Here is a 115,343-nt window from a genome sequence, read left to right on the forward strand (position 1 = left end):
ATTGAGAAAATCAAAAAAGCGGGGAAATTCCGTTATTTGGGTGTTTCCAACTTTACGCCTGAGCAGATGGATGAAGTAAGAAAAATTACTCCGCTGGTTAGCCTGCAGCCTCAGTACTCTATGCTGGAGAGAAGCATCGAGAAAGATGTGGTTTCCTATTGCCAGGAAAACGGATTGGGAATTATTTCGTACGGAACATTGGCTGGTGGACTACTGACCGGAAAGTTTAAGGAGATTCCTACTTTCAAAGAAGGTGATTTCCGGGACAAATTTTATAACTACTACCACGAACCGGAATGGTCGAAAGTGCAAAAAGTCATCAAGGTATTGAAATCAGTTGCCCGGGAGCATAATAAAACCGTTGCACAGGTGGCCATCAACTGGACATTTAGTCAGTTGGGAATTACTTCGGTTTTGGTGGGAGCGAAGAGTGACAAGCAAGCTCGTGAGAATGCAGAAGCCTGCAGTTTCACTCTGACCTTAGATGATTTGCAGAAAATCAACAAAGCCATCCGGGAGAATCTTGATTAAGAACACATATAATCATACAAATGAAAAAAGCGCCCTGCTCAGAGGCGCTTTTTTTACACTTCAAATGTAAATTAACAGTCAATCAAAAAGTGAAAAAATCTAGTTGTCTAAAACTTCTTCCTTGTATTTGTTAATCCATGAAAATCAAAAATCTTCTCTTTAAGCATTTGGAGAAAAGGTATTCCCTGGCAAGAGATACGCAGGGAAACACCTTTTTATTACTAATCGCTTTACCTAAAATTTACTTGGGTTGAATCTCCTTAACAGGTGCTGCCGGAGCTAATGCTTTGTTCACCTTTTTCACCATCAGTTCCTTGTCAAGGTCGAAGGTTCCGTTCAAACGAATATCCCGCGACGAAGCACCAACTTCTACTTTATACGTTCCGGCATCGGCAATCCATTCCGACGAATCGGTGTGGAATGATGCCAGGCTTCTTGGGCTGAGCTTGAAGGTGAGTGTTTGCGATTCGCCCGGTTTCAGCGATTTCGTTTTACCGAAATCCTTCAATTCCTTAACCGGCTTGTTGATGGAACCTTTCGGAGCACTTACATAAAGCTGAACTGCTTCCTGTCCGGCTACTTTTCCGGTATTTTTCACATTCATGGTAATGGTCAGCGAACCATCGAATTTGTCAGAGCTCAGTTTCAGGTCGCTGTATTCGAACGTTGTATAAGAAAGTCCATAACCAAATTCATAAGCCGGTTTTACGTTGAATGCATCGTAGTAACGATAGCCTACATAAATACCATCGTGGTACGTTACTTCCCACGGCACGCGGCGCATGAAAGAGAAACCGGAGCCATCAGCTTTGTCGTCCATTGGCTTGTCAGTTTTCACAGCATGTCCGGGGAAATTGTCAGATGAAGGAACATCAGAATACTTCATTGGGAAAGTAACAGCGAGTTTTCCGGACGGATTGGCTTTTCCGCTCAATACGTCGGCAATGGAGTTACCCGACTCCTGACCAGGTTGCCATGCCAGCAGAATAGCATCCGGAATATCGCGCCAGCTGGCTGTTTCGATTACACCACCAATATTCAGAATGACAATGGCCTTTTTACCGGCTGCGTGATAAGCATCGGTTACATTCTGAATCATCGCCTTTTCGGTTTTCGTCAGATCGAAATCGCCGGGAGCTGCTTCGCGGTCACCACCTTCGCCTGAGTTACGTCCAATGGTAATCAAAGCCACATCGGTTTTGGCAGCCATCTCTTTTGCCAGTTCCGGCGTTACATTCATTTCAGTAACCGGCATCTTGGCACCCATCATGGCAGCCAGGATATTCTTCGGTTTGGGCTGATGAGCTCTTTCGTCCTTAATGTAAGATTCGTAAGTACCTTTCAGGGATGCATCGGTTGTGTAACCATCATTTTTCAGACCATCAGTCAGAGAAATGGTATATGCTTCGTTTACATCACCACTTCCGGTTCCACCGGTAATCATTTCGTAGGAAGTATTTCCAAATGCAGCTACATTTTTTACGTTTCCTGCGAAAGGAAGAGCTGAATTATCGTTTTTCAACAGTACCATTCCGTCGGTAGCAGCCCGGCGGGTAATGGCAGCGTGTGCTTTCAGATCAGGTTTATCGGTATGATGGAATCCTTTGTAATCGGGAGACATCATCAACACTTTCAGGATACGGGCGATGTTTCTGTCGAGTATTTTTTCGTCCAGTTTCCCTGATTTTACGGCATCGATGATTTCGTGAATCTGCCTGGTATTGCCCGGCATAATCAAATCGTTACCGGCTTCCATCTGAGCAATCACATCGCTTCCACCGGTCCAGTCTGTCATCACATAACCTTTGAATCCCCAATCGTCGCGCAGGATTTTGGTCAACAGGTCACCACTTTCGGAAGTATACGTTCCGTTCACTTTGTTGTATGATGACATCACTGTCCATGGATTGGCTTCTTCTACGGCAATCCGGAATCCTTCGAGATAGATTTCGCGAAGTGCCCGCTCGCTGACAATAGTATTTACTGAAAGACGGTTGGTTTCCTGGTTGTTGGCCACAAAGTGCTTGATGGAAGTTCCCACGCCTTCCGACTGGATACCCTTCACCATAGCAGCTGCCATTTGTCCGGTCACAAACGGATCTTCCGAGTAATATTCAAAGTTACGACCACACAGCGGGTTACGTTGAATGTTCATTCCGGGTGCCAACAGCACGTCTGAACCGTATTCTAATACCTCGTTACCCATAGCTTCACCAACTTTGGTCACCAGGTCTTTATCCCAGGTTGATGCCAGTAAGGTTGCAATTGGGAAAGCGGTACAATAATAAGTTTGATCGGTTCCCTTTCGCTTTGGCTGAATGCGCAGCCCGGCAGGACCGTCAGTCAAAACCATTGTTGAAATATTGAATTCGGGGAACATGGCCGTATGTCCGGCAGCACCGGGAACTATTTTCTGCAGTTTCTCCAGCATTTCATTGTAGGCCTTTCCCAGTGTTGTATCGGGAGCCTGGAAAAAAGGTGAGTTGGCGCCGCCTCCGGGCAGTTTGGCTTTGATAGAATCGGGAATTTCGAAATGCATTCCGGTACCGATGACCAATTCGGCTTTTTGTTGCAGTGTCATAGCCGAAATTACCTTCGAAATCGAGGCTTCACCCAACTTCGGTTCCTGGGCTGTTGCCCAGTGAGATGAGAACATTAGGAATAGTGCTCCGAGGAGCAAATGTTTGCGAAATTGTTTCATAGGTTCTTAATTAAATCCGGTTTTATTGTTTTAAACAAGCTTCTTCAGGTCGTTTTATTTTTACCAGTTCTCAGTAAAACACCAAATTTCTATTTCAGGATAAAGCTTTCCGGTTGGTTGTATATCTGTTGGTTAGCTTTGTTTAAAATACGGACTTTTTCGTGATTCAGAAAATGTCTACATTTACCAATGTGTTTTGCTGACACAATGATATTTATTTTCATTTGAAACTGAAACAAAAAATTGATTTTATTTGCAGTAAAATTTTCATGATGGAGCAAAAACAGGAAATGCACGAGTTTATCAATCGGGGAGATGAGCACTTCATGGCGCATATTTCACTCGATTGTGTCATTTTTGGATTTCATGCCAACCAGTTGAAAGTTCTCCTGTTGAAAATCCGTCATGACGATCGGTGGGCATTGCCCGGGGGTTTCGTTTTAAAAAAAGAAACCATGGAAGAAGCTGCCGACCGTGTGTTGAATGAACGAACCGGGCTGAATGATATCTTTCTGCGCCAGTTTCATGTGTTTAGCGACATTCATCGCTCCAATACCGAGAAGTTTTTAGAGCTGATGCGTAGTGAAGGAATCGTGGTTGAGGAGAATAACTGGCTGACAAAGCGATTTATTTCCGTTGGGTTTTATGCGTTGGTTGACTATGAGAAAGCTATTCCTGCAGAAGGATGGGACAGTGAAGCTTGTGAATGGTTCGACCTTGATAACGTCGGAGAATTGATACTCGACCACAATAAAATTATTGGTGCTGCCCTGGAAACTATGCGGCGGCAATTGAATTTTCTGCCTATCGGATATAATCTTCTTCCGGAAAAATTTACGATGCCGGAGCTACAAAAGTTGTATGAAACCATTCTGGGCAAAACGCTCGACCGGAGAAACTTTCAGCGAAAAATGCTGGCTTACGGCATCCTTGACAGATTGGATGAGCGGCGTAAAGGTGGTGCACATAAAGCGCCGTATTTGTACAAATTCAATCTGGAACAATATCAAAAAGCCCTGAAGGAAGGCCTTCAGGGCGGTTGGTAATTTTATTTTCTGCCAACGGATGTCAGCAAATTTACTTCTTGCGAATCAGGTAAACGATGTATCCGACAACTGCTCCAACGCCACCCGAAATAAGGATGTTCTGGCGCATTTTGGTAATTCCGGCCAGTTTGCGGCCAAACGACTCCAGCGCACCTGATGAACCGTGGAATATGGTGCTGATGTCGACATATTCCCCTGAAATCCGTCCAAAAATCAGGTAACCCAGTATCAAGCCGACGATGGCAAATAGAATAACGGATACAATTGGATTTTTCATAAGTATGACTTTTTGTGGTGTATATCTTTCCACGAAGATATAGATTTCTCCGGTCTACCGATCCATCCAACGTTTAAATTCAGGAACACGGTCGCGGCTTACCACAAACATTTCCTGCGGTTTTTCTTCTTTAACATGCAGTTGCAAACGACTTGAAGAGTAAGCAACCATCTCTTCAACAGCATCGATGTGTATGAGACAATTGCGGTTGATCCGGAAAAAATCGGCCGGGTCGAGTAGCTTTTGAACATGGTCGAGCGAAAATTCCAATGCGAATGCCTGCCCATCTGTATTTTGAAGAAAAACGTTCCCGTCGCTGCTGAAGATATACTTGATTTGATTAACAGATACCGATTTGTAACGGCTTCCGATTTTTAGCAGAAAACGGGATTTGTAGGCTGCCGAAAACTCCTGAAGCAAATGCCGGTAACCAGCTTGACCATAGTGGTATTTTTCATGGATGGCGCGGTATTTATCCAGGGCTTTTCGTAACATTTCTTCTCCAACCGGTTTCAGCAGGTAATCGATGCTGTTGAATTTAAATGCCCGGATGGCATACTCATCGTATGCGGTGGTAAAGATAACCGGGGCGGTTACTTTCACCGTGTCGAAAATTTCGAAACACAATCCGTCGTCCAGATGAATGTCCATCAGGATCAGATCAGGTTCTCCGTACTCCTGTAGCCAGTTAACCGTATCTTCTACGGTTTCGGTTATTGCCACTAAGTCGGCATCAGGAGCCGTCTGTTTTAGCAGCCGGGCCATCTTTTGTGCTGCTGGCTTTTCATCTTCGACAAGCATTACTTTCATAATAACAAAGGTATCTTAACAGTAAAGGTTTCGCGGTTATTTTCAACGATTAATTCTTTTCCTGTGGACAACCTGATTCGTTCAGCCAGGTTTTTCAGTCCCGTTCCCACCGACTGCGGAAGCGTAGCCATGGGCTGCAGGTTGTTGGAAACCACGATTGAATTGTCCTCTATTTGCAGTTTTATTTCCAACGGATTTTCCCGTGTCGCCATGTTGTGTTTCAACGCATTTTCGATAAGCAATTGCAACGAAACCGGCAGAATTTGATATCCATTTGTATCCGGAATATCAATTGTCAGGTTGATTTTATCTTCATCGCGTATTTTATGCAGGTAGAAATAATCCTGAACGAAATTTAGTTCGTCATCTAACATGACGCTGTCTTTCGCATTGTTTTCCAGTATGTATCGATAGATCTGTGCCAGTTTACCGGTAAACTGTTCGGCCAGCTCCGGATTGTTATTAACCAGTGAAGACAGTGTGTTCAGACTATTGAACAGAAAATGCGGATTGACCTGGTTTTTCAATGTCTGGTTCTGAAAAATCAGGTTTTCTTCCCTTAGCCGTTGTTCGCGCTTCATGGCATCGTTCCACTGGATGTATAGGAAAATGAGTGTACCGCCCAGCAATCCAAAGTTTGTTCCAACTAACCAACCACTCAGTTCCTGGTGGATAAGATGCGGAAACAACTCACTAAGGGGATCTCCGTGCCAGAGAAATAATCCGCCCATTACCAGTGTGAAAATGATAGCGGCAGCAACGAAACAGGTCAGATAGAACCAAACAAAACGTCTCAATATTTTTCGCATGGCACCTTTCCCCGATTCACCAGGTAACGATCGGAAAAAGTGAACTCCCAGCCAGGTATACAATTCCACTTGAAATAGAATCAAAATGAAGCCGACTATATGTCCTTCAGTGAGTAAAGGAGAGCCTTGTAAAAGAGAGGACACGATAATAAGAGAAGCGGATACGGCAATCATTTTGATGTGGTATCCTAACGTATCCGGACGGAAAAAACTTCTTTCGTACTGGTTTTTCATGACTTTGTTGGTTTCATCAGCCGGACGAAATGCAAGGTTAGAATTCATTTCACCCGGCTAAAAGTTACAAATTATTTGACTGAGAGAATTTCGGGCTGAGCCATATTCCGGATAACGGAATGACGGACGGTGACCGATGAAACCGGATTGTTGGGAGCCGGAAGTTTGGTTTGTGCTACCACTACTTCTTCCATTTCCACATGGCTAATCCAATGGGTTTTCAGGTTGACGTACAAATCGCCCCAATAATGTGAACTTCCGCGGGTTTTTACCGTAAACCCGGGAGCGGGTTCCATGTTCATAACGAAATGACTGTCACCAGAATCGAACCCGACCAAAGCTAAAGGTGTGCCATTTGTTCTTGACAAACCTTTGAAGTTGAGTGTGATTTCTCCATTCGTGAATGTTGAGCCTTTGCTCACACTACTTCCTAAGTCGACCGGCGCTTCGGAGTTGGCTGCGGCGTGGACGATTTTGTCGCCAATCTTATGGAGGTCCTGTATGCCTTTCCCAGCTTGGGTTGGACTGCCAAAAACATCGCAAAACGCATGAAAATCGATGAATGTATTGTATACAAAGTACGATTGATTAGCTGCTAAGGGTTGCCCGTTGCTGTCGGTTAGGTTTTCAAATTTGGCATGTTCGATGCCCAATACTTGGCCTTTGTCATCGTGACCTCCAGTGAAAACATAACTCCAATTCTTGAGTGCCGGGATGGTTGCGACTTTACCGCTGTCCTTTTGGACGGCAAATTGCAGACAGGTGTAGGTATCTCCATTTTTCCCGGTTAGGCCGGAAGGTTCGCATTTCAAATCGAGAATATATTTCTCTCTTCCGGTTTCCACGCCGTCGGGAGCACGATTAATTAGTACGGTTTCCATATGAAAATACTGGACCTCCGCGGAGCGGGGAGCAGCCAGGTTATATGTTCCGGCCAGATTTTCGGTTAGCGGTTGTGCTGTCACATTTAATCCTGAACCGAAGGCTATCATCAGTGTAATGATGACGATGTGATAAAAAGTGTTCGATTTTTTCATGGCTTATTTTTTAAGGTTTAGTCCAAAGTAACGGTGACAAAAGGGGGGAAGAAAGAAAAAGAGTTTGGGTAGGAGAATCGTGTCCATGAATCGTTGATTTTGTCCTTCGAACCGGAATCCGTTTTTGCTTCGTAAGTCTATTATTGTGGATAACTATCGTGCGGAAATCCCTGCTGTTTTCAGTAAATTTGGGTTCCTTAATTCAATCTAAATGGATACGAAATTCAATCATATCATTGCCGAAAGGCTGAATATCAACGAACGTCAGGTTCGGAATACCATTTCTTTGCTGGAAGAAGGAGCAACGGTTCCGTTCATTTCCCGTTACCGGAAAGAAGCAACCGGCAGCCTGGATGAGGTAGCAGTTGGCAACATTAAAGAGGAGCTGGAGAAGCTGACGGAGTTGGAAAAGCGCAAAGCGACGATTTTGAAGACCATTGAAGAACAGGAGCAATTGACTCCGGAACTTCAAAAGAAAATAGAAGATTGTCTCGACCCGAATGAGTTGGAGGACATTTACCTTCCGTACAAACCCAAACGCCGCACCCGAGCGACGATTGCACGGGAAAAAGGATTGGAGCCGCTGGCGAAAATTGTGATGAAACAGTTTGAGAATGATCCGGAAGGACGTGCCGGACGCTTCCTGTCGGATGAGGTTCCAACAGTTGAGGATGCGTTGGCCGGAGCCCGCGATATCATTGCTGAGTGGATAAATGAGAATACGGCAGCCCGAAACATCGTCCGGAATATTTTCGCCCGGGATGGCGTGATTCGTTCCCGTTTGGTGAAAGGAAAGGAAGAGGATGGAATTAAATACCGCGACTATTTTGAGTGGGAAGAGCCGTTGAAGCGTTGTCCGTCGCACCGGATGCTGGCGATGAGGCGGGGAGAGAAAGAAGGTTTCCTGAAACTGTCGATTTCTCCGGATGAAGACCGCGTGATGGAGCGCTTGGAGCGACTTTTTGTAAAAGGCCGAAATGCGAGTGCCGACCAAGTTTCCCTTGCGGTGAAGGATAGTTACAAACGTCTTTTGGCGCCCTCCATCGAAACGGAATTCTTTAACTCATCGAAAGAGGAAGCCGATACGGAAGCAATTGGAGTTTTCGCTGAAAACCTTCGTCAGTTACTGCTCTCGTCACCACTTGGACAAAAACGGGTTTTGGCAGTCGATCCCGGGTATCGCACCGGTTGTAAGGTGGTTTGCCTGGATGCTCAGGGTAACCTGTTGCATAACGAAACCATCTATCCGCATCCGCCGCAGTCGGAAGTGAAGCAATCGAAGAAGAAACTGGCCGCATTGGTGAGCACCTATAAAATCGAAGCGATTGCCATCGGAAACGGAACTGCCAGCCGCGAGACGGAACACTTTGTGAAGAACACCCATTACGATCGCGATTTGCAGGTGTTTGTGGTGAGCGAAGACGGAGCTTCCATTTATTCCGCATCGAAAGTGGCGCGCGAAGAGTTTCCGCAATATGATGTGACGGTGCGCGGTGCGGTTTCTATCGGTCGCCGCCTGATGGACCCGCTGGCTGAGCTGGTGAAGATTGAACCGAAATCCATTGGGGTGGGGCAGTACCAGCACGATGTTGACCAAAAGCAATTGCAGAAAAGTCTGGACACAGTCGTAGAATCTTGCGTGAACCTCGTGGGAGTGAATGTGAATACGGCGAGCAAACATTTGCTAACGTACGTTTCCGGTTTGGGCGCTACGCTGGCTCAGAATATCGTTGACTATCGCAAAGAAAACGGCCCTTTTGCTTCGCGTGAAGCATTGAAGATGGTTCCCCGGATGGGCCCCAAAGCATACGAACAGAGTGCCGGTTTTCTTCGCATCCCGGATGCTACCAATCCGTTGGACAATTCGGCTGTGCACCCTGAGCGTTATTCGCTGGTGCAGAAAATGGCGAAGGATTTGGGAAAGCAGGTAACCGACTTGGTGGCCAGTGAAGAGTTGCGGAAGTCGATAGATTTGAACCGTTATGTGGATGACGAGGTCGGATTGCCTACTTTGATTGATATTGTGGCCGAATTAGCGAAGCCTGGTCGTGACCCGCGTTCCGGAATCAAGGTATTTGAATTTGCTGAGGGCATTTTCTCCATCACCGATTTACAGCCGGGAATGGTCGTGCCCGGAATTGTCACCAATATCACCAAATTCGGCTGTTTTGTCGATGTGGGAGTGAAACAGGACGGCTTGGTGCACATCAGTGAGCTGGCCGACCGCTTTATTTCCGATCCGAACGAAGTGGTGAAATTGCACCAGCATGTGATGGTAAAAGTACTTGAGGTTGATATTCCGCGAAAGCGAATTTCCCTTTCGTTGAAGCAAGCTGACAGATAAAAAAAACAGGAGATTACTAGTTCAAGATAAGAGGCAGACCTTCAGATCTGCCTCATCTCACCCAAATTACGGTATTTATAATATGCAATACTGTTTAGCTTATTCTTCGCATTGCATTAATTCATGCTTATCGTCGGAACTACTACGCCGGCAACACTAGGTGTACCTTGTAGAATAAGTGCTTCATTTCGACTTCCATCCTGTTGGATATAGCTGTTGTTGTAGTTACCGGTCGACATTTCGACAGCGATATTCTGACTGCCGCTTTGTTCAATGCCCATGAATGTATGATCGCCTACATTGATTTGCCGGGCTGTGTTAAATCCACCTTCCTGAGTGACACCCAACCGAATGTTATCGCCTTCAGAGTATTGAAATGCGCTGTTGCTATTTCCATGCTGTGTGATGTTCGAACCGGCATGAATAGTCGGATCATTGGAAATCCCCTTAAGGATGCTATAGGCAAAGTTGGTTTTCCCTTGTTGTGAGATTACGGCCGTTAGTCCTTTTGTTCCATCGCTTAGTTTAGCTGAAGTAATATCAATATAGGCCTGACCGGAATTACCACACTGATCGATTTTCGCGCCATTCTTGTCACCTGTAATTTGAATTCCGGCAATACCTGTTTTACCGCGTTGTTCAATGGAAGCTTTGTTATTGTCTCCGGTGATATAAATACCCGGGGCGACTGTGTGAAAGGAGAAACCGGCCTCTGTGATGACCAACTCACTTCCGCAGACAAGTGCAATGTTACTAAAAGCAGTAGAGACATCCCACAATGGCTGCTCTTCATCGGGGGGTAGAATCGGAGAGAATCCGGAACAAACATCAAAATCACCTACTTCGTAGCCAAAGCCGGAAATACCTCCGTTTCCCTTTTGCATGATATAGGCATTGTTGTTGTCTCCGTTGACAACGATGGAAGCGAATCCGTTATGCACACTTTCCTGGTTGATGAGGGCGTTGTTGTTGCTTCCTATTTGCATAACATAGGCATCATTGTTGCCCTGTCCGCCACCACATCCTTCGCCTTCTTCACCTTCTTCGTGACCACCGGAGCCGCCACTTCCGCCGTCGTGATTGCCACCGGAGCCTTCTTCGTGCCCACCCCCTTCGTCTTCGCCTTCTTCACCGTTTTCGTGACCACCATTTTCCCGGCCTCCCGGGCCTTTTCCTTTTCCTTGATGTTGGCTGGTGCCTCCTTTTCCAGAGCTACCACCGCCTTCTTCATCTTCGTGAGCTGCAAGAGTAATGCAGATGAGAAGAGATAAAATGAGTGTAAAAAGTCGTTTCATAATGTTACGTTTTAAGATTGGTTAATTGTATTTGGGTTTGATTGGTTGCTCATTTTCCAATGAACGCACGAAATTAAGGGTGTATTTTTTCCCGTGAAGGGGGAACACTCCCCAGAATATTTTGTAAGAAAGAGATGATGATTACTGATACAGGTGATAAGGGGAGGTGCTCAGCAATACAGTTAAATTTCGGTTAGTTTACTTAATGAAAATTAAGCAATCATCTTGAAAAAGTCAATAGGTTGTTTTCGAGAAGTTTATTGAGGCAGGTTGTGGCAACGGAGGAATTTTACGTTGGATGAGAAAGTGTAGACAGGAGTGGCCATAACTTTTCCATCCTCATGCAACCGATGCATAAAGTGGAAATGATTTTGTATGAAAAAGGGGTTACAGCTCAGGTACGACTATCCACATGATAATGTAGACCAGAATACCGGGAAATGCTGCGGTGAAAATGGTTAACACCACGAACAAAATCCGGATGATACTGACATCCAGATCGAAATATTCGGCTAACCCCCCGCAAACACCGGCAATCATTCGATCGGTTCTTGAGCGTATCAGTCGTTTAGGTGATCCGGTTTGCATGATTAGAATATTTTAGTCTTCATCCTCTTCTTCGTCGTAGAGTCGCTCCTGATTTTCCAGTTCCATCTCCATGAAATCGGCTGCCTGATCGAGCAGTTCCGAGATTAGTTCGTCGCTTTCCGGTTTATCGTCGAGCCAATAAATTTCCTGGTTGGTCCAGAAACCTTCAATGTCACATTGAACGATAAAACGAGGTTGTTCGGTGTGAACAATGAAGATGTTATCAGGTAACTCTTGCGAGTTATCAGCAAAAAGAAACTTTGGTAACATAGTATCTGAATTTGATTGATTAAAATTCAAATGAACCGGACCTGCCGGAATCCTTACCAAAAGTAAGGAATTTTTGTAAAGTAATTGATGCCCGAATGTTAATCTTCCTTTTCATTCTGGTTTCCTGGAAATATTTAATTGACAAGGCAAGAAGATAGATTTTATCCGGCTGATGCTTTGTGATGTTATCAACTGGAAGAGCGGCTCGCCGAAAGGATTAATCCCCACCAAATCTTTGATTCCATTGTAATATTCCTATTTTTGGAAGCTGTCGCTTAACCTTAAAACCTGTTTCATGGAAAAACTGAACGAGATTCTTTCATTGATTGACAGTTATGTAGGCGGTTCGCAATGGTTTGTTTTTTTGCTTTTGGGAACCGGCTTGTTTTTTACCATTTACCTGAAATTTCCCCAGTTCCGTTATTTGAAACACTCACTTCGCATCGTTCGCGGTAAGTTCGATAAGGAAGGCGATGAAGGAGACACGTCCCACTTTCAGGCGTTAACGACAGCACTTTCAGGAACCGTAGGAACAGGAAACATTGCCGGTGTAGCTTTGGCTATTCACCTGGGAGGACCAGCTGCCTTATTTTGGATGCTGGTAACAGCTATGCTGGGTATGACCACCAAGTTTGTGGAGGTAACCCTTTCGCATAAGTACCGCGAAAAGGCATCGGATGGCAGTATTGCCGGCGGACCGATGTTTTACATGAAAAACCGGCTAAATATGCGTTGGCTGGCGGTCATTTTTGCTATTGCGACCATTCTTTCTTCGTTTGGAACAGGAAGTTTGCCGCAGATCAACAGTATCTCCAATTCACTGTTTGCCACGTGGGGCATCAATAAGATATTATCAGGAGCCATCCTGGCTGTTTTACTTGGACTGGTTATTATCGGTGGAATTAAGCGGATTGCCAAGGTGACGTCCAAGCTGGTACCGGCCATGGCACTCATCTATTTCATCGGAGCATTTGCCGTTATTCTGTATAACTATGAAAATATTATCCCATCTTTTATCTCCATCTTCCGTGATGTCTTCACCGGGACGGCAGCGGCCGGAGGATTCCTGGGAGCTGGTTTTTCATTTGCCTTCAACCGGGGAGTAAACCGGGGATTGTTTTCGAACGAGGCCGGTCAGGGATCGGCGCCGATCGCCCACGCCGCTGCCCGTGCACACGAGCCTGTGTCGGAAGGATTGGTTGCTTTGTTGGAGCCATTTATCGACACCATTATTATTTGTTCGCTAACCGGACTGGTGCTGTTGTCATCGGGAGTGTGGAACAAAAAGTTTGAAAACCGTTTTCAGGCTGCCGATTTGGAAATTCTGGCCCATCCGGTAGATCAAAGTAATAAAGCCGAACTGAAAGATTTGAGAAAAGACCTGAATGGCCGGGAAAATGATTCTGAATTTCCTCGTTTTTCGGGTGATTTAACGGTGAAAGACGGCGCCATTCAGAATAACCTGACCATTATTCACGCCCGTTCCATTGCCGATCATGTAAAAGTATACACCCGCGATAATGAGCTTTATACCGGGAAAATTGAAGTAGCTGACGGGAAAGTCCCGGAATTGAGTGATTATTATTTCAGGGGAAGATCGTTGTTGCACAGTGCACCGTTAACGACGGTAGCTTTCACCAAGAGCTGGTTCGGTCGTTACGGTAGTTATATTGTTTCGATAGGATTGTTGTTGTTTGCGTTTTCCACGGCCATTTCCTGGTCGTATTACGGTGGTCGGGCCATGACCTATCTATTCGGCGTACATACCGTGATTTATTACCGCATTATTTACGTTATCGGATTCTTCCTTGCTTCGTTCGTCGATACCACGATTGTTTGGACATTTTCCGGAATCACCATTGCTATGATGACCATCCCCAACCTGATTGGTATTTTATTACTCCGAAAGGAAATGAAATCGGAGGTCAAGAACTTCTGGGGCGAATATGCTATGCGTTTTCCCGGGGAAAAGGTTCCGAAAGGGTAAAAATAAAGTTAAAGAGATTTCAGGTTACAAGTTTCAGGTTGAGCTCCGCGGTTTCTGTAGTTACGATTGTTTCTGTTGTTGACACTCCGTTTTATGTGTATTCAATGAAAACAGGAATCTTCTATTGTCTCTACTCTTGCGTCTGAAGTCTTTGCTCTTATTTGATATACAAATTCGAATCGCCGTAGCTGAGAAACCGGTAGTTGTTTACCAGCGCATGCTGGTAAACGCGCTTCCAATCGTCTCCCAGAAAAGCTGAAATGAGTAGCAACAAGGTACTTTGTGGCTGGTGGAAATTGGTAATCATTCCCCTGACGATGCGAAACTCATATCCCGGCAGGATAATAATCTGTGTGGCTGTATTCAGCTTGTCCATGTTGTTGCCTGCCAGGTAATCAATCACCGCCGATAAAGCTTCTTTGGGTGAGGGAAGATGATTTTCTTCCTGGTAAGGTTCCCACTGGGCTACCAGCAGTTCCTTTTCACTCAGGTTCTGATTTTCCATCAGCTTTTTGCCAATCCAGTACAGACTTTCCAGTGTGCGGATGGAAGTCGTTCCCACGGCTACCACCGAATCCAGCTTATCACGAAGTTGCTCGATGAATGTTTTCTCCACCAGGATATGTTCGGTATGCATCTCATGGCCACCAATTGTGTCGGACTTCACCGGCTGAAAGGTACCGGCACCGACATGTAGGGTTAACTCTGCCCGTTCAATACCTTTTTCAGGTAAAGAGTCAAATACCCTTTCGGTGAAATGCAGACCGGCGGTTGGTGCGGCGACCGATCCTTTGATGCGGGAATAAACCGTCTGATAGCGTGTCAGGTCGCTTTCTTCCGATTCACGGTGCAGATACGGAGGAATGGGAATGTTTCCGGTCGCTTCCAGCAGTTCGGAGAACGTAAAGGCTGGGTTGTCCCACGAAAACTCAATTTCCTGTGCGTTGCCTGCGTCACCGATTCTTTCTGCACGGAATTTTATTGGCTGATTGTCAAGCTCCAGTGTTTGTTCCAGGATTTCGCCTTTCCACTTTTTCAGGTTACCCACGATGCATTTCCATCGGCATTTGTCGGTTTGTGTGAAAGAAAGAGCATAATCTGCAGGCGTGGTCGGTTCCAGGCAAAATATCTCGATACGGGCGCCGGTTTGTTTCCGAAAATGCAACCGAGCCCGAATAACCCTTGTGTTGTTGAATACAAGCAACGAATTTTCCGGTAAATGAGTGGAAAGATTACTAAATGTATCATCCGAGATTTGTCCCTGGTTCCAGATGAGCAATTGCGATTGGTCGCGTTCTTCCAGCGGGTATTTGGCAATGCGTTCGTCTGGTAAATCGTAGGTGAACTCCTGTACGGAAATATTTTGAAGATTTTTTGTTTGAACCATGAAAACGGGAAATCCTGATTTAGATAAATGATTGAACGATTAGAATGAGAAGTGAATCCCGGCATAAGCGCCGATACGTTTCTGAAAGCGGTCTCCATAGTCTCCGGCTACACCGAACTTCACATCGAATGGTAATTTGCTGCTGTGGTAGCGACTTTCCGCCAGAAATGAGAATTCATTCAATGGCGATGGATACGGGTCCCCATATTGGCCAAAGTTGCGCGACCACGATAGTATGGTTTTCCAGGTAAAATGATTGCATAAATTTCCTCTCAGCCCAAAATGCTGCATCCACATTCTTGTACTGCGGAATCCTGTTGAAATTCCATCGTGGTTGATGGTGGGGACAAAAAACGGCGTTCCCATCATGCGGTTCTGATACACATATCCTGATTTGTATACACCGTGATTGAAATAGTCATCTCTACCCCTACCATGCCTGCGTGTCGGCTCGGTTGGCGTGGGATCGGGAACCAAATGAAAGGAACCGCTTTGGTTGCGGGTATTCATGTATTCGACGACGGCGTTGGTGAGGAATGCTTTCCGGTTGGCATTGGCATAATGCAGCCCCCATAAACCGTCCCGCAGGTTAGCCATTTCCAGGCCGGATCGATCTTCAAACGGATGGTTGTAGTAGAATGTCAACGAGAAGTTATTGTATGCTTTCCCTACTTTCAACAGGTACATTCCAAGCGTGTTGCCTTCGGCATTAAGAATATCGGTTTGAAGCGCAGTTTTACTCCCCGCCATCCCCAATATGTAACGGAAATAATCTTTTACCCCGGGTAGTTTACCATAGTTTGGGGAAGTCCCCCCCCAGAATACGTTGTGATCCAAGCCGGCAGTGATGCTCCAGTTTTTCGGTAGCTGCGCCCTTAAATAAAGACTCTTATGATGCAGATGGCTGTCCATCACATAGCGGTCGTCGCGAAGGAAATTTTCCTGGTATTCGGCTTTAAATGAGAACCAGTTCTTCCAAAAGAGAAACGGAATGAAGCCATTGGTCGAGAGGGTAACTCCCGGTAACGGGCGTGAATTATTAGACCAGTACATGTTGCCATTGGTGGACGAGAGGCCGGCGTATTGGATGGGTTCCGGTTTCGCTCCGGCACGCAACACCAACCATTTGTATCGCAATCCGGCCCAGTATTGGTTGACCTGGAAATCGGAAGCGCCCGCATAACCATACACGAAGTTGGCTCCGTACATGTATCCCCAGGTTCTGGCTGAATCACGCTCCAGACTTCTTGTCAGTCCGGCTTGCAGCAACTGGTATGTATTGTTCTGCATGGTGAACATACCATTCTGGTTCGCAGTCATCCAAAAGGGAAGGTCATCACCCGAAGAGGCATAACTGCTGAAGGATGTATTAAAGACCGGGGCAAATCCGGATTTCTGAGCAAATAAAACCGAGCTGAAGCTCAGGAGAATGATGGTGGCGAAGTATTTCATTAAAAAAATAGTGTTAAGTGTTATGTTTTAAGTTTTAAGAGAAGGGGCAATGCGCCTCGATTATTGCTTTGAGGTTTTGTTTTGAGATGCTTCGATTTTTTTGATCAGGCCATGAAGCATAGATGAGATTTCAATTGTTTGATTGATGAACTCTTCTGCGTTATCCATCAATTTTAAATCACGGGCAATCATCAACTGCGTCCGCAATTCTCCACAAGAACCTTTCGCAATATGTAAAAACCGAATGAACTCTTGTTTCGAATTTCGTTCAGCTCCTTCTGCAATGTTGCTCGGGATAGACAAGGATGAACGTAATATCTGGTCTCTGATAAAGTATTCTTTGGTGCTGGAAAAGGCAGAATAGATTTGGATGACCAATCGATATGCTTTTTTCCATACTTCCAGATTCTCAAATGAATGGTACATTTCTCTCGTTTTTCAGAAAGTTGTCAGAAGATTCTACTGGTCTTCAGCGCAAATTAAAACTCATTCAATTGTCTTAAAACTTAATACTTAAATCTTAAAACTGTTTATCTAAAAAATCGCAGACCTGTAAGCCGGGTTCTGTACCTTGCCGAAGCAAGGCTTCTATCATTTATCTGGGACTACCGTCACCGGCAGCCTCGAGCAGCCTACCCCTTGCGACTTCCGGCGAACCGGAACCAGCGCGGGCCGCACTGTGTCTTTGCGGACTCGCAATATATTTGGCCTTACAACCCATGAGGCGTACGGCTACCTGTGTTGCCACAGATACCGGTGGGCTCTTACCCCGCCTTTTCACCCTTACTGTCTCGGACCGAGGTCCGGAGCAGCGGTTGTTTTCTGTTACACTGCTGCAGGCTTACACCCGCCTTCCCGTTAGGAAGCATGGCGCCCTGTGTTGCCCGGACTTTCCTCATTCCCCGAAAGGAACGCGATAGAACGGTCTGCGACGGGACGAAAATACTGAATAATATTGAGAACTGTATGGGTGAGGGAGAAATGGAGAGTGGGTGAGTGGGAGAAACGGAGATGGGGAGAAGATGAGAAGGGGAGAAACGGTGAGGCGGTGAATTGGTGAAAAAGAGAGTGGGAGAAACGGAGAGAAGAGGTGATTGGAGGAAGTGGCGAGAGGGAGAAAGTGGGAAGTGGAGAACCGGAGAGAGGGAGAAGGAGAAGAGGAGAGTGAGAGAAGTGGCGAGAGGGGAACCGGGAGAATTTCTCATCGGTATTAAAGCGACCATTTCTCCGGAGCATTTATCATGGTGACAATTTTTCCAATGATTTGGTCATATAACGAACTTAGCTGCTGTTCTTCATCTTGTGAGAGATAGCCAAATGAACGAGCAAACTGAAGCCAGACCTGCGTTTCTGCAGCCTCTCCTTCTGCATCCGATAGTTTTGAAACAAAAGCCTTTGGATAACGCCTTTTTCGGTAAGCCTCGGCCAAATTTGCGGCAACCGATCTTGAACTTCTCCTGATCTGGTCTGTCAACGAATAGCGTTCCTCAATCGGAAAATGAATCGTCAGTTGGTGAATCTTTTGGGCTGTTTTAAATGCTATCTGATATACTTCCAACTCATTATGCGTCCGAATCATTTTCTTCATGAGGTCGACTTTTTAAGACATAATGAAATTAAGAAAAATAGCCCATTAATCCGTTTTCAAGTCACCTGGTCTTCTTATCGCTAATCTCCCACTCTCCTTTTCACCAATTCATCGTTTCTCCCATTCTCAGTTCTGCTCTCAAGCTCATCGCTTCAGGTACACCATGGTAGCACCATAACCATATTCCTGGAAAGAGGCATCCTGAAAGGAGTATTTACGGTATTTGCGTTGCAATTCACGACGGAGCTCATTCTTTAGCACACCATTTCCCACACCATGTATGAAGACAATCTTTTTTACTCCGGATTCAATGGCTTTGGCCAGTTCTTCCCGGAAGGTGTCCATCTGAATCTTGAGCATATCGGCATTGGACAGGCCACGGGTGTCGTCCATCAACTCCTGGATGTGCAAATCGATTTCGACCAAATCCTGGTTCGGAAGTGTGACTGTCTTCATCTTCTTTTTGGACGGCTTCTCTTTTTCTCTGACAATTTTATTGAATTCTTTGTCGGATAACTTTTCCAGCTCGGCTGTCAGCGGATCGGTCACCAGGGAAAAGGTCATGGCCGGTTTCCGGAAGTAATCGTTTTTCGAAAACGAGTTTTGTTTATAGAATTTTACCGGATTGAGGGTGATTTCCTTTTGTACCGGAGCTTCCATGGATGACGAATGTTTCCGGAAGTAAAGCAACTGAAAGCAGAAAGCGGGGAGATCACCCAAATCAGCTTGTGTGAGTTGCTCCAACTGAATGCGGGTATTGGGTTCCAGTGTGCCGCTGTCACGTGTTTCGTAGTTCTTATCACGACGATAGGCAAACTGGTATAAAACGGAGTAGTTGCAATCGTTGATTAGGTAGAGGGTAATCCCTGCACCTACCGCATTGTTGGCATCTTCAGGAACCACGGCAAAAATGAAGCGTGGCTGGTCGTTGCCTTCCACCTGGTTGATTTCGGCAAAACCATAGAATTCCGGCTCGGCTTCTTCCTCTTCGTCTTCTGAAGCTGCTTTTGTTGTTGTGGGTGCATTCGCTACCGTATTCTTTTCGGAAGCTTCATCGGGCATACCATAGGTGTCGCCGCCACTCACTACAACCAGTTCTGTCACCAGGGTAGGCAATTCGAAACCGTCTTCCGTTTCCACATTCACCATGTTAGGATTGATGATGGATGTTACTTTCCCGCCGCCTACATCATTTAAAAACCGTACGCGGTCTCCTATTTTGATTTGCATGTTGCTGTCTGTTTTTATTCCTGCGAAGGTAAGAAAAAAGACGGCAGATGACAGATGACAGATATTAGATGGTTCCTGTTATTAGGAGAGTTTCTGTTGTAAGAAGAGTTTTAAGATGGTTTCATGTTTCAGGTTTGGACCTAGCCGTTTCTGTAGCTTATATCGTTCGAAGAGTTTAAAGGAGACTGACGCCAGACTTTAGACGTTAGATGAAAGACAAGTAGGCGAAAGAAGTTTTAAGTTTAAGGGGAAGTTTTCAGATTTGAGGTTTGAAGATAGGAGAGGTTTCAAGTTACTGCCTGTAGTTGTAATGTTCAAGGCTTGAATGTGAGGTTTATATATCGACAAAAGAGCCGGGCTTTTCGCACCCGGCTCTTTGTCTAATATCTTTATTCTATCTTCTAATGTCTGCTTTTTTCAATCCGGATAAGTCTGCAATGCTGTTTCGCGGATTTTTTTGCGGCGCAGCAGGTATGACGGAACACTTGACATTAAAATGGCCAGCGGTGCAATAATCATAAACGCTTTTCCTACCGGGACGTTTTGCAGTGATATGCTCAGGGCAATAAAACCCAGGTTAACCGTCAGGATAGTGAGGGTGGCCTGCAGATGACTCATTCCCAAATCGAGCAGTTTGTGGTGAATGTGGTTCCTGTCGGCCGTGAAAGGCGAAGTACCACGAAGAATGCGCAGTACGAATACCCGCAGCGTATCAATCAACGGGATAATCATGATGCCGATGGAAACGGCCGGTGCTCCTCTAAAGGCGTGGATACCACTCAGGCCGATATTGAATTCGTTGAACTGGATGACCAGTACCGACATGATGGTTCCCAAAATAAGGGAGCCGGTGTCACCCATAAATATCTTATTCTCTTTGCCAAAAACGTTGAACCAGAAGAACGAGGTCAGTGAGCCGGCCAGGGCAAATGCGGTTATCGCGTAAGCGTAATGTCCGGTAGCAAAAAACCAACCGCCAAAGGTCGCTGCAGTGAGGATGGTAATTCCCGATGCCAGTCCATCGATGCCGTCAATCAGGTTGAGAGCGTTAATCAAAACGATCATCACAAACAACGTTAATGGCACACTGACCATGAACGGGATTTCATAGATACCCATAAATCCATGTAGGCTGGTAAAGCGAATGTTACCCAGAATGATGACTATAAGGGCGGCTAAGATTTGCCCCAACAGCTTTTTCTTCGGCGCCATATCGACAATGTCGTCTTTGAGGCCAATGAACAGCATGATGGTCAATGCTGCGATGATGTACTTGATTTCGGAAAACATGAAACCATTGCTGCCGATAATCATGCTAATGATAAAACCGACATAAATGGCTACACCACCCAATGTGGGAACAATTGTAGTCGCGGCCGAACGGTGATTGGGTTCGTCATAGAGGTGCTTCAATTGGGCTACCTTGATTAAGGTCGGGATGGAAAAATAGGTTAATCCGGCGGCCATGATGAAGGTGACAAACAAATAGATGACTTCCTTCAGAGTGTTCATTTTTTGAGGTTAAAGTTTATTACAATAAGAACTGTTGGTGTCTGTCTTAATATAATCTGTGCAAAGTTAAATGAATATTTTTGTAAACAAAATAATTCTACAGCATATTTTTATGTTTCAAGGCTTGATTTTAAGGTATTTGGACCTGTATTCATTCCAAATTGGATTCTGATGTTAGATGGTCTGGTTTCAGGTTTCAGGTTTCAGGTTGGGCTTTGTGGCTCCTGTGGTTAGAGTAGCGTGTTAAGTTTTAAGTAAAAGACTCCAGACAAGAGATTTTAGACATTAGACCTTTGACTCCGACGTAACGCCGGGATTTGGCATCGCTCAATCTTTAACCCTGTCAACTTTAACCTTGGTTTGCCAGTTGGACTTTGGTGAAGGGGCTTTTTATGTCCGTTGTGTGTAAAACTTAGTGTGCTTCGTGGTAAAAGAGAGTAACCACCAGGAACACAAAGAAACGGCTATGTTCACAAAGGCATCGTTGAACAGGGATGAGCACCTGGTTCCATTCAGCACCGGCCTGGTAGGGCCACGATACAATTCAAGGTCTTTGGACCTGTATTCATTCCAAATTGGATTCTGATGTTAGATGGTCTGGTTTCAGGTTTCATGTTGGGCTTTGTGGTTCCTGTGGTTAGAGTAGCGTGTTAAGTTTTAAGTAAAAGACTCCAGACAAGAGATTTTAGACATTAGACCTTTGACTCCGACGCTACGGCCGGGATTTGGCATCGCTCAACCTTTACCCCTGTCAACTTTGACCTTGGTTTGTCAGTTTGGATTTGATGAAAGGGGCTTTTTATGTCCGTTGTGTGTAAAACTTAGTGTGCTTGGTGGTAAAAGAGAGTAACCACCAGGAACACAAAGAAAGCGCAATGTTCACAAGGGTATCGTTGAACAGTGGTGAGCACCTAAGTCCATTCAGCACCGGCCTGGTAGGGCCACGATATATCGTGGCTCTGTATTATCCCCATCCTATGGGGCGAAATGTTTCTGTTGAAAAAAGTTTTAAGTGTTAGGTGTTAAGTTTTAAGTAAAAGACTCCAGATAAGAGATTTTAGACATTAGACCATTGACTCCGACGTAACGCCGGGATTTGGCATCGCTCAATCTTTAACCCTGTCAACTTTAACCTTGGTTTGCCAGTTGGACTTTGGTGAAGGGGCTTTTTATGTCCGTTGTGTGTAAAACTTAGTGTGCTCCGTGGTAAAAGAGAGTAACCACCAGGAACACAAAGAAACCGCTATGTTCACAAAGGCATCGTTGAACAGGGATGAGCACCTGGTTCCATTCAGCACCGGCCTCGGTAGGGCCACGATATATCGTGGCTTTGTATTATACTCATCCTATGGTTCGAAATGTTTCTGTTGTTTCTTGTGTTAGGAGTTTTAGGTTAAAAAAAGTTTTAAGTGTTAGGTGTTAAGTTTTAAGAGAAGGCGTTTCGATGGAGGTATTTGGTCTTGGGTTGGCGGTCCGGGAAAGCCCGGGTTGGATGGTCGGCAACAATCCAAGGCGCACATTACGGCCTCATGAAAAGCGGATACATTGTTGCGCCACCCCACGACAGCTATCGGGGAAAGCGTTGATGGTTAACATATCAGAATTTCAGGTTTGTTTTTTGGCCCACCCAGCCTCCCCACCCGGGGAGGAGTAAGAGCACGCGATTGGTCGTGCCTATATCAGCTTTTACCGGTTAGGTTGGGCTGCGCAGTTTCTGTTGTTAAGATAAAAGACGTCAGATATGCCAAGACCACGATACGCCGTTGTCGGATGTACGCCCCTAATGACTATTTCAATTCGGTGCCAGCATCTGCGGCGCAAGTTATTCAGTTTTTCAATCGGAGTAGAAAGGTGTGCCTCTTGCAAAGGTACGCTACTTTACCCCAGGGCGGCCCCTCAATGTCCATCTCGGGTTACCCTGGGCTATGGGCTTACGGCCCTTCAGGCCTTGTAACTAACATTGGAGCTCCAATTCGCGTAATTTGTGCGCGATAGAACTGTGTGCGGGGTCTAATTAGCGTAATCCGTGTTTACCAGAAACTAATCTTGTCGAGGTGACTAAGCGCCCTCACCAAGCCGCGACGTACAGCAGCCGGTTTTTTATCCTGCCTTTCCAATCCTGGCATGTCGATTAGGCGTTCGTTGCGCCGGGGAATTAGAATTTGCTGGAACGGATCGTCTTTCCGAATCAGTTGTTTGATTTGGATGTGCCTTCCCAGCAGCATTACCGAGCCCATGGCAAATGCAAGGTTGACAGCCATCAGTCCCCAGATGCCCAGTCCCTGCAGCAAAAATACCGGAATGAGATAAAGTGCAGAAACGGCCAGCAACGTAAAGGTGGCTTGCTTATGCGACATCCCCATGGCCAACAACCGATGGTGGATGTGGTTTTTGTCGGGTGAAAACGGTGACCTTCCCTGGTACATCCGGATGGCAAATACCCGGATGGTATCGAACAGCGGGTAGATGAGAATGCCAAAGGAAACTGCCGGTGCCGATGCGATGGCGAAAGGACGGGTTTGTATAATGTTCAGCTCGTTGAACTGAATGACGAGTACCGACATGATGGTTCCCAGAATAAGGGAGCCGGTATCGCCCATGAATATTTTGTTCTTTTTCCCGTAGACATTGAAATAGAAGAACCCGCTCAGCGCACCAATGAGTGAAAAGGCCAGAATGGTGTATTCGATATGTCCTGCCAGGTAAAACCACACGCCAAACACGCCGGCTGCGACAATGCTGATACCGGAAGCGAGGCCATCGATGCCGTCGATCAGGTTAAAGGAATTGATGAAGACAATCATCACAAAACCGGAAAGCAGCATACTCACCGGGTAGCTTATTTCGTGAACTCCCATGAATCCGTGGAGGTTCGTGAAGCGAATATCTGCCAAAACAATTAGCATGAAGGCTGAGCCTAGTTGTGCTATCAGTTTTTTCCAGGGAGAAACAGTCAGAATATCGTCTTTCAGCCCCACAAAGAACATGATGGTGATCGCAGCCAGGATGTATTTCAAACCGGGCATCACGAAGCCGTTGCCGGCAATGGTCACACTCAATACAAAACCTAAAAAAATGGCAATTCCTCCGAGGGTAGGTACCACCTGTGTGGCGGCCGAACGTCCGTTCGGTTCGTCGAACAGATGTTTTTGATGGGAGACACTGATGATGGTCGGGATGCTCCTGACGGCAATCAGTAGCGAGAGTCCAAAACTCAGTATCACATAAATAATTTCTGGCATGTCTTTTATAAGTTTGAGGTTAAGAGACGCACAAATGTAGGCAATCTGCGCTATAACCCGTATTACTTCTACTTTAAATCATACTTAACTTTAACGTAGTTGTTCGGGTTTCATTGTGTGCATCTCCATAAATGATGCTCCCCGGTTGGAAAAGGTTGCCTGAAGGATGAGATTTACACGGATTTTTTCATGGATGGACGCTGTTGAGTTTCGATGTTGGTTATGGGAAGGCGTATTTGAAATTGAAAATGGATAATTGAGAATTGAAAATGATTGGTGCTTCGGGGCTGTTTGCGTTGATGGATTAACACGGATTGCATTCACGATGCCACGGTGTAGTAAAATTTCTCGAATTAAAGCGAAACGAAGTTCGACGAAGTCAATTACGATAGCACGGATTACACGAATTGAAGGGAATTGCGCGAATTGGTGCTTCTAGGTTGCTGTTGTAAGAGGATTGACACGGATTTGATTCACGGATGCCACGGATTGACGCTTCGATGTTGCTTACAAGAAGGCCTGAAGGGCGTAAGTCCAAAGCCCGGGGTAAGGAGGGACGACGCCACCACTCCACGACGTTCATCGGGACAGGCCCGGGGTCGAATGCGAAGCATTTAAAAGAGGCGCACATTCTGGCCGGGATTGAGATAATGAAGTTCCTGCGCCGCAGATGCCGACTTTGAACAGGTGAATGTGAGAATCTTATTCCACGCAGAGGGCGCAGAGATTTTCGCGGAGAGCGCAGAGGTTTTTCCACGGATGGGCGCTGTGATGGGGAGAAGGCGAGAAACGGAGAGTGGGAGAAAGGGTAATGAACAATGTGCAATGAAAAATGAAAAGTCGAACTGAGATGTGTATGATATAGGGCATAAGGGTAATGAACAATGTGCAATGAAAAATGGGGGACTTTGGGCCGGTGATTAACAGGAGCCTTGCGGCGTTGATTGTTTGCATTACCACGACGATTGAATTCTACTCACCCCAACCCCTCTCTAACATAGAGATGGGCTTTGGGCCGGTGATTGGAATGGGGGTTTGTGGCGTTTTTGATGGTTGTGGTGAAATAACCACTGTCAGGGTGCAAGACCACTGACAGGCTAGTTCCACAGCCGGCGTTTTCTCATTCGTATTAGCCGGGATAATTCACAATAGCCTCTACACAGCGATTTGCCGTGTTTCCATCCCACAGCTCCGGACGTTGGGGAATGCGGCCTGCTTTTAACGCCGTTTGGTATTCCTCGCGGATGCGATTGATGTTATTTCCCACCAGCACGCTGGCTCCGCCATGTTCTTTTAATGTAACCGGACGTTCCGTGTTCCAGCGGAGCGTAAGGCAAGGGGTTCCCAATACACAGCATTCTTCCTGCAGGCCGCCACTGTCGGTGAGCATGATGGTTGCCGACATGTTCAGTCGCAGCATCTCGTGGTAACCGATGGGGTGGAGGAGGATGAGATTTTTACAGGCGGTTGCCTTATCCCATAAATCAAACTGCTGCAACATCTTCTGTGTACGCGGATGGATAGGCCAGATGACCGGCATGTCGGCAGCAACTTCTTCAGTGAGGAAGTTTAGGATGGGAGCAAGAATCTCCTTTTTATCGACATTGGAAGGACGGTGCATGGTGAGGATGGCATATGGATTGGAACCGGATTCCAGCAGTGATGTTGCAGGGGTTTCCTCCTTGTCATTATGAGGCAGCGCATCAGTTAGCCGGTTGGATTGAATAATCCTGTTGATATCCAGTGCTGCTGACTGACTCCGGTTACGCTCGAGGGTATCAATCATGATGTTGCCGACGAACCGGATTTTTTCTTCCGGGACACCCTCTTTGCGAAGGTTTTCCATGGACAATTTATCGGGTGTCAGGAGCAGATCGCTGAGCCGGTCGGTCACGAGCCGGTTGATCTCTTCCGGCATGGTCTCATCACCGCTGCGAAGGCCTGCTTCGATGTGACACACTTTGATGCTCAGTTTTTTTGCCGTCACCGAACAGGCCAGAGTGGCATTTACATCACCGACGACCACAATCCAGTCGGGTTTTTCCTGTATAAGTACCTTTTCAAAAGTAATCATGGTATTACCCACCTGCTCGGCATGTGAGCCGGAGCCTATTTCCAGGTTAATATCCGGAGCAGGAATCCCCAGGGCCTGGAAAAATGATTCCGACATGCGGACGTCGTAGTGTTGCCCGGTGTGAACAAGAAGATGAGTTATTGTTGCAGTATCGTGCTTAAGGTTATCGTCTTGATTGTTTACTTTGCTGGTAACATTTTTGTTGTGTTCTTTGATGGCACGGATGAAAGGTGCTATTTTCATAAAGTTGGGACGTGCCCCTACGACAGATATAATTTTCATACGATGTGCTTTATTCTTTACGATCCGGGATTGACCGGTTCAGGATTTTTGCGAATTTAAAAGGTTTACACGAATATCAGTAAACTGATTGCAGGAATTATTGTGAATGACGCTAATTGGGGCGTAGAGGTTGTTGTTGCGAGCGGATTGACACGGATTTGCACTGTAGCAAAATTTCACGAATTAGAGCGGAACGAAGTTCGACGAAGTCAATTACGATAGCACGGATTAGGCGAATTAGAGCGAAACAAAGTTCGACGAAGTCAATTACGCGAATTGGTGCTTCGAGGTTGCTGTAGAAAAACAATTGACACGGATGGACACGGCCTGAAGGGCCGGATTACTTCAGCCCAATGGCAACGCCTTGGGTGATGAATGCCAGGCATTTAGAAGAGGCGCATATTTAGACCACACTTGAAATGATAACGTTCCTGCGCCGCAATGCCGACTTTTAACAGGTGAATGTGAGAATCTTATTCCACGCAGAGGACGCAGAGATTTTCGCTGAGAGCGCAGAGTTTCTTCTACGGATGGGCGCTGTGATGGGGAGAAGGCGAGAAACGGAGAGTGGGAGAAAGGGTAATGAACGATGTGTAATTAGGAATGAAAAATGAAAAGCCGAACTGAAATAGTGTATGGTATAGGGTTTATGGGGGGCCGGAATGACCACTGTCAGGGCGCACGACCAATGACAGGGTGGTTTCCGCAGTTGGCGTTGGTATTGTGTTGCTTATCGAGCGTAAACCTTTTCCAAAGTTCAAAACTTTGGAAAAGGTGATATACCGGCTGTCGATTGATACTTTTATGGGTTGGGTGGTTGAATTCTACTCACCCCAACCCCTCTCTAACATAGAGATGGGCTTTGGGTCGGTGATTGGAATGGGGGTTTGTGGCGTTTTTGATGGTTGATTAGTTCTTTTTCTGCTTCCCGATGTATCATGATATAAATTTACAATTCTGGATTTGGATTCCAAAATTGTAAAGAATTGCCTGTCGTGATGTTTAATTACGCGAAACGAAGTTCGATTAAGATATTACAGATTACACGAATTTGGGCGAATTTTGCTAATTCCTTCGAGGCTGTTTTTGTTGACTGATTAACACAGATTGAATTCACGGATTACCACGGGTGAGCTTCGATGGCGTGTGTGGAACGGCCTCAAGGGCCACAATTCCATAGCCACAAGACCACTGACAGGGGAGTTTCTGCAGTTGGTATTGTGTGTTTTTTGCCCTGTTCCAAAGCCTTGGAACCTACCCCGGGGGACTTTGGGCTGGTGATTAACAGGAGGCTTGCGGCGTTGATTGTTTGCATTACCATGATGATTGATTTCTACTCACCCCAACCCCTCTCTAACATAGAGATGGGCTTTGGCCGGTGATTGTGACGGGGATTCGTGGCGTTTTTTGATGGTTGTGGTGAAATGATCACTGTCGGAATTTCACCCCTGCATCCCCTGAAGGGGACTTTGGGCCGGTGGTTGGAATAGAGGTCCTAGCTTATTTGATGGTTGCGTTGAAATAACCACTGTCAGGGCGCACGACCAATGACATGGTGGTTTCCGCAGTTGGCGTTGGTATTGTGTTGCTTATCGAGTGTAAATCTTTTCCAAAGTTCAAAACTTTGGAAAAGGTGATGCACGGTGACAATTTTTTCGGTCGACCGTTGATTTCTACTCACCCCAACCCCTCTCTAACATAGAGATGGGCTTTGGCCGGTGATTGTGACGGGGATTCGTGGCTTTTTTTGATGGTTGTGGTGAAATGATCACTGTCGGAATTTCACCCCTGCATCCCCTGAAGGGGACTTTGGGCCGGTGGTTGGAATAGAGGTCCTAGCTTATTTGATGGTTGCGTTGAAATAACCTCTGTCAGGGTACAAGACCACTGACAGGGTTGGGGTGAAGTAGTGTTCAAAAAAAGGGACTCCGTCGTTGATTGGCGACGAAATCCCTTTGCAGGTTGAAGGCTGTTGCCTTATTTTCTTAGACTATGACTTTTATGAACGGGCGATGATGCCGAGTTTTTCGAGGTACTGTGCTTCGTCATCTTCGAAGATGAGCTTGGCCAGACGGGCAATTTCGTTGGCCGCTTCGTAGAGTTCGTCCATTTTGGTATTCCGTTCTTTGGTGGCGTATTGGGCATCCCCGCCTTCTTTTTCGCGGTTGGCGCGGAGAACATCAAGTTGGTCTACGTCTGCCTGCAGCGCCTGAACTGATTCGAGGGTATACCCAAACGGTGCTAGTTTATCGAGCACTTCCTGCATACCGACCAGGTTGCCGTAAAAATTTTTGGCTACCTGCAGGAAATCGGTGTATTTGGTGATTTTGTCTTCGTAGAGTCCCAATGTATTTGCTTCGGCAGAGGAGGCCGGATAGTAGAATTTCAGTTTTTTCCTGATCTGAGAGAAATCCTTCCGGGTCTTTTTCTGCTGGTTGTTGAATAGTTCGCTGGCCGTTCGCCATTCGGCATTTTCGTTTTCATTTTTCTTAACGAGCGCTACCGTGTCGGTGTAGATTGTTTTGTTGGTGGTGTGTTTGGCCTCATCGTATCCGAAGGGGAGGAGGCGGGCACTGATGACGTCGTCGCTGGATGCATTGTAAATTTTGATGCGACAGTCTTCCATGAAATCGTTAATTGATTGGTCTTTACCCATGGTTTAAAATTTTAGATTAATTAATTTTTGTTACAAGAAGTTACAAATTTTAGCACGAGTAAAAAAATCAAACAATACTATTGATTATTCGAAAAATAGGTATTCTACGCTTATTGGTATGATAGCTGACATATAATTGTTAATTATAATTATCTATTAATGGGTTATTTTGTTTTATTATGCTCTTATTTTACCTATTTTATGTTGTTTGAATATTTTTTTGATAAATGTAGTTGATGAAATACATGCTACTTAACATATTTTGAACCTTACTGAACCGAAAAGTATGTATGCTTAACATGTTTTAGCCACTGCTGCGCGAAAAAGTATGTATGCTTAACATGTTTTGACGACTGCTGCTTGGAAAAATGGGGACGCTTAATATTTTTTGGCAGGTGCTGTGAGATACCAGGGGGCTATTCAATGAACTGTGTCAGTCTTAAATTTTTCTTGAAATGGAACAACCACTGTCAGGGTGGTTTCCGCAGTTGGTGTTGGTATTGTGTTGCTTATCGAGCGTAAACCTTTTCCAAAGTTTTGAACTTTGGAAAAGCTGATACTACCGACGGCCACTGTCAGGGTGAAAGACCGCTGACAGGGTGGGAGAAGGCATGAAAAACGCCGGTTGAGATGGTTTCTCAGCCGGCGTTGCTATTGTGTGTTTTGTTGTGTTATACTTCTTCAAGTAACAAACAGTTTTGCTGGTGGCAGATTCGAAATTTTGAACAAGTTTAGACCTCAACTACTTTTGCGTTTCCCCAATCGATGCTCTCCGTTGCCGTTCCTACGTCTACGAAGTCAAAATCAGAAAGCCACTTATCGAGTTTATTTAATGCCCCTTTCAACCCCACATAGGATTTGAATTTTCTAGTTAATGACAAGTCCTTTAAAACTGGTTGTCCGGCATCAAAGTCGCGAGGATGGAGATAGCTCATCACATAAGATGAATTTTTTGTCCATTTTTTTAATAGTGGATAGGGGAACAATCGAAAGTAACCACCACCCGAGAAGATTAGGGGTTTGCCAGCTATTGTTGTGTAATTAATCGGAAGTTCCTTCAGTGTTGCTCCATTATATTTCAGAATGGATGGTAGTGGCTCTTTGTATGATGGGAATCCGCCGTGTGCCCTCGGTGCGGGAAACACAGAACAATCCACTTCGATACCCTGAGATGCGATGATTTCGAATGCCCATTTGTTGTCTTCTCTGATAGAAAACCCGGGAGCTCTGAAATACTTCACTTTTTTCCCGGTGATATCTTCCAATGTCTTGATAGAATGTTCCAAATCCAGAGCAAATTCATTAGGCGTTTGTTCATATATCAATTGATGCATCCGGGTATGTGAACCAATCTCATAGCCTCTGTCTGAAATTTCTTTGATTACCTCCGGATAGGTTTCCGCCATCCATCCCAAACAAAAGAAGGTTGCCTTTTGATTGTGTTTTTGTAAGAGTTGGAAAATATGATCCATATTTTGGTGAATGCGGCTTTCATATTGTTTCCATTGCTCTGTTGTTTTGGTGGATTCATTGTCCAGAATATGAAACCATTCTTCGATATCAAATGTGAGAATATTCATCTTACGTCGTAATTAAACAGGCCGAAATCCCAATTATTTATATCGAGTATTAAATCTGGATTATCAAATTTGTTTTCATCCAATATATCTACTGTGAAGTACAAATGTTTGGGTTCCCGCTTGAAAGGAACTTTGAATAGTAACAATTGAAAAAAGGAAAGTTTGCCTACGAAGAGAATCAAATCGCTGGACTCATTTTTACCGATGTATTTGATTGCTTTTCTTAGGGTATGATTGTCTTTCTTTTTAGTACGCGTATTGTAAAAATCAATTAAATAAGCCGTGTTAATTCCGTCTTCATCGACGACGCGATAAGAAAAGTAGGTATCAGAAATTCTTATTTGGCGATGAACGTCCGTATATCGCTGTTTTTCGATAACTGAATTTGTTCGGTCGATTTGAATTATATATTCTTTCTGCTTTGTATTGAATATTGCAGAAATCCCGATGAACAATTTTGAGCCTAACAGAGAAAAAAAACTAAAGAAAGCAGGAAGACTGTTGACAATTTTTCCGATTCTTACGGGAAGTGCGTAATATTTAAGGTAGCCCACGTCTTTCCACTTTACTATATTTTTCCAATAAGAGTAGGCTGTGTCATTAGGAACCGCTACAACCAGAAAAATATTGTTGGAAATGAGTTCTTTTTTGAGCTTTTTATACATCCGGTAGAGAGCAAGCGGATCAGTTCTGTATTCTTCTGCAATAAATACATCCACCGCTAGTCCAATGCGTACGGTTTTATTAGTTATTTTATAATTATAGGGAATTACAGTGCATCCTCCTACCACTCCTTCATCCGTTTTCAACAACGCATGGTAGGACAAATTGTCAACTGAATTTAGATATTTATGTTTGAAAAAATCAACCGAATACTTTTTATCAAAAACCTGATTGAAGCTTTTTGCATAGGTATTCCATTCTGACAATTGCCAATCGGTTGTTTTTTTTATCTCAATTTGCATAGTTAAATTGTTCCAGAATCAACATGAATATTTTGTCCTGTAATGGAACTGGCCTTATCAGATAGTAAAAAAGCAATTGTTTCTGCCACAGATGCGGTATCGGTTGGTTGTTTTAATGAAGTCCGGTTGTATATCCTGTTCTTTTGGTCATCTGTGAGGGACGCACTCATTTCAGTTTCCATGAATCCGGAGACAATGCAATTGGAGCGGATGCCTTTTTCACCCCATTCCCTTGCGGTGTTTTTCGAGAAAGCCTCAAGTGCTCCTTTGGTTGATGCGTACATTGCTAATCCTTTGTAACCGGTATGAACACTAATTGAAGATAAATGGATAATACTCCCTTTGATATGATGCAGCAGCATGTGTCTGATGGCATACTTCGTCATATTCATCGGTGTGAAAACATTCACTTTATACATTTTTTCCAAGGCATCCACGTTTATATTGGTCACAATATCGTCGTAAGCTAGTGCAGCGTTGTTTACAAAGCCGTGAAGCGGTGTTCCCATTCCCAGCCATTCCTTGAAAATATCTCTACGAACATTAACTGCATCGGCTAAATCATAACTAAGCCACTTGAAGTTTTCAGGATATTTTAGCATTAGCTCATCTAGTGGTTGGGTTTTGCTCCTGCTAATTCCATAAACTGTCCAACCTTGTCTTAAAAGGCATTTAACTGTCTCCAAACCCAGTCCTTTCGATACGCCTGTAACTAGTATATTCACACTATTGAGTTTTTCAATGATTAAAAATCAGAATCTTTCTTCAATTCGATTGAAGACTAATTTCTTTTCACTTTTCCGGTACGAGTGGTTGATAGTTTGTCAACAAATTTAATCATACGCGGAATCTTAAATTCCTGAAGTTTGCCTTGCAGGAAACTACGGATAGCTGTTTCTTCCAGTTGAATGTTGGTTTTTACAATTTCACAGCAAATGATACTTCCAAGAACAGAGTTTTTCTTTGCAAATACTCTGACGTCTTGTATCCCTTTCATTTCTCTTATTGTCTCTTCCACTTCCGAAGGATTAACCTTGTAACCACCCACATTTATCATCTCATTTTTTCGTGAAACGAAATGAAATTTCAGTGGGGTTTCTTGGATCACTTCTACCAAATCACCGGTGTTATACCACTCCTCTTTGGAAATTTCACTTTGTCCCATCAATGAGCTATGGATCAGTAATTCATTGTTTTCAATCCTAATTAGGCTTTCAAATTCAGGTTTTATGATGAAATAATTTCCCCGGGATGCCAACAGGGTTCCAGCTTCGGTTGAAGCATATACATTGGTGATTTTTGCATTGGGGAATGCTGTCTTTAATTGTTGAATCGTGTTTTCATCGAATTTTTCACCGCCAGATGTAAGCCTTCTAACCGAAGGGTATGTACCTTTGATGGGAAGCATTAGCCGGTAGAAAGTAGGAGTGGCAGAGATGTTTGTAATACGAGTGTCTTCGATTTCACCAAGCAGATCGTCTTTGGGCAACCCAAATAAACGAATGATAGGATTCCCATTCAGAAGTGCCTGGAAAAAAACCTGCACACCAGCCATATGGGTCGGATTGTAAGCAAATCCCCATATGTCGTTCTGCTTTGATTCAGACTTTCGGACAAAACGGGTGATGGATTGAAAACTATGCATTACTTTTTTCGGTAGCCCCGTTGTGCCTGAAGTAAAAAGCGTAATCGACCATTGGTCGTTAACATCACTCAATGCATTCAGAATATCTTTTTTACTCTGCAGGTTTGGTCTATTTGATTTAGACAATTGAACCTCGAAATTACTGAACGTTGATTGCCCTGTCAATTTCTCCAATTCCTCCTCCGAGAAATCAGCATCCAATAAAATAATGGGGCTGTTAAGGATTAAAGAGGTAATTATCTGTTTAAAAACCTCATAAAAATCTGCAGAAAAGCAATAGGGATTAAATGATTCAATCCCATTTAAATCACTAACCAGGTTATTCCAAGTAATTTTTTTATTTGCAAATTTGTCTTTAAGAAAAAGCTCCATCAATTGGCATTTATTTTTTGAAAGATTTCTCCTACCGTATTCACAATTCCATCTTCAAAAATATCCACATCGTATTCTGCTTCAATCCGAACCGTCAGTTCCGCCAGATCCAACGAATCCATTCCAATGTCATTTCTTAAATGACTGTTCTCGTTAATGGAAGCAACTTCCTGTTTCCCTCTGTTTTTTAATACTGTGTTAATAATGTTGTTTAAGGTTTCCATATTATTATTTTCTTATGTAATATTTCTTAATAGAGTTAATAATTGTGTGTGAAATGTAATAGATTGATTTAACAAATGATATTCTTTCATGTTCGCGGAGAATAGCCCAATTGTACTTTAGTAATCTGAGTTTCGACCTGGATACGCTGGAATTACGTTCTCTGTAATAAGCCAAAGGTTCATTCAAACCATGCGCAAATTGTGTAACTTTAACTATGTTTAACCATAAAGCGTAATCCTGTCTTCTTCTGATTTTAGGCATATATTTTTTACCAATTCTCTTCGTATCATACATTGCTGTCAGGCAACCGATGTAGTTCTTTTTCAGCAGATCTGAATAATTAATTTGTTCAGGAACACTTATTTTTTGCAGTAGATTGCCTTCCTCATCCATGTGATAAAGAGCTGTAAATGAAAATTCATAGTTATTCCGTTCCATGAATTTTAACTGTGTTAACAGTTTTTCGTTCTGCCAGACATCGTCACTATCACAGAAAGCGATATATCTCCCCTGAGCGTGTTTGATTGAATTATTTCTTGCTACACCTGGACCTGAGTTCTCTTTTAGTCGAAATATTTTTATTCTATCATCTCGTGCTGAATATTTTTTTAGTAATTCAAATGTTTCATCCGAAGAACAATCATCGGTGATAAGCAACTCCCAATTTTTATAGGTTTGACGAATAATAGACTCAATCGTTTCCTCTAAGTACCGGGATGAGTTATACGTTGGTGTTATGATAGACACTAATTCCATAGCTGATCTATTAAAAGTTTATTTGCAGGCTCGGTGCTAAAGTTTTCCTGTTCTATGTTGCTTTCAATCATTGAAATAAGTTCATTCAAATCAGCAACTTTATGAAAGATTTTTTTCTCAACAAAATCGTTGTAATAATCGGACAAAATATGTGGTATTAGAAAAACCTTGCAGCCAAGTTCTTTTGCTTCAATTAAAGCGGTAGAATATACCCCTGCAGCAGCTATACTATTGGCAAACAATGTCTGAATGTTTCCATCAGACACTAGTTTGATGTTGTTATTTAGTTTGCATACCTCATCCAGTTGTTGTTCTTGAATTTCTTTAAATTTTGGATGGAGTTTTACTATGAAATTATAGTTAGGGTATATTCTTGTTTCTTTTAAAAAGTTTTTGAATGCGTTTGGTATGGTATGTTGCATGACTATTACGATATTACCTGCCCGTTGTTTTTCAGAAATTGCAGAAGCGTTTTCGCTTTGAATAAATTCTTTCAACGGATTTCCCACTATCGAAATTTTTTCCGGTGCCCATCCCGCGTTCTTTACAAGACTTTCTTTATAGAATTGGTCAAAGCATAATAATTTGTCTGGAAAAGTATCAGTATCTATTTGGGGTAGTACATATCCCATATGAAAGGGATATATATGACCGTGCTGTAATTCTGCAAATGGTATTTTTTTTTCGACACAGATTTGTTGGAATACAATGTTGATTGGATCATAGGCCGATTTGACGAGGATGGATTTAGGCTTTAAGAGAGTAAATAAAAGACGGTAGACTTTTTTCCTTTTGATATTTCTTGAAATCTTTTTATGAAAAGTTTTTCTAAGAAACTTCTTTCCTTCTTCATCGAACGATATGAAATGAAATTCGTTAAGAAACGAGAAAATTACTTTATTCAAAAAAGAATCAATCTCGACTCTATGTACCTTGTTTACTTTTGTTAGATATTCCCCTAAATAGAAAATATCACCAAAGATTCTATGTGAACTAAATTCATGTTTTGGCTGATGGAGTTTTGGGGGAAATGGAAACTCCAGAAATCCCATTTCATTTTCGTTTGAGATAAAGTGAAAATATTTATCTGAATATTTGTTCTTTAAATAATTGAATATTGTATTTACATTGGACGAAATAACAATGTTTTTGTTCCTTTTTAGCAGGATAGTGATAAGAAATGTTAATGAATTAAGTAGCATCTCATAACCTGTCTTGAACGATTTCATCTGGCTGAATGAATTATCAATTGTCTGGATATTGGCTATCTTTTCTTCTTTAAAGATTAAAAGTTCAAATAAATCCAGCCGAATGAATCTGTATGCTGATAATTCATTTATTCTAAAATTGAAGCAGTTGTTTTCATTTTCCCAATTTAGAAAACGTTCTTTAAGTTTATTTATATCTGCGTGCATTCCAAAAACTTCTGTTGAATAAATGAGCAAAAACAATTGAATAAATATATTTTGTAACAAAAGGGGCTATTTGTAAGCCGGATCTACCAACATGCAAGAAAAAAGGTAGTAAGAATAATAGATATAGTTCAAAGGTTTCAAGTCTATAAAACATTTTGTCTATGTAGCGGAGCCACCAGAATAATACTAAAATCGGGAGCCAGAAAAACAAGTATCCAAAATTCATTACTGATTCATATAGTAAAGAAAATCCTGTTCCTGCATAGTCTCCACCCTTTTCAGCTCTTTGCCAATGAAGCTTATCCCTGTATTCTTTAAACACGGTTTTATATTCGAACTTAAAAACTCGACTTAACGGTGAAATAAATTGGTCGGCATATGTTTTAAAAGGATAGGACTGATCAAAATTATTTTCTTTCATTACTACGTAATTCTTTAGCCCCCAGGTATATTCAAGTGTGCCGACATTTATCACCCACGGATTGTTGTAAATAACTTCTATAGTTTTCGGAATGTTGAAATTTGTTTTCCAACTTCTACTTACTGAGGCGATCGCTAAGGCTCCATACAATAATAGCGCCAAGGGTATATAGTATAGCTTGAATTTGAAATTAATAACTCGTTGAACACCAAAAAATGTGATGATGAGTAATAATATAATTGGACCCCGAGCGTTTATGAAAAACCAAAATAAGATATAGAGCATAATAAAAGAAGCCATTATAATATTGGCCCAAGAGAATTTAAAACCTTTCTGGGTAATATCTTTTACAAAGATATAGACTCCAGGAAGTAGGAAGTAAAGAAATGCTTGTGCATCACTATAGGCGTTAGTTAGAATCTCTCCTTTATTTCCCCCTGTAAGAGCAATATTAAATGCTCCTGTTGTATAGAATTGAATTACAAAAAGTATAAATCCACTTGTAATCAGAAAAAGCTGTCCAGATTTATTTATTTGTAGCCCCGTTTTTTTTTCAATCGAGAGATTTTGTGGCTTAAATAAGATAAAAATAAGGGAGTTTATGATCGAACTTAAATAAAGATATTCAGAATAAATTGAAATTGGAGTATAGAACAATAAAATTGGTTTACCTGAAGTTAGATAGTTTAATACAGGAGCTAAGCTGTATAGATTCAACGAGAAATAGAAATATATGAAAAATGTTATAATTTCTGTGTTTTTTTTTAGATAATATAGAAAGGGAATGAAAAAAGTGCTCAAATATACAGACGTAGAAATATTGCCATTGTTCGGGAACGTTACAAAAGATATAAAACTTATTAGAAGAAGAAGAAGGCCACTTAATAGCCTAAATAACAGATTACTCGTTTTTTGACTCATCAACTAATGGTATAAATTATTTTTTTTACACATTTGGTAATGCATTTCGTCTCTTTTGGAAAAGACTTTCGCTGGATGACCACCTGCGATACAATACTTCGGAATATTGTTTACGACAACGCTACCTGCCTGGATAATTGCCCCTTCACCTATTCTTACGCCTGATAAAATGGTGACATCCATCCCAAGCCACACATTATCCTCGATAATTACATCCTTCGTTATATAAGTATTGTCATAAGGGATTGCCTCACCCTGGTAGTTATGTATTTGAGTTATTATTTTCATCCCGTTTCCTGAATGAAAGTTGGCACCAATCATTACTTTTCCAGCTCCATATATTATACAACCATTGAAATTTACATTTTTCCCACAAGAAGTATTTTGAGTTAATCGCGTGTATCCATTGGCTTTTATAGATTCATAATGCCCACACGTTCTTTTTGCAATAAGGCTGAATATCGCGCTTCTAAGTACTTTATATATTTTTAATAATTTCCTCATAAAGGTTTAAATATTTTCTTGCTGAACTTTTCCAATTTAAGTGGGTCTGAGCTAACTGTGCTAATTCCCTTCTCTCTTCCTTTTTTATAGTATCTAATTCAATATTAGATGATTGCTCGAAGTCAATTGTCTGATAATAATGATTAAAGTACTTTTCGTCTATTCCAAGCGTACCGATAATTTTAAGGTTTACCAAAAGTGGTAGTCCACAGGAAAGTGCCTCCAGGCCGACTAACGCCTGCCCCTCATTTGTACTGGGAAGCATTAGGAAATCTGCCGCTGAATAATACTTATATAATTCTTTATTGTCAACGTAAGGAACTATCATGATTCGTTCATCATTTTCAGTGATTTCCCGAATCTCTCTTTCGTAATCTCCAGTCTTACCAATAATTATATATTTGAAATTGTCGTATTTGAGTCCCAGGTAATTAATAGCTTCGACGTAATTCTTTCTTTTAGTATGAGCACCTACTGATAAGAATAATATATCATCATTAGATAAACCGAACTCATTTCGGAGTTGTCGTCTTTCTTCATTATTGAAATTGAAAATGTTGCTTACTCCATTAGAGATCTTGTATATGTATTCTTTGGGGATACTGAGTGAATTATGGGCTTCATTAAACATCGAATCTGTTAAGACACTACACCATTTCAATTTTGCTGAAACCAATTTAAAAAGTTTTGGTAAGTCAATGCCTAACTTTCTGTTTTGCTCTATACTATAGCGGTCATTGTTTTGAATTCCGTGGAAGGTTAAAATAATATTATGATTATTTTTATTATTAGCGTAATAGGTTGCCGGGAAAAATTTGATATTATGGACATGAATAAGGTCCGGCTGAAATTCTTTGATCAAACGATTCAAATTTGATTCATACAACAAATTTTTTAGAGGGCTGATTCCGTATTTTCGGTATTTCAGTATCCCGAATAGTCTGTGTAGTTTCTTTGATAAATATTTGATAAGAAAATATAGAGTTTTTTTATAGCTGTATCCATAAATATCGATATTATGAACTTTTGCATTTGTTGGGTGCTTATAATTTGAAGCCCATAGAATTATCTCATACTCATCATTGGAAAAGTACGGGAGGAGATTCATAATTACATTTGCTACCCCGGTAGTGTAGGACCCTCCATATTCTTTTGGAATTTGACCAACTAACAAGACTTTTTTTTTCGACATATTTAGCTGAATATTGTTATTAGATTAATTAGGATGAACATGATTGTTGGCAAGCCGTAGGTGATAAATAAATGCTGTAGTTTTTTGTATCTTAGTTTTTTAGAAATGTAAATGTCATTAAGAATATATTTGGCAAGAATTGACAGCGAAGCCGCCAATGCAAATTCATAGGCTGGTAGCTTATAGGTTGCTATTATTATACCAACTACGAACAGAAGTGCCACTGAAATAATATTGTTTCTTATGTACAAATGGTCTTTGACATGTAATTTCAAGAAATTGTTTTGAGACATTGTTATCTGGATGTTAAAGTACATCCCTAATGATAATAATGAAATGATTTTGATAGACTCTACATAGTTGGGATAGAATATTGGTATAAGTAAAATGACAACCAATAATAAAGGGAAAATAATTAGGCCTACATACGAATTGATGATGGAAATCTTGGCATACTTTAGGTTTGTATTGCTATTATCCTGTTTGTATAAATATGGTAAAAGAACCTGCGATATGTTTGTTGATAATAAGTTTAACAACATGAAGAACATGGCTCCGAATGAGTATATCGCAAAATCTTCTTTGAGGTAAAACGAACTGACCAATAATTTATCCAAATTTGCATTGAATTGATGCGCAAAATTGCCGACCAGGATTTTGCTTCCGCGTCTGTACGCTTGTTTTAGTAATCTAAAGTTATTAAATAAGTGCTCTGTTTGAAATTTGAGATTTTTACGAAAATGAGACCTGTATAATGTCCATAAGAGAACAATTACGGTTAGGTTGATAATTAATATTATTTTATAATTTATAGAAATGGGAAAAGATATTCCCGTTTTCAATAATACAAAGATTCCTGTTAGAGTTACTAAGAACAATGACTCTTTAATCAGTCGAAATTTTACAGGAACTTTAAAGTGTTGATATGCCTGTGAATAGCTATCGAAATAGGTGTTTGAAATGAAGAAAAATGTTGTTGCTGCCAGGAGAATGATAAAGAATTGCTGAGACTGAAAAATGAACGCAAATAAAACGATGACTAGTGATACCAAAATCTGCTGTGTCGTAAACCAGCTATAATATATATTGTCTTTATTAGTGTCTTCTTCCTTATTTTGACATTGGATCAAATATATTCCATCCTTTAATCCAAAATGTAATAGACTTGTATAACTCAGGTATAGTGTAAATGTTTTATATATGCCGTAATCTTCTAAACTCAACAGCTTTGGCAGTAATAGCATGCTAATGCTGCTGATTATTACTGCCAAAAAATTTCCAGAAACGAACGTTAAAAGATTTCTTTGTAGTTCTCCTTTTAACAGTGTTCGGAGTCTTTTAATTATCATTTCTTATTGGTTGAATATTCTCTGTTTTAGGTACATTTCATAAAGTTTGTCATGAGTTATGCCGCATGTATCGAGAATTTTTAGCACGAATTCCCTAAATGCACCTTTCCCTCCTGGGGCCTCCGTTATTATATCGACCTCTCTTTTTACAATATCCGCCGCGTTTAATGGCGCGGCGGATATTCCAACATTACGTAGTAGTTCAATATCGTTGATGTCGTCTCCGATATATGCTACACTTTCCAGAGTAATATTTAACTTATTGCATATACTTTTAGCAACCTCGAGTTTATTTCTCACCCCTTGGTATAGAAAATCAATTTTTAATTTTTCAGCTCTTCGTTTGACAATATTGGTCTCTTCTCCGGTGAGTATTCCGACAGGAATATTCATTTGGTGGCAAAAAAGTACACCACCGCTGTCATAAGTGTTGAATTTTTTCCACTCATTACCGTTTTGATCATAATACATACCACCGTCGGTCCAGACACCATCTATATCTGTGAGAACTAATTTAGGTAACTTCATTCTAGTTAACGTTGTCAGGATATATTATTTCGTTAGCCGGAAGAGCTGATATTATTCTTTTTCCAAGAATTTCTTCTCTTTCAGTCCACTTTAGACCACTACCCGGGGATAATAGGTGAATATCATTTTCCGTGATAATATGTCCGGCTTTGAGAGGTTTGATCGTTGCAATTGACCGTTCAAGTTTTTCTTTTGCCGATTTTACGTCATCACATATGAACAGTTCTTCTTCTCCAATTGACATTTCGAGGTTACGGATGTCTCTAACCATTCTTTCGATACCATCGATTGCCAGGGAACCCGCCTGGTCAGTTCCTTTCATCTTTCTGTCTAATGTGATATGTTTCTCAATCATTTCAGCTCCCATTGCAACGGCTGCAACTGGGGTAGCAATTCCGATAGTATGGTCAGAGTAACCGATCAGATACTCAGAATAATACTTTTTAAGATAATGGATGGAATTCAAATTAACATTTTTGTACTGAGTTGGATACTCGGAGACACAATGCAAAATAGATATGTTTGAATGATATTTGGTAATAATATCAAGCGCATCATCTAATTCTTTCTTACCTGCCATCCCTAATGACAGAATAATAGGAAGTTTTGTTTCAGCCATCACCTCTAGAAGAGGAAGATTTGTCACATCGCGGGATGCCACTTTTAATTTATCCGGAGTGAAGAGTTTTAACATTGACAAGGTGCTGGGCGCACATAATGTCTCAACAAAATCTAGTCCATGAGATTTTGTGTGTTTATAAAGTTCAAAGTGTTCCTCATCAGATAGTTCAAGATAGGCTCTGTGCTCGCCATATGTTCTTCCGAAAGAATGTGGTGTGTCATATGGTCTGTTCATTTGACTTTCAGAGAGCTCGTATTTTAGATCGCGTTTGGTGAATTTAACAGCGTCCATACCGACTAATTTCTCTCCAAACAGTTTATCAACGACGGGTCGTGCTACGATATCGATAAGTAGTTTCCCTAAATCAACAGAGCCATTATGATTCTGTCCGATTTCACCAATTAAATAAGTCTTTTTCATGGAGGTCTTCTTTTATTGCGTAATTAATATTGTTCATCAATGCCAGGTAATTGCTAAATGTCACATAATTACCTTCCGGGAGTTTAACTTTTTTATCACTTTCAGTGATATCGTTTAAATCCAGGTTTGTGACAATGTCCTTTAGAGTGATAGATTCTGGCTTATCTTTATTTATGCGCTCTAATAACAATACAGCTCTGTCGTAATCTTTGGGGTAATCTATGGACAGGTTGACAAATCTTGTTCTATCGTCTTCCGGAATGAAATTAATGCATCCTTTTCTAGCATTTTCATCGTTTAAAACGAACCAGGATAGATACTCAGAATTCAAGGGATTATCCATATTTAGATATAGCTCCCACAAATATTTGGTAGAAAAAAGTTCTGCCGATACACCAAATGGGACATTATTGGCTCGGACATAGTCCAGATCATGCTCAATGAATAGTTCAACCATCCTATCTATTAAGGTCGGATCTGTAAAGGGATTATCTCCTGTTACTCTGAAAATGCCGCCAACCTTTTCTTTTCGTGCTAATGAAAGCATGCGATCGATCACTGAGATAGGATGTCCGACGAATGATTTCTCCTTTCCAAGAAGTGAAACAAGGGGATTGTCTTCCTCTAAGTTAGATGTAGCTAAATGTATTGATGCTATTTTGTTGGTTGTTAGGAGCCTATCGTATAAGTCTTCAATGATTGAATTTCTGGAAAACTTTTTAAGAACTTTTTGTTTTAATCTTTGAGATTTTAGTCTGGCAATTAATGCGACGCCAACCCGATTTTTGTCAAAAGAGCTAAATTCATGTGATAAAAAATCCATTCCTGTATCACTACGTTTTAGAACGGTCGAATTTTCTTGGACTTTCTTGTAGATTACACTTCTATAACTCGATTCTCTTTTGGTCGGGTGTTTCAGTTCTTTCCCAAGTGCTTTTGAGTACATTTTGATTGCCTGTACCATTAAGGAAAACTCTTCTTTATATAAAGAGACCTGCCAATCGAAATTTCTATTATTCCTGGATAAAGTTATGTGTTTTTCAATATAATCATAACCTAGTCCCAGGGCTAATATTGGAATTTCCTTTATGGTTGGAGAATGATCTGCTATTCCGAGTTTGAAATTGGGAAAATCTCTTTTCAAAGATTTTATTGCATTGAGATTGAGTTCTTCAAGTTCAGTCGGGTAATCGGAGTATCCGTGAAAAATTGCCTCAATGTTGTCTTCAATTAACCCCAATCCACACTCAATATCCTGAAATGTAGAACATTGAGTTTCCAATATTATTTTAACGTCTTTCTTTTGAGTAATTAACGAAAGGAATGGGATATTAGTCAGATCAGTTCCGTGAATCTTGAAAAGTCTGAAGCCATAATCATAACAGAAATTGAAAGAATTTTCTTCTAATACGCACGGTATTACCTGGATTCCAATCTCTGAACAGTGCTGGAATACTTCAGTCCATTCTTTTTCTGAAAATGAATTTTCTTTATAAATATTTACTTTTGAATAATTATCTGTACAGAATTGATTAGGGTCCATAACTTGAACCGTAAAGTAATCAGTTGCTGCTTCTTTAGCTGCATTCGCTAACTCTTTCAAGTATGCAAGATTTCCATTATGGTTGAATGCACTTTCGGCAATAATTTTCATGCTGCTAGATGGTTTAAATTTTTTGCAATTCTTTCTAAAAATGGGTAATTACCCTTTACCAATAGTCGTTAGCTTGAAGCCGATTTTCCTCAATTCTTCCCGCTCCAAGATATTTCGCCCATCGAACACAAAGGCCGGTTTGCGCATGGCGTCGTAGATTTTCTGCCAGTCGTAGGAGCGGAATTCGTCCCATTCAGTGAGCACAGCGATGGCGTGCGAATCTTTTAGTGCTTCATAAGGATCGGCATGTACATGCACTAGTTCCCTGATCAATGCCGGGGATAATTTCGCGAATTCGGACGAATTGCACGAATTGTCGACTCGTCGATGTTGCTGTAGGTATTCCAGATCGGCATAGATACGCTCTTTGGGGACCTTGGGGTCGTAGATGTGTATCTCGGCGTGGTCCTGGAGGAGTTCGTCGGCTACATAGATGGCGGCGGACTCACGGGTATCGTTGGTATCTTTCTTGAAAGCCCAGCCCAGGAAAGCGATCTTCTTCCCGGAAACGGTATTGAAGAGGGTATCGATGATCTGCTTGGCAAAGCGGTGCCTCTGGTAATCGTTGAGCTTTACTACCTGCTCCCAGTAATCGGCCACCTCGGGCAGATTGAAGTGACGGCAGAGGTACACCAGGTTGAGAATGTCCTTTTGGAAACAGCTTCCCCCGAAACCGACGGAGGATTTCAGGAACTTCGGTCCGATACGGCTGTCGGTACCAATGGCATGTGCGACCTCGTCGACATCGGCTCCGGTTTTTTCACACAAGGCCGACAGGGCATTGATGGAAGAGATGCGTTGTGCCAAGAAGGCGTTGGCCGTGAGTTTCGATAGCTCGGAGGACCAGATGCGGGTGGTGAGGATGCGTTCCCGGGGTACCCAGTTGGCATACACATCCACCAGTGCGTTCATGGCGCGTTGGCCATCTTCATCCTCCTCACCCCCGATGAGAACACGGTCGGGGTTGTGCAGGTCGGTGACGGCGGTACCCTCGGCCAGGAATTCCGGATTGGACAACACCGTGAAACGGGGTGCCGTAGAGACGCCGTATACGGCATCTCTGTCACCGTCCCCACGGGACGCATCCAGTATGGTGCGGATGGATTGAGCCGTTCGGACCGGGAGAGTGGATTTTTCCACTACGATTTTGTCCTCGGTGGCGACCTCGGCAATTTGCCGGGCACAGAGCTCCACGTATTTCAAGTCGGCGGCCATGCCTTTTCCTACCCCGTACGTTTTGGTGGGGGTATTGACCGAGATGAAGATCATCTGCGCTTCGCGAATAGCCTTTTCCACATCGGTGGAGAAAAAGAGATTGCGACCGCGGGCTTCGGCTACCACCTGGTCGAGGCCGGGTTCGTACACCGGTAATTTATCGAGGTCGGTGTCGTTCCAATCGGCAATGCGCTGCTCGTTAATATCTACTACAGTTACTTTGATGTGGGGGCACTTTTGTGCGATGACGGCCATGGTGGGCCCTCCCACGTATCCGGCACCTATGCAGGCGATGTTTTTGACGTTGTTTGGGATCATGTTACTTTGAAGTTGCGAATTATTTTGATTAAGGATATGTTTTTCAAATATGGTTTGGATTCACACGGATTTCGGAATCACGGATTTTCGCTGATTGGGTTCACGGATTACCACGGATTTTGAGGTCGCGGATTAGCACTGATGATTTCACGGATTAACGCTGTTTGTGTTTTCGAAGGCTCCGGCCAAACTTCTTTCCCCAATTCGGGGAGAGGTTGGGGTATTAGCCGGGGCGATAGCATATCGCCCCTAGCGTCTCCATACCCTCGACGGGCGGGCATACATCCGGTTTATCATGGCCGGGTTCGTTTGTATATCGTTTTTCCTACCTGCTGTATGTGCTCAATTAAGTCGTTGTTTTTGATGGTGGCGAAAATCGAAATGTCTACCATCCAGGGCAACAGCAAATCGTCAATATCCTTACTGATATTCTGCAAATCCGAGAATTCGAGTTCCTGCCCTTTTAGGGTCAGGTCGATGTCGGAGCCTTCGGCATAGTTTCCTTTGGCACGCGAGCCGTAAAGGATGACTTCACTGACTTGTTCGTAGCGGTCGAACACTTTTTTCAGCAAGGCAATTGTTGCATCGCTTAATCCGTATGGCATAACTCATCCATTTTTTTTTCGAAGCCGGTAAACAAATCATAATAGGCGTGGACGATCCGGTCCAGAATTTGTTCCGAAATTTCTTCCCGGTAGGTATGCGACGTCAGGTTTCTGTCTGCAATCATATCCATCCAGACCGTCCCATTGGTAATTAGACCCCGGTTAAAGGCCATGCGGGTGGCATCCTTTGAACCGTATATATTCGCTTCTCCCTGGTCTTTTAAAAAATCCTGCATGACCTTCCAGCAAAGTTCGTGCGTGAACTCAAACCCCTGAATCAGGCCTTGCTTCTCCAGGTCGGAGAGGCCTTTTTCGTGGTATTGGCGAACACCCTTCTTCAGGGTGGCCAATGCCTTTTTATAATTGGAAAACCGTTGTTTCCACCGGATATCGGTCATCGTACAGGTAACTGTTGGTTTTGTAGAACTATATTTTGAGGGTATTAAACTAAGAAAGTCTGTTTTTCAATTAATGTTTGGATTAACACGGATTTTGAAATCGCGGATTAACACGGATTTGTGGTCGCGGATTAGCACTGATGATTTCACGGATTAACGCTGTTTGTGTTTTCGAAGGCTCCGGCCAGACTCCTTTCCCCCATTTGGGGAGAGGCTGGGAGAGGGGCAATAGCAGCGTATCTCGTGTTTGTTTTGTTCAATTCGTTAAAATATCATACCGTTTGTCGAACGTTGTTTTGATGCCGTGCGTGCGGCGCAGGAACGTCACCATTTCAATCCACTTAATAATGTGCGCCTCTTTTCCCTGTGTGACATCTACCCGGGGCGATAGGCCTATCGCCCCCTACTTTCCCATAACCTCGAATGTCTCCGTGTATATCCGTGAATCAAATCTGTGTCAATCGTCTTCCTACTGTAACCTCGAAGCGTAATTAGCTTTAATTGGCGTAATTGGTATTATTTAAATTGACTTCATTGAACTGTGTTTCGCGTAATGTAAGACTAATCAGTATGATACAGTTACTGGTTTGTCCAATTGCGTTGTGCGATGAATTTTTGTGTGGTGCGAATGTTGCCGAAAAGGCGTTCACAGTTTTCGATCACATCGGGTACCAGTTCCGTAATGGCTTCCGGTATATATTCATGAGCAATCTGGTTGCGCAGGTCGCGAATCTCAATCAGTTCATCGGCTGAGGTGAGCAATCCGATTTTTTCCCCTTTGTTGAGCAAGTCAATGAACGGGACAAAGGGCTCGTGCAGCAGCATCCATACGGTCCGAATGATTTTTTGTGTGTACAGGTCGGATGTTCTGCCGAATTTGGAGGTCAGTGAATCGAACGATTCGAGTTCTTCAAATGTATATTCCTCCTTCCTACCTATCTCCCTGCATTTTTGAACGGATCGCTCCAGTGTATTGAGCGATTTATCCAATAATCCCAGTTCTTCATGAAGGAGCTGCACCAGGTATTTGTGATTTTGTCTGCTCATAGCGGTTCGGCTTCGGACATAATTAGTTGTTTGAAGGCTGACTGATCGGTATGGGTAAAATTAACCAAATCGATCTTTTGCCATCCAAAGCGTTTGTAAAATTCCCGTCGAAAAATCCGTAGTTGTTTCTTATCGATCCGTTCCTCCGAAAGTAGACAAATATCAATATCTCCTCCTTTGGTTCGGTCCGATAACCGCGAGCCAAACAGGTAAATCCGGACGCCGGGAAATAATTGTCTTGCCTGTTCCCTGATGAATTGTATGATTTCGGGTTTCAGTCGCATGAAACAAAGATAAAAAGATAAAGAGTTGTAAGTGTTAAGACGGTTGCTTTGTTGTTTTTCAGGTATTTACTATGGGCGTCTTTTTTTTTAATTGAAAGCTGGATTAACACGGATTTTAATCACGGATTGACGCTGATTTTCGCTGACTGTGTTTCGAAGGCTCCGGCCAAACTCCTTTCCCCAATTTGGGGAGAGGCTGGGAGAGGGGCAATCGCAGCGGCTTTCGTGTTTGTTTTGTTCAATTCGTTACAATCTTTCAAATCATACAGCTTGTCGAACTGCGTTTCACTTCATTTTCAATTTTCAATTCTCCATTTTCAATTTTTGTTGTCGTTCGTGCTGGTTGTTATTCACATATACCGGAACCGCGATGCAATCGAAAATGGTTTGTACTTCGGCTTCTTCCGGTTTGTTGAATAAGCCATTGATGATTGGTTTAACGCTGTCGTTTACCAGCTTTTTCACCGAATAGAAAACAAAGAATTCCACTTTCCACACCTGGTAGAGCATTTTCAACGTTGTCAGGTAAGCCCAGCCGGCGTTTTTGTAGGCTTTCCAGAAACGTAACTTGCTTTCCAGAATATATTGGTGTTTCTGCAGGTGCGAAACAAACAGTCCGATGGTTTTGGAAGCATTGTGTTCGTACGCCAGTGCCTGGATGATGTAGTTCTGCCGTTGAGCACGTTTCACCTTTTCGCCCAGAATGGTCTCCTCGTAATAAAGGAAAGTCTGGTCGTCGAGGTAATCAACTTCTTTGAACACCTCCGTTTTTCCCATGAAGAACGACCCGGGGATACAGTCGACCGGAAGCGCTTCTTTTGACGGATACTGCAACGGATAATAGTACCGTTTCAGGTAGGGAACCGCCAGTCCTTTGAGGATTCGGGTGGCTCCCAAAATCTCTTTGCGCTTGTCGGGTAACTTCCATGCTGAATTTCGTTTGCTCATCTGCCCACGGACATGCATCACCGGACTGATGAACGCAGGTGATTCCAGACTGTTATACCAATCCACCAATTTACTCAGCAGTTGATTATCACCAAACGACACATCGTTGTTGGAGACCAGTATATAATCAATCGCCTGCTTTTCCAGGTACCGGATGCCCCGGTTATTGGCCCGGGCATATCCTTCGTTCGTTTCATTTTGAATGACCGTAACCTGCTCGTTGGTTGCAAAGTGTTCCTGTAACTTTTGGAAGCTTTCGTTGGGCGAATCATTGTCGATGATGACAATTTCCAGAGAAATGTCTCTCTGCTGCAACAATACGTCCCGCACATACGTGATGGTATCGGAATACGTCACGTAATTCACAATGACGACGCCAATCGAAGATTTGTTTTCTGTCATTTAATGTTGTTCAAACAGTTTCAGGTTTCAAGTTACAGGTTTCGGGTTGCGCTTCGCGGTTACTGTTGTTACTATGGTTACTATTGTTACTGTTGTTAGAGGGTTTCAGGTTTCAGGTTACGCTTCGCGGTTACTGTTGTTTCTGTCGTTACTGTTGTTCTCCTCCGGTTCAATCGGTAGCGGCCACGTAGGGCCACGATATATCGTGGCCGCGCAAAAATAACACGACTGAACATTTCAAATCAATGCTGGCATGTGTGGCGCAGGAACGTTTCTATTTCAATCCTGAACCCAACGTGCGCCTCTTGGGGCAATCGCATTCTATCTTGGGGCGGCGTCATCCTGGCTACCGCCAGTCTTTCTTCCCCCAAGTTTTGGAATGACGGCCCTTCAGGCCTTCTCCCGAGCAACCTCGAAGCCCTTATTAGTGTAATTCGTGCGGGATCGACCGGTGCGTGGGAAAATTAGTGTAATCTTTTTCCCGTGTCAATCTGTGTCAATCCTTTCACCCATTCTCGTCTTCACCCATTCACCCTATCCCCTTTTCTCAACTTCTCCCTCTCTCTTTTTCTCCTTCTTTCTATTTCTCATCTGCTTCCCACAGGAGCAGGGCATTCTTTTCACTTTTCAGGTACTCCTGTTCTTCCTCCGGAATGATGCATAGGGTACGTATTTTGCGATCGGTCATCTTTTCGGCGCTGGTCGTGAGGCGGCCAAGGTAGTTACGATCGATGTTTTCGCCGACCAGGATGATGTCGATGATGCGACTCTCGCGGCCGGCAGCCATTTCGCCTGTCAGCCAGGCACGCGAGACATGTCCCAGCTTACTGATTAGATCACTGACCACGTGGTCGATCCCCACATGTTTCATGAGGATGTTGTGGATGTCGCGGAACAACGGGTGTTTTGTATTCGCGGTGAACATCTTTTTGTTGCCGTCGAAACTCGATGTGAGCAGTCCGGCCTGTTCAAAACGGTTCAGCTCCACGCGGATGGCATTGGATGACTCGTTGAATTCATCGGCCAGCCCACGCAGGTAAGACGAGGTGCTGCTGTTGAGGAAAAACTTCAGCAACAGCTTAATTCTTGTTTGGGATGTAATGAGGGATTCCAGCACGATCGATCAAGTGAATGGTTAATTGGTTTTTAATGTTGTTTGGAGGGATTCGTTGGGCAAATCGTTGATTCTTTTTTGGATTTCACGAATTAGGACGAAACGAAGTTCGACGAAGTCAATTACACGAATTTTTAAGTTACGGATTAACACGGATTGGGTTCACGGATTGACGCTGTTGGTATTGATGATTCGTTTGAACTTCAGGCTTTTTCCACCGAATGTGACCAAATAAGCCAGCGGATATTTTGTCGCTTTCAGATAGTTGATAACTTGTTTGAAGTGTGTATCAATTAAAACTGGCGTCGTTTTTAATTCAATGATTATTTGATCGTAACAAATGAAATCAGCTTTGTAATACTTGTCGAGTTTGTTGTCGTTGTACCAGATGTTCAATTTAGCCTCTTTTTGAAAAGGTACATTGTTCAGTTTTTACCTAATATAAAGATTAACTCTCGATGTTTTCTCTTTCGTCCCCGTCGGTAGAATTCCAGCGCTCTTTGAACTGCTGCAAATATTCACGTCCGAAGACCACTCCTGTGCCGATGATGCCACCAAGGAAGATCCAGATGATAAGGATCATCGGTCTGTTGGGTTTGGATTTTTCCAGGGGAACGGATACCGGCTCGATGATGGTGAAGACCGGCGTATCTTCCTTGACCTGTATTTTGGCCTGCTCCAGTTGTTTGGCCAGCTCGGTATAGACACTCGATAAGAGGTTGTAGTTGCTGTTCAAACGCTCCAACTCGGTTTGTGCCATGGCGGTGGCCACATTCTTGTTGCGGTCGCGGAAGCGGGCCAGTTCGTCCTGTGCTTTTTCAAACTGTTTTTTTGTTTCGTCGTACCGCTGCTGCACGAACTCGAGATTGGCCTTCGCTTTCTTTACCTTGAAATCGGTGATGTATTGCTGCAGCATTTTCTGCGTGTGTGCTGCCAACTGTGCAGCGGGCAATGCTTCCGGCATGTTGCAGGTGAGGGTGACATAACCGTCCTTATCATTGTAGTCGATAGAGACCAAATCGGCCAGTTTCTTTTGTACTTTCCTTTGGTCATCGGTTAACTGAATGGGACCGTTGTTGTCAGCCGAAGTTCCGCCTTCCGGTTTTCCTTTGATGGCCTTCAGGATGACTCCCGGCAAGCCAATGGTGTATTTAATGAGAGGATTGGGCTTGTCATATTCGGTGTAGTAATCGAAAAGTGATACCGGATGGTCGATTCCCTTGAAAGTGAGTTTGGTTTTCATTAGCCCCAACTGGAACGGCACACTGGAGATGATCTGCGGATAGACGGCCGGCGTGATATCGGAGGCTCCCCCGATATTGAGGTTGAATCCGGCCATTGCTGCCAGCCCTGAAAGACCTCCCAACTTTGACTGGCCATCGGCCCCCTGGGGGACCATGGTGGTGGTAGCGGTGTACTGTTTGGCACTGAAAAGCGCGACCAACAGGCCCAGCACCGCAAAGATGGCTACCGTTTTGATGATAGTTTTCCGTCCTTCCCAGAAGGTTTTCGCCAGCTGAATGAGATCGATTTCGTCGTCGGCGACTTCGGGAGTGGGGGTATGTTGTGATTGCTGAATGTCAGACATGATTTGATTGTTTTAACGATAAAGGTTTAAGGTATAGGGTTTAGGGTGTATGGTATAGGGCATAAGGATTATGGTGTACGGGAACTTTTGATTCGTTTTTGCCGGGCTTGAATCAGCTTTTCGAGTTTTTGCGATATGGCATTGCATTTCTCGTTTAATTCATCATAGCTTTCTTTCGACAAATAACCAATCTCGGATGCAATTAGCAATTGTGTTCTTAATTCAGCTGATGAGCCTTTGGCAATATTGAAATAACGAATTGAGTTTTGTGCTGAACCGCTTTCATCTCCTTCGGCTATGTTAGATGGAATACTCACTGCAGCTCTGCGAATCTGATTTCGTAAATCGAAGTCTTTGGCTAAAGCTCCTTCGTTCGTATACCGGTATATCTCTACCGCCAGGTCTTTCGCAAGCTGCCAAACTTCCAGTTTTGAATAATCACCCATTATTGCTGCCTTATACCTTACACCTTATACCTTACACCCTACACCTAATATTTTACAGTCTGTTTACCAGTGTGACGATCGTCAACGACATGGCACTAAGCGCGCTGGAGAGGCTAATCCACTGGGCGGCTGACATGCCTTCCTTGTCGGGGCGGGCCGGGACGATGATTTCGCTACCGGGTGTTATTTTCGGATAATTCCGGGTAAGGAACAAGAAGGAGTGGGTAGTGGCTGTTGTACCGTTGGGGTAGATGACATACACTTTGCCGCGCCGTGCGCGTGGGGCAAAACCTCCGGCTTTATTGATGTAGCTTCTCAGCGATTTGCCCTGTTCGAAGGTCTGTGCCACGGGGTTCATTACGCCACCGGATACCTTGATGGTCTGCATCTCTTTCGGAATGTTTATTTCATCTCCGGGCATGAGCATCAGATCGATCGCGCTGCCGGGATTGTCCATGATTTTGGCTAAATCGATTCCGACCAGCTGCTTTGGCGTGATATCCAGATGTAAGGTCGTATCTTTTGCCATTAATGCTTTGCGGGCATCGATTTCTTCCTGGGTCAGACCTGTGGTTCGGGTGAGTGTAGCTCCTTGCAGGTAAGCATCCCGGGTAAGACCACCGGCCCGGTTAATGATATCGGAAATTCGTTCATTTTTGTGTGCAATGCTGTAACTTCCGGCATACACTACTTCTCCTGTCACTGATACACTTCCCTGGTCGCGGTAGCCGGGTGCGCGGCGCACATATACCTGGTCGAATGGTTGCAGGACAAAGCCGGCATCCTTCGGGTTCAGTTTTAAATTCCGGGGCACCTTAAAGGTGAAGATGTGCGACAGCTGGTTGGTCGTTTCCGCTGCTTCGCTGTGACTTAGCCGGCGCGCTACTTCAATGAAGGCTACATCAGCATTTTCCTTGAAGCCACCCGCACGGAAAATCAGGTCTTCCAGTGTCATTTTATCATTGTAAGGGAACTTGCCGGGATTCAATACTTCTCCCACGATGTTTACCGTCTGGCCTTCCCGCATGTCGAAGATGGAGCGGATGGTGACCACATCGTTGGGCTTGAGATTCGTATCCCATGTGCCTTTTTCCACATCACCCAGGTTGAAAGCAATGTTTTCCCACTCCCAGTTAGCTTTGCGGCGGGAGAGGATGGCGCGGTTGAGGAACGCTTCTTCTTTGGGACCGTCCGCTTTTTTCAGCAGGTCGGAGAGTTTCATTCCCTCTTTCCACTGGTAGGAACCGGGACGAAAAACTGCTCCGTTGATGGTGACGCGGTTGGTGTACCGGTCGAGCAGGGTGTCGGCTTTTACCATATCGCCATTTTGCATGGTGAACTGGTCGAATTTTGCTTGGTCGACATCCAGTATGCTCTTTTCCCGCTGAGTATTCCGGGTCACCGATAGATTTTGCGTATAAGCATTTTCGGCAAAGCCACCGGCATATTTAATCAGATTAGCCAGTGTTTCTCCTTTTTTAACTTCAAAGAGGCCATTGCGTTTGAAAGCGCCTTCTACATCAATGCGGTATTTGTAAGTGGGAATAAAGAGAATGTCCTGATCGCGTAACTGCACATTCGCTTTGGAATTGCCGTTGACCAGGAAATCGTATACATCGATAGTATGTACTACTTTGCCTCCCCGAATCACCTGGATGTTCCTAAATGAACCATTCTCTGTAGGGCCACCGGAAAGGTAGAGTGCATTGAAGGCGGAAGCAGTGGCCGGCAGGGTATAGGTTCCCGGGGCGTTGACATCGCCAATCACGTTGACTTTGATGCTGCGAACCGTGCCCATGCTGACTTCGGCGTATGTATTGGGATTGGAACCCGAAAGTCCACTGTAGATGCTGATAAGTCGTTTTTGAATCTGTTTGTTGGCTTCTTCGAACGTGCTGCCTGCCACATATACCGGACCGATATCGGGGATGTTGATGGCGCCATTTTGGTCGATAGTTAGCTGGTAAGTGGCCTGAGAGGCTCCCCAAACAGTAATCACCAATTCGTCGCCAATGCCTAATACATAATCTTTGGGTGTAGGAATATTGACAGAGGGTTCGAAGGTGAGATTTTTCGAATTGAATAAGTTGAAACCAAAGACCTTTTTGTTTTCCGGCGTGGGTTTGATAGGGGCCTTCACTGATAATGTGTCGGCGGAGATGGATTGCAATCCGGTTGAAGTTGTTTCCTGTGCTGATTGTTCCAGCCCCGTGCCATTTTGCAGTTGCTGGATTCGTGCCATTAACTGGTCAACCTGGGCCTGGGAGGCGCCACGTGCTTTGGCCAAAGCGACGGCCTGTTCCTGTGTCAAACCACGGTCCTGTATTTCCTTCATGATTTTACGGACCTGGGCGTCGCTTAGCTTACTTACATCCACCTGCGACGGATTGACATTGCTGCTTTGGGTTTGTGCCATTCCCTGTGAAACCGCCAGAGTCAGCGATAGCATCACCAGGGTGAAAATGGTTTTCAACTTCAACATATTCAGATTATATAATTATTTGTAAAATACGGATTACGCTAATTATAGCGAATTACACGAATTGCTTCGAGGTTGCAGTACACACAGCCTGAGAGGCCAGCTCAATTCAGCCCAATGGCAACGCCTTGGGTAATAAATTCACGGGGCATCCACAGAGGCGCACATTCCGGACAAGATTGAAAACCTATAACTCCTGCGCCGCACACGCCGACTTTTATTTGAAATATTTATTCTTGTTGTTTCTGCGCGGCCACGATGTATCGTGGCCCTGCCAGGCTGCTACCGGATGAACCGGAGGTGAACAATAGTAACTACAGAAACTACAGTAACAACAGAAACCACGAAGCTCAACCTGAAACCTGTAACCTCGAACCGCGAAGCGTCTTTTCACAGCTTCGCCTCCTCAGTCCCATATCAAAGGGGTGAGCAGGCAAAAATATTGGCAACGGTTGAAAATCGAACTAGAATTGTTGTTCGTTCTTAACCGTCAGTTTGCCAGTGATTCATCTGTTTTAGTCTTTTAAAAATGCGTGTAACCCTGCCTTGTGCGGATTACACGGTCAAATGTAATGAATAAAAATATTACTCAAAATCTGAAACGTAAGGGAATTGTTAAAATTGTGGCGAATGGTTAAAAAATGATGGTGAACGTATCAAAATCTTTGATGAACGTGCAAAACTTTTTGATGAACGGTTAACGGGTAACTGCCAATTCGGAGATGGGAACTTCGACCATGACTGTGTAGCCAACGGGCTGTAAACGAATACCTACTTTGTTTTTTCCTTTGATTTGAACAAGCTCGCCTTTCATGCCCATTAAGGGGCCGGAAAGGATCTCGACCTGTTCGCCGGGCTTCAAATCTTCGCGGGTCAGTTCCACTTTGATCTGCTCCTGGTGAAGCATTCTTTTCAGCGATTCGATGTCTTCGTCGCGAACCGGTGCCGCTTTGCCTCCAAAGGTAATGTAGCAAACAACATGTTCTGTTTGAAGTACCCGGTCGTAATCCTTTCGGTTGATATGAACAAAGACGTAGCCGGGCATCAGCGGCATTTCTACCAGCTTCTTCCGGTCGCTCCACTGACGGAGCTTTTTCTGGATGGGCAGGTAAGCCTCGATATCTTTCTCCGCAAGTGTTTGCAGTACTTTCTTTTCTGAACGGCTTTTTACATATACCGCATACCAGCGCGTCAGAGATTCTTTTGTGGCTTCCATTCCCCGGTGTTTATTGTGCTTCAGGTTTATTCTGAATGCAAATCTATAAAAAGCGATGAAAGTGTAGGGCGTTCATTTGATTTTTTTAAGCAGGTTATGGAGGTCATATCGTTTTTGCATTGTTCTGTTTGGTTGACTGTTGAGTGTCACAATAAGGAAGGAAATTAATTTATTCCGAACAGTTACAGACTAAACGAGTGAGGAAATCTTAAGAGTTAAGTAAACTTTTGATGTTGAAGTGGTCGGGTTTTATGGCGGTTTAAACTGTGTTTTTGACAAGAAGACGGGCGTTTTTCACCTTTTTTTTATGAAAATTGACCTCCTGGCGACGCTTTTTGTGAAAAAACGTTAACGGATTTTTGTATTTAGTTTATGTTGTAATGGATTCATATTTAGTGGTTAGTGTTTTGTTGGTGTTGTTTGGATACATGTCTTGGTAAACTTTTTGATGTAAAAATTAAATTTTGTAAAAAAATGTTTAAATTGCCACTGCTAACAAACTAACGAAGCTAACTGAACCGAATATTATGAAGTACAATGAAATGCTACATCCATGTGGCTCATTGTGGCCGCATGCATTGAAACTAACTGTGACTTACCCAGATCCGTTTCGGGATCGTTTCTTCATTTTAAAATTTGAAACTAACTAGTCGTTGGATGGCTTTGTGCTGTTCAACTCAACTAACAGATACACGCAACAAGTATCCATTTTTTACTAATCTAAATCTATTATCTATGAAAAAATGTAATCTGAGTTCTGTTCCGGATGGAAATTGGACAAGGAAGCTCCTGACCATGCTCCTTCTGTTTGTTTTTATGGCAGGATCAGCCTTTGCGCAAACAAAGACCTTAAGCGGTACAGTAACCGGTGAGGATGGAGTGCCTATTCCGGGTGTAACCGTCATGGTGAAAGGTACATCTGTTGGTACAGTTACCGACCTTAATGGTGAGTATACCCTGACCGGTGTTCCTGCGGATGCTGAAACATTAGTGGTTTCCTACATTGGTATGAAAACGCAGGAAATCGAGATAGGGGATCAGACTAATATTAGTGCCACTTTGGCTCCTGATGTTGTGGGAGTAGATGAAGTGGTGGTTGTCGGTTATGGTACCCAACAGAAAAAATCATTGACTGGTTCCGTGGCTAGTGTTTCGGCGGATGAGCTTCGTGCTGTTCCTGCTGCGAACGCTGCTTCCCGTCTGCAAGGACGTGTTGCCGGTGTAACCATTACCAACGACAACTCTCCTGGTGGTGACGCTACCGTTCGTATCCGTGGTTATGGTACCATTAATAATAACAACCCGTTGTTCGTGATTGACGGAGTACCGACAACCGGTGGATTGAGCCGTATTAACCCGAACGATATTGAGTCGATGACCGTGTTGAAAGACGCTTCTTCGGCTGCTATTTACGGGGTGCGTGCTGCAAACGGCGTTGTTATTATCACTACTAAACGTGGTAAAGCCGGTAAACCGAAAGTAAGCTTCGACGCCCGTTATGGTGTTCAGCGTACGACCAATAAACTGGACCTGTTGAACACACAGGAATACGGAGATTTGGTTTGGCAGGTAGCTGCCAACGATAGTTATCTGACCGGTGCTACCGTTGTACCGAACCATCCGCAGTACGGAACCGGAGCTTCTCCACAGATTCCGGACTACATCATTCCGACTTTTGCATTTGAAGGTGATCCCATGACTGATCCTTCTACCTACAACAATGATGATACTGCAGGACCACTCAACCTGATTACCCGGGCGAATAAACAAGGTACCGACTGGTATGACGAAATTTTCAACCCGGCTCCTATTCAGGAATATAACGTGGGCATCTCCGGTGGAACCGAAAAAGGTACCTATGCAGTTAGTATGGGATACCTGAACCAGGAAGGTGTTGTGATACATACCGGTTTTGAACGTTTCTCCATGCGTTCGAATATGGACGCTCAGCTGACCGATTGGTTGAAGATGGGGCAGAGCCTTGGAGTTACCTACACCAAACGTCAGGGTTCATACGGAACCAACAACGATGAAGGTAACGCCGTGTCGCAGGCTTATCGTATGCAGCCGATCGTTCCGGTTTATGACATTATGGGCAATTTTGCCGGTACCAAAGCAAACGGAACCGGTAACGGAGCCAACCCGGTAGCGAATCTGACCCGTGACAAGGATGACTGGGGAACCGATTTACGTGTTCTGGCCAATGGCTATATGGAAATTAAGCCGATGAAGGATTTGACTTTCAAGACGCTGTTTGGAGTCGATTTGAACAATGGCCGTAGTAAGGATTATACCATTCGTAACATCGAATTCGCTGAAGCGATTGCTACCAATAGTTTGTCAGAATATCATGGTTACACATTACAGTGGAACTGGGCTAACACATTGAACTACAATAAGACCATTAATAATACGCATTACATTAATGTATTGTTGGGTTCCGAAGCTGTTTCCAATAAATATGAAACGTTCACTGCAGGTCGCAGTAAGTTTTTCTCAGACGACATTGATTACCGTTATCTGAATGCCGGTGAGATTAACCAGGTGAATACCGGTTATGCTACTGACTGGAAAACGTTCTCTTATTTTGGCCGTTTGAACTATGACTACATGCACAAATACCTGCTGGAAGCCGTTGTTCGCCGTGATGCATCTTCCCGTTTCGGTGCCGCTAACCGTTGGGGTACTTTCCCGGCCTTCTCAGTCGGATGGCGTATTTCGGAAGAAAGTTTTATGGGCGACGTTCCATGGCTGGACGACCTGAAACTACGTGCCGGTTGGGGACAAAACGGTAACGACCAGATTGGTAACTACGATACTTATGCCACTTATAGTGCTACCAGTTGGATGTCCTTCTATTCCATTTCCGGAGACAATACATCTTCAGCAGCTGGTTTTAACAATACCTCACTGGCGAACCCGGATGTGAAATGGGAAACTACGACAACTACCGACATCGGTTTGGATATGACCATTCTGGATAACCGGTTGGAGCTTAATTTTGACTGGTATAACAAGAAAACCAGTGATATGCTCTATGGGGTTCAGTTACCGGCAACCTATGGTAATGCCTCCCGTCCTGCAGTGAACATTGGCGATATGAAGAACACAGGATATGATATCATGCTGACGTACCATGGAAAAGTAGGTAAGGATTTCATCTATAACGTACGGGCGAATGCATCGCATTACAAGAATGAGGTGGTTAAGTTGAATGACAATGCCGATGAGGTACTTTGGGGAGCAACGCTTCGTCAGCGTACGTATACCCGTTCAGAAGCCGGACAGCCGATATCTTCTTTCTATGGTTATGAAGTTGTTGGATTTTTCAATAGCTGGGATGAAGCGAATTCCTGGCCAACCTTCGGCGATTACAACAAACCCGGTCGCTTCAAGTACAAAGATCTAAATGGCGACGGTGTTATTGACCCGGATAATGACCGTACTTACATTGGTAGTCCCCACCCGGATTTGACTTATGGTTTGAACATCGACATGACCTATAAGAACTTTGATATGACCATGTTCTTCCAGGGTTCGTATGGAAATGATCTGATCAACTACGTCAACCGCTGGATTGACTTTAACAACTTTGCCGGTAACCGTAGTAAAAAGCGTTTGTATGAGTCATGGACTGCTGACCGTTATGCCAATGGCGATAAAATTTCGTTGCCGATTGCTGAATCGAACGACGAAACCAGCCAGGATCCGAATAGTTTCTTTGTTGAGGATGGTTCTTATCTCCGGATGAAGGATTTCCAGTTGGGGTATACCCTGCCTGCACGTCTGTCTAACCGTTGGGGAATCGATCGCTTGCGTGTTTATTTCCAGGCTACCAATCTGTTTACGGTTACCAAATACAGTGGACTGGATCCGGAAATCCGTGACACTTCTGATCAAGCCGACCAACGTCTCGGTGTTGACGAAGGTGTTTATCCGACAGCACAAACCTTCATGTTTGGTGTGAATCTGAACTTGTAATTAAAAGGAATTTAAAAAGAAATTGATTATGAAAAAGATAATTTTCCTAACCTTATTGGCTGTTGTCGGAACGTTTTACTCTTGCTCCGACAGCTGGTTTGAATTAAAACCAAAGGGGTCAGCATCGATTTCCCAATTCTACAACGAAAAGGGAATTAACGCTCTGTTAATCGGAGCATATGCGGCACTTGATGGTGAGGGCACCGATGCCGGATGGGCTGGTACCTATGCCTGGGCCGGTTCTGTATCGAACTGGGTGTGGGGCTCAGTTGCTTCCGACGATGCTTACAAAGGCTCAGAGGCGGGTGACCAGTCTACTATCAACCCGATTGAGCGTTTTGAAGTTACTTCAACCAACGGTTATGTATCCGATAAATGGCATGCCCTGTACGATGGAATTGCTCGTTGTAACGAGGTATTGGCAGCAATAGCCGAAACCCCGGATGATGTGGTATCAGCTGACAAAAAAGCGTGGTTTGCAGGTCAGGCCCGTTTCCTGCGTGCACATTTCTATTTTGATATGACCCGTACTTACAAGCAAGTGCCTTATATCGATGAGAACACTGAAGCACCGGAATCAGTACCGAATGACCATATGTTATGGCCGGAAATTGAAGCAGACTTCCAGTTTGCCGTGCAAAATCTGAACGAATCTGAGGCTAATGTAGGTTTTGCCACTAAGTGGGCTGCCGAAACGGCGTTGGCACGTGTATATATGTTCGAGGAGAAGTATAGCGAAGCAAAACCTTTGCTGGATGATGTGATTAATAATGGTCCGTTTGTATTGATGGATGATTTCCAGCAAAACTACCTGATTGCCTATAACAATAATGCGGAATCTATTTTTGAGGTGCAGTATTCAGTGAATGATGGTGCTCCGGAATCCTTCAACGGAGGTTATGGTGACGCGTTGAACTTCCCTTATGCACCTGCTATTGGTGTATGTTGTGGATTCCACCAGCCTTCACAGAACCTGGTGAATGCATACAAGGTGGATGCCAATGGTCTTCCATTGTTCAACACCTTTAACGATTCGGACATTCCTAGTCTGGATGCTTCAGGCGAGAATGTAATAACCGACACCTATACCGATCCGGTTGACCCACGTTTGGATTTCACCGTAGGACGTCCTGGTATTCCGTATCTTGACTGGGGTATTCAGGGAAATAAAACCTGGGTACGTGACCTGGGTAACGGTGGTCCTTACCTGTACAAGAAGAATATGTTCCTGAAATCAGAAAGAGGAACGTTGTCAACTACTTCCGGTTGGGCAACCGGTGTAAATGCGAACAACTACCGTATGTATCGTCTGGCTCACGTTATTCTGTGGCGTGCTGAAGTAGCTGCTCAGGAAAACGATTTGGGTACAGCGATGGATTTAGTCAACCAGATTCGTAACCGTGCGAAGAATAGTTCTGTTGTCAAATTTGATGATGGTACACCAGCTGCCAACTATGACGTTGAGCCGTATACTTCGTTCCCGGATCAGGCCTATGCATTGCGTGCTGTTCAGTGGGAAATGCGCCTCGAGTTTGCCATGGAAGGTATGCGTTTCTTCGACCTGGTACGCTGGGGTATTGCTGCTGACGTAATGAATGCTTACCTGACAGAAGAAGCTACTAAGCGCACTCACCTTACCGGTGCCAGCTTTACGGCCGGAAAGAACGAATACTTCCCGATTCCTCAGCAACAAATCGACCTCTCGGTGGTTGATGGACAAAGTGTATTGCAACAGAATCCGGGTTACTAACAGAACGAAGAATACATGAAATAAAAAAGAGGCTGTCCAAAAAGGGCGGCCTCATTTTTTAAGCAGCTAACCTGATTGTTCCGAACATTTTGCTGATTTTTGGTAGGCATTGTTGTATGTCTGCTTTTGTGCAGGATATTGCTTCAAAAACGAAAATAATTGTATAAGGAACGGAATTTTTCGGATGTTTGGACACAGTTAGGGCCACTAACTTCCTCAAGTTGTGTCCAATGGCCATTAACCCAAACTCTACTTCCACCTTGGATAATCCTTTGAGGGTAAACCGGTTAAATTTGTTGTTTGATTTCAGCTGCCCAAACACCGCTTCCGGTTCGATGGGGCGCATGCTGCGGTGGTAAAGGCCTTCTTCACTGGTTAACCTTTCTCTTGCCAGCCGGCGTAATCGATTTAGCTTGTGGTTGATTTCGAGCTTTCGGTTCCCCATGGCTTTATAGCACAGCCCCCGAAGCGGGCATCCGGTGCAATTTTGTGACTGGTAGATACTCACCTGGTATTGATATCCCAACTGCGTTTTGCGCCTGTTGTTACTCACCCTGTTCATGCGTTGTCCCATGGGACAGACATAAAAATCCTTTTCCTTATTATAATACAGGTTTGCTGGCAAAAAAGCATTATTTCTTTGACTTCTTTTTTGTTCTTTATGAAAGTAGTTGTACTTGACAAAGGCTTTTATATCCTGATTTTCCAGATATTGGTAGTTCTCTTCGCTGCCATAGCCTGAGTCGGCAACCACCGTGGATGATCGCCTGTTGTAAAGTACTCCAAAATGGTCAAGGTGCGGTATCAGGGTGGCGGTATCGCCGGGACGTTGATGGAGTGAAAAATGGGTAATAAACTGGTTCTCCGTGCTGATTTGAGTATTGTAAGCAGGCTTTAACTGCCCGTTTTTCATATGATCCTCTTTCATGCGCATGAAGGTGGCATCGGTATCGGTTTTCGAGTAGCTGTTCCTTTGCCCCAGGGTTTCGAGTTGCTGTTTGTATTTTTTCAGTTTGGGCAGGGAATCCGATTCCAGTTGTTTCAACTGTTTTTGCTGTTTCCTGTTCAGTTTTGAGAGTTGTTCATTTAACTGGTTGATTTTCTTTTGTAACAGTTCGGAATCAATCGGCTGTGGCAGGTGGTCTTCTTCAGGGGAAGCTGAGTCCACTTCAATGCTTGCCTGAATCTCTTTTAATACCTTTTCGATTTTGGCTTCAAGCTTATCCTTGTATTTTTCAACCGAGCCACGCCAAACAAACGTATAGCGATTTGACGTTGCTTCGATTTTTGTCCCGTCAATGTATTGTACATCCAGGCTCACGTACCCCATTTCGTTCATCAACCGAACCATCGAGGCAAACAACTGATGGATTTTATTTTTTAATTTCTGACTTCGGAAATTGTTAATGGTCCTGAAATTAGGCGTTGCTTCACCCGAAAGCCACATGTAATGGATATTTTCCTGAAGTTGCCGTTCTATTTTCCGGCAGGAATAGACATTGTTCAGATAACTGTAAAACAGTATCTTAATCATTACCCGCGGATGATACGAACTTGTTCCGCCTCCTTTATAGGTCGATAAAATATCGTCTATGTTTAACTGGTCAACAACCTGGTTAACCAGACGAACCGGGTGATTAGCCGCTATTTTATCGCTTAGGTTACCCGGAAACAGTACTGACTGTTGGGAAGTAACACTTTTAAATCGTACGTTTGATCGTGTTGTCATTAGCACCTTTAAGATACAAACCTTAAAGCGACAACAAAAACAAAGGCTGTCCAATTTTACTTTTTGGACAGCCTCTTCTTATTTGCTTAGGGTTATGATTTCTTACTGTCGAATTCTGAATAGAAAGATTTTTTTATTGAAGAAGTATTGTCGCTGCTGGGATTATTCCAAATAATAAACGAACCCAATGGTGGCATTCAGAGTAGAAAGCTTGTAGTGATTACTCTCCTCGCTTATGATGGCTCTGGTAAGATTGGCGCCGGTTCCTTTATCTACTTCCTTTTCTTCGCGGGAAATTTTAGCGGACGATTGAAAGTAGCTCAGGCCAACCTGTAAATTAGTTCGGGGAGAGACGGCGAAGCGCAAAGCTGTTCCTGCTTTCCATGCAAATGCCAGGTTATTCCGGTTGGTGGCATGATTGATATAAAACCAGTTATTATTCGGATTGTCATAAGTAAGCTGCTGGTTGGGCACCAAATTGACATTTACGCCTCCCAGCGCCTGAAAATCCCAACTGAAGGTGTTGAAATTGATACTGTATCTTGGCCCGACCAAAATACTTCCCCAAAGCCATGAGTTGGAATTTAGTTTTAGGTAATCCCGCTCAGTTGCCGTGATGTCGTAGTTCTGTTTGAACATGTTTTCCAGCCTGGTGCCAACGCCATCCCGGTTGACCGGATTATTGCCGAAATTGAGCATTCCGGTAAGTGACAGATTATCCTGGAGTGCATAATTCGACTCAAGTGTCATGTTGAAACCTTTTTCGGCATGACCGGCTTTCACATTGTCAGGATTATTGTTTTTGAACGCATTCACCGGCCAGGCGCCACCCATTGACAACGCAAACGACCAGTTTTCGGATTGCGCTGAAGCATTGACGGTGAATAGCAGAAGCAATGAAAGGACAGATATGTATTTCATATAATTCATTTTTAAGTAAAATCAACCAGATTGCTTAAGCCAAAGTATATTTTTTATTCGTATTAATCAGGCGGAATCCGGAATTTCTTCCCGCCGTTGCGCTCTATCTCCTTGACGGGAAAAGACGCAATAACGTTTCGTCGTCAGTTGTTAAAACTGACAATTTCATGAAAATGATTTGACAACCAGTATCTTTTCTTATTGACTTTTCGGATATTTCTTTTGCAAAAAGAAATTATCACTGAATAATTATGAAAGCTACCCGATTCTGGTAAAGATATGCTCCCGGATTTTTTTAAATTTACGCCTGATTCCGCTCCGGCAGTAACAAATTGTTACCTTATCCGGACCCATCCTGAAATATAAAACGCTTTTTATGGCATTGAATTACATCTGGATTTTCTTTTTTCTTACCGCATTTATTTTCGGTTTGGTCAAGCTTATATTCTTCGGGGATACTTCCGTTTTTACCGACATGGTAGCATCCACCTTTGATATGGCGAAAACCGGATTCCAGATTTCTCTTGGCTTAACCGGCGTTTTAACTCTTTGGATGGGGATCATGCGGATAGGTGAAAAAGGGGGAGTTGTGAAGATTTTTTCCCGTCTTATCGGGCCTTTCTTCAATAAGCTGTTTCCCGACCTGGGGAAAGACCATCCGGCTTATGGTTCTATTATGATGAACCTGGCGGCGAATATGCTGGGACTGGATAATGCAGCTACACCAATGGGATTGCAGGCCATGAAAGAGATGCAGGCAACCAACCCATCGAAGAAGACCGCCTCGAATCCGCAGATCATGTTCCTGGTATTGAATACGTCGGGGTTGACGCTCATCCCCATTTCGGTGATGGTGTACCGGGCGCAGCTGGGAGCGGCTGACCCGGCGGATATTTTTATTCCCATATTGCTGGCCACGTTTTTTTCCACCCTGGCCGGTGTTATCAGCGTTTCCATTTACCAGCGCATCAAACTTTACGATAAAGTGATTCTGGCCTATCTCGGCGGATTGACACTTCTGATTGTCGGTATGATTGCCTGGATGTCGACACTCTCGAAAGATCAGGTGACGCTTTACTCGCAGGTGGGGAGCAATGTGATTCTGTTTTCCACCATTATCGCATTCATCACGTTGGGAGTTGTCAGAAAAATTAACGTGTACCAAACCTTCATCGAGGGGGCGAAGGACGGTTTTTCAACTGCGATTAAAATTATCCCGTACCTGGTGGCCATTCTGGTTGCTATTGGCGTTTTTCGGGCTTCCGGAGCACTCGATTTTATTACGAGTGGGATTGCCTGGATATTTCATTCGATGGGAATTAACACCGACTTTGTGGATGCTTTGCCCACCGCTTTGATGAAACCGTTGAGTGGTAGTGGTGCACGGGGCATGATGGTGGATGCGATGAAAAATTATGGTCCCGATTCATTCGTCGGACGGGTAGCGTCCACCGTGCAGGGAGCGACCGATACGACTTTCTATATTCTGGCTGTTTACTTTGGATCGGTTGGAATCAAAAATACCAAGTATGCGGTAACCTGCGGATTGATTGCCGATTTTACAGGTATCGTCGCAGCAATCCTGATTTCCTATATGTTCTTCCATTAAAAAAGCAGGAAAGGGAAGTTGCCCGCATTCCTGCTAATCTGTTCCTTTCCGGAAAATATTTTTTATAGCTGATTAACGGCTTGTCTCAGAATGGTGAGCCTTTTCAGCATGGTTTCCAGTTTGTCGAGGTGGAGCATGTTGGCTCCGTCCGATTTGGCGCTGGCCGGGTCGGGATGTGTCTCGATGAACAGGCCATCCGCGCCCACGGCAATAGCGCCCCGGGCAATCGTTTCAATCAGCTCGGGCTTCCCTCCCGTTACTCCGGATGACTGGTTGGGCTGCTGCAGTGAATGTGTAATGTCCATGACAACCGGGCATTCATTGGTTTCCTTCATTTCCGGTATACCGCGATAGTCCACTACCAAATCCTGGTAACCAAAGGTGCTTCCCCTTTCGGTGATGACCACATTTGGGTTACCGGATTCTCTAACTTTATCTACTGCAAACTTCATGGCTCCGGCCGAAAGAAACTGCCCTTTTTTGATGTTAACTACTTTGCCGGTTTCGGCAGCTGCTACCAGAATATCGGTTTGGCGGCAGAGGAATGCCGGTATCTGCAACATGTCGACATATTCGGCTGCCATAGCCGCTTCGGGTGCACTGTGAAAATCCGTAACGGTGGGTACACCGAACGTTTCGTTCACTTTACGCAGAATTTTCAGCGCTTTTTCGTCGCCGATGCCGGTGAAGGAATCAAGGCGCGACCGATTGGCTTTCCGGTAGGAGCCTTTGAAAATGTATGGGATTTTCAGGTCGTCGGTGATACGAACAATACGCTCTGCAATTTGTAGCGCCAGGGTTTCATCTTCAATGGCGCAGGGGCCGGCCAGCAGAAAGAAATTGTCGCTCTCTTTATGCCGGATATGGTCAATTCCGTTAAAAATCATGGTAATGTACTTGTTCTTTGCTATTCAAACTATCCCGATATCAAACATTTGTATGCCGAAAACGAGACTGCAATGGTAGTGAAAAACCGTTTAATTTTAGTTGAATTCGATTTGTTTTCGTGTCCGGAAGTGGTTCCTGCAAGCTGATTATTTGGTGAAACGTTGTTTCCACCATTGTTTCAGGCGTTCCAGAATTTTCTGCTCTGCCGGGTTGTTTTGCGGATGATAGAATCGCTTCGTACGAAGTTTCTCCGGAAGGAAATCCTGTTCAGCAAAATTCCCGTCATACGAGTGGGCGTATTTGTAACCTTTCTGGTAGCCCAACTCTTTCATCAGTTTGGTCGGGGCGTTGCGCAGGTGCAACGGCACCGGCTGATGACCGGAGTTGCGAACTTCTGCCAGGGCACTGTCGATGGCTTCGTATGCAGAATTACTTTTGGGCGAAGTGGCCAGGTAAATGGTACATTCCGAAAGGATGATCCTGGCTTCCGGCATGCCGACTTTGTGGACGGCATCGAATGTGCTTTGGCTCAATAACAATGCATTAGGATTGGCCAGTCCGACATCTTCGGATGCCAGAATAACGAGACGCCGGGCAATAAATTTGATGTCTTCACCGCCGTCGAGCATGCGGGCCAGGTAATAAACAGCTGCATCGGGATCGCTGCCACGAACCGACTTGATGAATGCCGAAATTACATCGTAATGCATTTCGCCTTTCTTGTCGTACATCGACAGGTTTTCCTGCAACCGGTTGGTGACTTTTTCGTTGTTTAAAACAATTTCATCACCTTCTTCGGAGTTGAGGACGACCTCGAGAATATTCAGCAATTTGCGGGCATCGCCACCGGAATACCGAAACAACGACTCGTGTTCGTCTACTGTTATTTTCTTTTTCGAAAGCTCAGTATCTTCTGTCAACGCACGGTTAAGGAGCGTCATCAGGTCTTCCGCTTCCAGCGATTTTAAAACATACACCTGACAGCGACTGAGCAGGGGAGAGATGACTTCGAACGAAGGATTCTCCGTTGTCGCTCCAATCAGCGTTACTATTCCCTGTTCAACAGCGCCCAGCAACGAGTCCTGCTGTGCTTTGCTGAACCGGTGAATCTCATCGATAAAGAGAATTGGATTGGGCGACGAAAAGAATTGCTGTTTCTGCGCTTTGTCAATCACCTCACGCACATCTTTCACACCGGAATTAATCGCGCTCAGAACATAAAATGGCCGATGCAACGTGTTGGCAATGATTTTAGCTAGCGTGGTTTTCCCCACGCCGGGTGGCCCCCACAGAATGATCGAGGATATATTTCCTGATTCAATCATTTTGCGCAGGACGGCATTTTCACCGACCAGGTGTTGTTGCCCGATATAATCATGCAATGTTTTCGGGCGCAGACGTTCAGCAAGAGGCTGGTTGCTGCTCATAATTCTCCTTTTCTTTTCCGGTATTCCCGGTAGTACTTGTTCGAACGCAGGATAAATGGTGTCAATGGAAACAGTAGTACGACCAGCAGGACGTTACTACGCCCGGTTGCCAGCAGAAAAACCTCAAGCGCTATGATGACTCCAACTGCGGCCCAGATAAGTGCACGCAGTTGATTGATTTTACGCTTTAATTCATCATCTGAAAGATTTTTCAACCGATTGTCGTCCATACATCAATTGCAATATTGTTTGATTATGCTGTAGGCTTCGTCGATTCCCAACTCACCAGCTTTACTCAAATCCAACGCGCCGCCATCGATATCGTTCAGATATATTCGGGTCAGCCCCCGGTTGAAATAGGCTTCCGCAAAGTCAGGCTCGAGCTTAATGGCTTTCGAATAGTCATCCAGGGCACTGTAGTAATCTTTTTTCTTCACTTTGGTATTGGCCATATTGAACCATGCAAAGATGAATTTTGGATTCATGTAAATTACCGTTTCATAATCCTTGATGACTTTTTCGTAGTCGAGTATTTGTTCCTGTGTCTTCGGTTTGTTGTTTTGTGAAGCGGCGTTTTTTCCACCTAGGTTGATCGTCTCGGGCTCAGGCAATGTATTCAATGATTGAATATAATCGGTCATTTGCATGCGGGCCGTAGCTCTGCCAAAGTAGGCCAGCAAGTTATGCGAATCCTGAGAAATCACCTTGTCATAATTCTGAATAGCCTCGTTGAATTTGTTATCCAAAGCGTAATAAATTGCCCGGTTCAAATAAGCCCTTTCGTCTTTTGGATTGGTTTGAAGAATGGCCGTTTCCACCGCAATCCGATCGCGGTATTGCTGCATACGCCATTCGTTGTCTTTTGCCGGCTTGTTCGTGATAACCAGGAATGGGTCGTTGTGATTCTTTTGGTTCAATGCATCGATGGTCATGCTGTAATATTGCAGCTTGTCATAGTCAACCGAATCTTTGTGGAACATGGAGATTGAAAAGTCCGGCTCCAGTTTGATAATGACATTCCGGTTTTGAACTTTGCCATCGGTTATTTCCGTTTCTTTCACGTCTCCTTCGTCATCCACCACGATGAGGCGGCGGCGACGTTTCCGGGTGTACGGGCCGGTTGCTTTCGACTTATTGTTGGTTGAGTCAGCTGCAGCTAATGCGTTGCCCGCCTGCACAGAAGATTTTGTTGACGTCGAATCGACTTTGGCGGCTGTATTTTGCTGTTGTTTGCCTCCTGCTTGTGCTGTTTGTTTTCCTTGTTGTTGATTTGCTTTCTGCGAAGATGAAGAACCAGCCGAAGCGTAGTATTGCTGTTGTTGACGACGTTGCTCTTCTTCGTACCTTCTTTCTTGCTCGGCAAAACGCGGGTCGAGCTGTTTGGCCATCGCGTAATCCTGTTTTGCTCCGGGCCTTCCCAGTGTTTCCCGGGCAATTCCCCTGTTCAGCCAGGCTACCGCGATATTCGGATTCAGTTTAATGGCCATGTCATAATCGATAATTGCGCCTTCGGGGTCACCCAGTTTGTGTTTGACGATTCCGCGGTTGACAAATGCTTGCGCCATTTTCGAATCGAGTCGGATACAGATGTCGTAGTCTTTTAACGCACCGGCATAATCTTCTTTTTCGAATTTGGCAATACCGCGCATCAGCCAGGCGCTGGCAAAGTGTGGACGCAGATGAATTGCCTTGTTACAGTCGGCGATAGCACCGTCCAAATCGCCTTTCATTTGCTTGGCCGAACTTCTGTTCAGATAGGCGTTGGCCATTGTCGGGTCGAGCTCTATTGCCTTGGTATAATCGGCGATTCCGGAATCGATGCTGTCCATCGACACTTTGGCGATTCCACGGTTGTTATAAATGGCTGCGTTGTCATTGTCGAGTTGAATTGCCTTATCGTAGTCGGCTATGGCCGCTTTCAAATCGCCTAGTTCATGATTAGCCATCCCACGCTCCATGTAGGCTTCGGGGTAAAAAGGCTTGATGGAAATTGCTTTGTCCAGGTCTTCCTTGGCTCCACGGTAATCTTCGAGGTAATATTTGGCAACAGCCCGATAAAAATAAGGCTCGGGAAGGTAAGGCTTCAGTTTAATAACGATGTTGAAATTTTCGATAGCGCCTACATAGTTGCCAAAATAAATTCGACTCTTGCCGACATAAAAATAGTGGTCGGTGTTGAGCTGGGCCATGGCCGGCAACACGCTCATTACAAGAAATAATAGTGAAATCAGTCTTTTCATCGGCAAGAATCCCGGATTATATGATGAACAAAAATAACATTTTATAGGTGTTTCGTACCTGATGGTTTTTTAATTTTACCTTACAACAAAAAACAAGCCATGATGCACCGATGTTCCTGGAGTACCAACGAAGATATTTATATCCGTTACCACGATGAAGAATGGGGCGTTCCGGTCCATGATGATCGGAAACTGTTCGAATTCCTGATTTTGGAAGGAGCCCAAGCCGGGTTGAGCTGGATAACTATTCTGAAACGGCGTGAAGCCTACCGGGATGCTTTCGACCAGTTCGATCCGGAAAAGGTTGCCCGTTATGATGCAGCAAAAATCGAAGAACTGCTGCAACGCCCCGATCTGATTCGCAACCGTCTGAAAATTAATTCTGCCGTTACCAATGCGCAGGCTTTCCTGAAAGTGCAGGAGGAATTTGGGTCGTTCGATAAATACATCTGGAGCTTTGTTGACGGGAAACCGATTCAGAACAAGTGGAAGAAACTGAATGAAATTCCTGCACAAACTCGGCTGTCGGTAAAAATCTCAAAGGATTTAAAAAAGCGCGGGTTTAAATTTGTTGGGCCTACTATCGTGTATGCACACATGCAGGCTACCGGCATGGTGAATGATCACCTGGTAGATTGCTTTAGGTACAAAGAAGTAGCAGAATAATCATTTTATAGATACCGTTTTTTCAGAAAGTTGGCGCGCGAAAAATCCAGCAGCCGGTAATGCGGGTGGTAAAGCTTTTCGTAAACCTGGCTGTGATGCCCCACGTAATTTTCACTTTGCAGCTGGTCTTCGAGCGCTTTTTCGTCTTCGGCAAAATTGTTGAGCGCAGGTGTGATTTCCCTGATAATTTCGAGAATATCATTCCACTCTGCTCTCCACTCCGTTATTTCAGGTGGATTAACGGATTGCGCACTTTCCAGAAAAAGCGGAAAAAAGACTTCGATTGGAATAATATCTTCTTTCAGCAGTTTCAGGTTAACTCTGAAAAACTGCTGGCGGTAACCCAGAGGAAGCAAATCGGGAACATCAAACTGTTTCGCTTCTCTGACCTCTCTTTCCAGGTAGTCATACGCACGGTCGACATCTTCTACCAGATGGCCGGGGCCATAACGGTCCTGGAAGAAGTTTTTATATAGATCCGTTAGCCTTGCTTCCGGATGCCAGCGAAGTTCCAGTTTTAATGCGTCAATGATTTTGTTTTTCCTGATAGTGCTATCCATTTTCTTTTTTTGCTTTTCTGTCTTCGGTGCAAAATATGCCAACCATTAAAATAAGAAAATGTTGTGTATTCCCTTAATTTACTAAGGTTTTTTATTGTTTTTTCAAGTTTTATGACGTTGCCTTCTTCCAGACACTGGTATTACTTGCTGCGCGGAAGCAACTCTTCATTTACCCACCTAAAATCGGGGGCTTCGGTTAGTAGTTGTTTGAACAGTTTGTTTGCTTCCTTTTTCCGGTTGTCTTCCAGATATGCGTTGCTCAGCCACGCCCCGACATAATAATAGAACCAGTTTTTTTTCGCATCTGGTTCGGCATTTATCAATTTCCAGGCTTTTTCATAATTCCGGATAGCTGTTTCGCGACTGCCACCCAAAATAGCCGGACGGAAGAAGTAACTGTTTCCCTCTTCAAACCATACACTAGGTTCCTTTGGATCTAACTTTTTAGCCAGCTCAATGTTTTCCTGGCTTTGTGGCCCCAACCAAGGCGCTTTCCATGGTTTTAAACCTATTTGATAACCGATGAGAGCTGCTTTTAAAGTATAGAGTTTTGCTGAATCCGGGTATTGAATAATGGCCTGATCCAGAATTGTCATTGTCTTTTCGATGCGCTGTTTGGCTTCTTTCTTCTTTTTTTCCGAAAGGAGATATCCAATATAGCCATATTGCGCCTGACAGAGCGTAAATATGAAGTTGAAATCATCCGACTTTGGTTGGCGTTCAAGTTGGGCCATGAGTGACGGCCAGTTGTCCATTTTACTTTGAAGATAGCTGGTTTTTATCTGATGCCGGATGGAATCAAGAGGTGTTTCTTTCGGTTGTTTTTCTTGCGGAAAAGCGTTGGACAGACCGGCAACCAGAAGAAAACACACTGTTAGCCAAAAGGTATTTCCCGATCTTTCCATTTTACGGTTTTTTTGTGTTTCCCCAGAAGGTTCCGGGCGATGATGTTTGTTAAGGCAGCCATTTGTGCCGGATGATAGTAGAGGTTGGTCCAAACTGACTGGCCGCTGTGTAACGAGATGATAATTCTCAAAAGAAGAATTTGCCCGATTAATATGAACATTCCTGCTACTGGAAGCATCAACAAGGCCAGCAAAATTCCCGGAACGGTGAGCAACCAGAAGAGCAACATAATGGCTGAGCTACCTCCGAAATACTGATGAATATTACGCGAGAAACCTTCCACTGCTTCCCGGTAAGAGGAGTACATTCGACAGGAAACTGCACCGAAGTTTGCCAGCACTTCTGTCGGATGGCCTGCTTTCTTCATTCTTTTCATAATTAAAATGTCCTCTACATTTTCCACTTTTACCTGTTCATGCCATCTATTTTCACGGTAGTTGTTTGCTTCAAATAGCATGAACTGGCCATTGGCAGCTGCCAGCGAAGGTTTCTTCGATAACTTGACTAATGGCAAAGGCAAGAGACTAATCAATATCCAGTTCATTAACGGAACGGTTGATTTTTCTCCCTTCGAATACATAACCTGCCGGGGAAAGATGGAGAGAAGCGAAAGTTTTGCCTGAATAGCCCTGCTGATTATGGGAGACAGAAAGTCGCGTTGAATAGTGACATCTGCGTCGAGGAAGAGCAGGTAATCTCCGGTTGCTTTTTCGGCGAGCTGGTGACACGCAAAATTCTTTCCCAACCATCCGGTGGGAAGTTCTTTGCTGGTGAACCATCGAAAATTTTTTGCTTGTTGCTTGAATTTTTCCAGAATCTCAGGTGTACTGTCTGTGGAATGATCGTTGCAGACGACGACTTCATAATCCGGGTAAGTCAACTTGCTGAGGGATTTGAGTAAAGCCGGTAAGTTATGTTCTTCGTTTCGGGCCGGAATCAGAATTGATACCGTCGGATTTTCTTCCGGTAGGGAAACCGTGAAATTTGTTGGGCGGGTGAGGAAGTTCACCAAGGCAATGATAAGCCGTAAACACAGGAATACAAACGATATGATGGCAAATGTGTACATCCTTATTGGTTGGTTTGCTGAGCAATGCAGTCACGGTAAAAGTGGTTGAAGTCGTTCTCTATGTCTGGGTAGGAATAACTTCCGGAAAGTCCTTTATCCTGAAAGTAGAGATACAGTCCAGGGCGGCGGTTGGAAAAATAATCGACCATAGCCACGTAGTAAACAATCCGGAAATTAAGATTGCTCCGGTCTGTCAGGAACCTAATCCCTTTCTCGAAAGAAAAAGAGCGGTTATATATTGACTGGATTTTTCCCTGTGGGTAGATGACCACCATATTACCGGAGTCCTGCAGCAATTCGGCGGTGTAATTCATGGTTTCCAGGATGCTGCGGTTGCCTTTGTTGATGGAGTAAGCGCCGGCTTTGTTCAGAAACATCCGCTGTGTAAGCTCTTTTTCCAGCATCATCACATGAAAGCACTTGTTCCAAAACTTTCGGTTGAGGTGATAAGCGATGAATCCGTCCCACCACGAAAAATGGTTGCCGATTAACAGAATCGGTTCATCTGAAACCGGAGGTTGGTTGACGAATGTTACTTTGCTAAAGTCCCATCGGAGGATGAGCGGAACATAAACGTTGAAGAAATTAGTTTGCCAAAAGAGATGTTTCGCTTTTATCATGGTTATTGCTCTTTTGTTTGATAGAGTCGCCACCAGGGAATACGCGGAAATAGATGATGCTCGTGATGGTAGCCGAAGAAATAGCAGGTAAGCATCGCTTTCACATGGTTGCGTTTCTGTGTTCGGGTCCGGTGAATATCCATGTCTGGCGTGTGTGGTTTCCGGTGAGGAACATAAGTTCCATAATAGAAAAGTTGTAGTGTACCCAGAAAAGCCGGGATGACCCAGAAAGCGAAAATCGCCGGTTGAGGGAAGATAATCGCCAACAGATTGAACAGTACTGCCATGATAATTAGCTGGTACCAGGTGACATAATTTTTCATGAAGCCAAACCACCAGAGCCAGAAGTTCTGATGGCGCTCATTGAAATCGGGGTCTTTTTCCGTACCCGGAAATTGATGATGAAGCATGTGCTTGCGCCGTAGTCGTGGAAACCACATGCCGGCAAACAGAAAAGCTGCGAGCCAGCCCAGGAAATTGTTGATTTTCCGGTTAACGGAAACCGTGCCGTGCATGGCGTCGTGAGCTGTGATAAACAGGCCGGTGTACAGGTAGCCCTGAACCAGCATATGAAACCACATCCATGGGTTGGCGATGGATGTCTGGACGTAGAGCAAAGAATAAATAAGATGAGTAGTCCAGAAAAGGATGATAATGATGGCCAGCAAAATTCCCATGATTACAATAAAATTCCCAGGAAAAGAAAAAATACGAGCTGTATCGCCATTAGTGGCAAGGCCATATGATTTTTTGTTTTCAAGCGAAACAGATGAAACAGATCGAGCATCACGACTGACGTGATGAACCATGCCAGGTAGTTCTGAAACGGAACTTCACCATTACTCCAGTTCCACATCCCGGTTTTAACGGCTGCCGGTTCCAGTATCAAATCGAACACGACCAAAATCACGGCTCCGACAAGCGCTTTCAGCCATAGCGGAAATGAAAACGGTTCTAATATCGTATAAACACAATAGATTTGAATAAGCCATAAAACACCAATAATAATAGGCGTTTCAAAGAGTTTCGGGCCGAGTGTCGTGCCGTATTCATATACTCCAAAAACATGTCCTGTTTTTACGCCCATAACTTCAACGAAGAAACCGATGGCAAAAACCAGGAACGATGCAATATACAATCCCGGAGTCGGATTTTCCTCGAAGAGATAAAGCAAAACAACGGTTGCAACCAGAAAAATGGGGGTGATGGCCTGGAAAAATGGCCTTGAATCAGGGAAAACCAGCCCGATAAGGCCAACGGCGTAAAACAACATCAACACTCTTCGTAGAGTAACTTGTGAAACGTTTTGTAATGATTTTCGAAGGTTTTTCATGGTCGTTATTCTTTGGGTATCATGTCGGATACAATTTTTGCCGAAGCCAGGCAAAGAGGAATTCCACCTCCCGGATGCACACTCCCTCCGGTAAAATACAGGCCTTTCAGTTGTTTACTGAAATTAGGATGCCGCATAAAAGCGGAGAAAATGTTATTGGAGCTTGAGCCGTACAGGGCCCCGGCTTCAGAGCTGGTACGGCGCTCGATATCTCTTGGAGTTAAACGTTTTTCGACTAAAATATGTTTTTCGATTTCCATGTTGAGTTGTGCTTCCAGTTTGGAGATGATATGCCGACGCGTCCGCTCAATTAAATTGTCCCAGTTTTGACCGCTGTCAGCCGGGGCATTTACCATGACAAACCAGTTCTCCTTGCCAGAGGGGGCATCTGCGGTTTCCATCTTACTGCTGATGTAGAGATAAATGGTCGGGTCGTCGCTGATAGCGGCTTGCGAAAACAACATTCTAAACTCTTCCATGTAGTTGGAACTGAAGAAAATGTTGTGCAGACCCGTTTCGTCGCTTTGCGTGTTCATTCCCCAGAAGAAAATCAACGCCGAGGAAGACAATTCCGGCCGTTCTTTTCTCTGAACTTGCTGGTTTAGAAACTGTCGCTTGAAGTGATGAATGTCGATATCGCTGATGACTATATCGGCCGGGATGTGCTGGTTGTTCGCTTCCACTCCGGTTACTTTTCCATTTGCGGTTGTAAGTGATTCGACCCGTGTGTTGAACTGAAAAGTTATTCCGTGGCGCATAGCGAGTTGATGCAATTCGCTGGCAATTTTGTACATCCCTCCCGAGGGGAAAAATGCGCCTGTATTGTGTTCCAAATGGGAGATGATCTTCAGGGTTGCGGGAGCCCGGAATGGATCGGATCCGTTGTAAGTGGCATACCGGTCGAATATCTGCTGTGCTTCCCTGGTCTGAAAAGCTCGTCTGTTAGCCTGATGCAGTGACCGAAACGGATCTAGCAAGCCGGGACGCATCAACGTGCCGAACGTTTTCCGGTTACGGAATGTTTTTAATCGATGAAGAGATGAGAAAATAAACAGGTCCGCTGTAAAGTGGTACAATCGTTTTGCCTTTTTCAGGTAGCGCAGCGTATTCTCTTTGGGTTCTCCTAATTTCGACTCAAGTTCATCGCTGAATCTTTCCGGCGATGTCCAGGCACGAATCCTTTTTCCTTCCGGATAAAAATAGCGGCACGATTCTTCCAGTCTTTGAATGGAAAGATAGTCTTCGGCTTTTTCGCCCAGCAGCTCAAATAGCTCTTCTACCAGGTGAGGTAAGGTTAACAACGACGGCCCCGTGTCGAAACGAAAATCTCCGGCCCGGATTTCGGACATCTTTCCGCCGGGTTGTGATTCCTGCTCAATAACAGTGACTTGGTGATTTTTCGCTGCCAAACGAATTGCTGATGCCAATCCTCCTATTCCTGCTCCGATGACGACTACCTTTTTCATGCGAATTATGTGGTGATTATCTTTTTATTTGTGTAAATTATACATAATTTAAGCTGTTGTCCTTGACATACTTGCAGCCTGACTAAATAGAATTTCTAACATTTTAATGAAAATAACCATTGCCCTTTGAACCAAAGGAAAACAATTTTGTTTAACTTTGAGAATAAAAAATTAAACAATATTTTGATTTCTTACTGTTTTTAAGGACTCAATTTAATGATTTATAAAGCAAGAATCTTTCTAATCTATTGACGAATGGAAAAATCAGTTATAGTTGTTGGTGCCGGTCTTGGAGGCTTGTCTACCGCACTCCGTCTGTCGTCTGACGGGTATCGGGTGATGGTGGTAGAGAAGAATAACCAGGCCGGAGGCCGGTTAAATCTTTTACAGAAGGATGGTTTTTCCTGGGACCTGGGGCCGACCTTTTTCAGCATGAGTTACGAGTTTCGCGAACTCATGGATTATTGCGGGTTGGAGATGCCCTTCCGTTTTGTAGAGTTAGATCCATTATATGCTGTTCATTTTGCTGACGAAAATAAACCACGCTTAATTTACAAGAATCTGAGCCTGCTGGCTAATGAATTCCGGGATGTAGAACCTGATTTTGAATTGAAGATGCGCCGTTTTTTGGATGAAACGGGCCGCTTGTTTCACGATACCGAACAGGTGATCATTCGACGAAATTTTGATTCGATTTTACAGTACGCGTTGCAATTAACGCGGGTTCCGCTGAAGCATGCGCCGAAATTGTTTCGAACGATGTGGAAAGAGCTGGAACGTCATTTTACCTCGTTCGAAGTAAAAGTGATTTTTTCGTTGGTTGGCTTCTTCCTGGGAAATACGCCGTTTAATACACCGGCGGTTTTCACTCTGCTGTCATATACCGAAATGGAACACGACGGCTATTACAACGTGGAAGGTGGCATGTACAAAATTGTCACTACGCTGATGGATGAACTGAAGAAGAGAGGCGTTCAGTTCGCCTTCGATACCGAGATTGTCGACTACCAGGCGGATGGTAAAAAGATAACCGGTTTGGTAGACGGTGAAGGAAAGGTTTGGAATGCCGATGCCTATGTGATAAACGCTGACGCAGCCTGGTTCCGTGGAGCAGTTTTGAAACGACCGGCTTATTCTGAAGCCAAGCTGGATAAGATGAACTGGACCATGGCCCCGTTGACGATTTACCTCGGAATCAAAGGGAAGCTGGATGACATGTATCACCATAACTATTTTCTGAGAAAGAACTTTGAGGAATATGCAGGGGGAATTTTTGAAAACAAAGTGAGCCTCGATCAGCCGTATTATTACGTCAATATTCCTTCGATGCATAATCCGGATTATGCTCCGGAAGGGCACGAAAGTGTTTTTATCCTTTGTCCTGTTCCCGATAGGAGATATAAGCCCTCCTGGGACGATGCCGAAGAAATTGCCGATCGGATTATCGATGACTTTTCCGAACGGACCGGAACGAATTTGAGGGAGCGCATTGTCTCGCGAACGGTTTTCTCACCTGTCGAATGGGAGTCGAAGTTCCGGTTATTCCGCGGAAGCGGATTGGGATTGGGACATAACCTGATGCAGGTTGGGGGATTACGTCCCCGAAATTTCGATGAATATTTCCGCAATGTATTTTATGTTGGAGCTTCGACCACGCCCGGTACGGGTTTGCCAATGACGGTTATCAGCTCCCGGTTAGTTACTGAACGAATAAACCAGGCTTATGGACTTGTATCTGAAAACCAGCATTGACTGTAGTCGTGTTACCACCCGTAACTACAGCACATCGTTCTCGCTGGGGATTTTGATGTTGAAACCCCGTTACCGTGATGCGATTTACTCCATTTATGGTTATGTCCGTTTTGCGGATGAGATTGTCGATACCTTCTTCGAGTATCAGCAGCGGGAGCTTTTGCAGGAGTTCCGGAAGCAAACCTACGAGGCAATTGAGCGGGGCATCAGTATGAACCCGGTGCTGAACAGTTTCCAGTATGTGGTAAACAAATATCATATTGCTCATCAGCTCATCGACGCTTTCCTCGACAGCATGGAGATGGATCTGGATTTTGATGTGTACGATGAAAAGCGTCTCAAGACATACATTTATGGCTCGGCCGAAGTGGTTGGATTAATGTGTTTGCGGGTTTTCTATCCGGATGACGACAAGACTTACCAGGAATTAGTCTATCCGGCGAGAAAGTTGGGAGAGGTTTTTCAGAAAGTGAATTTCCTGCGCGACATCAAAGATGATTACCAGGGGAAAGGACGCCTTTATTTTCAAGATATCAACTTTTCATGTTTCGATGAGGAAGCCAAGCGAAAAATAGAGGAGGATATTGAAGCTGATTTTAAAGAGGCTTTTCAGGGAATCATCAGGCTACACCGCGACGTTCGTCTTGGAGTTTATCTTGCCTATTTGTATTATCGTAAATTATTCGAAAAAATTAAACATACCAAACCAAATCATATCCTGAAAGCGCGGCTACGTGTTCCGGGATTTCGAAAAATGACATTGCTTTTTACGGCGTATGCCCGTCATGCTTTTGGTTTGATTATTTAATTAAATGGCTACCGGAAAGTATACATATTTTATTCTTTTATTCCTGAGCCTTCTCGGGCCGTTATTGCTTAGTTTCGACAAGAAGGTGCATTACTATAAGCGTTGGAAATTTCTGTTTCCTGCCATCTTGCGGGCAGCGGTCTTATTCATCTTGTGGGATATCATTTTTACCCAGGCCGCTATCTGGGGGTTCAATGAAAAGTACATTGTTGGATGGCAGATTTGGCACCTTCCGGTGGAAGAGTGGCTTTTTTTCCTGATTATCCCGTTCAGCTGTCTTTTTATTTTTGATGTAATTGTTTTTTATTTCCCGGAAGCGGAATTTCGGTCAAAATATGTAAATAAAGCGGTCTTGATCGTCCTAGCTGGCCTGTTGTTGGTTTTCTCACTTTATTTTCGAAATCGGTACTACACTTTCATTGTGTCGCTTCTGACCGCTTCTTACCTCGTTATGATTCTCATTTTCAGACGTCGTATCAATTGGCTGGCCCACTTTCTGATTGCCTACCTGATTGCCTTAATTCCATTCTCGATTGTGAACGGAATCCTCACCAGCCTTCCGGTGGTTCGGTACAACCCGTCCGATAATATCGGCATTCGTTTTATGACGATTCCGCTGGAAGATTTTATCTATTTGTTTTTGCTGCTTTTAATGGTGACTGATTTTTACAAAGTGCTTTTTCGGAAGAATAGTAAGTGACAGGTAATAAGTGTATTTGAAACACGAGAATACCTTTTTCGTTAATTTCCCGTTAACCTATTGTGATCTTAGTCGTTTGTTGCCGTTAAATATTTTCATATTTTCGTTGGCTATGAGTTAATTGTAGTTAACATATAAATTAAATATCTCTAATGAATCGTTTTAAGTTTTTTATGCTCCTGGCTGGATTATTAGCATTTACATGGAATGTGTCGGCACAGGACAAGGAGAAGAGTAGCAAAGAAGAAGGCTATCATTTTACGACCGTCAAAGAGTTACCCCATACTTCGGTTAAAGACCAATATCGTTCGGGAACCTGCTGGGCATTTAGTGGACTCTCTTTTCTCGAGTCGGAAATGTTGCGTATGGGCAAGCCGAAGGTTAATCTTTCGGAAATGTTCGTGGTTTACCATTGCTATATCGACAAGGCAATTAAGACCGTACGTTTGCACGGAAATCTGAATTTCGGTCCCGGTGGTGCTTTCCACGATGTGACCTACGTGCTGAAGAATTACGGTATTGTTCCGGAAGATGTATACACCGGTCTTAACTACGGAGAGAAGAAGCACGTTCATGGCGAGATGGACGACGTTTTGAAAGGCATTGTTGACGCAGTGATTGAAAACAAAAACAAGAAGCTTTCTACTGCGTGGGAAGAATCAGTAACCGGAACGCTGGATGCGTATCTTGGTGACTTGCCGACAAAATTTGAATACAAAGGGAAAGAATATACTCCGAAGACTTTTGCCAACGAATATTGCGGTTTGAATCCTGATGATTATGTCGAGATTACATCGTTTACACATCATCCTTTCTACTCTAAGTTCAAGCTCGAAGTGCCTGATAACTGGGAGTGGGACGAAGTGTACAATGTTCCGCTGGACGAGATGATGAAAATTATCGACAATTCGTTGAATAGCGGTTATACCGTTGCCTGGGCTGCTGATGTGAGCGAAAAAGGATTTTCTACTTCGAAAAAAGGAGTGGCAGTTGTTCCGGATGCGGACGTGAAGGATATGACAAACACGGAGCTTTCAAAGTGGGAGAAACTGACTGCAAAAGAGAAAAACGAGCAACTCTACAAACTGGACAAACCCGGAAAAGAGAAGCACATTACCCAGGAAATGCGGCAGGAAGCATTCGACGATTGGCAAACAACCGACGATCACGGAATGCATATTATCGGTTTGGCTAAAGACCAGAACGGTACCATGTACTACAAAGTGAAAAATTCGTGGGGTGACTATAACGCATGGGACGGATACTTCTATGCTTCGAAACCTTACGTTCGTTACAAGACCACTTGTATCATGGTAAATAAAAATGCTATTCCGAAAGCAATTAGGGAAAAGCTGGGACTTTAAGAAGAAGTGCTGAAAAATATAAAGAGGTTGCGGGCTTGATGTCTGCAACCTTTTCTTTTTTTAGAAAAAGAAAACCCGACATGATTGCCGGGCTTTTTTGAAGAAAATCGAAAAACTAACTCACTTGTGCTGTATACTTAATCTAAAACCTCTGTATTGAAAATTATTTATTTTACTCCCCAGTATTCATTCGATGTCATCCAGTTTTCCATTGCCAGTTTCTGGTCTGATTCTTTTTCAGGTCCCATCCAGTAGCTGTTGGAGGTCATCCAGTTTTGGATGGTCAGCGGGCTGTCCGATACATTCTCGTTTTCGTTAACTCCCCAGTAGTTTTCATTGCTCATCCAATCTTCTATATTCAACTGGTTGTCTTGTTCGCTGCCGGTCCAGTAGTTGTCGTTGCTCATCCAGTTTTCTACTTCCAGTGAATTATCGACTTCAGCTGTAACGTTCATGTCCGAAAGTGCTTCCAGAGAAGTGTTGGCGATACTGGCCGCAGGTGAGAGCATGGCGATGAATGCCGAAATTCCCTGAGCATTTGCAATACTGGTTAAACCTACTGTTAAAACTATCATGATGGTAGCGATGACCCTTTTTGTTGATTTTAATGCTTGTGCTTTCATGACTTTATTTTTTTTACTTGTTTTTTGTCCGTTTGCCTCTGTTATCACAGTTTGTGTGCCAAAAAGTGTAAGTTGCTCATATATAGAAAGTAACTGGGCTTCTTGTTTGCTTCCGACTTGTATCATTTTGAACGAATTAGAACACACTGTGTACGATTCCGAACATTTGGGAGTGAATTTTTTCGGTGGATGGGACAGTTGATTTTGCTGGTAAAATGTGGGAATCAGATCTGGAGCTCTGGGACGATAGCCTTTTAAGTGTAAAAAAAGAGTGCCCGAAAAAAAACGGGCACTCTTTCAATACAATTACTCAATAACTGGTGCTGTAATCAAATTCAAAACCAATCTTTTTAAAATATCTTGAAAATCATTTTCCTTAAACTCTGCACCTGGTTTATTACATAAAGTGTGCCATAATTGATTGTTAAGAAGACTTTTTGAGAAAGAGTGACTCAGAAAGAGGTTCTTCTGGCGAAGGTAAAAACCTATGAGCAACAAAAAACCCGGAAGGTTATTCCGGGTTTGGGGTATATTGAATTACAGGAGAGGGCACATCGGATGTTTATTTGCCACTCCAGTAATGATTGTCGTGCATCCACTCTTCAACCTTTAGAGGTTCTTCCTCAATTACTGAAGGGTTAAGTAATGCTTCACATGGTACACCTGTCCAGTAGTAATCACAGTACATCCACAATTCGATGTCCAGTTCGTTGTCGGTTTCGAAGCGGTTAAAGACGACAGTCCGCCCGAAATTTTCTTCTGCTTCCGAAGTATTCGTGTTCAACTGAAGATCATTTTCGTATGCCTCGATTGCGGCTGAATAGGTTGCGTTTTCATTCAAAGCCAGTTGTTCATCTGAACTTTGTGAATAAGCCCGAAAGACGAATGTCAGGCTCAGAAGAACTGCCAAAAGGACTGTTGCCAGTTGGTAGTTCACTTGTGCGGTTAATACTTTTGCTTTCATTTTATGGCCCTCCTCATTAAGATGGTTAATCACCTACCCTAAAGCATGATGTGTGCCACAATATGTAATTACTAGTATTTCAGTGTTTTATGATTGTCTTTGATGTTTAATGAAGTCAAAAAAGTGAACGAATTGGTTCGTTCACTTGTGCGAATCCGAACAAAATTTTGATTTATGTTGAGAGACTGGCTTCGTATCAGACAGCATCTGATGGGATTATGTCAAAATGATAGGTCGGATTGGTTAGTGGCAAGCCTATGGCTGCTTAGGGGGAAAGTTAGCGTTGCCTGTCTATTAAATATAACGAATTGCAAAAAGGAGCATTTTCAAAAATAAGCTGCGTTATAGCGGGTAAAATTATGAGGTTATAGATTAGGTCGTATTGCTGTTGTTAATGGAGTGTGTGTGAAATTGAGTCTGGACGGCTCCTGTAATAAACAGCAAAGGGGAGGTAATCGGTTGATTTCCTCCCCTGATTATTTTAGTTCCAGATATTTCTATTCGTATCGAAGTGATTCGGCCGGGTCGGCGTTAATTGTTCTCCACAATTGACGATAGACAGTAAATATAGCTATCGCGAAGACAGCTGCCGAAACAAACAGGTAATTGGTAATGCTGAGATTGACCTGGTAGGCAAATCTCGATAGCCATAACCTGGATATTTGGTACGCGAGCGGCAGTGCCAGCAAACTGGCTAATACGACCAATTGCAGTGTTTCTTTCGATAGCAGGAAGACCAACTCCCGTGTACCGGCGCCCAACACTTTTCTGATGCCAATCTCTTTGGTCCGGTATACCGTTATCAATGCCATGAGCGAGTATAACCCCATGCAGGCAATGAATATGGCAAAGAATGAAAATGCTACGGCTACTTCACCCGTCGAGCGTTCTTCGGTATACTGTTTTTGCAAGTTGTCCGACATGGAAAACTCACTAAACAAGGTGGTTGGATTTTCCTCTTCCCATATTTTTTTTACTTCTGCAATATCTTTATCGGAAGGCGGAGATTTAAAACGTATGGAGGTGAACCTGCTGAAACGCGGAACTTCCGGTAGAAAAATCAGCGGTTGCACTTCTTCGTGAAATGATTCGAAATGAAAATTACGAACGACTCCTTTTACTGTATACTCAACCTGGTCGCCATTTTGAAGCAAACGGAGAAGATGCTTACCAACCGGGTCTTTAAGTCCCATGTATTGCGCCGCTTTTTCATTGAGAATTACAGCGATTGGTTTTGTTTCACTACCTGCTTGAGCCGTTGAATCGTTTAACTGGCTGAACAAATGCTTTGGTTCGGTCGATTCGCCCGGTATTGCTTTAGTCGAATCGATGAAGTGCATACCATAAGTCTTGAGAAAATGATTGTCCGCCCAGTTTACCTGCAGAAGATAGTTCTGGTTGGTCGAATCATTCATTTTATGAAAGGTATACATATCAATTAGCTGACCCGGAACAGCACTTGAATAGGACAGATCCGTAACGCGCGGAAGAGCTTTTATTCGCTCAGCGAATGCGTCACGATTGTCTCCCAAGCCGGTTGAATTGTCCAAAACGAGCAAGTTATTCTTGTCGAAGCCAATGCTTTTGGACTGAATGTAATTCAGTTGTCGGTAGATGGTCGATGTTGAATAGATGATCACAATGGAAAACAGGAACTGAAGAATCACTAATACGCCTCGCAAACCTTTGGCGCGTGGACCCAGTTTTTTCTGATTCTGCAAAATGGTGGCCGGGGTGAAGCGGGTAACATAAAAAGCAGGATACAACCCAGCAATGATTCCCGTAATTAAAGCAATTCCGAAAATTATCGGGGATAGTTTGAGCAATGACTGCGATAGTGACGGGCTCGAAAACTGATACATCTCTTCAAGCTGTGGAAAAGCCAGTTCAACAATGACCAGGGCAAGGAATAGCGAAATAAAACTGATGGTAATCGACTCAGCTAAAAACTGGCGGGCCATATCCCTCCGGTGTGAGCCTAACAATTTGCGGATTCCGATTTCACGGGTTCTTCCGGCCAATCTTGCGGTAGACAGGTTAGCGTAGTTGATGGCAGCAATGAGGATAATTAACAGCGAGATGGCTCCAAGAACGATCAGCGTTTCAATATTGGCATTCTTCGACATCTCGTAGTTGAGATGTGAGAAAAGATGAATTCTCCTAATTTGTTGTAGTTTGATAATGAAATTATTCCCCATGTCATGGAATTCCTGGGGAGTCATCTTGGTAGTTCGCTCAATTTCCGGTGTCGCGGCTTTAAGGTATGCCTGCAGCAATTTATATTCAATATCGGTAATGCCGCCAATGGCATTGGGCGGAGCCGGTTTGTCCATATCTACTCCCGGCTTAAAGCGGTAGTAGGTGTAGAGAAAGCTCGATAGCCAGGAGTTGTTGGGTAACTCCAGTGTAGGAAGCGAGGCTAATGCACTGTATTGAATTTGCGTGTTATACGGACAATCTTCAACCACACCGGTAATTGTCCATTTGGTATCGTTCTCCGAGATAATCTTCTTTCCTATGGCTCCTTCCGGGAAATAGGTTTTCGCCATCGACTCGGTAATAACGATGCTTTTTTCTTTCGACAGGCAGGTGGCAGGATTCCCTTGCAGAAGCTTAAACCCGAACATGTCGAAAAACGTGGAATCGACAAAAAGGAGTGACGGTGCATCCAAAACTTCGTCATTCTTTGTTTTCAGCAGAATTTTACGTTCGCTTTTGTATATGCGACACGCCTGTTCAATCTCGGGAACGCGTTTCTTCAAACCAAAAGCAAATCGGGGAGGGGTAACCGCAAAGTTGGTTCCGATACTTCCCATTTTCGATTCGATAGTGGCCCGATACAACCGGCTGTCATCCGGATGAAAATCATCGAAGTGGGTTTGGGTCCATACATGAAGCATTACCAGTATAGCACAGGCCATACCGATCGCCAATCCGAAAACATTAATAAAAAAGTAATCCTTGTTTCGGCGGAGGTTCCGGATCGCCAGCTTTATATAGTTTTTGGTCATCATGATATTGCGACGATTAAATTCCGGTTGGCATGGTGAAATTTTCGGTAACAACGTGTCCGTCGAACAGGTGGATGATACGTTGTGCCCGTTGTGCATGCATTTTTGAGTGGGTGACCATTACAATGGTGGTTCCTTCCTCATTTAAGCTGGTTAATAGTCGCATGATTTCTTCGCCATGCGTACTATCCAGATTTCCGGTTGGCTCATCAGCTAAAATAATGCGCGGCCGGCTCACGATCGCTCTGGCTACGGCAACCCTTTGCTGTTGACCTCCCGAGAGTTGCTGGGGAAAATAATCGGAGCGGTGCCCCAGGTTGAAACGGTCAAGTAAATTGTCTACTCTCTTCTTGCGTTCGGTCGAATGTATTTTCTGGTAAATCAGTGGTAATTCAATGTTTTCCCGGACGGTTAATTCGTCAATCAAATTAAAGCTCTGAAAAACGTACGAGAAACTTTCTTTTCGGATATCGGTTCGTTGACGTTCACTTAAGCTCGAAACGATCCGGTTGTCAAAATAATAGGTGCCGGAGCTGGGAGTTTCAATCAGGCCCATAATGTTCAGCAAGGTTGTTTTTCCGCAGCCGGAAGGTCCCATTACACTGACAAATTCTCCTTCATCTATTGTTAGGTTTATATTGGTTAATGCTCTGGTTTCCACTTCTCTTGTTGTGAAAACCTTAGAGATATCTTGTAAATTTATCATAAGTTATGTAGTTCGAATGCTTTTATCCTTTTATGACAAATGCAACCATGAATTGTGCCAACTTGCAATAGTCATATAATCAGGCAAATATAATTTTATCTTTTAATTTTTATGTCCGAATGCGTACAGTTTGTGTTCGAATTCGTACATTTATTTCAGTTCCTGAAAGTACAGAAAATTTATTTTAGTAAATTGCATTTACCGAGTATGTATTGATAGTTACTCGATTAGGAATAAGAAATAGCCGGCCTGTACGGAGTGCACGGAATTGTGGCTTAATACTTGTAAATGCCTGTAAAAAACTACCTATGGAAAAATTTGGGAAGATTCTCGTTGTAGACGACAATGAGGATATTTTGTTTTCTCTCCGCCTTCTTCTGCGACAGCATGTAGAAAAGGTAACTACTGAAAGCGATCCGGGAAATATTCCGGTTTTACTAAAAAAAGAAGAGTTCGATGTCATTCTGCTCGATATGAACTTCACCAAGGATGCTATCAGTGGGCAGGAGGGGTTTTTCTGGTTGCAGAAAATACTTGAAATCGATCCATCGGCAGTTGTTCTTTTCATCACGGCTTATGGTGATGTCGAGAAGAGTGTTCGGGCAATAAAGGAAGGTGCCACCGATTTTATTCTGAAACCCTGGCAAAATGAGAAGCTTCTGGCGACTATCAATTCAGCCCTAAACCTTTGTAAATCTAAGAGAGAGCTGGCTCAGCTGCGCATTCGGCAGCAGGCCATCAACCGGGTGATGAACAAATCTTTCGCCGATTTTGTCGGTAAATCCCCCGAGATGCAGGATGTGTACGATTCGATTAGCAAAGTGGCTGGAACGGATGCCAGCGTTTTGATTCTCGGTGAAAACGGTACGGGGAAAGAGTTGGTTGCCCGAGCTTTACATGCTAATTCCCTTCGGAAGGACGAGACGTTTATTAGTGTCGATTTGGGAGCCATTAGTGAAACACTATTCGAAAGTGAACTTTTTGGACACGTGAAAGGCTCGTTTACTGATGCTAAAGTCGATCGGCCGGGACGATTCGAAATCGCTTCTGGTGGAACCTTGTTTCTGGATGAGATTGGTAACCTGTCGCTTCCCTTGCAGGCTAAATTACTGACGGTTTTGGAACGAAGAGAAGTTTTACGTGTAGGTTCGAACAAACCCAAGCCAATTGATGTCCGGTTGATTTGTGCGACAAATATGAACCTGCCCCAGATGATCGCTGAAGGCAAATTTCGGCAAGATTTACTGTATCGGATCAACACAGTGGAAGTTGATTTGCCACCATTGCGGGAACGTGAAGGCGATATCCCCTTACTGGCCAATCACTTTTTTGCGGTGTATGCCCGAAAATATAAAAAAGCTGTTCGCGGCATAACGAAGGATGCGATGCAACGGCTCGAAGAATATAAATGGCCGGGAAACGTCAGGGAGCTTCAGCATGTGGTTGAAAGGGCAGTCATCATGAGTGAAGGCGAGTGGATTAGTGCCGACGATCTTCAGTTGCGTACGGTTTCACAATCCAGCGAGGGACTTGACCTCGAAAATTATAACCTCGATGAGGTGGAAAAAACGGTTATTCTGAAGGTGATGAAGATGCATCATGGTAATATATCCAAGGCTGCTTCGGAGCTTGGACTAACAAGAACCTCACTTTACCGCAGACTTGAAAAATATGGGCTCTAGAAATTTTCGGCTTTCTGTTGTGTTAAGGGTTTTGGCCCTGATTGCTACTATTGTGCTGATGGTGGTTCTCTTTCTGTTGACGGACTATTATCTAACGAGTCTGTTGGTGTTGGCCGTGTTGATATATGAAGTTTATTCGCTGATATCATTTGTCGAAACGACTAACACATTGCTTACCAATTTCCTCGAATCGCTCCGTTATTCCGATTTTTCCAGGACGTATGAGATTTCCGGTGCCGGTAAGTCGTTCGCCCGGTTAAGCGAATCGTTTAACCAGGTTATCAGCGATTTCCGTAAAGTGAGGGAAGAAAGGGAACAAAACTATTTCTACTTGCGGACGGTGGTTGAGCACATCGGGATCGGCTTAATTGCCTATCGACAGAATGGTGAGGTAGAGCTTATAAATAATGCCACGAAGAAACTGTTTCAGCTTTCGCAACTGAAAAATCTGAAGGAACTGGAAGCGGTTTCGCCGGAGTTGAAGAACGGTTTGATGAACATCAGCAACGGAGAGAATATTCTGGTTAAGATACGGGAGAAGGACGAAATTTTACAGCTGGCAATTTATGCTACCGAGTTCAAGGTCGCTGATAAGAATATTCGTTTGGTTTCCATCAAAGATATTCAAAGCGAGCTGGAGGAGAAGGAGATGGAGAGTTGGCAGAAACTCATCAGGGTGCTGACACACGAAATTATGAACTCCATCACTCCAATTGCTTCGTTGACGCAAACGCTTGATTACCTGATTAAAGATGTGCGAGAGCGGTATGATAATATTTTCTCCGATGAAGGCGAGGCCGAAGTTGTCGAGGAGGTTGAAATGGCTTTGAAAACGATTCACAAGCGAAGTACCGGATTGCTTCACTTTGTGGAATCGTACCGGAATTTGACCCGGATTCCCAAACCCAATTATACGATATTCCAGGTTCAGAAGTTGTTCGACACGATTTCATCCCTGATGAAAGAGGAAATTCACCGAAAAGGGATTACCTGTGATATCTCTGTTGAGCCTCCTAATCTCGAGCTTTCGGCAGACGAGCAACTTATCGAACAGGTTATCATCAACCTCATCCGGAATTCCATTCAGGCACTGGATAAAACGAATAATCCAAAGCTTTCAATGAAGTCATCGCTCGATCAGCGAGGCCGAATCTTGATACAGATTTCCGATAACGGACAGGGAATTTTGCCTGATGTGTTGGACAAAATTTTTGTACCTTTCTTCACCACGAAACCGAAGGGTAGCGGTATTGGTTTAAGTTTGTCGAGACAGATTCTGAGACTCCACGGTGGAACGTTAACTGTGCATTCGGAACCTGAGGTAGAAACTATTTTTACTCTTCGGTTTTAACCGAAAGAATTTATGATGAGACGTTGGTGGCGGAAAAAGGTGAGCAAATGGATAATCGGGAGTATATTGGCGGGGTTTGTTCTGTTGCTCACGGGTTATCTCATTGTGTCCGTTTATTCTCGTCCATATCTTTACCAGTCGCTTACCGAAATTCCCGAGAATAAATGTGGACTGGTTCTGGGGACGAGCAAGTACGTCTCCGAGGGAACTGAAAACCTATTTTACCGCTACCGGATTGAAGCAGCTGTTCGTTTGTATAAAAGCAAGAAGGTTCGCTACCTGATTGTGAGTGGCGATAACCGTTACCGGAATTATAATGAGCCGGTAACCATGCAAAAAGATTTGGTGGATGCAGGTGTGCCGGCTGATCGGATTTATTTAGATTATGCCGGTTTTCGAACGTTTGATTCAGTGATCCGCTGTCGCGAGATTTTTGGACAGCAGAAATTTACAATCATTAGCCAGCCTTTTCACAACGAACGGGCTGTGTTTATTGCACGTTTGAAGGGGATTGATGCCATTGGCTACAATGCTCGCGAAGTTTCCGGGATACCGGCCTGGAAGGTTCATCTTCGCGAAGCTGGTGCGAGAATTCGGGGATATTTCGATCTGTTGACCGGTGCCCAACCTCATTTTCTGGGAGAGAAAGTAACAATTCCTGAATGAGTCCTTTCCAGGAAGGATAACGACCTTCTGATTTCATAATTCTTGTTAAAAGAGCCTGTGAGCGGCGAAGAATCGCTATTTTTAGCCATTCAACACGTAAAACTTATCCTATGAATTTTCGGAAAGCGCAACTCTCGCTCGTTTTCATTATTGCACTACTGTTTCATTTCAAGGCCTTTGCCGGACAATCGGGAAAGCAGTTCATCGACGCGGCCAATCCGGCTATTCGGTATGTAGGGCGGATTGATTTCTCCGATAAGGAAAATCCTCGTTTCGACTGGCCCGGAGTCTATATTCAGTTTCAGTTTACCGGAAAATCATGTACAGTGAAAATGAGTGACACCCGGCACGATTATTTTGAGGTAATGGTTGATAATCTTCCCGCAAAGGTGATGAAGGTAACCGGTGATACAATTTTGGTGATTGCCGATAATCTCAAAAATAAACTACATAAGGTAGAGATAGTTAAAAGGACTGAAGGAGAGCAGGGAACCGCCACTTTTAGTGGAATTTTTCTGGATAAGGGAGCTGCTATTTCTCCCTGGCCGAATGCACCCAAACACAAAATCCAATTTATCGGTAACTCGATTACCTGTGGTTATGGGGTGGAAGGGAAATCGAAGAATGCTCACTTCAAGCCGGAGACCGAGAATAGCTACAAAAGTTATGCGCCAATTACGGCTCGTGCTTTTGATGCGGACTACCACCTGGTGTCTCATTCGGGATACGGAGTAGTAAGGAATTATGGCTATAAAGAGAAAACTTCGCCGGAGCCCATGCCGTCAAAGTATGACCAGGTGTACGATATGAAGGAGCAGCCTAAATGGAATTTTTCGAATTGGATACCTGATGCCGTGGTGATTAATTTGGGTACCAATGATTTTTCTACTCATCCTTTTCCCGATAAGGCCGTATTTCAGAGAGGTTATGAAAACCTGATTTTGCGGGTGCAAAAGAATTATCCGGGAGTGCCGGTGTTTTGCATTGTTGGCCCTATGATTGATGAGCCCTGTTATTCTTACGTGAAAGAGATGGTTGAAGCATTTCGTCAGGTTCACCAGGTGGATAACGTTTATTTTGTTGGCGTGCCTACCTACTTAATGATTCCCGGACACGATCTGGGGGCGGACTCTCATCCCAACTATTCGGGACAGAAAAAAACGGCTGCATTCTTGGTTCCTGTGATGTCTTCTGTTTTGGGTTGGAATTACAATGGAAACGAATTCTTGAATAAATAGCTGAAATAGCCGGAAAATATAGAGAAATAGCAACGAAATAGTTGTGCCGATAGCCGACGTTTTTCTTTTGTTCTTCACTTCAAATGAAGAGTGTTGATAAGATGTGTAAGAATATATATCACTGGTATTTGAATCTCTGAAAAAATATGTATTTTTGTGATATGGATTACCGTTTAGGTCTATCTGTTTTTTGGGGAATGCTACTTAAAATAGGGGTTTAATTTTTACTGAAAGCTATCACGTTCCTGAAATAACACTGGCCTTTACTTATGCATGTGTAAAATTTGTGTGGATAGTTAACGTATTTCGAAAAATTCATAATTTATGGATGAGTTTTTTTCGCCGGATGATGTACGTAATTTTATGAACAGAAGTACGACCGATCGGCAACGGTTAATACTGTTTCTCTTATATAATTACGGAATTACTGTACCTGAAATGATTCAGATAACTTCGGGGCAATTCATGGTAAAACGTGAATTTATTATCTTTAAGTTTATAAGGGAGAAGACAAAGAAGGAACATCACTATAAAATTCAATTCGAGAATTATCGTCTTTTTTATAGGGTATTAAAAGGTCTTCAGGCTCAGGAACCTTTGTTGCACAAGGATAAAAACCTGCCTGTATCAGAGGCATTGATTAAGAATGATTTATTCGATGTCGCTGTTACCATGAATCAGAAAATAACACCCGGAAGTTTATTCGACAGTCATTTGTTTTGGCTTTTTAGAAAGGGAGTAACCTTTCCGCAGGCCGTAGCCGAATATGGCATATCTATGTCGGGGAAACCCTATAAAATATGGGAGAAAGCGATGTTGGCCGGTATGCAGTGGCCGTACCTGCTGGAACCTTAACGATACGAAACAAAGAAAACAGGCTCACATATCAATTTGTGAGCCTGTTTTTTATATCGTTTTCTTCCGACTTACCAGTTATCGGTCCGGAAGGGCGAAGCCGGCAGATCTGCGCTGTTATACAGATTGACATCATCCGGATTGTCCGCCCACCCGTAACGAACAGCCACCGGGTTCTTCACTTCAGAACTAAAGACAACAACCGTGGTTGGATTGACTACAACCGCTTTTGCCCAGTGGAATTTCTTATCGGCACCGGCTACCGCAAAGCCCTTCAGATAGCCATATTTATCGCGAACCTTGAGTCCGTCGCCCACATGATTGAATGTGAGGAAAACTCTTGATTTATCGATATCCATGTGGTCATACATTGGTCCCGAATATACCAGGTCTTTGTTATAAGCGATTTTGAGTGCCGGCAACGAAAGTCGGTAACCGACGGATTGTTTGTTCTTAGGATGAATATTTCCTCCTTCACCTATATCAATAGCTACAGCCATTCCGGTATTGGGTAACGCCAGCGTTTTGGTTTGAGCTTCGCGCAAACGCGCCCAGTTGCTATCACCGGGTTGTTTAGCCGGAGCCATGTAATTAGCCAGCTGAACGAAAAGGAATGGAAAATCGCCTTCGTTCCAGTGCATGCGCCAGTCTTTGATTAGGTTCGGAAAAATACGCTGATACTGGGTCGGTCGGTCGGCGTTCGATTCTCCCTGATACCAGATAACTCCTTTTATTCCGTAGCCTATTATCGGACTGACCATTCCATTATACAACAACGTAGGATAGTCATTCGGTCCCAGAGATATCGCGTTGGTATCTATCTTACCAAACTTAAATTTCCAGTCGCCTGCCAGTGGAATGTTTTTGCCGTCAATCTGCAGGTTCAACTGGTTCGCGCTGCCATATATTCCACCGCCGCCTCCGGTATCTTCTACCCGTACCGTGATGACATTTTTACCAGTTCTTAGCAATCCTTTCGGAATATCATAATGCCTGTTTTTGTCATATGCATTCATGGTTTTGCCTACCGGGATTCCGTTTACCCAGGTTTGGTCCGAATCATCAATCTTCTGAAGGTTCAACTTCGCCGGTTTGCCGGCATCTTCGGGCGATATCTCGACGGTTTTCCGGAACCAGGCAATGCCATCGATTGATTCATAGCCACGACTTTCCCATAATCCGGGGAGTTGCATCGACTTCCACGCCGAATCGTCGAAATCTGTTGCAGCCCAAATTGCTTTTCCGTCAACCAAACCTTTATCAACGGTGGGTAAATCGCCCAGTTTCGCTTTGATTGCAGCTTCTTTGCTTTCCTTGTATTTTTTCAGATCCAGTTTTCGCAATGCAGCCAGCATTGGAGCAAAATCAGAATCATTTGCCATCGTTTCGGGACTGGTCCATGATTCAGCTACCGTTCCTCCCCATGATGAACAAATCATTCCAATAGGCACGCCCAGCTTTTTGTATAAATCGCGGGCAAAGAAATAACCAACTGCCGAAAAGTCTCCTACGGTTGCTGACGAACACTCGAGCCATTCTCCATCATCCATGTCCTTTTGTGGCGTTTGGGCAATTTTTCGGGGAACCGTGAAAAGCCTTATTTCGGGATAGTTGTCTGCATCTGCCATTTCCTTTCGATAGTTATTGACTCCACGATAGCTTTGGTCGATGCTATCGACCGGAAACTCCATGTTGGATTGTCCTGAACATACCCAGACTTCACCGACCATAATATTTTCGAAAACAATGGTGTTATTCCCTTTTATTTTCATGGAGTAAGGACCACCAGCATTCATTTCGGGTAGCTTTAGTTGCCATTTTCCGTCGTTGTCCGCCCTGGTTTTAACAGTATTCCCGTCGATGGAAACAGTCACTTTTTCGTGAGGCGAGGCCCAGCCCCAAACGGGAACTTTCATGCCTTCCTGAAGCACCATGTCACAGTTGAATATCCGCGGCATCGTTATCTGTGCCTTCCCCTGTAACGAAAAAGACAAAAAGACCAACATTACCAGTGTTATCCTGGTAAGATTGCTTGAAAAAATCTTCATAACGTGTGTTTTTGTATAGTAGTTTGAATCGTGTTCTGTTTTTACAATGTGATGGTTCCTTCGAGGAATGTTTTAGCCTGGCCGGAAATCAGAACGCGGTCTCCGGAAAGATGACACCGAAGTTTTCCGCCACGCGCACTCAGTTGGAGGGCGTCAAATTCCAACTGATTCATCCGGTGCGCCCAAAATGGAGTTAACGAGGTATGCGCAGAGCCGGTTACCGGATCCTCATTGACCCCAACGGCGGGAGCAAAAAACCGGGAAACAAAATCGCTTTCATAGCCCGGAGCTGTAACAATCACGCCTCGCGCTTCGACGTTGGCCAGACGGAAAAAGTCCGGAGCCATTTCTTCAATGTCTTCCTGGGCGGGATAATATAGCAGGTAATCAGTTTTCCCTTTCCAGATTTCTTCCGGCTTCTTGCCCAATGCTTCAATCAATCCTTTGGGAGGAAGGGCCGGTTCCAGCTTATCAGCCGGAAAATTCAGCGTTAATAAGCCTTTGTCTTTTTTCACCTGCAATTCACCGCTTTTACGGGTTTTGAAGATGAGCGGATTTTTGGTACTTCCTAAATGATGAAAAAGGACATGTGCTGTAGCCAACGTTGCGTGTCCGCAAAGGGCCACTTCCACCTTGGGTGTAAACCACCGGAGTTCGTAATCGTGGAGATTGCGCACAAAGAAGGCTGTTTCGGATAAGTTGTTCTCCATGGCAATATTCTGAAGGACTTCGTCTTCGGGCCATTCTTCCAGCGGACATACGGCAGCCGGATTTCCTTCAAATAGCTCGGAAGCAAAGGCGTCGACCTGAAAAACCTGTATTTTCATGTGTTCGTTTTTAACGATTTTGTATTTAACCTTAACAGGATTGAAGGTTAGCGATTGGTCATCAGTTTGGCGGTTTTACTTTTGGAAATGAAAGGCATTTTGTTCCTCAATCCGCCGAAAATCAAAGATAGTAACTTTTGTTTTCGTTCGGATCTTTTCAGGCTGTAGTTCTAACTCCAAACACCCGGAACCGGTGTGCGGCAGAATTGGCATTTACCCTCTGTCAGATTGTTTTGCATGACGCGAAATCCCTTTCGCTCAATGACTATCTGATGGCATTTGGGACAAAGCGTATTCGATGCACCACTTCCCGGCAGGTTGCCAATGTACACGAATTTCATTCCTTCCTGCATCGCAATATTTCGAGCTTTGGTAAGTGTTTCGGCCGGAGTCGCCGGCAGCTGCTGCAGTTTATATTGGGGGAAGAACCGACTGAAATGTATCGGGGTTTCTTCAAAGCCATTTTTCGTCAGCCAGCCGCACATCTCTTTTATCATGTCCATATCATCGGTCCAGCCGGGAATAACCAGGTTGGTAATTTCGAGCCAAACACCTTCCTCTTTTAGTATTTTCAGGGTACGAAGAACAGGTTCCAGCGAGCCGGTATTCAGCCGTACATAAATATCGTCGCTAAAGGATTTTAAATCGATATTGGCCGCATCGATTACTTTGGTGAGTTTGCGCAGTGGTTCTTCATTGACGTACCCGTTGGAAACGAGGATATTTTTGATGCCTTCCTGGTGCGCCCTTTCAGATGAATCATAAGTGTATTCATAAAACACAAGCGGTTCGGCATAGGTATAGGCGATCGATTGACAGTTATTCCCAATGGACGAAGCAACTACTTGTTCCGGAAAGAGTTCCTGATTCCGGGTTTCAGCCGGTGTCGCTTGTGAAATTTGCCAGTTCTGGCAGTTCAGGCAAACCAGGTTACACCCAGCCGTGGCAATGGAAAAGGAACGACTTCCCGGTAGGAAATGATACAGGGGTTTCTTCTCGACCGGATCGATGTGAATAGCGCACGGGTTTCCGTAAGCTGTTGTATATAATTTATTATCGCGGTTGATTCGCGTCCGGCAGTCACCGGTGTCGTTGAGGCTGATGTTGCACTCATTCGGACACAGTGTGCACTTTACTCCGCGACCGGTTACTTTGTAATAACGTGCTTCACGCTGGTATTTTTGGGGAACGGAGTCATTTGCGGCCAACGTCGGAATAAAGGCCATTCCCAACGTTCCCATCAATCCGGTTTTGATACATGTTCGTCTCGATATCAAAGGTGCTTTCATGACGAAAGTTTTTGGTGTTTGCGTTTTTTAGGTTCAGACCGAAGAAATTCTGTGTTTCGACACGAAGGTCAGGAGGAGATGCATCACTAAAAGTACGATGAGTGTCCAGTTAATTCCAAGTAGCGGCACCAAAAAGACTGATACTAACATGGCGCCACCGGCCGACCCGTATAGATCAGCTTTGTACACCATCGCCGGAGCTTCCGTTTTGGGTTGGTATTGCCTGGAAATTAGTTGAAACATTCGTCCGGTTAGCCACCCGGTGAGAGCAATCAGCAGCAGTTCCGAGGCAATGTAAATGACCGTTCTTCCGGGAGAAAGCCATCCGGCAATGGCCCACTGCAGAATCAGCAATATCATAAACCATATATGATGTTGTGGAATATGGTTATTTTCGGGTGTCTTTTCTGGCAACTTCCAGCGCGCTCCCAGCGTGAGTCCGGCCATGAAAAGGGTGAAAATAACTCCAATCAGGTAATAGGAATATCCGAATGCCGACTGAATCAGTATAAGCGGAATAATCTCCATCGTGGACGCTGTAAAGCCGGCAGCGAACATACTTCGGGAAATGCCGCGTGTGAAACTTATCAGGAAGATGAAAATGACAAAGAGTATGGTCCCGAAAAGAATGTAGGAAAGACCGTGCTTTTTCAGCCAGAAACCAGTAAAATAACTCACTGCAATGGGATGATTGGCCGAGACCATTGGTGATCCGTTTGTCATCATCTCCGCATATTCGTGGCTTCGGGTAACCAATTCTGACTCATCGACAAAATAAGCGATGTAATTGGTCATGATGCCCAAATCATTGACCCGGGTTAAAATGTTGGCGTGTAATTTACCGTTTGAAACCAGCAAAATATCCCGGTTTCCCGGAAGGATAAGCCAATGTTTGAAATAAGGTTGGATAGTTGCTACAACGGATTGATAGAGACGAACCGTGGTTGGATCTAGGTAATTGGCGGTTGACAACAAAGGGATGGCAACGACTCCGCTATCGGAGAGTTTTTTCCGGATGCTTCGGAAGAATTCTTTGCTATAGAACCGGCTGGCCGAAGGTGTTTCCGGAGGCGGAATGTTTAAGAGTACACCGTCATATTGAGCAGGATGTTGAGCAATCCAGCGCTGAAAATCGGTCCGATGGATGTGAATGAGGGAATCATTTGGAATAGCATGACTCTGCTGCTCCAGTTCCAGTAACTTGCCATTCACTTCGAAGTAATCGATCCGGTTGGGGTGGTATTTCAGGCATTCTGTCAGAACCCCTGTTAACGCTCCGGAAACTACGGCTATTTGATTGACGTGTGCAAGCTGGGATAAGGCATAATGAACCGGTTCCTCAGCTGCCGAAGGACTTCCCTGGGAGTAAAGAAGTCGGCTGTTTTCGAATACATTGGATTGACTTTCCGCTTTCGTAATTACCAGTTCCCCGGAAATGCTTTGGATGATGCTTTGAATTTGCTGTCCAGGGAAAAGGGAAGCTCGGGTTAATTTCTCGGGAGGAAAAATGAACAGGAAGACTAGAAGTATTGTAATGGCTGAGGTTGTGTAAAGAGGAATTTCTTTCATCCTTCTTCGAGAGAATAGCAATAATGCCTGACTGATAACGCCGGTAAACGCCAGTGTTTGGATGGGGGAGAAGAGAAATACCCACACAAAGCTGAATAACATACCTGAAAGCAAACTGCCTGCGGATTCCCACGAATAAATCAGACCGGTGGTTTCGCCCGGCCGATGCTGGCTCAAAACCGGAAATAGCAACCCGCCGGTGAGACAAAGTGGAGCTAGCGTAAACAAGGCAAAGAAAGCAAAGCTTAGCGGACCGGTTTCGGTTCCCGTTTCAAAAAGCCAGCCGTGTGTTGCCCGGATGATGAGAATGCTGATGGAGGGAAGTACTGTCAACAACAGGAGTATCCGGACTATTGTGGTGCTCGAAAATGCTTTATCCCGGGCTAATTGTGTGCCGAGTCCGGTAAGTATTAACCAAAGGGAGAGTAAAATGCCGACATAGAGGGCATTGCCTCCGAAGATAGCCAGGTAGTCACGGAACAGAACCAGTTGTCCCGTAAGGGTGACAAATCCCAAAATAAATGGAAAAAGCAAAGATGTCTTCCGGATGTCGACTTGTTTCTCTTTTGGTATTTCCGTTGACTTTCGTTCCGTTTCCTTTCCAAACAAGCGTTTAAAGTAGTTGAGGTGCCAGAAAATGTGCAGCAGGCCAATAATGCTCATCGCAATTCCAAAGTCAACATGAACCGGCAAGGCTTCGTCGAGAAAGGCAAACTTCAGGTTGTAGTTGGCTTTCAGTGCCAGCAGGAGGCCAAGAACGATTGTGAAGAGAAAAGTAATCAGTAGTAGCGTGTTCCAGATTTGCCGGTGAACGTTACGGGAAATCCATTTCCGACGACTCAGTATCCAGGTAATTAAATAAGCGAGCAAAGTACCTGACAAAATGGGTATGATGCTGTACGGCGTATTCATGTTTATTTTTCATGAAAAACAATGGCTTCGTAGGTGTATAGTTCAGCGTCTTTCCAGCCGTTCCACCCGATGCCGGCTTTGTCTCGGGAGCAATGGCCAAGCATTTTTTCCCGGTCCCAACCGGTTTGATTGGCTACCTGTGGCAAAAACGTACCGCCACGGTTCCCTTTTTTGATGTAGATTCCCTGTTTCCCGGGCGTAAATTCCTCCGCATTTTTGATTTTGTGCAGAGGAGTCAGAACTGAAATCTCGATTTCAATGGATTTCATTTCGGGTAACTGAACGGGCTGAAAGCGGCTGTCTTTGGTTGCAGCGGCAATCGCCATATTCCGGACGACTTCCACCAATGGAATCGACGGATTGAATTGCCCGATGCAACCACGTAATTTTCCATCTTCGATCAGTGTGACAAAGGCACCACAATGTTGCTGAAGGTCTTCAGGATAATCCGTGGTAATCTTCTGTATTGTGCCGGTTTTTAAATAGGTTTCAATGCTACTTCTGGCCAGCTTCAGTAAATAGTTTTTGTCATTTCCGGTCAGATGAAATGTGTGCTCGTTGTCTCTTGTTACCGAAATAGCGTAGTAGCCAACGACCCGGTTGGGATCGCCTGCTGAGCTAACGCTGGAATTCTGATAAATAATTTGATGGTAATGATAGTCCGGTTTTCCCGAGACCATCTCCATGAGTGTAAGCACGCCACTTTCGCCGCAAAGGCGGGTCAGCACATTTTCCGGTGGATTGGGAGCTGTTTTCTGACACACCTTTTGCAATTGTTCCGGTTTCCCGGAAAGAATAGCATCAGCTGTTTCTTTATCCACTTTTTGTGCAGTCGCATTCGTCGGATAATGTGAAAAATCGGTGCTGATGATGAAAAGATTGTCACTGGTGAAGTAGGGCAAAAGTGCTTCTGCCAATTTTTGGGTAGTGGCCGGTTTGGAATCACCCGTCAAAATAGGAACGATGCGATATCCCTTTTTCAAATGATATTGCAGAAAAGGCAACTGAACTTCAATAGAGTGTTCACTCTGGTGTGCTTTGGGAACAAAATGGATGAAGCCGTTTTCTGCTATTAGCTTCTCGGCTAATGTGCCGTTCACCGGAATTTTCCCCAATGGAGTGATATAATTTCCATGAGGATAAATGGAAACGCCACTGAAACGAACCCGATGTGAAACGCCAATGACGAACACATTCTTGTATGCTTTCTCGGTAGGAATTTGAGCATATCCGGTGGCGGCTACTTTTCCTGAAAAAATGTAACCGGCATGGGGAACAATCAGTGCGGCAATTGACGAATCTGTTTGGGTACTCGTATTTTGAAAGAGTTGACTCAGCTCTTTTTTAAGCATACCTGCATTTCCCGGATAGAAGGAACCGGCTACGGCAGGCTGCCTGTCTTGTGCTAGCAGCTGTCCCGGGAATAGCAGCAGCAAAACCACGATGACCCGAAACGGAATGTGTGTTCTCATGGCTCAGGTATTATTGGTTTACCTTTAAAATTAAGAAATAGCTTGAATCATCCATCAAGAATTGTCGGAGATTATTGGTTGTGAAATCTCTGTATGGTGTTGATTATAATAAGTATAAATAGTACCGGGATAAAATCCCATATCGGTACGGAATTGCTGGATGAGTGGCATTCTATCCTGAAAATGACTATTTTCGGGAAAAACTGACGAGCTATGAGACCGTATATTCTTGCTGAAACCAACTGGAAAACCGTTCGTGAAATTGATTATGAACTGGCTATTCTTCCCTGGGGAGCCACCGAGGCTCACAATCTCCACTTACCCTATGCCACAGATGTTTTTGAATCGGAATATTTTGCCTGGGAATCGGCAAAAATCGCATGGGAAAAAGGAGCGAAGGTGATTGTTTTACCGGCTATTGCTTATGGTGTGAATACCGGACAGCCGGATGTGAAACTTGATATGAACCTGAATCCGTCAACGCAGTTGGCGATTCTCGACGATTTGATTACTGTGCTGAATCGTCAGGGAATAAAGAAGCTGGTGATTCTGAATTCGCACGGTGGGAACGACTTTAAAATGCACATCCGGGAATTGAATCTTCGTTTTCCGGAAATGTTACTTTCGCAGTGCCATTGGTTCAAAATGCCCGGAATAGAGGACTTTTTTGAAGATGTCGGTGAACATGCCGGTGAGATGGAAACCAGCCTGATGCAATTGTTTCGACCCGATTTGGTGCGCTCGCTGGAAGATGCTGGCGAAGGTAAAGCGAAAGTTCCCCGCATTCCGGCTTTACGCGAAGGTTGGGCCTGGTCCGAACGCAAGTGGACACAGGTTACGACCGACACGGGAATTGGGAATCCGAAAGAGGCTACAAGGGAGAAAGGTGAACGCTTTTTCCGGCATGTCTCAGAAAAGGTCGGTACCTTTTTTTACGATATGGCTACAACACCTCCGGAAGATATGTATATCGATCCTGAGCAGCTCTGATATGCAGCAGCTCAGAATGTGAGTACTTTCCAGCCGTCTTTCAGGTAACTGGTCAGTGGTACGCCCATCGGACGCACGTCGATGCCCAATTGACGGAGCTGATCGGTTATGCCGTACATGCTGGCACAGGTTGCGCATGCTTCCACGGTAAGTCCGTTATTCAGCATGTCACGTATCTGGTTTTGTAAGCTTTCGTTTTCAGTCAGCAGCTTGGCCGATGGACCCCATACGATTAACCGCACTTCCTGAAACCAATGTTGAAGATGCGCGTTGTGCGTGTACATAAGGCAAACTTTTTCGGCAACATCCGGATCGCCACTGGCCCAAATAACTGCTAAGTGATCGTCATGATCTTTCATATCTCAGGTATTTTGTGATTTTACAAATTGAGTGATCTAACCAGTAATCGCTCTGCTTCCTTAAATTTACAATAAAGCTTCCACGGCTAAAAGAATTTCCTGTTTAATAATGTGAAGAGATGTTACCATTGGTTTTATACTTCTTTCTTTTGAATGATTTCAGCGGCGCTGGAAACCTGCGATTATTTCATTCGTTCGCGAAAATGATGTTTTTGCACTGTCGGACGATGGATTGAGCTTTGCAAATGGGAGAAAACGAAAACTGGAGTGCCTTAAAATAGCCCCAAACGTTACTTTATATAATTCTTTCCGGGGTATCTTGCCTAGAAGTTAATCAAGTAATGTTTATTATTAAGAATTATTCTTAAAAGCGGCGCGCGACGTAAACCATGGAGCTTGCCTGTTGTTTACTAAAGTGAAAATGTTGCGGGAAAATGGTCATGATATCCCGGAAACAATTTTCGTTAAAAAGCATTTATCAAAATTCTATCAGGTGTTGATTTGGTTGATGATTAAAGTTGCTTGATAAATGCCTTTAACACGGAGAGGATGTTCTGAAAAGGACATCCTCTCTTTTTTTGCAAAAACGGTTGTAAATATGGTTACCGGGCGGGAGTAAAGCGGATGGCAGCACCTCCGCCGGGGGCTAAGTTCAGGCGTAATGTGGTACGACGGTTAACTTCCTTTTTGGTGATCTCAATGGATACCGGGTTGTTGCTGTAGTTGGCCTGTGGCCCATCGAGGTACATCTCGGCCGTGTATTTTCTTCCCTTTGCCAGGAAACTCAGTGGGACTTCAATCTTTCGCGGGTCTTCATCCGTAATTGCTCCCAGGTACCAATCGCGACTGTTCCGGTCTTTCCGGATAACCGTTACATAATCGCCAATTTCACCATTGATGGCTTTGGAATATTCCCAATCGACGGGAACATCGTGAATGAATTGAAAAGCCGGGTGTCCCTGGTAGTTTTCCGGTAAATCGGGAACCATTTGCAGCGGACTGTAGAGTACAACATAAAGTGCCAATTGCTTGGCCAGCGTTGTATTTACCTGGTTGTTCGGCTTGTCTTTCAGCGTTAGCTCGAAAATACCAGGTGTAAAGTCCATCGGGCCAGCCAGCAAGCGGGTAAAAGGCAGAATGGTCGTGTGTTCCGGCGGGTTCCCGCCATCTTCGCTCCACGCATTATATTCCTGTCCGCGAGCTCCTTCTCCCGACATAAGGTTGGGGTAGGTTCGCCGCAAACCGGTAGGGATGATGGGCTCATGAACATCGAGCATGATGTGACGTTTGGCTGCTTCCTGAACCACATGCAAATAATGATTGACCATGAACTGCCCGTGATGCCACTCTTTTCCATTTACGCGCGAACCAACGTAACCGGTTTTCACATAATGAACACCGTATTTTTGATAGAAGTTGAAAGCAGAATCGAGTTGCTGTTCGTAATTGGCTACATCGGCACCTGTTTCGTTGTGACCGATTAGCTGCACACCTTTTTTACGAGCGTAGTCGGTTATTTTTTTGATGTCGAAATCGGGATAAGGCTTGGTGAAACTGAATTTCCAGTCTTCCCAGCCTTTGTTCCAACCTTCGACGAGCACTGCTCCAATGCCGGCCTTCGCGGCAAAGTCGATGTACTTCATCACATTTTGCGTGTTAGCTCCATGTGTGGGAGAGTACTGCCATGTTTCTTTTCCCAGGTGCAACGACCACCAGATTCCTACAAATTTTGTTGGTTTTATCCAGGAAACATCTCCCAGTTGATTTGGCTCATTCAGGTTGAGGAGCATTCGTGAATTCATCAATCCGGCAGCGGTTGACGAAACCAAAACGGTTCGCCAGGGGGTAACCCGCGGAGCCGATGTTTTTACTTTCACACCATCGGACCACGGCACCAGATCGCAACGTAATTTATTGTTTCCGGAATGGTATAGCGACATGGATGCATAATCGACCAGTGCCGCTTCATGTATGCTGATGTAGTTTCCGCTTTTGGTTTCCAGCGTAAGCGGTGTACAAACAGTATCTGTTAATTCTGAAAGAGGATGGCTGGTGTAAAGATACTCGTAACGGTTGTCGCCATATGCCGGAATCGACCAGGCAGTGTGGTCGCCGCTGAAGGCGAACCCTGTCACTTCGTTGGATATTTCGAAATCTTTCAGGTTTTCTTGCCCCGGGAACTCGTAACGGAAAGCAAAGCCTTCGTTGTACACTCTGAAAATAATGTTCATTTTCCGGTGCAAACCATGCTGCTCTTTCAGTTCAATCTTCAATTCGCGGTAGTTGTTCCTGATTTCCTTTTGCTCACCCCAGGGCTGTGTCCAGGTTTGGTCGACCTGATCGCGGTCGAACCGGGTGGCAACGAAATCATCGAGTAGATTGGGAGCGCCTTTTAATTCGAAGCCCAGTTGCGATTTATAGAATAGTGGTTTTTCGCCCAGTTTGGCCGAATAGAAGGGTTTTCCTTCGTGGTCGAGATAGAAGGTCACGTTCAGTGTTTCGTCGGGAGAGACGACTGTTCGGGAAGTGGTTGGGTTTTCCTCGCAGCGACTTAAAATGAATATGGCAGCGATGATTAGAAATACGGTACTGATGGCGGGAAATATGTTTGGGTATTTTTTCATATGTCTGTTAGATTAGGCTACGTTTATTAGTACAAATAATTTACTGAAAAAGTTTGAAACGGCCTCAGTGATTTTGATTTGATACTTTAGTTAAAGCTATCGGAAACGACACGGGGAATGGAATTTGCGCTGGTGTTATGATTCATGTTCAATGAAAAATGCTTTTCTTTACGCCGGACAGATAGCTTTAGAATTTCCGGGCGAATCCTTACATTTGAACTGCTAAAACCATTTGATACATTGAAAAAGACGACACAACAACATATCATCGGATTATTTGAGAAAACGTTTGGTGAAAAAGTGACGGATATCGAGGTATTGCCGCCTTCCGGTTCCTACCGGGAATATTGCCGGTTGGTTTCGGACAAACGTAACGTGATTGGTGCCTGGAATGAAGACGATAAAGAAAACCGGGCGTTTATCGAATTTTCGAAAGCGTTGCGGACAAGTGGTATCAATGCGCCGGAGATATACAGCGAGGAAACCGAAAAACATATTTATTTGCAGCAGGATTTGGGGAATACTACGTTGTTCCAGTTTCTGAGTGATGTTCGTGAAAAAGATGGTTTTTCGGAGGAGATCGTTGAGGTGTATCGCAAGGTGGTGGCGCAGTTGCCAAAAGTACAGATTGAGGCCGGGAAAAATATCGATTATAGCTATTGTTATCCGCGCGATGCGTTCGACCGGCAATCGATGATGTGGGACCTGAACTACTTCAAGTATTATTTCCTGAAGTTGGCCAAGATTTCGTTCGATGAGCAATCGCTGGAGGACGATTTTCAGCGTTTCACCGATTATTTGCTGGAGGTAGAAAGAGACTTTTTCCTCTATCGCGATTTCCAAAGCCGCAACGTGATGCTGGTGGACGGTGAGCCTTGGTTCATCGATTACCAGGGTGGACGAAAAGGCGCGTTGCAATACGATCTGGCTTCGTTGCTGTATGATTCGAAAGCTGATATTCCGCAACCTGTTCGCGATGAGTTATTGGAAACATATCTCGATGAATTAGAAAAATATCATCCGGTTAACCGGAAGGATTTTCGCGAATATTTCTACGGCTACGTTTTGATTCGTATGATGCAGTCGATGGGAGCTTACGGATTCCGTGGATTTTATGAAAAGAAGGAGCACTTCCTGAAAAGTATCCCTTATGCGTTGGAGAACCTGGTGATTGTGCTCGATAAATTTTCGTTCCCAATTGAGTTACCGGAACTGGAAAAGGTTCTTCGTTCGTTGCCGGAATCAGAAACGTTGAAGAAGATTGCTTCGAAGCAGGACGAAATGACGGTTCGGATCACCAGTTTTTCATATAAGAAAGGAGTCCCACAAGATCCTTCCGGGAATGGAGGCGGCTATATTTTTGACTGTCGCGCTGTGCACAATCCCGGTAGGTACGATCAATACAAAACACTGACGGGAAAAGACCCGGAAGTCATTTCTTTCTTTGAAGAAGAATCGGAAATGGAAGATTTTCTCCGGCCGGTGTTCAATCTGGTCGATCAAAGCGTGGAGAAATATATCGAACGCAAGTTCAACCATCTGATGGTGAGTTTTGGGTGTACCGGAGGACAGCATCGCTCGGTATATGCGGCGGAACGGCTTACCGAACACCTGAAAAACAAATATCCAGTTCGTGTTGTTACTTTCCACAGAGAGCAGGAAGCTCTGTGATTAGTAGCAAAAAGTAATTATGTCAAAAACTTTGTGTAAGTCGAAGAAGGAGTACAAACCTCCTGAGAATCCTAAGTACGAGTGCAAGAAATGCGGCAAAGTGACCATGAAGGAAAAGAAAGTCTGCAAGCCTCGGAAAGTAAAAAGTTAATTTATTCAACAGAATACATGATGTCGGCGGTTTACTCTGTGAACCGCCGATGTTTTTTTATTTTCGTGAAGAAACAAAAGTCAATTTTTAAATATTGCCGAAACCTATGAAAGCCATGATTTTTGCAGCGGGTCTGGGAACTCGTCTTCGTCCGCTCACCGATAACAAACCCAAAGCCCTGGTGGAAGTTGCCGGAAAAACTTTGCTTCAACGAGCCATCGAAAAGGTGAGTAGTGCCGGTTTTGAAGAGATTGTGGTGAATATTCATCATTTTGGTGATCAGATTATTGACTTCCTGAAAAAGAACGACAACTTTGGGTTGAATATCCGGATTTCTGATGAGCGCAACGAATTGCTCGATACCGGAGGTGGCATACTGGAGGCCCGGCCGTTGCTGGAAGGTTCGGAACCTTTCCTGGTGTACAATGTGGATGTATTGTGCTCTCTCGATTTGAGAAAATTACTGCAATGGCATCGGGAACATCAGGCGCTGGCTACACTTGTCGTCCGCAGGCGGGATACAGCACGTTACCTGTTATTCGATAAGGAAATGCAGCTCTCCGGTTGGACCAACATTAAAACCGGTGAAGTGAAAATGGCCCGGCAAACACCGGAAGTCGATAAGTTTGCTTTCAGTGGCATTCATGTCATCGAACCTTCGGTTTTTCCTTTAGTTACTGAGGCGGGCAAATTCCCGATTATCCCGATGTACCTGCGACTGGCAGCACAAAATTCCATTTATGGATTCGAAGATACTTCAGATTTGTGGATGGATTTGGGCAAACTGGAGCAGTTGCAGGTTGCCGAAGAAAGACTCTCAGAATAACGAACATCCCGGTAGGAAAATATATAGGAGAGGTCAATTGCTACACGTGCGGCATGGGCTGCTACAGGTCAGTGGTGCGTTGCTACACATACGGCGTGGCCTGCTACCTGTCAGTCTTGTGTTGCTACACATACGGCACGGCTTGCTACCAGTCAGTCGTGTGTTGCTTCGTGCGGGGTACTTACTGCTACACGCGGGTATCGGTGGGATGGCAGAGACTGAAAGCATTTCGTCCTAAAACGAATTTTCGGATGCAAAAAAGGTGTCCCTGTCGGTTAACTCCAGCGTTTGGAAACTGCAGAGCTACCTCGGGGACACCTTCTTTTTTTATCCTATCGGGAATGCCGGTTATTTGTCTTTTGTTCCTTTTTCAGGAAGCAAGGCAACACTTATGTAGTTGTTGAAATTCCAAACCCATTTAGCCGCCTTCTGCAATTCTTTCGGGTTCAAAGCATTTACTTCAGTGTTGAACTGGTCGAAAGTAGAGAAATCACCGTCATGGTTCAGGTAGTACGATTTCAGTGCGCTCAGCCAGTAGTCGTTCTCGCGAAGATTGGTTTCGCGTTCACGCAGCATCTTTTCCATTGCTTTGTGTACTTCTTCCTGTGACGGACCGTTTTTGAGCAGATCCTTGATTTCATCGAAAACAGCGGCTTTTAACGTGTCAACTTTCTCCGGAGCGGTACCATAATAAATCGTCATGGTATATTCCGGTTCCGGAAGTTTATTGAACGAAGGTTGTGCTCCGATGTAATATACACTGGATTTGTCCTCACGAATGCTTTCCAGCAAACGAGTGGTAAGAATTTTAGCGAGTGCGTCGAGTTCAACGATGTCTTTCGTATCGTAATTCAGCTTGCCATGGAACTGGATGTACTGAATACTTTTCGGTTCAGTTCCTTTGTACACCTTCTTCTCTACAGCACCTTTCGGCGGACGGATACCTAAATCCTTCCAGTGATCGGTTTTTCCGGTTGTTGGCAACGAAGCCAGATAAGTTTCAACCAGCGGTTTCATTTTGTCGAAGTCGATGTTACCAACAAAGATGAATTTGAAATCACCTGCATTGGAGAACCGGTCTTTATCGATGGCCTTGATGCGATCGAAATTCGCCTCTTTCAGGGTTTGTTTTGTCAAAGGACGAACCCACGGACTGTAATTGCTGGCTACCACGCGGAAGGTATCAGAGAAGGCCGCTTCCGGAGAAGCTTTCCGGTTGTCGAGCTGACTTTCCATCCGGGTCATGAAGGAATTGAAAGCTGATTCATCAATTCGTGGATGGGTGAAATAGAGATTCACCAGTTTCATCAACGTTTCAACATCCTTTTTCGAAGAAGAACCCTGGAAGCCTTGAGTGATTTGACGAATGAACGGGTCGACGCTCACAACTTTTCCAGCCAGCTTTTTGTCCAGCTCGGGAGCCGTAAAGTCAGAAAGTCCGCTCATCTGCATGATGGTAGCTGCAAAATCAGTGGAAACGTCGTCCGATGGCGAGTAAACCGAATATCCGCCCGGTCCGTAAGCTGAGAACAGAATCTCGTCATCTTTGAAATCAGTTTTCTTCAGGATGACCTTAGCACCGTTCGAAAGTGTCCATTCTTCTGCATTTACTTCCGGAATTTTCTTCTCGCTGACAATCTTACCAGGAGTTGGTTGTTCAGGCATCAGCGGTGCATCGGAAACCTGATCTTTATAAGGCTTGATTTTAGCCGTGTCTACTTCCGCCAGAAGCTTTTTGACATCGTCGTTGGTTGGAACCGGAACGCCTTTCACGTCCGGAGCAGTGATAATCACTACGCGATTGTCCGGTGTCAACCACTTTTTGGCCAGTGCATCCACATCTTCGAGTGTAATGGTTGGCATCAATTCCTTATAATATTGATACTCCTTATCAAGTCCTGGAACAGGCTCTTTCCGCATCAGGAAGTTGCGGCTGTATTCGTTGGCGATGCTGATAGATTGACGCTTGTCGCGATCGTTGTAAGCAGTTTCCATCGAGCTCATCATCGACGCTTTTGCACGCTTCAATTCACTTTCGGTAAAGCCATAATCTTTCACTCGCTGGTTCTCGATAAGCACTGCTTTCAATCCTTCCGGAATTTTTCCCGGATGGGTAACGACCATGGAAGAATAAACGTCTACCGGACCTACCAGACCACCGTAGCTCGAGCGTGCAAATACAAACGGAGGATTCTCTTTTTGCGCAATTTCCGACAAGCGGGCATTGATCATGCTATTATACAGGCTGTGCATCATCATTTCGCGGTAGCCACCAATTGTTGTATCGAGCTCCATCGGATGCTTGATGTACAAGTTAGCTGATGAATAGGTTGCTTCCGGGTCGGTGACAACTTTGATGAGGGTACCTTTTTGGAAAGGAACATCGTATGAAGGCTTTTTGCTTTCGTTTTTGTGAATCGGAATTTGAGAGAATTTCTCTTTTACTTCCTGAACCATTTTTTTCTGGTCGAAATCGCCCACAACAATGACAGCTTGCAGATCGGGACGGTACCAGTCGTTACGGAAGCGACGAACAGCTGACGGAGGACAACTGTCGACTACCGACATTTTCCCGATAGGTAAACGGTCGGCATAATGTGAATCTTTGAAGAACACCGGCAGCCACTGTTTCATCATGCGCTGCTGTGCACCTTGTCCGCCGCGCCACTCTTCGTGAATGACACCACGTTCTTTGTTGATTTCATCATCCGAATCGGTCACCTGGCAAGCCCAGTCGTAAAGAACCTGCAGGCCTTTGTTCATGTATTTAGCGCTGTCGAGTGGTACTTTCAACATGTACACGGTCTGGTCGAAGCCGGTGTAGGCATTGATTTCCGGTCCGAATTCCATACCGATGGATTCGAAGTAATTCACGAGCTCATTTTTCGGGAAATTTTTGGTCCCGTTGAAGCTCATGTGCTCGCAAAAGTGGGCGAGTCCTTGTTGGTCGTCATCTTCGAGAATGGAGCCGGCTGATACAACCAGCATCAATTCTGCACGGTTTTTCGGGGTATGGTTGGCCCGAACATAATAGGTTAGTCCGTTTTTCAATACACCTTTGTCCGTCTTCGGATCGAAAGGGATTTTGGCTTTTAAATCCGGCACCTGGGCATAAGAACCCATTGCCAAAAAGATGGTCAGAAGACCAAGGATTAACTTTTTCATAAGCAATTTGTCTTGGAATAAATAATTAATATGATTTTTGTGGGTGTTTCACAATTGGTATAGCGTTTGGCTAATTCGTTACAAATGTTGTCGAACAGCATACGAAAATCCGTCCTCGTGATGCGCCCGGCTGTTCCGGTAACGAAACTTCAATTCGTCAGGCGCATTGTCAACTACGTACGAAAGCCGGGTGTAATCGAGCAATTCCATATCGTTAAAATCGTTTCCGATACCGAGTGTGTTTTCTTTGGGAATGCCTGTTAACTGGCAGACCGCTTCCACACCGTGTGCTTTGGTAACTCCTTCCGGGAAGATTTCCATCCAGGTGAAATCGGGGTGTAGCGGCGACGTAGCTCTAATAACACTAACGTGGGGAAATTGCTTCAGTACTTTTTGTTTGATGACGTCAAAATGTTCTGCGTCGCGCGGAAGAAATATCAAAACCTGGGAAATGGGAAAAGCATCGTTTTCTTTTAATTGAACCGCGTCTCCCAACACTTTGTGGTAATTGAGGTAACGTTCAAACTCTTCACAGGGGCTGCTCCTCCACCAGGCAAAATGGTGATTGTCCGGAATTTCGCGCGAAACTTTGAAGTTGAGTTTTTCCGCCATCAAAAACTGAATAATTTCGCCTGTTTCATCGGCCGGAATACTCATGGCCATCAGCAGCTTTTGTTGTTTCCAGTTAATCAAACCAGCGCCGGAGCTGAAGATGACAAAATCGAACGGCATATCGGGAGTAAGCACCTGTTTTACCTTCATCAGATTTCTTCCGGTGGCTGCTACCCGGCATATCCCCAATTTTCCCAACTCTTCCAGTGTTGCGTAGTCTGCTTTACTGATGGAATGATCTGCCTGCAACAGCGTGCCGTCCAGGTCGGTTATCACCATTTTTATTTCTGTCATTTGAAAAAAATAATCGAAATTATATTAGATAATCAATGGGTTAAGAATTTTGGGCAGGAAAAGTTAAAATTTCCCAAAACCAATAGTCTTTCTGAATGTTTATCTGACGCCAGTCTGCGTCAAGCAGCCAGCAAACAACGTGCCGAAAAAATAATTTTGCCGGCAGAATGGTTGAAGTTACAATTCCTGAAGAAGGTTTAAAAGTGAAATTTTAACAGAGGTTTGATTATGTAACATAATTTGAAAGATTTAGCCGTTAAAAAAGGCGGAGTCTTTTAGGGTGAAATATGTTTCTGGGTTGTTAAAAAATTGTTAAATTCGGGCGCCGAAAAAAATTAAGTTACCGTGTTTTATCATTTCTTTGTCGGTGAGCGATCGGGCCGGGGTTACCGTGGCGATGGCATTTGAATGCAGAAGGCTCGGAGCATGTAGATTTTAAGGGATGTTGTTCGGTTCGTTGATGACATTACAACCTGTATTTTCTCTTCTTTTTTTTGTCAGGGGAATTGTATCTTTCGAATTCAAATTTTTGGCGTGTAGACAACCAAAATCAATGCATACAACAAATAACTAATAGATATGGACAACAGACTTCAAGAGCTGACTGATAAGATTTATCAGGAAGGAATCTCGAAAGGAAACGAGGAGGCCGAAAAAATTGTGTCCGATGCCCGTGCGGAGGCAGAGAAAATTTTGGCTGAAGCAAAGAAGAAAGCTGAGAATATCGTTTCTGATGCCGAGAAAAAATCAGCCGAATTCGATCAAAACACCAAATCCGAACTCAAGTTGGCTTCCCGCCAGGCAGTTGATGCCCTGAAGCAAGAACTCGTCGGTATCATTAATGGTACCATAACTACTTCCGAAGTAAAAGCAGCGATGGGGGATACCAAGTTTATCCAGAAAGCCATCGAAACTGCTGTGAAAAATTGGGCTGTACATAACGATGAAACCATCGACATGCAGGTTCTCATCCCCAAAGAGGACGAAAAAGCCATCAGCGATTACTTTGCTGGTACTGCGAAAGGCGTGCTCGATAAAGGTTTTTCCATCGAAACTGTAAACGACCTGAAAGCTGGTTTCCAGGTGGCTCCGGCCGACGGAAGCTACAAGGTTAGCTTTACCGATGAGGATTTCATCAACTTCTTCAAAGAGTTCTTGCGTCCGAAAATCGTTGAACTTCTTTTCGAAAAGTAATAAGAACACCGGGTTAGTACCCAGTGCTTTTGGATGAGAACCTTTTACGAATGAGACAACCAACCGGGCCAGGATTCCTTTTCCAGACTTTTGCTCAGCAAATCGAGGAATAAAAATCACTTTCACTGAATCCGGCAGGCTGTTTGTTTTGGAAAACCGTTTCGAATGAAAAAATATTACTGTCTGGTTGCCGGGCTTCCCGAAATTCGCATAGATGACAACAAGCAGAGCTTCGATTTGAAGGAGTTCAAGGAGGAGTTGCGTGCCAACTTGTCGGAAGGCGAATTTGAGTTGATCAAACTCTTCTACCGGAAATTCGACAACCTGAACCTGATAGCATACCTGAAAGATGCCGAGGCTAAACTCGACGACCGGGGAAATCTCACTCAGGATGACTTCACTGAAATCCTTCGGATGGTGAAGGAGGAAGAAAATCCGAAAGATGAGCGAATTCCGGTGTACTTTAAGGAGTTTATTCCTGCCTGGCTCGAAGAAAAACCGCTGTTCCCCGATATGGCGTGGGAAGATCAGCTGGCAACGCTCTATTACGACGATGCCCTGAAATGTCGGAATGAATTCTTCAGCAGCTGGTTTGCCTTCAATCTGAATGTGCAGAATATCCTGACCGCTATCAATTGCCGAAACTACGATTTGGATCTGGGGCCGGCAATCGTTGGAAACAGCGAAATAGCCAATTCCATTCGCGAAAGCAGCTCGAAAGATTTTGGTCTGGCAGCCATTTTTCCATATCTGGATGATGTGCTGCATATTTCTGAAGAGGCCAATCTTTATGAACGTGAACGTCGCATCGATGCACTCCGTTGGAAATGGCTCGAAGAGAATGCCTTCTTCAAGTATTTCACGGTAGAGAAAGTCTTTGCTTACCTGTTGCAACTCGAAATGATTGAGCGATGGGTGAAGCTGAGCCAGGAAACCGGCCTGAAGATTTTCCGCGATTTTGTTCAGGAACTGCAACACTCGTTCGAATTCCCCGATGAATTTAAATTAAACAAGTAAACAACGAATATGTCTACGCAAGGTAAAGTCAAAGGAATTATTGCCAACCTGGTGACAGTGGAAGCCGACGGTCCGGTAGCGCAGAACGAAATCTGCTACCTTCAGACTCGCGGCACCGACCTGATGGCTGAGGTGATTAAGGTGAATGGAGCCAACGCCTTTGTCCAGGTTTTCGAAAGCACCAGGGGACTGAAAATCGGTGACTCGGTGCGGTTCACCGGACATATGCTCGAAGTAACGCTCGGGCCAGGTATCCTCTCCAAAAACTACGATGGTCTGCAAAACGACCTCGACAAAATGGACGGTGTCTTCCTGAAGAGGGGAGATTACACCAATCCGCTGGATGATGAGAAACTCTGGGACTTCAAACCATTGGCAAAAGCAGGCGACGAAGTGGAAGCTGCCAGCTGGCTGGGTGAGGTAAACGAAAATGGTAAGCCTCACCGTATCATGGTGCCATTTGTGTTTGAAGGTAAATACACGGTGAAGTCGGTTGTTGAAGTCGGTGAGTATAAAATAAACGACACCATTGCTGTTTTGGTGGATGCCGACGGCAAAGAGCACAACGTTACCATGGTACAGAAGTGGCCGGTGAAAAAAGCCATTACTGCCTACCGGGAAAAACCCCGTCCGTTCAAACTGCTCGAAACAGGTGTTCGTACCATCGATACCATTAACCCGATTGTAGAAGGTGGTACCGGCTTTATCCCCGGACCTTTCGGTACAGGTAAAACTGTATTGCAGCACGCTATCTCGAAGCAGGCCGAGGCCGATATCGTGGTGATCGCTGCCTGCGGTGAGCGTGCCAACGAGGTGGTGGAAATCTTTACCGAGTTCCCCGAACTGGATGACCCGCACACCGGACGCAAACTGATGGAACGTACTATCATTGTGGCAAACACCTCGAACATGCCGGTTGCTGCCCGTGAGGCTTCGGTTTACACCGCCATGACCCTTTCGGAATATTACCGTTCCATGGGACTGAAGGTGTTGATGATGGCTGACTCTACTTCTCGTTGGGCACAGGCCTTGCGTGAGATGTCGAACCGTTTGGAAGAGCTGCCCGGACAGGACGCATTCCCGATGGACCTCTCGGCCGTTATCGCGAACTTCTATGCCCGCGCAGGTTTTGTTTACCTGAACAACGGTGAGTCGGGTTCTGTAACCTTCATCGGTACGGTATCACCTGCTGGTGGTAACCTGAAAGAGCCGGTAACCGAGTCGACCAAGAAAGTGGCTCGTTGTTTCTACGCACTGCAGCAGAGCCGTGCCGACGGAAAACGTTACCCGGCTATTAACCCAATCGAATCTTATTCCAAGTACATCGAATATCCTGAATTCGAGGAGTACATTGGTAAGCGTATTGGTGACGAGTGGATCGACAAGGTGAGTGAAGTGAAGACCATTCTGCTTCGTGGACAGGAAGTGAGCGAGCAGATTAACATCCTCGGTGACGA

Annotated in this window: 92 protein-coding genes, 1 other RNA gene and 1 pseudogene (2 of these 94 only partly in view); 24 read left to right on the plus strand and 70 right to left on the minus strand. The window is 44.2% G+C overall.

Annotated elements, in window-relative coordinates; translation table 11 throughout:
* Nucleotides 1–531, plus strand: partial view of an aldo/keto reductase gene (locus AC060N_RS05010; protein WP_479526134.1) — the 3' portion only. Its footprint begins 411 nt before the window's first position; the window shows 531 of its 942 coding nt (coding positions 412–942); the start codon falls outside the window, past its left edge; the stop codon is at nucleotides 529–531.
* 241 nt (nucleotides 532–772) lie between these two features.
* Here AC060N_RS05010 and AC060N_RS05015 read toward each other — a convergent pair whose 3' ends face one another.
* Nucleotides 773–3,232, minus strand: coding sequence for a glycoside hydrolase family 3 C-terminal domain-containing protein (locus tag AC060N_RS05015; protein WP_479526135.1), 2,460 nt, complete (start codon nucleotides 3,230–3,232; stop codon nucleotides 773–775).
* A gap of 269 nt (nucleotides 3,233–3,501) precedes the next feature.
* On the opposite strand from AC060N_RS05015, the gene AC060N_RS05020 reads away from it, so the two are divergent.
* Nucleotides 3,502–4,278 carry an NUDIX hydrolase gene (locus AC060N_RS05020; RefSeq protein ID WP_479526136.1) on the plus strand — a complete coding sequence of 259 codons (777 nt, stop codon included), beginning with the start codon at nucleotides 3,502–3,504 and terminating at the stop codon, nucleotides 4,276–4,278.
* A gap of 31 nt (nucleotides 4,279–4,309) precedes the next feature.
* Here AC060N_RS05020 and AC060N_RS05025 read toward each other — a convergent pair whose 3' ends face one another.
* Genes AC060N_RS05025 through AC060N_RS05040 form a run of 4 tightly spaced genes read right to left on the minus strand, consistent with a single transcriptional unit; the run spans nucleotide 4,310 to nucleotide 7,445 of the window.
* Nucleotides 4,310–4,555 carry a hypothetical protein gene (locus AC060N_RS05025; RefSeq protein WP_153638062.1) on the minus strand — a complete coding sequence of 82 codons (246 nt, stop codon included), beginning with the start codon at nucleotides 4,553–4,555 and terminating at the stop codon, nucleotides 4,310–4,312.
* 54 nt (nucleotides 4,556–4,609) lie between these two features.
* A complete protein-coding gene (locus tag AC060N_RS05030) occupies nucleotides 4,610–5,365 on the minus strand; it encodes a LytR/AlgR family response regulator transcription factor (RefSeq protein WP_479526137.1) in 756 nt (251 codons plus the stop codon).
* Nucleotides 5,362–6,456, minus strand: coding sequence for a sensor histidine kinase (locus AC060N_RS05035; RefSeq protein WP_479526138.1), 1,095 nt, complete (start codon nucleotides 6,454–6,456; stop codon nucleotides 5,362–5,364). The genes AC060N_RS05030 and AC060N_RS05035 overlap by 4 nt, the downstream gene beginning before the upstream one ends.
* A 23-nt stretch (nucleotides 6,457–6,479) precedes the next feature.
* Complete coding sequence (locus AC060N_RS05040) at nucleotides 6,480–7,445, minus strand: hypothetical protein (RefSeq protein ID WP_479526139.1); 966 nt, start codon at nucleotides 7,443–7,445, stop codon at nucleotides 6,480–6,482.
* A gap of 211 nt (nucleotides 7,446–7,656) precedes the next feature.
* On the opposite strand from AC060N_RS05040, the gene AC060N_RS05045 reads away from it, so the two are divergent.
* On the plus strand, nucleotides 7,657–9,789 hold the full coding sequence (locus tag AC060N_RS05045) for a Tex family protein (protein ID WP_479526140.1): 2,133 nt from the start codon (nucleotides 7,657–7,659) through the stop codon (nucleotides 9,787–9,789).
* A gap of 116 nt (nucleotides 9,790–9,905) precedes the next feature.
* Here AC060N_RS05045 and AC060N_RS05050 read toward each other — a convergent pair whose 3' ends face one another.
* The 3 genes from AC060N_RS05050 to AC060N_RS05060 all read right to left on the minus strand — a co-directional run bounded on the left by AC060N_RS05050 (nucleotide 9,906) and on the right by AC060N_RS05060 (nucleotide 11,942).
* On the minus strand, nucleotides 9,906–11,084 hold the full coding sequence (locus AC060N_RS05050; RefSeq protein WP_479526141.1) for a hypothetical protein: 1,179 nt from the start codon (nucleotides 11,082–11,084) through the stop codon (nucleotides 9,906–9,908).
* Between the two features lie 387 nt (nucleotides 11,085–11,471).
* Complete coding sequence (locus tag AC060N_RS05055) at nucleotides 11,472–11,672, minus strand: PspC domain-containing protein (protein ID WP_479526142.1); 201 nt, start codon at nucleotides 11,670–11,672, stop codon at nucleotides 11,472–11,474.
* Nucleotides 11,673–11,684: 12 nt separating this feature from the next.
* Nucleotides 11,685–11,942, minus strand: coding sequence for a hypothetical protein (locus tag AC060N_RS05060; RefSeq protein ID WP_479526143.1), 258 nt, complete (start codon nucleotides 11,940–11,942; stop codon nucleotides 11,685–11,687).
* 295 nt (nucleotides 11,943–12,237) lie between these two features.
* Here AC060N_RS05060 and AC060N_RS05065 point away from each other — a divergent pair, with 295 nt between their 5' ends.
* Nucleotides 12,238–13,929: an alanine/glycine:cation symporter family protein gene (locus AC060N_RS05065; protein WP_479526144.1), complete on the plus strand. Its 1,692-nt coding sequence runs from the start codon at nucleotides 12,238–12,240 to the stop codon at nucleotides 13,927–13,929.
* Nucleotides 13,930–14,086: 157 nt separating this feature from the next.
* Here AC060N_RS05065 and AC060N_RS05070 read toward each other — a convergent pair whose 3' ends face one another.
* The 36 genes from AC060N_RS05070 to AC060N_RS05245 all read right to left on the minus strand — a co-directional run bounded on the left by AC060N_RS05070 (nucleotide 14,087) and on the right by AC060N_RS05245 (nucleotide 55,981).
* A complete protein-coding gene (locus AC060N_RS05070) occupies nucleotides 14,087–15,316 on the minus strand; it encodes an S-adenosylmethionine:tRNA ribosyltransferase-isomerase (RefSeq protein ID WP_463230337.1) in 1,230 nt (409 codons plus the stop codon).
* A 39-nt stretch (nucleotides 15,317–15,355) separates the two neighbouring features.
* A complete protein-coding gene (locus AC060N_RS05075; protein ID WP_479526145.1) occupies nucleotides 15,356–16,768 on the minus strand; it encodes a hypothetical protein in 1,413 nt (470 codons plus the stop codon).
* Between the two features lie 60 nt (nucleotides 16,769–16,828).
* On the minus strand, nucleotides 16,829–17,194 hold the full coding sequence (locus tag AC060N_RS05080; RefSeq protein WP_479526146.1) for a four helix bundle protein: 366 nt from the start codon (nucleotides 17,192–17,194) through the stop codon (nucleotides 16,829–16,831).
* 111 nt (nucleotides 17,195–17,305) lie between these two features.
* Nucleotides 17,306–17,701, minus strand: an RNA gene (rnpB, locus tag AC060N_RS05085) — RNase P RNA component class A.
* A 277-nt stretch (nucleotides 17,702–17,978) separates the two neighbouring features.
* Nucleotides 17,979–18,356 carry a four helix bundle protein gene (locus AC060N_RS05090; protein ID WP_463230332.1) on the minus strand — a complete coding sequence of 126 codons (378 nt, stop codon included), beginning with the start codon at nucleotides 18,354–18,356 and terminating at the stop codon, nucleotides 17,979–17,981.
* A 144-nt stretch (nucleotides 18,357–18,500) separates the two neighbouring features.
* Nucleotides 18,501–19,586, minus strand: coding sequence for a Smr/MutS family protein (locus AC060N_RS05095; RefSeq protein ID WP_479526147.1), 1,086 nt, complete (start codon nucleotides 19,584–19,586; stop codon nucleotides 18,501–18,503).
* Between the two features lie 417 nt (nucleotides 19,587–20,003).
* Nucleotides 20,004–21,098: a glycosyltransferase family 4 protein gene (locus AC060N_RS05100; RefSeq protein WP_479526148.1), complete on the minus strand. Its 1,095-nt coding sequence runs from the start codon at nucleotides 21,096–21,098 to the stop codon at nucleotides 20,004–20,006.
* A gap of 2,030 nt (nucleotides 21,099–23,128) precedes the next feature.
* Complete coding sequence (locus AC060N_RS05105; protein WP_479526149.1) at nucleotides 23,129–24,340, minus strand: glycosyltransferase family 4 protein; 1,212 nt, start codon at nucleotides 24,338–24,340, stop codon at nucleotides 23,129–23,131.
* Between the two features lie 1,129 nt (nucleotides 24,341–25,469).
* A complete protein-coding gene (wecB, locus tag AC060N_RS05110; RefSeq protein ID WP_479526150.1) occupies nucleotides 25,470–26,696 on the minus strand; it encodes a non-hydrolyzing UDP-N-acetylglucosamine 2-epimerase in 1,227 nt (408 codons plus the stop codon).
* 1,999 nt (nucleotides 26,697–28,695) lie between these two features.
* On the minus strand, nucleotides 28,696–29,352 hold the full coding sequence (locus AC060N_RS05115) for a PQLLE family protein (RefSeq protein WP_479526151.1): 657 nt from the start codon (nucleotides 29,350–29,352) through the stop codon (nucleotides 28,696–28,698).
* 731 nt (nucleotides 29,353–30,083) lie between these two features.
* Entirely contained in the window at nucleotides 30,084–30,932 is an 849-nt protein-coding gene (locus AC060N_RS05120) for a polysaccharide deacetylase family protein (RefSeq protein ID WP_479526152.1), read from the minus strand.
* Nucleotides 30,929–31,897 carry a hypothetical protein gene (locus AC060N_RS05125; protein ID WP_479526153.1) on the minus strand — a complete coding sequence of 323 codons (969 nt, stop codon included), beginning with the start codon at nucleotides 31,895–31,897 and terminating at the stop codon, nucleotides 30,929–30,931. Before AC060N_RS05125 ends, AC060N_RS05120 begins: the two co-directional genes overlap by 4 nt.
* A 2-nt stretch (nucleotides 31,898–31,899) precedes the next feature.
* Nucleotides 31,900–32,622, minus strand: coding sequence for an SDR family oxidoreductase (locus AC060N_RS05130; RefSeq protein WP_479526154.1), 723 nt, complete (start codon nucleotides 32,620–32,622; stop codon nucleotides 31,900–31,902).
* Between the two features lie 56 nt (nucleotides 32,623–32,678).
* Nucleotides 32,679–33,914 (minus strand): class I adenylate-forming enzyme family protein, encoded by a 1,236-nt coding sequence (locus AC060N_RS05135; RefSeq protein ID WP_479526155.1) that lies wholly within the window; start codon nucleotides 33,912–33,914, stop codon nucleotides 32,679–32,681.
* Entirely contained in the window at nucleotides 33,914–34,138 is a 225-nt protein-coding gene (locus AC060N_RS05140) for an acyl carrier protein (RefSeq protein ID WP_479526156.1), read from the minus strand. The genes AC060N_RS05135 and AC060N_RS05140 overlap by 1 nt, the downstream gene beginning before the upstream one ends.
* 4 nt (nucleotides 34,139–34,142) lie before the next feature.
* A complete protein-coding gene (locus AC060N_RS05145; protein ID WP_479526157.1) occupies nucleotides 34,143–34,895 on the minus strand; it encodes a glycosyltransferase family 2 protein in 753 nt (250 codons plus the stop codon).
* The gene (locus tag AC060N_RS05150; RefSeq protein WP_479526158.1) at nucleotides 34,886–36,310 is read right to left on the minus strand and encodes a hypothetical protein; all 1,425 of its coding nucleotides are present in this window, start codon (nucleotides 36,308–36,310) and stop codon (nucleotides 34,886–34,888) included. The genes AC060N_RS05145 and AC060N_RS05150 overlap by 10 nt, the downstream gene beginning before the upstream one ends.
* Complete coding sequence (locus AC060N_RS05155; RefSeq protein WP_479526159.1) at nucleotides 36,291–37,448, minus strand: hypothetical protein; 1,158 nt, start codon at nucleotides 37,446–37,448, stop codon at nucleotides 36,291–36,293. The genes AC060N_RS05150 and AC060N_RS05155 overlap by 20 nt, the downstream gene beginning before the upstream one ends.
* A gap of 207 nt (nucleotides 37,449–37,655) precedes the next feature.
* Complete coding sequence (locus AC060N_RS05160; RefSeq protein WP_479526160.1) at nucleotides 37,656–38,156, minus strand: acyltransferase; 501 nt, start codon at nucleotides 38,154–38,156, stop codon at nucleotides 37,656–37,658.
* Nucleotides 38,131–39,348 (minus strand): glycosyltransferase family 4 protein, encoded by a 1,218-nt coding sequence (locus AC060N_RS05165; RefSeq protein ID WP_479526161.1) that lies wholly within the window; start codon nucleotides 39,346–39,348, stop codon nucleotides 38,131–38,133. Before AC060N_RS05165 ends, AC060N_RS05160 begins: the two co-directional genes overlap by 26 nt.
* Before the next feature lie 2 nt (nucleotides 39,349–39,350).
* Nucleotides 39,351–40,697, minus strand: a complete 1,347-nt coding sequence (locus AC060N_RS05170; RefSeq protein ID WP_479526162.1) for a lipopolysaccharide biosynthesis protein — start codon at nucleotides 40,695–40,697, stop codon at nucleotides 39,351–39,353.
* 3 nt (nucleotides 40,698–40,700) lie between these two features.
* Nucleotides 40,701–41,225, minus strand: a complete 525-nt coding sequence (locus AC060N_RS05175; RefSeq protein ID WP_479526163.1) for a KdsC family phosphatase — start codon at nucleotides 41,223–41,225, stop codon at nucleotides 40,701–40,703.
* A gap of 1 nt (nucleotide 41,226) precedes the next feature.
* Complete coding sequence (locus AC060N_RS05180) at nucleotides 41,227–42,267, minus strand: N-acetylneuraminate synthase family protein (protein ID WP_479526164.1); 1,041 nt, start codon at nucleotides 42,265–42,267, stop codon at nucleotides 41,227–41,229.
* Entirely contained in the window at nucleotides 42,242–43,921 is a 1,680-nt protein-coding gene (locus AC060N_RS05185; RefSeq protein ID WP_479526165.1) for an N-acetylneuraminate synthase family protein, read from the minus strand. Before AC060N_RS05185 ends, AC060N_RS05180 begins: the two co-directional genes overlap by 26 nt.
* Nucleotides 43,922–43,969: 48 nt before the next feature.
* A complete protein-coding gene (locus AC060N_RS05190; RefSeq protein WP_479526166.1) occupies nucleotides 43,970–45,454 on the minus strand; it encodes a UDP-glucose 6-dehydrogenase in 1,485 nt (494 codons plus the stop codon).
* A gap of 293 nt (nucleotides 45,455–45,747) precedes the next feature.
* The gene (locus tag AC060N_RS05195; RefSeq protein WP_479526167.1) at nucleotides 45,748–46,059 is read right to left on the minus strand and encodes a nucleotidyltransferase domain-containing protein; all 312 of its coding nucleotides are present in this window, start codon (nucleotides 46,057–46,059) and stop codon (nucleotides 45,748–45,750) included.
* The gene (locus tag AC060N_RS05200) at nucleotides 46,044–46,457 is read right to left on the minus strand and encodes a nucleotidyltransferase substrate binding protein (protein WP_479526168.1); all 414 of its coding nucleotides are present in this window, start codon (nucleotides 46,455–46,457) and stop codon (nucleotides 46,044–46,046) included. The genes AC060N_RS05195 and AC060N_RS05200 overlap by 16 nt, the downstream gene beginning before the upstream one ends.
* A gap of 579 nt (nucleotides 46,458–47,036) precedes the next feature.
* Nucleotides 47,037–47,504 carry a hypothetical protein gene (locus tag AC060N_RS05205; RefSeq protein WP_479526169.1) on the minus strand — a complete coding sequence of 156 codons (468 nt, stop codon included), beginning with the start codon at nucleotides 47,502–47,504 and terminating at the stop codon, nucleotides 47,037–47,039.
* Nucleotides 47,501–47,788: a nucleotidyltransferase family protein gene (locus AC060N_RS05210; protein WP_463228817.1), complete on the minus strand. Its 288-nt coding sequence runs from the start codon at nucleotides 47,786–47,788 to the stop codon at nucleotides 47,501–47,503. Before AC060N_RS05210 ends, AC060N_RS05205 begins: the two co-directional genes overlap by 4 nt.
* Before the next feature lie 303 nt (nucleotides 47,789–48,091).
* Nucleotides 48,092–49,138, minus strand: coding sequence for a glycosyltransferase (locus AC060N_RS05215; RefSeq protein ID WP_479526170.1), 1,047 nt, complete (start codon nucleotides 49,136–49,138; stop codon nucleotides 48,092–48,094).
* A gap of 580 nt (nucleotides 49,139–49,718) precedes the next feature.
* The gene (locus tag AC060N_RS05220; protein ID WP_479526171.1) at nucleotides 49,719–50,213 is read right to left on the minus strand and encodes a hypothetical protein; all 495 of its coding nucleotides are present in this window, start codon (nucleotides 50,211–50,213) and stop codon (nucleotides 49,719–49,721) included.
* A gap of 201 nt (nucleotides 50,214–50,414) precedes the next feature.
* The gene (locus AC060N_RS05225; RefSeq protein WP_479526987.1) at nucleotides 50,415–50,681 is read right to left on the minus strand and encodes a GxxExxY protein; all 267 of its coding nucleotides are present in this window, start codon (nucleotides 50,679–50,681) and stop codon (nucleotides 50,415–50,417) included.
* 19 nt (nucleotides 50,682–50,700) lie between these two features.
* Nucleotides 50,701–51,840 carry a Wzz/FepE/Etk N-terminal domain-containing protein gene (locus AC060N_RS05230; RefSeq protein ID WP_479526172.1) on the minus strand — a complete coding sequence of 380 codons (1,140 nt, stop codon included), beginning with the start codon at nucleotides 51,838–51,840 and terminating at the stop codon, nucleotides 50,701–50,703.
* Between the two features lie 68 nt (nucleotides 51,841–51,908).
* Nucleotides 51,909–52,286, minus strand: a complete 378-nt coding sequence (locus AC060N_RS05235; RefSeq protein ID WP_479526173.1) for a four helix bundle protein — start codon at nucleotides 52,284–52,286, stop codon at nucleotides 51,909–51,911.
* Between the two features lie 52 nt (nucleotides 52,287–52,338).
* Nucleotides 52,339–54,768, minus strand: a complete 2,430-nt coding sequence (locus AC060N_RS05240) for an SLBB domain-containing protein (RefSeq protein WP_479526174.1) — start codon at nucleotides 54,766–54,768, stop codon at nucleotides 52,339–52,341.
* Nucleotides 54,769–55,462: 694 nt separating this feature from the next.
* Nucleotides 55,463–55,981, minus strand: coding sequence for a UpxY family transcription antiterminator (locus AC060N_RS05245; protein WP_479526175.1), 519 nt, complete (start codon nucleotides 55,979–55,981; stop codon nucleotides 55,463–55,465).
* Between the two features lie 735 nt (nucleotides 55,982–56,716).
* Between AC060N_RS05245 and AC060N_RS05250 the strand changes: the two genes are divergently transcribed.
* Both AC060N_RS05250 and AC060N_RS05255 read left to right on the plus strand, forming a co-directional pair.
* Nucleotides 56,717–59,962 carry a SusC/RagA family TonB-linked outer membrane protein gene (locus AC060N_RS05250; RefSeq protein ID WP_106543308.1) on the plus strand — a complete coding sequence of 1,082 codons (3,246 nt, stop codon included), beginning with the start codon at nucleotides 56,717–56,719 and terminating at the stop codon, nucleotides 59,960–59,962.
* Between the two features lie 28 nt (nucleotides 59,963–59,990).
* On the plus strand, nucleotides 59,991–61,712 hold the full coding sequence (locus AC060N_RS05255; protein ID WP_479526176.1) for a RagB/SusD family nutrient uptake outer membrane protein: 1,722 nt from the start codon (nucleotides 59,991–59,993) through the stop codon (nucleotides 61,710–61,712).
* A 208-nt stretch (nucleotides 61,713–61,920) separates the two neighbouring features.
* On the opposite strand, the pseudogene AC060N_RS05260 reads toward AC060N_RS05255, so the two are convergent.
* A pseudogene (locus AC060N_RS05260) lies at nucleotides 61,921–63,441 on the minus strand (IS1182 family transposase); the annotation flags it as partial.
* A gap of 162 nt (nucleotides 63,442–63,603) precedes the next feature.
* Nucleotides 63,604–64,362, minus strand: coding sequence for a hypothetical protein (locus AC060N_RS05265; RefSeq protein ID WP_479526177.1), 759 nt, complete (start codon nucleotides 64,360–64,362; stop codon nucleotides 63,604–63,606).
* A gap of 376 nt (nucleotides 64,363–64,738) precedes the next feature.
* Here AC060N_RS05265 and AC060N_RS05270 point away from each other — a divergent pair, with 376 nt between their 5' ends.
* The gene (locus AC060N_RS05270) at nucleotides 64,739–65,971 is read left to right on the plus strand and encodes a nucleoside recognition domain-containing protein (RefSeq protein ID WP_479526178.1); all 1,233 of its coding nucleotides are present in this window, start codon (nucleotides 64,739–64,741) and stop codon (nucleotides 65,969–65,971) included.
* 62 nt (nucleotides 65,972–66,033) lie between these two features.
* Here AC060N_RS05270 and kdsA read toward each other — a convergent pair whose 3' ends face one another.
* The 4 genes from kdsA to AC060N_RS05290 all read right to left on the minus strand — a co-directional run bounded on the left by kdsA (nucleotide 66,034) and on the right by AC060N_RS05290 (nucleotide 70,526).
* Nucleotides 66,034–66,858: a 3-deoxy-8-phosphooctulonate synthase gene (gene kdsA, locus AC060N_RS05275; RefSeq protein ID WP_479526179.1), complete on the minus strand. Its 825-nt coding sequence runs from the start codon at nucleotides 66,856–66,858 to the stop codon at nucleotides 66,034–66,036.
* A 147-nt stretch (nucleotides 66,859–67,005) separates the two neighbouring features.
* On the minus strand, nucleotides 67,006–68,286 hold the full coding sequence (locus AC060N_RS05280; RefSeq protein ID WP_479526180.1) for a replication-associated recombination protein A: 1,281 nt from the start codon (nucleotides 68,284–68,286) through the stop codon (nucleotides 67,006–67,008).
* The gene (locus AC060N_RS05285; protein ID WP_479526181.1) at nucleotides 68,283–68,516 is read right to left on the minus strand and encodes a hypothetical protein; all 234 of its coding nucleotides are present in this window, start codon (nucleotides 68,514–68,516) and stop codon (nucleotides 68,283–68,285) included. Before AC060N_RS05285 ends, AC060N_RS05280 begins: the two co-directional genes overlap by 4 nt.
* A gap of 3 nt (nucleotides 68,517–68,519) precedes the next feature.
* Complete coding sequence (locus AC060N_RS05290) at nucleotides 68,520–70,526, minus strand: tetratricopeptide repeat protein (RefSeq protein ID WP_479526182.1); 2,007 nt, start codon at nucleotides 70,524–70,526, stop codon at nucleotides 68,520–68,522.
* Nucleotides 70,527–70,625: 99 nt separating this feature from the next.
* On the opposite strand from AC060N_RS05290, the gene AC060N_RS05295 reads away from it, so the two are divergent.
* Nucleotides 70,626–71,192 carry a DNA-3-methyladenine glycosylase I gene (locus AC060N_RS05295; RefSeq protein ID WP_153638116.1) on the plus strand — a complete coding sequence of 189 codons (567 nt, stop codon included), beginning with the start codon at nucleotides 70,626–70,628 and terminating at the stop codon, nucleotides 71,190–71,192.
* Nucleotides 71,193–71,197: 5 nt separating this feature from the next.
* Here AC060N_RS05295 and AC060N_RS05300 read toward each other — a convergent pair whose 3' ends face one another.
* The 7 genes from AC060N_RS05300 to crtD all read right to left on the minus strand — a co-directional run bounded on the left by AC060N_RS05300 (nucleotide 71,198) and on the right by crtD (nucleotide 77,146).
* Nucleotides 71,198–71,752, minus strand: coding sequence for a hypothetical protein (locus AC060N_RS05300; RefSeq protein ID WP_479526183.1), 555 nt, complete (start codon nucleotides 71,750–71,752; stop codon nucleotides 71,198–71,200).
* Between the two features lie 140 nt (nucleotides 71,753–71,892).
* On the minus strand, nucleotides 71,893–72,657 hold the full coding sequence (locus tag AC060N_RS05305; protein ID WP_479526184.1) for a tetratricopeptide repeat protein: 765 nt from the start codon (nucleotides 72,655–72,657) through the stop codon (nucleotides 71,893–71,895).
* Nucleotides 72,627–73,727 (minus strand): glycosyltransferase family 2 protein, encoded by a 1,101-nt coding sequence (locus AC060N_RS05310; protein ID WP_479526185.1) that lies wholly within the window; start codon nucleotides 73,725–73,727, stop codon nucleotides 72,627–72,629. The genes AC060N_RS05305 and AC060N_RS05310 overlap by 31 nt, the downstream gene beginning before the upstream one ends.
* Nucleotides 73,728–73,729: 2 nt before the next feature.
* Complete coding sequence (locus AC060N_RS05315) at nucleotides 73,730–74,347, minus strand: 1-acyl-sn-glycerol-3-phosphate acyltransferase (protein ID WP_106543297.1); 618 nt, start codon at nucleotides 74,345–74,347, stop codon at nucleotides 73,730–73,732.
* Between the two features lie 2 nt (nucleotides 74,348–74,349).
* On the minus strand, nucleotides 74,350–75,024 hold the full coding sequence (locus tag AC060N_RS05320) for a fatty acid desaturase (RefSeq protein ID WP_479526186.1): 675 nt from the start codon (nucleotides 75,022–75,024) through the stop codon (nucleotides 74,350–74,352).
* Between the two features lie 2 nt (nucleotides 75,025–75,026).
* A complete protein-coding gene (locus tag AC060N_RS05325) occupies nucleotides 75,027–75,680 on the minus strand; it encodes a carotenoid biosynthesis protein (RefSeq protein ID WP_106543295.1) in 654 nt (217 codons plus the stop codon).
* Between the two features lie 5 nt (nucleotides 75,681–75,685).
* The gene (gene crtD / locus AC060N_RS05330) at nucleotides 75,686–77,146 is read right to left on the minus strand and encodes a 1-hydroxycarotenoid 3,4-desaturase CrtD (protein ID WP_479526187.1); all 1,461 of its coding nucleotides are present in this window, start codon (nucleotides 77,144–77,146) and stop codon (nucleotides 75,686–75,688) included.
* A gap of 255 nt (nucleotides 77,147–77,401) precedes the next feature.
* Here crtD and AC060N_RS05335 point away from each other — a divergent pair, with 255 nt between their 5' ends.
* The 4 genes from AC060N_RS05335 (at nucleotide 77,402) to AC060N_RS05350 (ending at nucleotide 81,770) form a co-directional block, all read left to right on the plus strand.
* Entirely contained in the window at nucleotides 77,402–78,898 is a 1,497-nt protein-coding gene (locus AC060N_RS05335) for a phytoene desaturase family protein (RefSeq protein WP_106543293.1), read from the plus strand.
* A complete protein-coding gene (locus AC060N_RS05340; protein ID WP_479526188.1) occupies nucleotides 78,870–79,706 on the plus strand; it encodes a phytoene/squalene synthase family protein in 837 nt (278 codons plus the stop codon). The genes AC060N_RS05335 and AC060N_RS05340 overlap by 29 nt, the downstream gene beginning before the upstream one ends.
* A gap of 4 nt (nucleotides 79,707–79,710) precedes the next feature.
* A complete protein-coding gene (locus tag AC060N_RS05345) occupies nucleotides 79,711–80,406 on the plus strand; it encodes a lycopene cyclase domain-containing protein (protein ID WP_479526189.1) in 696 nt (231 codons plus the stop codon).
* Nucleotides 80,407–80,558: 152 nt separating this feature from the next.
* Nucleotides 80,559–81,770, plus strand: a complete 1,212-nt coding sequence (locus AC060N_RS05350) for a C1 family peptidase (RefSeq protein ID WP_174821588.1) — start codon at nucleotides 80,559–80,561, stop codon at nucleotides 81,768–81,770.
* Between the two features lie 167 nt (nucleotides 81,771–81,937).
* Here the strand turns inward: AC060N_RS05350 and AC060N_RS05355 are convergent, their stop codons facing one another.
* The 4 genes from AC060N_RS05355 to AC060N_RS05370 form a co-directional block, all read right to left on the minus strand.
* Nucleotides 81,938–82,393 (minus strand): hypothetical protein, encoded by a 456-nt coding sequence (locus AC060N_RS05355; protein WP_463235737.1) that lies wholly within the window; start codon nucleotides 82,391–82,393, stop codon nucleotides 81,938–81,940.
* Between the two features lie 562 nt (nucleotides 82,394–82,955).
* Nucleotides 82,956–83,357 carry a hypothetical protein gene (locus AC060N_RS05360; RefSeq protein WP_479526190.1) on the minus strand — a complete coding sequence of 134 codons (402 nt, stop codon included), beginning with the start codon at nucleotides 83,355–83,357 and terminating at the stop codon, nucleotides 82,956–82,958.
* A gap of 497 nt (nucleotides 83,358–83,854) precedes the next feature.
* Nucleotides 83,855–86,371: an FtsX-like permease family protein gene (locus AC060N_RS05365; protein WP_479526191.1), complete on the minus strand. Its 2,517-nt coding sequence runs from the start codon at nucleotides 86,369–86,371 to the stop codon at nucleotides 83,855–83,857.
* Between the two features lie 13 nt (nucleotides 86,372–86,384).
* A complete protein-coding gene (locus AC060N_RS05370) occupies nucleotides 86,385–87,074 on the minus strand; it encodes an ABC transporter ATP-binding protein (protein WP_153638131.1) in 690 nt (229 codons plus the stop codon).
* Nucleotides 87,075–87,382: 308 nt separating this feature from the next.
* Between AC060N_RS05370 and AC060N_RS05375 the strand changes: the two genes are divergently transcribed.
* The 5 genes from AC060N_RS05375 to AC060N_RS05395 all read left to right on the plus strand — a co-directional run bounded on the left by AC060N_RS05375 (nucleotide 87,383) and on the right by AC060N_RS05395 (nucleotide 92,866).
* Nucleotides 87,383–88,756: a sigma-54-dependent transcriptional regulator gene (locus AC060N_RS05375; RefSeq protein WP_479526192.1), complete on the plus strand. Its 1,374-nt coding sequence runs from the start codon at nucleotides 87,383–87,385 to the stop codon at nucleotides 88,754–88,756.
* Complete coding sequence (locus AC060N_RS05380) at nucleotides 88,746–90,107, plus strand: sensor histidine kinase (RefSeq protein WP_479526193.1); 1,362 nt, start codon at nucleotides 88,746–88,748, stop codon at nucleotides 90,105–90,107. The genes AC060N_RS05375 and AC060N_RS05380 overlap by 11 nt, the downstream gene beginning before the upstream one ends.
* 12 nt (nucleotides 90,108–90,119) lie before the next feature.
* Complete coding sequence (locus AC060N_RS05385) at nucleotides 90,120–90,773, plus strand: SanA/YdcF family protein (RefSeq protein ID WP_479526194.1); 654 nt, start codon at nucleotides 90,120–90,122, stop codon at nucleotides 90,771–90,773.
* A 110-nt stretch (nucleotides 90,774–90,883) separates the two neighbouring features.
* Nucleotides 90,884–92,011, plus strand: coding sequence for an SGNH/GDSL hydrolase family protein (locus AC060N_RS05390; protein WP_479526195.1), 1,128 nt, complete (start codon nucleotides 90,884–90,886; stop codon nucleotides 92,009–92,011).
* 324 nt (nucleotides 92,012–92,335) lie between these two features.
* Nucleotides 92,336–92,866: a site-specific integrase gene (locus tag AC060N_RS05395; RefSeq protein WP_106543281.1), complete on the plus strand. Its 531-nt coding sequence runs from the start codon at nucleotides 92,336–92,338 to the stop codon at nucleotides 92,864–92,866.
* A 71-nt stretch (nucleotides 92,867–92,937) separates the two neighbouring features.
* Here AC060N_RS05395 and AC060N_RS05400 read toward each other — a convergent pair whose 3' ends face one another.
* The 5 genes from AC060N_RS05400 to amrB all read right to left on the minus strand — a co-directional run bounded on the left by AC060N_RS05400 (nucleotide 92,938) and on the right by amrB (nucleotide 100,983).
* On the minus strand, nucleotides 92,938–94,914 hold the full coding sequence (locus AC060N_RS05400) for a sialate O-acetylesterase (RefSeq protein WP_479526196.1): 1,977 nt from the start codon (nucleotides 94,912–94,914) through the stop codon (nucleotides 92,938–92,940).
* A gap of 41 nt (nucleotides 94,915–94,955) precedes the next feature.
* The gene (locus AC060N_RS05405) at nucleotides 94,956–95,741 is read right to left on the minus strand and encodes a PhzF family phenazine biosynthesis protein (RefSeq protein ID WP_479526197.1); all 786 of its coding nucleotides are present in this window, start codon (nucleotides 95,739–95,741) and stop codon (nucleotides 94,956–94,958) included.
* A gap of 170 nt (nucleotides 95,742–95,911) precedes the next feature.
* Nucleotides 95,912–97,030, minus strand: a complete 1,119-nt coding sequence (amrS, locus tag AC060N_RS05410; protein WP_479526198.1) for an AmmeMemoRadiSam system radical SAM enzyme — start codon at nucleotides 97,028–97,030, stop codon at nucleotides 95,912–95,914.
* Between the two features lie 33 nt (nucleotides 97,031–97,063).
* Complete coding sequence (locus AC060N_RS05415) at nucleotides 97,064–99,511, minus strand: spermine/spermidine synthase domain-containing protein (RefSeq protein WP_479526199.1); 2,448 nt, start codon at nucleotides 99,509–99,511, stop codon at nucleotides 97,064–97,066.
* Nucleotides 99,512–99,513: 2 nt separating this feature from the next.
* Nucleotides 99,514–100,983 (minus strand): AmmeMemoRadiSam system protein B, encoded by a 1,470-nt coding sequence (gene amrB, locus AC060N_RS05420; RefSeq protein WP_479526200.1) that lies wholly within the window; start codon nucleotides 100,981–100,983, stop codon nucleotides 99,514–99,516.
* A 213-nt stretch (nucleotides 100,984–101,196) separates the two neighbouring features.
* Here amrB and AC060N_RS05425 point away from each other — a divergent pair, with 213 nt between their 5' ends.
* Complete coding sequence (locus AC060N_RS05425; protein ID WP_479526201.1) at nucleotides 101,197–101,973, plus strand: creatininase family protein; 777 nt, start codon at nucleotides 101,197–101,199, stop codon at nucleotides 101,971–101,973.
* 11 nt (nucleotides 101,974–101,984) lie between these two features.
* Here AC060N_RS05425 and AC060N_RS05430 read toward each other — a convergent pair whose 3' ends face one another.
* The gene (locus AC060N_RS05430; RefSeq protein ID WP_479526202.1) at nucleotides 101,985–102,332 is read right to left on the minus strand and encodes a DsrE family protein; all 348 of its coding nucleotides are present in this window, start codon (nucleotides 102,330–102,332) and stop codon (nucleotides 101,985–101,987) included.
* Between the two features lie 602 nt (nucleotides 102,333–102,934).
* Entirely contained in the window at nucleotides 102,935–104,956 is a 2,022-nt protein-coding gene (locus AC060N_RS05435) for a glycoside hydrolase family 97 protein (RefSeq protein ID WP_479526203.1), read from the minus strand.
* Nucleotides 104,957–105,196: 240 nt separating this feature from the next.
* On the opposite strand from AC060N_RS05435, the gene AC060N_RS05440 reads away from it, so the two are divergent.
* Both AC060N_RS05440 and AC060N_RS05445 read left to right on the plus strand, forming a co-directional pair.
* Nucleotides 105,197–106,627, plus strand: coding sequence for a RapZ C-terminal domain-containing protein (locus AC060N_RS05440; protein WP_479526204.1), 1,431 nt, complete (start codon nucleotides 105,197–105,199; stop codon nucleotides 106,625–106,627).
* Nucleotides 106,628–106,884: 257 nt separating this feature from the next.
* Nucleotides 106,885–107,604, plus strand: coding sequence for a nucleotidyltransferase family protein (locus AC060N_RS05445; RefSeq protein WP_479526205.1), 720 nt, complete (start codon nucleotides 106,885–106,887; stop codon nucleotides 107,602–107,604).
* A gap of 348 nt (nucleotides 107,605–107,952) precedes the next feature.
* Here the strand turns inward: AC060N_RS05445 and AC060N_RS05450 are convergent, their stop codons facing one another.
* Complete coding sequence (locus AC060N_RS05450) at nucleotides 107,953–110,769, minus strand: M16 family metallopeptidase (protein WP_479526206.1); 2,817 nt, start codon at nucleotides 110,767–110,769, stop codon at nucleotides 107,953–107,955.
* 78 nt (nucleotides 110,770–110,847) lie between these two features.
* The gene (locus AC060N_RS05455; protein WP_479526207.1) at nucleotides 110,848–111,675 is read right to left on the minus strand and encodes an HAD hydrolase family protein; all 828 of its coding nucleotides are present in this window, start codon (nucleotides 111,673–111,675) and stop codon (nucleotides 110,848–110,850) included.
* Here AC060N_RS05455 and AC060N_RS05460 point away from each other — a divergent pair, their 5' ends adjacent.
* From AC060N_RS05460 to AC060N_RS05475, 4 genes are all read left to right on the plus strand, one after another.
* Complete coding sequence (locus AC060N_RS05460; protein WP_479526208.1) at nucleotides 111,676–111,876, plus strand: hypothetical protein; 201 nt, start codon at nucleotides 111,676–111,678, stop codon at nucleotides 111,874–111,876.
* A gap of 378 nt (nucleotides 111,877–112,254) precedes the next feature.
* Nucleotides 112,255–112,869, plus strand: a complete 615-nt coding sequence (locus AC060N_RS05465) for a V-type ATP synthase subunit E family protein (protein ID WP_106543269.1) — start codon at nucleotides 112,255–112,257, stop codon at nucleotides 112,867–112,869.
* A gap of 165 nt (nucleotides 112,870–113,034) precedes the next feature.
* Nucleotides 113,035–113,886 (plus strand): DUF2764 family protein, encoded by an 852-nt coding sequence (locus AC060N_RS05470; RefSeq protein WP_479526209.1) that lies wholly within the window; start codon nucleotides 113,035–113,037, stop codon nucleotides 113,884–113,886.
* A 9-nt stretch (nucleotides 113,887–113,895) separates the two neighbouring features.
* Nucleotides 113,896–115,343: the 5' portion of a V-type ATP synthase subunit A gene (locus AC060N_RS05475; protein ID WP_479526210.1), read on the plus strand. It continues 310 nt past the right edge of the window; 1,448 of the gene's 1,758 nt are visible here — the first part of the coding sequence; it begins with the start codon at nucleotides 113,896–113,898; its stop codon lies off the right edge, out of view.

It is taken from the genome of Prolixibacter sp. DSM 2831, assembly GCF_056493735.1.

Coding starts and splice junctions, on each gene's coding strand:
- AC060N_RS05150 (WP_479526158.1), bottom strand. CDS start 36,310: ATGCACGCAGATATAAATAAACTTAAAGAACGTTTTCTAAATTGGGAA.
- AC060N_RS05170 (WP_479526162.1), bottom strand. CDS start 40,697: ATGATAATTAAAAGACTCCGAACACTGTTAAAAGGAGAACTACAAAGA.
- AC060N_RS05350 (WP_174821588.1), top strand. CDS start 80,559: ATGAATCGTTTTAAGTTTTTTATGCTCCTGGCTGGATTATTAGCATTT.
- AC060N_RS05465 (WP_106543269.1), top strand. CDS start 112,255: ATGGACAACAGACTTCAAGAGCTGACTGATAAGATTTATCAGGAAGGA.
- AC060N_RS05290 (WP_479526182.1), bottom strand. CDS start 70,526: ATGAAAAGACTGATTTCACTATTATTTCTTGTAATGAGCGTGTTGCCG.
- AC060N_RS05395 (WP_106543281.1), top strand. CDS start 92,336: ATGGATGAGTTTTTTTCGCCGGATGATGTACGTAATTTTATGAACAGA.
- AC060N_RS05070 (WP_463230337.1), bottom strand. CDS start 15,316: ATGGTTCAAACAAAAAATCTTCAAAATATTTCCGTACAGGAGTTCACC.
- AC060N_RS05115 (WP_479526151.1), bottom strand. CDS start 29,352: ATGGGTAAAGACCAATCAATTAACGATTTCATGGAAGACTGTCGCATC.
- AC060N_RS05020 (WP_479526136.1), top strand. CDS start 3,502: ATGATGGAGCAAAAACAGGAAATGCACGAGTTTATCAATCGGGGAGAT.
- AC060N_RS05135 (WP_479526155.1), bottom strand. CDS start 33,914: ATGGAGCTTTTTCTTAAAGACAAATTTGCAAATAAAAAAATTACTTGG.
- crtD (WP_479526187.1), bottom strand. CDS start 77,146: ATGAAAAAGGTAGTCGTCATCGGAGCAGGAATAGGAGGATTGGCATCA.
- AC060N_RS05370 (WP_153638131.1), bottom strand. CDS start 87,074: ATGATAAATTTACAAGATATCTCTAAGGTTTTCACAACAAGAGAAGTG.
- AC060N_RS05195 (WP_479526167.1), bottom strand. CDS start 46,059: ATGCCATACGGATTAAGCGATGCAACAATTGCCTTGCTGAAAAAAGTG.
- AC060N_RS05345 (WP_479526189.1), top strand. CDS start 79,711: ATGGCTACCGGAAAGTATACATATTTTATTCTTTTATTCCTGAGCCTT.
- AC060N_RS05425 (WP_479526201.1), top strand. CDS start 101,197: ATGAGACCGTATATTCTTGCTGAAACCAACTGGAAAACCGTTCGTGAA.
- AC060N_RS05105 (WP_479526149.1), bottom strand. CDS start 24,340: ATGCCAGAAATTATTTATGTGATACTGAGTTTTGGACTCTCGCTACTG.
- AC060N_RS05210 (WP_463228817.1), bottom strand. CDS start 47,788: ATGCGACTGAAACCCGAAATCATACAATTCATCAGGGAACAGGCAAGA.
- AC060N_RS05075 (WP_479526145.1), bottom strand. CDS start 16,768: ATGAAATACTTCGCCACCATCATTCTCCTGAGCTTCAGCTCGGTTTTA.
- AC060N_RS05060 (WP_479526143.1), bottom strand. CDS start 11,942: ATGTTACCAAAGTTTCTTTTTGCTGATAACTCGCAAGAGTTACCTGAT.
- AC060N_RS05100 (WP_479526148.1), bottom strand. CDS start 21,098: ATGAACACTCTGAAGGAAGTCATCTATTTGTTTGTCACCTTCATCATG.
- AC060N_RS05230 (WP_479526172.1), bottom strand. CDS start 51,840: ATGTCTGACATTCAGCAATCACAACATACCCCCACTCCCGAAGTCGCC.
- AC060N_RS05455 (WP_479526207.1), bottom strand. CDS start 111,675: ATGACAGAAATAAAAATGGTGATAACCGACCTGGACGGCACGCTGTTG.
- AC060N_RS05205 (WP_479526169.1), bottom strand. CDS start 47,504: ATGAGCAGACAAAATCACAAATACCTGGTGCAGCTCCTTCATGAAGAA.
- AC060N_RS05125 (WP_479526153.1), bottom strand. CDS start 31,897: ATGCAAATTGAGATAAAAAAAACAACCGATTGGCAATTGTCAGAATGG.
- AC060N_RS05390 (WP_479526195.1), top strand. CDS start 90,884: ATGAATTTTCGGAAAGCGCAACTCTCGCTCGTTTTCATTATTGCACTA.
- AC060N_RS05315 (WP_106543297.1), bottom strand. CDS start 74,347: ATGATAAAAGCGAAACATCTCTTTTGGCAAACTAATTTCTTCAACGTT.
- AC060N_RS05295 (WP_153638116.1), top strand. CDS start 70,626: ATGATGCACCGATGTTCCTGGAGTACCAACGAAGATATTTATATCCGT.
- AC060N_RS05045 (WP_479526140.1), top strand. CDS start 7,657: ATGGATACGAAATTCAATCATATCATTGCCGAAAGGCTGAATATCAAC.
- AC060N_RS05360 (WP_479526190.1), bottom strand. CDS start 83,357: ATGAAAGCAAAAGTATTAACCGCACAAGTGAACTACCAACTGGCAACA.
- AC060N_RS05160 (WP_479526160.1), bottom strand. CDS start 38,156: ATGAGGAAATTATTAAAAATATATAAAGTACTTAGAAGCGCGATATTC.
- AC060N_RS05380 (WP_479526193.1), top strand. CDS start 88,746: ATGGGCTCTAGAAATTTTCGGCTTTCTGTTGTGTTAAGGGTTTTGGCC.
- AC060N_RS05280 (WP_479526180.1), bottom strand. CDS start 68,286: ATGAGCAGCAACCAGCCTCTTGCTGAACGTCTGCGCCCGAAAACATTG.
- AC060N_RS05015 (WP_479526135.1), bottom strand. CDS start 3,232: ATGAAACAATTTCGCAAACATTTGCTCCTCGGAGCACTATTCCTAATG.
- AC060N_RS05320 (WP_479526186.1), bottom strand. CDS start 75,024: ATGGGAATTTTGCTGGCCATCATTATCATCCTTTTCTGGACTACTCAT.
- AC060N_RS05470 (WP_479526209.1), top strand. CDS start 113,035: ATGAAAAAATATTACTGTCTGGTTGCCGGGCTTCCCGAAATTCGCATA.
- AC060N_RS05185 (WP_479526165.1), bottom strand. CDS start 43,921: ATGAAAATTATTGCCGAAAGTGCATTCAACCATAATGGAAATCTTGCA.
- AC060N_RS05400 (WP_479526196.1), bottom strand. CDS start 94,914: ATGAAGATTTTTTCAAGCAATCTTACCAGGATAACACTGGTAATGTTG.
- AC060N_RS05145 (WP_479526157.1), bottom strand. CDS start 34,895: ATGGAATTAGTGTCTATCATAACACCAACGTATAACTCATCCCGGTAC.
- AC060N_RS05095 (WP_479526147.1), bottom strand. CDS start 19,586: ATGCAAATCAAAATAGGAGACCGCGTACGGTTTTTAAATGATGTAGGC.
- wecB (WP_479526150.1), bottom strand. CDS start 26,696: ATGAAAATTATATCTGTCGTAGGGGCACGTCCCAACTTTATGAAAATA.
- AC060N_RS05340 (WP_479526188.1), top strand. CDS start 78,870: ATGGACTTGTATCTGAAAACCAGCATTGACTGTAGTCGTGTTACCACC.
- AC060N_RS05430 (WP_479526202.1), bottom strand. CDS start 102,332: ATGAAAGATCATGACGATCACTTAGCAGTTATTTGGGCCAGTGGCGAT.
- AC060N_RS05080 (WP_479526146.1), bottom strand. CDS start 17,194: ATGTACCATTCATTTGAGAATCTGGAAGTATGGAAAAAAGCATATCGA.
- AC060N_RS05435 (WP_479526203.1), bottom strand. CDS start 104,956: ATGAAAAAATACCCAAACATATTTCCCGCCATCAGTACCGTATTTCTA.
- AC060N_RS05365 (WP_479526191.1), bottom strand. CDS start 86,371: ATGATGACCAAAAACTATATAAAGCTGGCGATCCGGAACCTCCGCCGA.
- AC060N_RS05035 (WP_479526138.1), bottom strand. CDS start 6,456: ATGAATTCTAACCTTGCATTTCGTCCGGCTGATGAAACCAACAAAGTC.
- AC060N_RS05215 (WP_479526170.1), bottom strand. CDS start 49,138: ATGACAGAAAACAAATCTTCGATTGGCGTCGTCATTGTGAATTACGTG.
- AC060N_RS05405 (WP_479526197.1), bottom strand. CDS start 95,741: ATGAAAATACAGGTTTTTCAGGTCGACGCCTTTGCTTCCGAGCTATTT.
- AC060N_RS05190 (WP_479526166.1), bottom strand. CDS start 45,454: ATGATCCCAAACAACGTCAAAAACATCGCCTGCATAGGTGCCGGATAC.
- AC060N_RS05270 (WP_479526178.1), top strand. CDS start 64,739: ATGGCATTGAATTACATCTGGATTTTCTTTTTTCTTACCGCATTTATT.
- AC060N_RS05255 (WP_479526176.1), top strand. CDS start 59,991: ATGAAAAAGATAATTTTCCTAACCTTATTGGCTGTTGTCGGAACGTTT.
- AC060N_RS05065 (WP_479526144.1), top strand. CDS start 12,238: ATGGAAAAACTGAACGAGATTCTTTCATTGATTGACAGTTATGTAGGC.
- AC060N_RS05285 (WP_479526181.1), bottom strand. CDS start 68,516: ATGGACGACAATCGGTTGAAAAATCTTTCAGATGATGAATTAAAGCGT.
- AC060N_RS05235 (WP_479526173.1), bottom strand. CDS start 52,286: ATGGGTGATTATTCAAAACTGGAAGTTTGGCAGCTTGCGAAAGACCTG.
- AC060N_RS05445 (WP_479526205.1), top strand. CDS start 106,885: ATGAAAGCCATGATTTTTGCAGCGGGTCTGGGAACTCGTCTTCGTCCG.
- AC060N_RS05300 (WP_479526183.1), bottom strand. CDS start 71,752: ATGGATAGCACTATCAGGAAAAACAAAATCATTGACGCATTAAAACTG.
- AC060N_RS05090 (WP_463230332.1), bottom strand. CDS start 18,356: ATGAAGAAAATGATTCGGACGCATAATGAGTTGGAAGTATATCAGATA.
- AC060N_RS05175 (WP_479526163.1), bottom strand. CDS start 41,225: ATGAAGTTACCTAAATTAGTTCTCACAGATATAGATGGTGTCTGGACC.
- AC060N_RS05265 (WP_479526177.1), bottom strand. CDS start 64,362: ATGAAATACATATCTGTCCTTTCATTGCTTCTGCTATTCACCGTCAAT.
- AC060N_RS05250 (WP_106543308.1), top strand. CDS start 56,717: ATGAAAAAATGTAATCTGAGTTCTGTTCCGGATGGAAATTGGACAAGG.
- AC060N_RS05165 (WP_479526161.1), bottom strand. CDS start 39,348: ATGTCGAAAAAAAAAGTCTTGTTAGTTGGTCAAATTCCAAAAGAATAT.
- kdsA (WP_479526179.1), bottom strand. CDS start 66,858: ATGATTTTTAACGGAATTGACCATATCCGGCATAAAGAGAGCGACAAT.
- AC060N_RS05025 (WP_153638062.1), bottom strand. CDS start 4,555: ATGAAAAATCCAATTGTATCCGTTATTCTATTTGCCATCGTCGGCTTG.
- AC060N_RS05180 (WP_479526164.1), bottom strand. CDS start 42,267: ATGAAAAAGACTTATTTAATTGGTGAAATCGGACAGAATCATAATGGC.
- AC060N_RS05385 (WP_479526194.1), top strand. CDS start 90,120: ATGATGAGACGTTGGTGGCGGAAAAAGGTGAGCAAATGGATAATCGGG.
- AC060N_RS05050 (WP_479526141.1), bottom strand. CDS start 11,084: ATGAAACGACTTTTTACACTCATTTTATCTCTTCTCATCTGCATTACT.
- AC060N_RS05355 (WP_463235737.1), bottom strand. CDS start 82,393: ATGAAAGCACAAGCATTAAAATCAACAAAAAGGGTCATCGCTACCATC.
- AC060N_RS05305 (WP_479526184.1), bottom strand. CDS start 72,657: ATGGAAAGATCGGGAAATACCTTTTGGCTAACAGTGTGTTTTCTTCTG.
- AC060N_RS05415 (WP_479526199.1), bottom strand. CDS start 99,511: ATGAATACGCCGTACAGCATCATACCCATTTTGTCAGGTACTTTGCTC.
- AC060N_RS05325 (WP_106543295.1), bottom strand. CDS start 75,680: ATGAAAAACCTTCGAAAATCATTACAAAACGTTTCACAAGTTACTCTA.
- amrB (WP_479526200.1), bottom strand. CDS start 100,983: ATGAGAACACACATTCCGTTTCGGGTCATCGTGGTTTTGCTGCTGCTA.
- AC060N_RS05450 (WP_479526206.1), bottom strand. CDS start 110,769: ATGAAAAAGTTAATCCTTGGTCTTCTGACCATCTTTTTGGCAATGGGT.
- AC060N_RS05335 (WP_106543293.1), top strand. CDS start 77,402: ATGGAAAAATCAGTTATAGTTGTTGGTGCCGGTCTTGGAGGCTTGTCT.
- AC060N_RS05200 (WP_479526168.1), bottom strand. CDS start 46,457: ATGACCGATATCCGGTGGAAACAACGGTTTTCCAATTATAAAAAGGCA.
- AC060N_RS05040 (WP_479526139.1), bottom strand. CDS start 7,445: ATGAAAAAATCGAACACTTTTTATCACATCGTCATCATTACACTGATG.
- AC060N_RS05375 (WP_479526192.1), top strand. CDS start 87,383: ATGGAAAAATTTGGGAAGATTCTCGTTGTAGACGACAATGAGGATATT.
- AC060N_RS05245 (WP_479526175.1), bottom strand. CDS start 55,981: ATGGAAGCCACAAAAGAATCTCTGACGCGCTGGTATGCGGTATATGTA.
- AC060N_RS05140 (WP_479526156.1), bottom strand. CDS start 34,138: ATGGAAACCTTAAACAACATTATTAACACAGTATTAAAAAACAGAGGG.
- AC060N_RS05120 (WP_479526152.1), bottom strand. CDS start 30,932: ATGAATATTCTCACATTTGATATCGAAGAATGGTTTCATATTCTGGAC.
- AC060N_RS05310 (WP_479526185.1), bottom strand. CDS start 73,727: ATGTACACATTTGCCATCATATCGTTTGTATTCCTGTGTTTACGGCTT.
- AC060N_RS05240 (WP_479526174.1), bottom strand. CDS start 54,768: ATGTTGAAGTTGAAAACCATTTTCACCCTGGTGATGCTATCGCTGACT.
- AC060N_RS05055 (WP_479526142.1), bottom strand. CDS start 11,672: ATGCAAACCGGATCACCTAAACGACTGATACGCTCAAGAACCGATCGA.
- AC060N_RS05030 (WP_479526137.1), bottom strand. CDS start 5,365: ATGAAAGTAATGCTTGTCGAAGATGAAAAGCCAGCAGCACAAAAGATG.
- amrS (WP_479526198.1), bottom strand. CDS start 97,030: ATGAAAGCACCTTTGATATCGAGACGAACATGTATCAAAACCGGATTG.